General features: G+C 69.5%; 95 protein-coding genes and 5 tRNA genes (1 of these 100 only partly in view). 58 read left to right on the top strand and 42 right to left on the bottom strand.

Annotation, left to right across the window (positions count from 1 at the left end):
• Positions 1-832: 832 nt before the first annotated feature.
• A complete protein-coding gene (locus KF837_17735; protein MBX3229165.1) occupies positions 833-2,329 on the bottom strand; it encodes a FecR domain-containing protein in 1,497 nt (498 codons plus the stop codon).
• The gene (locus tag KF837_17730; GenBank protein MBX3229164.1) at positions 2,326-2,943 is read right to left on the bottom strand and encodes a sigma-70 family RNA polymerase sigma factor; all 618 of its coding nucleotides are present in this window, start codon (positions 2,941-2,943) and stop codon (positions 2,326-2,328) included. The genes KF837_17735 and KF837_17730 overlap by 4 nt, the downstream gene beginning before the upstream one ends.
• A gap of 114 nt (positions 2,944-3,057) precedes the next feature.
• Here KF837_17730 and rpiA point away from each other — a divergent pair, with 114 nt between their 5' ends.
• From rpiA to KF837_17700, 6 genes are all read left to right on the top strand, one after another.
• Complete coding sequence (rpiA, locus tag KF837_17725) at positions 3,058-3,708, top strand: ribose-5-phosphate isomerase RpiA (protein ID MBX3229163.1); 651 nt, start codon at positions 3,058-3,060, stop codon at positions 3,706-3,708.
• Between the two features lie 137 nt (positions 3,709-3,845).
• On the top strand, positions 3,846-5,171 hold the full coding sequence (locus KF837_17720) for a hypothetical protein (protein ID MBX3229162.1): 1,326 nt from the start codon (positions 3,846-3,848) through the stop codon (positions 5,169-5,171).
• Positions 5,172-5,185: 14 nt separating this feature from the next.
• Positions 5,186-7,810 (top strand): hypothetical protein, encoded by a 2,625-nt coding sequence (locus KF837_17715; GenBank protein MBX3229161.1) that lies wholly within the window; start codon positions 5,186-5,188, stop codon positions 7,808-7,810.
• Complete coding sequence (locus KF837_17710) at positions 7,807-9,699, top strand: HEAT repeat domain-containing protein (GenBank protein MBX3229160.1); 1,893 nt, start codon at positions 7,807-7,809, stop codon at positions 9,697-9,699. The genes KF837_17715 and KF837_17710 overlap by 4 nt, the downstream gene beginning before the upstream one ends.
• Before the next feature lie 296 nt (positions 9,700-9,995).
• On the top strand, positions 9,996-11,357 hold the full coding sequence (locus tag KF837_17705) for a sigma 54-interacting transcriptional regulator (GenBank protein ID MBX3229159.1): 1,362 nt from the start codon (positions 9,996-9,998) through the stop codon (positions 11,355-11,357).
• A 174-nt stretch (positions 11,358-11,531) separates the two neighbouring features.
• The gene (locus KF837_17700) at positions 11,532-12,341 is read left to right on the top strand and encodes a hypothetical protein (protein ID MBX3229158.1); all 810 of its coding nucleotides are present in this window, start codon (positions 11,532-11,534) and stop codon (positions 12,339-12,341) included.
• Here KF837_17700 and KF837_17695 read toward each other — a convergent pair.
• A complete protein-coding gene (locus KF837_17695; GenBank protein ID MBX3229157.1) occupies positions 12,316-13,890 on the bottom strand; it encodes a XylR N-terminal domain-containing protein in 1,575 nt (524 codons plus the stop codon). The two genes, KF837_17700 and KF837_17695, sit on opposite strands and share 26 nt — an antisense overlap.
• Before the next feature lie 32 nt (positions 13,891-13,922).
• Between KF837_17695 and KF837_17690 the strand changes: the two genes are divergently transcribed.
• Complete coding sequence (locus KF837_17690) at positions 13,923-14,261, top strand: hypothetical protein (protein MBX3229156.1); 339 nt, start codon at positions 13,923-13,925, stop codon at positions 14,259-14,261.
• Positions 14,262-14,300: 39 nt separating this feature from the next.
• Positions 14,301-15,689: a chloride channel protein gene (locus KF837_17685; protein ID MBX3229155.1), complete on the top strand. Its 1,389-nt coding sequence runs from the start codon at positions 14,301-14,303 to the stop codon at positions 15,687-15,689.
• Positions 15,690-15,694: 5 nt separating this feature from the next.
• On the opposite strand, the gene KF837_17680 is transcribed toward KF837_17685, so the two are convergent.
• Together KF837_17680 and KF837_17675 are read right to left on the bottom strand one after the other, a co-directional pair.
• Positions 15,695-17,659 (bottom strand): sigma 54-interacting transcriptional regulator, encoded by a 1,965-nt coding sequence (locus KF837_17680; GenBank protein MBX3229154.1) that lies wholly within the window; start codon positions 17,657-17,659, stop codon positions 15,695-15,697.
• Positions 17,656-19,359, bottom strand: coding sequence for a hypothetical protein (locus tag KF837_17675; protein ID MBX3229153.1), 1,704 nt, complete (start codon positions 19,357-19,359; stop codon positions 17,656-17,658). Before KF837_17675 ends, KF837_17680 begins: the two co-directional genes overlap by 4 nt.
• 346 nt (positions 19,360-19,705) lie before the next feature.
• Between KF837_17675 and KF837_17670 the strand changes: the two genes are divergently transcribed.
• The 3 genes from KF837_17670 (at position 19,706) to KF837_17660 (ending at position 23,394) form a co-directional block, all read left to right on the top strand.
• Entirely contained in the window at positions 19,706-20,347 is a 642-nt protein-coding gene (locus tag KF837_17670; protein ID MBX3229152.1) for a hypothetical protein, read from the top strand.
• Positions 20,344-22,161 (top strand): hypothetical protein, encoded by a 1,818-nt coding sequence (locus KF837_17665; GenBank protein ID MBX3229151.1) that lies wholly within the window; start codon positions 20,344-20,346, stop codon positions 22,159-22,161. The genes KF837_17670 and KF837_17665 overlap by 4 nt, the downstream gene beginning before the upstream one ends.
• A gap of 186 nt (positions 22,162-22,347) precedes the next feature.
• Entirely contained in the window at positions 22,348-23,394 is a 1,047-nt protein-coding gene (locus KF837_17660) for a hypothetical protein (protein MBX3229150.1), read from the top strand.
• Here KF837_17660 and KF837_17655 read toward each other — a convergent pair.
• The 3 genes from KF837_17655 to KF837_17645 are packed head-to-tail and all read right to left on the bottom strand — an operon-like array spanning position 23,391 to position 26,325.
• Positions 23,391-24,569 (bottom strand): FAD-binding oxidoreductase, encoded by a 1,179-nt coding sequence (locus KF837_17655; GenBank protein MBX3229149.1) that lies wholly within the window; start codon positions 24,567-24,569, stop codon positions 23,391-23,393. The two genes, KF837_17660 and KF837_17655, sit on opposite strands and share 4 nt — an antisense overlap.
• The gene (locus KF837_17650; protein ID MBX3229148.1) at positions 24,566-25,384 is read right to left on the bottom strand and encodes a 3'(2'),5'-bisphosphate nucleotidase CysQ; all 819 of its coding nucleotides are present in this window, start codon (positions 25,382-25,384) and stop codon (positions 24,566-24,568) included. The genes KF837_17655 and KF837_17650 overlap by 4 nt, the downstream gene beginning before the upstream one ends.
• The gene (locus KF837_17645; GenBank protein MBX3229147.1) at positions 25,381-26,325 is read right to left on the bottom strand and encodes an aldo/keto reductase; all 945 of its coding nucleotides are present in this window, start codon (positions 26,323-26,325) and stop codon (positions 25,381-25,383) included. The genes KF837_17650 and KF837_17645 overlap by 4 nt, the downstream gene beginning before the upstream one ends.
• 70 nt (positions 26,326-26,395) lie before the next feature.
• Here KF837_17645 and KF837_17640 point away from each other — a divergent pair, with 70 nt between their 5' ends.
• Positions 26,396-27,478, top strand: a complete 1,083-nt coding sequence (locus tag KF837_17640; GenBank protein MBX3229146.1) for an ester cyclase — start codon at positions 26,396-26,398, stop codon at positions 27,476-27,478.
• 11 nt (positions 27,479-27,489) lie between these two features.
• Here KF837_17640 and KF837_17635 read toward each other — a convergent pair whose 3' ends face one another.
• A complete protein-coding gene (locus tag KF837_17635) occupies positions 27,490-29,601 on the bottom strand; it encodes a hypothetical protein (protein MBX3229145.1) in 2,112 nt (703 codons plus the stop codon).
• Between the two features lie 34 nt (positions 29,602-29,635).
• Between KF837_17635 and KF837_17630 the strand changes: the two genes are divergently transcribed.
• A complete protein-coding gene (locus KF837_17630) occupies positions 29,636-30,268 on the top strand; it encodes a tRNA (guanine-N7)-methyltransferase (GenBank protein ID MBX3229144.1) in 633 nt (210 codons plus the stop codon).
• On the opposite strand, the gene KF837_17625 is transcribed toward KF837_17630, so the two are convergent.
• A complete protein-coding gene (locus KF837_17625; protein ID MBX3229143.1) occupies positions 30,228-30,464 on the bottom strand; it encodes a hypothetical protein in 237 nt (78 codons plus the stop codon). The two genes, KF837_17630 and KF837_17625, sit on opposite strands and share 41 nt — an antisense overlap.
• Positions 30,465-30,469: 5 nt before the next feature.
• Entirely contained in the window at positions 30,470-30,640 is a 171-nt protein-coding gene (locus KF837_17620) for a hypothetical protein (protein ID MBX3229142.1), read from the bottom strand.
• Between the two features lie 227 nt (positions 30,641-30,867).
• Here KF837_17620 and KF837_17615 point away from each other — a divergent pair, with 227 nt between their 5' ends.
• From KF837_17615 to KF837_17605, 3 genes are read left to right on the top strand one after another with little or no spacing between them, the layout of a single operon-like run.
• A complete protein-coding gene (locus KF837_17615; protein ID MBX3229141.1) occupies positions 30,868-31,032 on the top strand; it encodes a DUF1328 domain-containing protein in 165 nt (54 codons plus the stop codon).
• A gap of 5 nt (positions 31,033-31,037) precedes the next feature.
• Complete coding sequence (locus tag KF837_17610) at positions 31,038-31,631, top strand: hypothetical protein (protein ID MBX3229140.1); 594 nt, start codon at positions 31,038-31,040, stop codon at positions 31,629-31,631.
• Positions 31,632-31,641: 10 nt separating this feature from the next.
• On the top strand, positions 31,642-32,157 hold the full coding sequence (locus tag KF837_17605) for a hypothetical protein (GenBank protein MBX3229139.1): 516 nt from the start codon (positions 31,642-31,644) through the stop codon (positions 32,155-32,157).
• On the opposite strand, the gene KF837_17600 is transcribed toward KF837_17605, so the two are convergent.
• The 3 genes from KF837_17600 to KF837_17590 are packed head-to-tail and all read right to left on the bottom strand — an operon-like array spanning position 32,121 to position 33,561.
• Complete coding sequence (locus KF837_17600; GenBank protein ID MBX3229138.1) at positions 32,121-32,354, bottom strand: addiction module protein; 234 nt, start codon at positions 32,352-32,354, stop codon at positions 32,121-32,123. The two genes, KF837_17605 and KF837_17600, sit on opposite strands and share 37 nt — an antisense overlap.
• Before the next feature lie 34 nt (positions 32,355-32,388).
• Complete coding sequence (locus tag KF837_17595; GenBank protein ID MBX3229137.1) at positions 32,389-33,354, bottom strand: YihY/virulence factor BrkB family protein; 966 nt, start codon at positions 33,352-33,354, stop codon at positions 32,389-32,391.
• Between the two features lie 3 nt (positions 33,355-33,357).
• Positions 33,358-33,561: a hypothetical protein gene (locus KF837_17590; protein ID MBX3229136.1), complete on the bottom strand. Its 204-nt coding sequence runs from the start codon at positions 33,559-33,561 to the stop codon at positions 33,358-33,360.
• 44 nt (positions 33,562-33,605) lie between these two features.
• Here KF837_17590 and KF837_17585 point away from each other — a divergent pair, with 44 nt between their 5' ends.
• A complete protein-coding gene (locus KF837_17585; GenBank protein ID MBX3229135.1) occupies positions 33,606-34,340 on the top strand; it encodes an endonuclease/exonuclease/phosphatase family protein in 735 nt (244 codons plus the stop codon).
• 4 nt (positions 34,341-34,344) lie between these two features.
• Here the strand turns inward: KF837_17585 and KF837_17580 are convergent, their stop codons facing one another.
• Positions 34,345-34,737, bottom strand: coding sequence for a hypothetical protein (locus KF837_17580; protein ID MBX3229134.1), 393 nt, complete (start codon positions 34,735-34,737; stop codon positions 34,345-34,347).
• A gap of 17 nt (positions 34,738-34,754) precedes the next feature.
• A complete protein-coding gene (locus KF837_17575) occupies positions 34,755-35,600 on the bottom strand; it encodes a hypothetical protein (protein MBX3229133.1) in 846 nt (281 codons plus the stop codon).
• A gap of 80 nt (positions 35,601-35,680) precedes the next feature.
• Here KF837_17575 and KF837_17570 point away from each other — a divergent pair, with 80 nt between their 5' ends.
• The gene (locus KF837_17570; protein ID MBX3229132.1) at positions 35,681-37,684 is read left to right on the top strand and encodes a TonB-dependent receptor plug domain-containing protein; all 2,004 of its coding nucleotides are present in this window, start codon (positions 35,681-35,683) and stop codon (positions 37,682-37,684) included.
• Positions 37,684-38,592 carry a hypothetical protein gene (locus tag KF837_17565; GenBank protein MBX3229131.1) on the top strand — a complete coding sequence of 303 codons (909 nt, stop codon included), beginning with the start codon at positions 37,684-37,686 and terminating at the stop codon, positions 38,590-38,592. The genes KF837_17570 and KF837_17565 overlap by 1 nt, the downstream gene beginning before the upstream one ends.
• Positions 38,593-38,594: 2 nt before the next feature.
• Here the strand turns inward: KF837_17565 and KF837_17560 are convergent, their stop codons facing one another.
• Positions 38,595-40,172, bottom strand: coding sequence for an OmpA family protein (locus KF837_17560; GenBank protein MBX3229130.1), 1,578 nt, complete (start codon positions 40,170-40,172; stop codon positions 38,595-38,597).
• 52 nt (positions 40,173-40,224) lie between these two features.
• Complete coding sequence (locus tag KF837_17555) at positions 40,225-41,322, bottom strand: serine/threonine protein kinase (protein MBX3229129.1); 1,098 nt, start codon at positions 41,320-41,322, stop codon at positions 40,225-40,227.
• Positions 41,323-41,352: 30 nt separating this feature from the next.
• Here KF837_17555 and KF837_17550 point away from each other — a divergent pair, with 30 nt between their 5' ends.
• On the top strand, positions 41,353-42,675 hold the full coding sequence (locus tag KF837_17550; GenBank protein MBX3229128.1) for a metallophosphoesterase: 1,323 nt from the start codon (positions 41,353-41,355) through the stop codon (positions 42,673-42,675).
• Between the two features lie 4 nt (positions 42,676-42,679).
• Positions 42,680-43,201, top strand: a complete 522-nt coding sequence (locus tag KF837_17545) for a hypothetical protein (GenBank protein MBX3229127.1) — start codon at positions 42,680-42,682, stop codon at positions 43,199-43,201.
• A 44-nt stretch (positions 43,202-43,245) separates the two neighbouring features.
• On the opposite strand, the gene KF837_17540 is transcribed toward KF837_17545, so the two are convergent.
• Positions 43,246-43,449 carry a hypothetical protein gene (locus KF837_17540; GenBank protein MBX3229126.1) on the bottom strand — a complete coding sequence of 68 codons (204 nt, stop codon included), beginning with the start codon at positions 43,447-43,449 and terminating at the stop codon, positions 43,246-43,248.
• Positions 43,450-43,604: 155 nt separating this feature from the next.
• Here KF837_17540 and KF837_17535 point away from each other — a divergent pair, with 155 nt between their 5' ends.
• From KF837_17535 to KF837_17500, 8 genes are all read left to right on the top strand, one after another.
• Entirely contained in the window at positions 43,605-44,774 is a 1,170-nt protein-coding gene (locus tag KF837_17535) for a tetratricopeptide repeat protein (protein ID MBX3229125.1), read from the top strand.
• A gap of 129 nt (positions 44,775-44,903) precedes the next feature.
• Positions 44,904-44,976 (top strand) — tRNA-Thr (locus KF837_17530).
• Between the two features lie 44 nt (positions 44,977-45,020).
• A tRNA-Tyr gene (locus tag KF837_17525) sits at positions 45,021-45,102 on the top strand.
• Between the two features lie 11 nt (positions 45,103-45,113).
• A tRNA-Gly gene (locus KF837_17520) sits at positions 45,114-45,186 on the top strand.
• Between the two features lie 50 nt (positions 45,187-45,236).
• A tRNA-Thr gene (locus KF837_17515) sits at positions 45,237-45,308 on the top strand.
• Positions 45,309-45,351: 43 nt separating this feature from the next.
• Positions 45,352-46,542: an elongation factor Tu gene (tuf, locus tag KF837_17510; GenBank protein ID MBX3229124.1), complete on the top strand. Its 1,191-nt coding sequence runs from the start codon at positions 45,352-45,354 to the stop codon at positions 46,540-46,542.
• A 12-nt stretch (positions 46,543-46,554) separates the two neighbouring features.
• A complete protein-coding gene (rpmG, locus tag KF837_17505; protein MBX3229123.1) occupies positions 46,555-46,716 on the top strand; it encodes a 50S ribosomal protein L33 in 162 nt (53 codons plus the stop codon).
• 31 nt (positions 46,717-46,747) lie between these two features.
• Positions 46,748-46,823: transfer RNA gene (locus KF837_17500), tRNA-Trp, on the top strand.
• 95 nt (positions 46,824-46,918) lie between these two features.
• Here KF837_17500 and KF837_17495 read toward each other — a convergent pair.
• Positions 46,919-50,851, bottom strand: a complete 3,933-nt coding sequence (locus tag KF837_17495) for an Ig-like domain repeat protein (protein ID MBX3229122.1) — start codon at positions 50,849-50,851, stop codon at positions 46,919-46,921.
• Positions 50,852-51,026: 175 nt separating this feature from the next.
• Here KF837_17495 and secE point away from each other — a divergent pair, with 175 nt between their 5' ends.
• The 11 genes from secE to KF837_17440 all read left to right on the top strand — a co-directional run bounded on the left by secE (position 51,027) and on the right by KF837_17440 (position 57,625).
• Positions 51,027-51,572, top strand: coding sequence for a preprotein translocase subunit SecE (gene secE / locus KF837_17490; protein ID MBX3229121.1), 546 nt, complete (start codon positions 51,027-51,029; stop codon positions 51,570-51,572).
• A gap of 15 nt (positions 51,573-51,587) precedes the next feature.
• Positions 51,588-52,121, top strand: a complete 534-nt coding sequence (gene nusG / locus KF837_17485) for a transcription termination/antitermination protein NusG (GenBank protein ID MBX3229120.1) — start codon at positions 51,588-51,590, stop codon at positions 52,119-52,121.
• Positions 52,122-52,123: 2 nt separating this feature from the next.
• Complete coding sequence (locus tag KF837_17480; protein MBX3229119.1) at positions 52,124-52,339, top strand: hypothetical protein; 216 nt, start codon at positions 52,124-52,126, stop codon at positions 52,337-52,339.
• Positions 52,339-53,190, top strand: coding sequence for a metallophosphoesterase (locus KF837_17475; GenBank protein ID MBX3229118.1), 852 nt, complete (start codon positions 52,339-52,341; stop codon positions 53,188-53,190). Before KF837_17480 ends, KF837_17475 begins: the two co-directional genes overlap by 1 nt.
• A 97-nt stretch (positions 53,191-53,287) precedes the next feature.
• Positions 53,288-53,728 carry a 50S ribosomal protein L11 gene (rplK, locus tag KF837_17470; GenBank protein ID MBX3229117.1) on the top strand — a complete coding sequence of 147 codons (441 nt, stop codon included), beginning with the start codon at positions 53,288-53,290 and terminating at the stop codon, positions 53,726-53,728.
• 26 nt (positions 53,729-53,754) lie between these two features.
• Positions 53,755-54,567 (top strand): 50S ribosomal protein L1, encoded by an 813-nt coding sequence (gene rplA / locus KF837_17465; GenBank protein ID MBX3229116.1) that lies wholly within the window; start codon positions 53,755-53,757, stop codon positions 54,565-54,567.
• Positions 54,568-54,569: 2 nt separating this feature from the next.
• Positions 54,570-55,124: a 50S ribosomal protein L10 gene (rplJ, locus tag KF837_17460; GenBank protein ID MBX3229115.1), complete on the top strand. Its 555-nt coding sequence runs from the start codon at positions 54,570-54,572 to the stop codon at positions 55,122-55,124.
• A 62-nt stretch (positions 55,125-55,186) separates the two neighbouring features.
• The gene (rplL, locus tag KF837_17455; protein ID MBX3229114.1) at positions 55,187-55,576 is read left to right on the top strand and encodes a 50S ribosomal protein L7/L12; all 390 of its coding nucleotides are present in this window, start codon (positions 55,187-55,189) and stop codon (positions 55,574-55,576) included.
• 253 nt (positions 55,577-55,829) lie between these two features.
• On the top strand, positions 55,830-56,606 hold the full coding sequence (locus KF837_17450) for a DUF1963 domain-containing protein (protein MBX3229113.1): 777 nt from the start codon (positions 55,830-55,832) through the stop codon (positions 56,604-56,606).
• 88 nt (positions 56,607-56,694) lie between these two features.
• Positions 56,695-57,339 carry a hypothetical protein gene (locus KF837_17445; GenBank protein ID MBX3229112.1) on the top strand — a complete coding sequence of 215 codons (645 nt, stop codon included), beginning with the start codon at positions 56,695-56,697 and terminating at the stop codon, positions 57,337-57,339.
• A 13-nt stretch (positions 57,340-57,352) separates the two neighbouring features.
• Positions 57,353-57,625, top strand: coding sequence for a hypothetical protein (locus tag KF837_17440; GenBank protein MBX3229111.1), 273 nt, complete (start codon positions 57,353-57,355; stop codon positions 57,623-57,625).
• 234 nt (positions 57,626-57,859) lie between these two features.
• Here KF837_17440 and KF837_17435 read toward each other — a convergent pair whose 3' ends face one another.
• Positions 57,860-58,534 (bottom strand): hypothetical protein, encoded by a 675-nt coding sequence (locus tag KF837_17435; protein ID MBX3229110.1) that lies wholly within the window; start codon positions 58,532-58,534, stop codon positions 57,860-57,862.
• Positions 58,535-58,964: 430 nt separating this feature from the next.
• Between KF837_17435 and rpoB the strand changes: the two genes are divergently transcribed.
• On the top strand, positions 58,965-63,098 hold the full coding sequence (gene rpoB / locus KF837_17430) for a DNA-directed RNA polymerase subunit beta (GenBank protein ID MBX3229109.1): 4,134 nt from the start codon (positions 58,965-58,967) through the stop codon (positions 63,096-63,098).
• Positions 63,099-63,181: 83 nt separating this feature from the next.
• Entirely contained in the window at positions 63,182-67,447 is a 4,266-nt protein-coding gene (gene rpoC, locus KF837_17425; protein MBX3229108.1) for a DNA-directed RNA polymerase subunit beta', read from the top strand.
• 68 nt (positions 67,448-67,515) lie between these two features.
• On the opposite strand, the gene KF837_17420 is transcribed toward rpoC, so the two are convergent.
• The 5 genes from KF837_17420 to KF837_17400 all read right to left on the bottom strand — a co-directional run bounded on the left by KF837_17420 (position 67,516) and on the right by KF837_17400 (position 73,413).
• Positions 67,516-67,821 (bottom strand): DUF559 domain-containing protein, encoded by a 306-nt coding sequence (locus KF837_17420; protein ID MBX3229107.1) that lies wholly within the window; start codon positions 67,819-67,821, stop codon positions 67,516-67,518.
• A gap of 213 nt (positions 67,822-68,034) precedes the next feature.
• Positions 68,035-68,829: a hypothetical protein gene (locus tag KF837_17415; protein ID MBX3229106.1), complete on the bottom strand. Its 795-nt coding sequence runs from the start codon at positions 68,827-68,829 to the stop codon at positions 68,035-68,037.
• An 889-nt stretch (positions 68,830-69,718) separates the two neighbouring features.
• Entirely contained in the window at positions 69,719-70,570 is an 852-nt protein-coding gene (locus KF837_17410) for a hypothetical protein (protein MBX3229105.1), read from the bottom strand.
• Complete coding sequence (locus KF837_17405) at positions 70,567-72,060, bottom strand: serine/threonine protein kinase (GenBank protein ID MBX3229104.1); 1,494 nt, start codon at positions 72,058-72,060, stop codon at positions 70,567-70,569. Before KF837_17405 ends, KF837_17410 begins: the two co-directional genes overlap by 4 nt.
• Positions 72,061-72,282: 222 nt before the next feature.
• On the bottom strand, positions 72,283-73,413 hold the full coding sequence (locus KF837_17400) for a phosphotransferase (protein MBX3229103.1): 1,131 nt from the start codon (positions 73,411-73,413) through the stop codon (positions 72,283-72,285).
• Here KF837_17400 and KF837_17395 point away from each other — a divergent pair.
• Genes KF837_17395 through KF837_17385 form a run of 3 tightly spaced genes read left to right on the top strand, consistent with a single transcriptional unit; the run spans position 73,375 to position 77,895 of the window.
• Positions 73,375-74,721, top strand: a complete 1,347-nt coding sequence (locus KF837_17395; GenBank protein MBX3229102.1) for an amidohydrolase family protein — start codon at positions 73,375-73,377, stop codon at positions 74,719-74,721. The two genes, KF837_17400 and KF837_17395, sit on opposite strands and share 39 nt — an antisense overlap.
• Positions 74,648-76,828, top strand: coding sequence for a hypothetical protein (locus KF837_17390; GenBank protein MBX3229101.1), 2,181 nt, complete (start codon positions 74,648-74,650; stop codon positions 76,826-76,828). Before KF837_17395 ends, KF837_17390 begins: the two co-directional genes overlap by 74 nt.
• Positions 76,825-77,895: a hypothetical protein gene (locus tag KF837_17385; GenBank protein ID MBX3229100.1), complete on the top strand. Its 1,071-nt coding sequence runs from the start codon at positions 76,825-76,827 to the stop codon at positions 77,893-77,895. Before KF837_17390 ends, KF837_17385 begins: the two co-directional genes overlap by 4 nt.
• A gap of 33 nt (positions 77,896-77,928) precedes the next feature.
• Here KF837_17385 and KF837_17380 read toward each other — a convergent pair whose 3' ends face one another.
• Together KF837_17380 and KF837_17375 are read right to left on the bottom strand one after the other, a co-directional pair.
• Positions 77,929-78,237 carry a DUF559 domain-containing protein gene (locus KF837_17380; protein MBX3229099.1) on the bottom strand — a complete coding sequence of 103 codons (309 nt, stop codon included), beginning with the start codon at positions 78,235-78,237 and terminating at the stop codon, positions 77,929-77,931.
• Between the two features lie 364 nt (positions 78,238-78,601).
• Positions 78,602-79,549 (bottom strand): hypothetical protein, encoded by a 948-nt coding sequence (locus tag KF837_17375; GenBank protein ID MBX3229098.1) that lies wholly within the window; start codon positions 79,547-79,549, stop codon positions 78,602-78,604.
• A 77-nt stretch (positions 79,550-79,626) separates the two neighbouring features.
• On the opposite strand from KF837_17375, the gene KF837_17370 reads away from it, so the two are divergent.
• From KF837_17370 to KF837_17360, 3 genes are all read left to right on the top strand, one after another.
• Positions 79,627-80,052 (top strand): LamG domain-containing protein, encoded by a 426-nt coding sequence (locus KF837_17370; GenBank protein MBX3229097.1) that lies wholly within the window; start codon positions 79,627-79,629, stop codon positions 80,050-80,052.
• A 93-nt stretch (positions 80,053-80,145) separates the two neighbouring features.
• Entirely contained in the window at positions 80,146-80,637 is a 492-nt protein-coding gene (locus KF837_17365; GenBank protein MBX3229096.1) for a low molecular weight phosphotyrosine protein phosphatase, read from the top strand.
• Complete coding sequence (locus tag KF837_17360) at positions 80,634-81,470, top strand: fructosamine kinase family protein (GenBank protein MBX3229095.1); 837 nt, start codon at positions 80,634-80,636, stop codon at positions 81,468-81,470. Before KF837_17365 ends, KF837_17360 begins: the two co-directional genes overlap by 4 nt.
• A 14-nt stretch (positions 81,471-81,484) precedes the next feature.
• Here the strand turns inward: KF837_17360 and KF837_17355 are convergent, their stop codons facing one another.
• The 8 genes from KF837_17355 to KF837_17320 all read right to left on the bottom strand — a co-directional run bounded on the left by KF837_17355 (position 81,485) and on the right by KF837_17320 (position 90,111).
• On the bottom strand, positions 81,485-82,111 hold the full coding sequence (locus KF837_17355; GenBank protein MBX3229094.1) for a hypothetical protein: 627 nt from the start codon (positions 82,109-82,111) through the stop codon (positions 81,485-81,487).
• A gap of 20 nt (positions 82,112-82,131) precedes the next feature.
• Positions 82,132-82,440, bottom strand: a complete 309-nt coding sequence (locus KF837_17350) for a DUF559 domain-containing protein (protein ID MBX3229093.1) — start codon at positions 82,438-82,440, stop codon at positions 82,132-82,134.
• Positions 82,441-83,183: 743 nt separating this feature from the next.
• Positions 83,184-84,653, bottom strand: a complete 1,470-nt coding sequence (locus tag KF837_17345) for a PHP domain-containing protein (GenBank protein MBX3229092.1) — start codon at positions 84,651-84,653, stop codon at positions 83,184-83,186.
• A gap of 287 nt (positions 84,654-84,940) precedes the next feature.
• The gene (locus KF837_17340; GenBank protein MBX3229091.1) at positions 84,941-85,465 is read right to left on the bottom strand and encodes a GNAT family N-acetyltransferase; all 525 of its coding nucleotides are present in this window, start codon (positions 85,463-85,465) and stop codon (positions 84,941-84,943) included.
• Positions 85,455-85,670, bottom strand: coding sequence for a hypothetical protein (locus KF837_17335; protein MBX3229090.1), 216 nt, complete (start codon positions 85,668-85,670; stop codon positions 85,455-85,457). The genes KF837_17340 and KF837_17335 overlap by 11 nt, the downstream gene beginning before the upstream one ends.
• Before the next feature lie 407 nt (positions 85,671-86,077).
• Complete coding sequence (locus tag KF837_17330) at positions 86,078-87,217, bottom strand: acyl-CoA dehydrogenase family protein (protein MBX3229089.1); 1,140 nt, start codon at positions 87,215-87,217, stop codon at positions 86,078-86,080.
• 428 nt (positions 87,218-87,645) lie between these two features.
• Positions 87,646-88,707, bottom strand: coding sequence for a hypothetical protein (locus tag KF837_17325; GenBank protein ID MBX3229088.1), 1,062 nt, complete (start codon positions 88,705-88,707; stop codon positions 87,646-87,648).
• Between the two features lie 42 nt (positions 88,708-88,749).
• Positions 88,750-90,111 carry a protein kinase gene (locus KF837_17320; protein MBX3229087.1) on the bottom strand — a complete coding sequence of 454 codons (1,362 nt, stop codon included), beginning with the start codon at positions 90,109-90,111 and terminating at the stop codon, positions 88,750-88,752.
• Between KF837_17320 and KF837_17315 the strand changes: the two genes are divergently transcribed.
• The gene (locus KF837_17315; GenBank protein ID MBX3229086.1) at positions 90,106-90,981 is read left to right on the top strand and encodes a sigma 54-interacting transcriptional regulator; all 876 of its coding nucleotides are present in this window, start codon (positions 90,106-90,108) and stop codon (positions 90,979-90,981) included. The genes KF837_17320 and KF837_17315 overlap by 6 nt on opposite strands.
• 13 nt (positions 90,982-90,994) lie before the next feature.
• Here the strand turns inward: KF837_17315 and KF837_17310 are convergent, their stop codons facing one another.
• Both KF837_17310 and KF837_17305 read right to left on the bottom strand, forming a co-directional pair.
• Positions 90,995-91,864 carry a peptidylprolyl isomerase gene (locus KF837_17310; protein ID MBX3229085.1) on the bottom strand — a complete coding sequence of 290 codons (870 nt, stop codon included), beginning with the start codon at positions 91,862-91,864 and terminating at the stop codon, positions 90,995-90,997.
• A gap of 87 nt (positions 91,865-91,951) precedes the next feature.
• Positions 91,952-92,971: a hypothetical protein gene (locus KF837_17305; protein MBX3229084.1), complete on the bottom strand. Its 1,020-nt coding sequence runs from the start codon at positions 92,969-92,971 to the stop codon at positions 91,952-91,954.
• 147 nt (positions 92,972-93,118) lie between these two features.
• Here KF837_17305 and KF837_17300 point away from each other — a divergent pair, with 147 nt between their 5' ends.
• Positions 93,119-95,578 carry an amidohydrolase family protein gene (locus KF837_17300; protein MBX3229083.1) on the top strand — a complete coding sequence of 820 codons (2,460 nt, stop codon included), beginning with the start codon at positions 93,119-93,121 and terminating at the stop codon, positions 95,576-95,578.
• On the opposite strand, the gene KF837_17295 is transcribed toward KF837_17300, so the two are convergent.
• Positions 95,569-97,122, bottom strand: a complete 1,554-nt coding sequence (locus KF837_17295; protein MBX3229082.1) for a right-handed parallel beta-helix repeat-containing protein — start codon at positions 97,120-97,122, stop codon at positions 95,569-95,571. The genes KF837_17300 and KF837_17295 overlap by 10 nt on opposite strands.
• A 120-nt stretch (positions 97,123-97,242) precedes the next feature.
• On the opposite strand from KF837_17295, the gene KF837_17290 reads away from it, so the two are divergent.
• The 4 genes from KF837_17290 (at position 97,243) to KF837_17275 (ending at position 101,848) form a co-directional block, all read left to right on the top strand.
• A complete protein-coding gene (locus KF837_17290; GenBank protein ID MBX3229081.1) occupies positions 97,243-98,511 on the top strand; it encodes a hypothetical protein in 1,269 nt (422 codons plus the stop codon).
• A gap of 39 nt (positions 98,512-98,550) precedes the next feature.
• Entirely contained in the window at positions 98,551-100,350 is a 1,800-nt protein-coding gene (locus KF837_17285) for an aminopeptidase P family protein (GenBank protein MBX3229080.1), read from the top strand.
• Between the two features lie 101 nt (positions 100,351-100,451).
• A complete protein-coding gene (locus tag KF837_17280; GenBank protein ID MBX3229079.1) occupies positions 100,452-101,147 on the top strand; it encodes a hypothetical protein in 696 nt (231 codons plus the stop codon).
• Between the two features lie 17 nt (positions 101,148-101,164).
• A complete protein-coding gene (locus tag KF837_17275; GenBank protein ID MBX3229078.1) occupies positions 101,165-101,848 on the top strand; it encodes a DUF4336 domain-containing protein in 684 nt (227 codons plus the stop codon).
• A 38-nt stretch (positions 101,849-101,886) separates the two neighbouring features.
• Here the strand turns inward: KF837_17275 and KF837_17270 are convergent, their stop codons facing one another.
• Positions 101,887-104,094 (bottom strand): serine/threonine protein kinase, encoded by a 2,208-nt coding sequence (locus tag KF837_17270; protein MBX3229077.1) that lies wholly within the window; start codon positions 104,092-104,094, stop codon positions 101,887-101,889.
• A 184-nt stretch (positions 104,095-104,278) separates the two neighbouring features.
• Here KF837_17270 and KF837_17265 point away from each other — a divergent pair, with 184 nt between their 5' ends.
• Both KF837_17265 and KF837_17260 read left to right on the top strand, forming a co-directional pair.
• Positions 104,279-104,467, top strand: coding sequence for a hypothetical protein (locus KF837_17265; protein MBX3229076.1), 189 nt, complete (start codon positions 104,279-104,281; stop codon positions 104,465-104,467).
• Positions 104,468-104,543: 76 nt separating this feature from the next.
• Positions 104,544-104,897: a hypothetical protein gene (locus tag KF837_17260; GenBank protein MBX3229075.1), complete on the top strand. Its 354-nt coding sequence runs from the start codon at positions 104,544-104,546 to the stop codon at positions 104,895-104,897.
• On the opposite strand, the gene KF837_17255 is transcribed toward KF837_17260, so the two are convergent.
• Positions 104,894-105,229 carry a hypothetical protein gene (locus KF837_17255; GenBank protein ID MBX3229074.1) on the bottom strand — a complete coding sequence of 112 codons (336 nt, stop codon included), beginning with the start codon at positions 105,227-105,229 and terminating at the stop codon, positions 104,894-104,896. The genes KF837_17260 and KF837_17255 overlap by 4 nt on opposite strands.
• Positions 105,230-105,634: 405 nt before the next feature.
• Here KF837_17255 and KF837_17250 point away from each other — a divergent pair, with 405 nt between their 5' ends.
• Positions 105,635-109,864 (top strand): hypothetical protein, encoded by a 4,230-nt coding sequence (locus KF837_17250; protein ID MBX3229073.1) that lies wholly within the window; start codon positions 105,635-105,637, stop codon positions 109,862-109,864.
• Positions 109,865-109,971: 107 nt separating this feature from the next.
• Here KF837_17250 and KF837_17245 read toward each other — a convergent pair whose 3' ends face one another.
• Positions 109,972-111,429 (bottom strand): hypothetical protein, encoded by a 1,458-nt coding sequence (locus tag KF837_17245; GenBank protein ID MBX3229072.1) that lies wholly within the window; start codon positions 111,427-111,429, stop codon positions 109,972-109,974.
• Between the two features lie 258 nt (positions 111,430-111,687).
• Here KF837_17245 and KF837_17240 point away from each other — a divergent pair, with 258 nt between their 5' ends.
• Positions 111,688-112,797, top strand: the 5' portion of a protein-coding gene (locus tag KF837_17240) for a protein kinase (GenBank protein MBX3229071.1). 354 nt of this gene lie beyond the right edge of the window; only the first 1,110 of its 1,464 coding nucleotides appear in the window; the start codon lies at positions 111,688-111,690; its stop codon lies off the right edge, out of view.

Raw genomic sequence — 112,797 nt, 5'->3', positions numbered from 1 at the left:
CGAGCATGCTTGCTCGAGATGGAGCCGCCGTTTTTCGACTTCGATGAGGTACGAGATCGTCTCCGCGACGGCGCGACGCTCATCACCAAGGACGCGCCGAAGCGCCGACAGGAGCTGTTCGTTCGTGAGGTCATCGATGCGCATGACGTCGTGTACCACGCCATTTTTTAGCCTCTTCAGCGCCCCGAGACCGCCTGCGCGCGGGCCTGGATCCGAAACGAGTCGTCGCTCTTCCGAAACACGCACCACGCGTCTGCCACGCGCGGCGCGAGGCCATCGAATGGCCCCCTCGCCTCGTCGTGCGCTCGTCCCTTCAAATTCCGTCAAGCGCCACGAACGGCGCGCGTGCATTTCGCTCCTACTCGCGCTCCTCAACGGTTTTGCACATCGACGAAACGAGCCGTCGTGCAGACATTCAGCACCACCTCCGTGGGAAGTATCGGGCTGATTCGACGAGTCACGGTGCGATTCGTGGAGAGGAACGCCGCCTGCCCACCACTCGCACTTGAAGACGATCGAGCTCACGGAGCCGCCGATCGGTATCGGTGGAGAGCCGCGAGGTGGACCCGCGCATCGCGGCCCTCGAGGCAGCTTCAATGGAGCCGCCGATTGGTATCGGCGGAGAGCGATGTCGTGGATGCCAGCTTCGCGCGCGACGTTGTTGCTTCAATGAAGCCCGCCGATCGGAAATCGGCGGAGAGACCGCGCGGCGCTGGGGGCGCTCGTGAGAGGAGCGCTTCAGTGGAGATGTCGACTTCGGAGGGGGAGAGAGGGGGCCGTGAAGCGCATCTTGTCGTGAGGGGCCTGAGCGGGGTTCCGCGGCGTGGGGGGGTTACTTTGGGCGGGTGCCGCCGAAGGTGTGGTGGCCCATGCACATGCCGTCGGCGTAGACGATGCGGTGGGCCTCCTCGGGGCCGAAGGATTGCGCGAGGTCGTCCTCGAGCGCCTTGGACGAGCCCGTCAGCGCTAGGAAGAGCTTCGTTACCGGATGGAGCTCCGCGTCCGGCTTCGGCATCGGCGCGTCGCCGGCGCGGATGGCGCCGACGAGCTCGCGGGCCTTCTGCGTCGCCGCCGGATCCTTGTCCAGCTCGGTGTCGAGGATGAGATGCGTGCATGTGTCCGGGCCGATGCGTGTCGCGACTTCGGCGCTGCCGACCGCGGCGGCGCAGAGAGGCTTGATCGTCGCCCACAGCCGCTCGCTCGAATGCTTGTAAGCTGCATTGAGTGCCGGACCGTCGTGCGGGGCGAGGCCTAGCTTGTCGAGGCGCTCCGGCTTCGGGGTCCAGCCGTTGCCCTTCGCGTCGATGCAGGGGACCTGGTACTTGATCGTTCCGTCCTTCGCGAGCTCGCGCCACTCGTCGTGGTCGAGGTCGAAGCTGTGCTTCAGCGTGACGGGCGCGCCGTCCTTCGCCGCCGCGAGCGCGGCCTCGCTCTGTTGCAGCTTCGTCTCGAGCTCCGACTTCTCCGTCGCGAGCAGCTCGAGGCGCGAACGGTACTCGCCGACCTGGCGCACCAGGTTCTTGTTCGCAGAGACCTGCGGATCGTCGTCGGCTGCGTTCGCGTTCGCGAGCGCGCGGTCGATGTCGCTCGGGCTGTCGCCGCTCGTGAGGCGGACGCCGGTCGCGCCTGCCTGCGCGGTCTGGCCCGCCGTCAGCTCCATGCGCTCGCCCGCGTGGGAGATCGCGACCTTGCCTTCGTACACCGCCACGAACGCGAGCGCCGAGAGCGCTGCCGTCGTCGCCGCCACCTTCACATCTCGCTTTTGCATGTCACGCACCTTCACCGAAAAACAAGTGCCCCTCACCTCGACGTCGCCGGCCGGGGTATGCACGACGAACCTCGCGCCGGGCTCGACGCGATAGAAGACATCTCCTTGCGACTGCACGACGTCGTCGCCGTCCCAGCGCACGCTCGCGCCAGGCTCGAGCACCGCGAGCGCGCGGCGACCGAGCGGGACCTCGACGCGGTCCCGCGCGATCGCCTCCCCACGCGAAGGCCGCGCCCCGATCGCGAGGAGCACCGCCGCCGCGAGCGCGATCCCTCCAACCACGACATACGGCCAGCGCCGCCGCGTCGGCGCCCGCACCGCGGCGAGACTGCGCTCGGCGACGTCGCGCGTCGGCGCCCGCACCGCGGCGGGACCGCGCTCGGCGAGGTCGCGCGGCGGCTGTACCTCGGCGAGGCCGCGCTCGGCCACGCTGCGTGTCGCGCCGTCGAGGGGGTGCACCTCGGCGAGGACGCGGTCTGCGAAGTCGTGCGGCGGGGCTTGGGGCTCCCACGTGTCGAGGTCGAGGTCGGTGGCGAGCGGCTCTTCGTTGTCGTCCGTCACGACGTCCTCCAGTCCGTGCCGAGGCGCGACGTGAGCGCCGCGCGCATCTTTTCGCGTGCGCGGAAGAGCCTCGTCTTTACCGTGTTCTCCGGGACCTCGAGCGCGCCGGCGATCTCGGCGAGGGAGAGACCATGCAGCTCCGCGAGGACGAGGGCGGCGCGCTGATCGTCGGGCAGCTGCGCGGCCGCCGCGGCGAGCGCGTCGCCGATGCGGCGCTGCTCGAGGGCGCGCTCCGGCGTGTGGAGGCTCGGGACCTCCTCGTTCGGAAACGAATCGAGCGGCACCGCGTCGAGCCTCCGCTTCTTGCGAGAGTCGAGCGCGAGCCGAACCGCGATCGTGAGCAGCCACGTCGAGACCTTCGCCGGCCCGCTCGGATCGAACGAAGGGAACGCGCGGAACGCCCGCACGAAGGTCTCTTGCGCGAGGTCCTCCACCTCGGGGCCATGACCGAGCATGCGCGAGAGGAGCGCGAACACCATCCGCTCGTGACGAACGACGAAGGCGCGGAACGCGATCGGGTCCTGCCGCCGGCAGCGATCGAGCATCGCCGCGTCCGCCGGCGGCGGCGGCGGCGGCGACGCCACGCTCTTGCCGCGCGGAGGGGCGATGCTCATCGCGGCGGCCATCATCGCCCCCTCTCACGACGGCGCGCGCCGAAGGTTCCCCGGTCCGACGAGAAAAATCGCGCGCCCCGAAATCCTCTGCGATCTCGAGTACCCTCGAGGGGCATGGACGCCCGCGATCGCGAGAAGGCCGACGCCGCGGCGCGGGCGGTCGCCGAGGTCCGGAGCGGGATGCTCGTCGGCCTCGGCACCGGCACGACCGCCGCGCACGTCGTTCGCGCGCTCGGGGCGCGGGTCCGCGACGAAGGCCTGCGCGTCCGCACGGTCGCGACCTCGCTCCGCACGGAGCGCCTCGCGATCGAAGAGGGCCTCGACCTCCTCGACTTCTCCGCGCTCGCGAGCGTCGACATCGCGATCGACGGCGCCGACGAGATCGACCCGCAGCGTCGCGCGATCAAGGGCGGCGGCGGCGCGCTCTTTCGCGAGAAGGTCGTCGCCGCGTCGGCCGCGCGGATGATCGCGGTCGTCGATTCGTCGAAGCTCGTCGAGAAGCTCGGACGTTTCCCGCTCCCGATCGAGGTCGTGCCCTTCGCGACGACCTTCGTGCGCGAGCGCGTGCGGGCGCTCGGCGTCGAGCCGGTGCTGCGGCCGGCGTTCACGACCGATCAAGGCAACGTCGTCTTCGACCTCCCGTTCGGCGCGATCGACGATCCGCCGGCCCTCGCGGAGCGCCTCCGCGCCATCCCCGGCGTGCTCGAGCACGGCCTCTTCCTCGACGAGATCGACGAGGTGATCGCGGGACACGAATTTTCGTGAGCGCGGTCGCAAGAACTCGCGACTCGCGAAAACTCGAGAGTAGCTAACTACTGAATCTTGGCCGGGATAGTCGTGGCACCGGCTGTGCTCGGTCGGGCGGCCGCATGCTCGACCTGGCTCCACGTGTCCTCGCTCCCGTGTCCGTCCTCCTCCTCGTCGCCGCGGTGGCGTGCGGCGAGGACGATCCCGGCGCCGCCACGCCCGCGCCTGCGCCGGCGTGCGGCGACGGCCGGCTCGATCCCGGCGAAGAGTGCGAGGGCTTCGACCTCCGCGGCGCGACGTGCGACGCGCTCGGGCTCGCGGTCGGAACGCTCGCGTGCAACGCGGAGTGCAAGCTCGATACGACCGGCTGCGGCGGCAAGTGCGGTGACGGCGTCGTGCAGCCGGGCGAGGACTGCGACGGCGCGAACCTGAACGGGAAGACGTGCGCGCTCGTGAGCCCGACCGCGATCGGCGCGCTCGGCTGCTCCGCCGATTGCCACTTCCTCATCGAGGGCTGCAGCGAGCCCGTGCCCGCCGGCGAGCTCGCGCCATGCACGCCCGGCGCCGCGAACGACTGCGCCGCCCCCGCGACGTGCGTGACCACCGCGCGCGGATCGTTCTGCCTCGAGGCGTGCGACCTCGCGTCGACGGCGGGTCCGTGCGGCGCCGGTCGCTACTGCGAGGACGTCGGCGGCGCGGGCGCGTGCGCGAACGTGCCCGCCACGGGCGCGGGCTGCACCGCGCGGAGCGGCTGCGCGGGCGCGGGCGACACGTGCATCCCCACCTTCACGTCCGCGACCGGAGCGCCGATCTCGACGTGCGCGCCGTCGTGTCCCGCGACCGAGGTCGGCAAGGGCCAGGGCTCGTGCGCCGCGGGGCTGAGCTGCGTCGCGATCGCCGACGGACCAGCGGAGATCGAGAGCCCGACCGCGTGCACGGCCGCGACCGAGTCGACCGACTGCACCGTCGCGAACGGCTACCGCTGCAACCCGGTGCCGAGCCCCGCCGGCGAGGTGATGCGCTGCACGCGGCCCTACGGCCAGTGCGCGCCCGTCACGCCGCTCTACAAGTTCGACGGCAGCGCCGTGCCGGACACGCTGCTCTGCGATCGCGCGCGTCCGACGCGCGGCGCCGGCAAGTGCGGTCTCGCCTCGGCGGCGCCGCTCGCGAACCCGGCGCGCGTCGACTGCGTCGAGCACTTCGCCGGCACGCCCGAGATCGGCGTCTGCACCGCGTTCTGCGACAGCGCGGTGATGGACGCTCCCGCAGCGGGGGGACCCGCGCCCGAAGGCTCGTGCGGCGACGGCGCGATCTGCAAGGCGCCGGCGGCGCCGGAGCTCTGGCTCGCCGAGAACGAGCCGCGCGCGATCGCGTGCACGGAGGCGGACCTCGCGGGCTGCGGCGCCGACTTCAAGCGCTGCGTCGACCTCGGGCGCGGCCCCGAGTGCGTGCGCGCGGTCAAGGTCTGCGTCCCCAACTGACAGCGAGGAAGCCGATGAAGACCCAGCGCATCGTCGCCGTCACGACCCTCACGCTCCTCTCCGCCGCCGCGGCCGTCGCGAAGCCGCAGGGCCCCGCCAAGCTCGCCGTCTCGCCCGAGCAGGCCGCGAATTGTCCGATCCCGACCCTTGCACAGTGCAAGGACCCGCAGTACCTCGAATTCGATCGCTGCGGTCAGCTCCAGCGCAAGAACCAGTGGACGTGCACGTCGCGCCTCAAGGGCGAGATGGAGAAGGAGAGGACCGCGCGCGGCGAGACCTACGACACCGTACCGAAGAGCATGGCGCCCGAGGGCGTCGGCAAGGTCATCAAAGATCCGTCCGCGTCCGGCCCCGCGAAGTACGAGCCCGATCTCTACTCGTACACGAGCAAACAGGCGGCCCAGGACTACGGCGTCAACGGCGCCGTGTTCGGCGTCAACCAGTACGCGCAGTGGGAGGCGAACAAGAACGCCGTCGAGAGCTGCGACGAGTACGCGTTCGAGAAGTACTACGACGTCGCCGAGTTCAGCCGCCGCGTCGGCGACCGGCGCGATCACGTGAAGACGCTCCAGGTCGCGTTCGGCTCCGGCGGCGATCCCGCGTCGATCGGCACGCGTCACCTGAACGACGCGACGCTGAGGGGGAGGGACAAGCGACCCTTCGGCGCGATGATGCAGGGGCAGCGCGCGCGGAACGTGTTCTTCAACATCCCGTCGAACCCGGCGCCGAAAGGGAAGGAGCCGGTGCCGGCCGCGCCGAACCTGCTCCTGTCGCTCGGAAAGGCAGGCGCGAGCTCGCTCCTCGCGAAGACGTACACGAACAAGAACGTCCCGAACACGTGGTCGGCGCACAAGCAGCTCGCGCAGGCGCTCCTCTTCATCCCGCCCGCGAGCCCGCCGCTGGGGCTGTCGCTCGCGCCGGTGGAGCCCGATCCGAGCGAGCAGCTCAAGTCGACGTTCGGCGCGATCCCGGGACCGCCGCCGAAGGACCAGAAGCGGAAGCGCCTCGCGAAGGAGCTCGACGAGCTCTACGACCTCCAGCTCCGCTTCCTCGCGCAGGTCGATCGCTGGGCGAGCCTCGACCTGCGCTTCGCCGGCAGCGGCTGGTCGCCGTTCGAGCTCGACAAGAGCTACGGCGGCCACACCGCGCCGCCGCCGAACACGCCGCCGAGCATCGGCTCGCTCCAGGCCGCGGGCCTCGGCGGCGGCGACAAGCCGCTCGCGAAGGCGCCGCCGCCGAAGAAGCCGGGGCCGACGCCGGCGGCGGCGGGCAACCTCGCGATCGAGAAGCCGGAGACGGTGCTCCGCCGCGCGGTGCTCGCCGACATGATCGAGATCATGGAGCGCGCCGACGAGGAGGGCTGCTTCGACGCAGCCCCTAACAGCTACACCGCGTGCGATTGGTCGCCGAAGCTCTTCGCGCGCGCGGTGCGCAACACGTACGCGGACGAGCAGGACGCCGCCTACGAGCAGTGCATGGCCTTCACGAAGGGCTCGATCGCCAACGCGAAGAACGTCGACAAGGAGTTCGTCGAGGACGACGATCCGGCCTACGATGAGTTCAAGTGCCGCATCACGTCGGGCGACACCATCACCGCCGCGAAGCTCGACGACATGATGACCCAGTACCCGGTGTGCCGCGCGAAGGCCGCCGCGTACCACGAGCAGAAGGCGCACGACGAGGCGATCGCCGCCGCGAAGGCGCGCGTCGAGAAGATCAAGGACCTCGTCGACCCCGACACCGGCGCGTTCAAGAAGCCGGGGCTCACGCGCACGCGCAAGGAGCAGATGGGCGGCGAGTACTTCAACATGGGGTACAGCTACGACTTCGGCTTCACGTTCGATCACCAGCAGGACATCTGCCGGTTCGTCCTCGACACGCACGGCCTCTTCAGCACGTGGGTCACCGTCTTCGGCAAGCGCTGGGACATCATCGACGCGGAGGCGCGCCTCTCCACCACCGAGCGGAAGATGCACCTCCACGCGAACGTCGGCGGCTACAAGCTGTTCAACCCCGAGATCGACGAGGACTGGTCCGACTTCGATCAGAAGTGGGAGTGGAACCTCACGAAGACGGTCGGCTCCGGCAAGCGCGACGTGCCGCTCGTCAACACGTGGTTCACCGTCGTCGTCATCCCGGTGAAGCTCGAGGCGGGGATCTCGGGCGAGGCCGGCATCGACGTCGGGCTCAAGGCGGAGGCGCAGGGGTTCGACAACCTCGGGCAGTGCCCGTACGCGCGCATCTCCGGCGTCGCCGAGCCGTACGCGTCGATCGACGGCTACCTCGAGGCCGGGATCGACATCTTCGTCGCGAGGGTCGGCATCCGCGGCGAGCTCAACATCGTCCGCGCCGCGCTCCCGTTCAGCGCCGGCTTCGGCGTCGAGATCAAGAAGGCGGACCTCCCGCTCCACGACCCGAAGCGGCTCGGCCTCTTCGCCGACACGCGCCTCGACGTGAAGGTCTCCACCCTCTCCGGCTCGCTCAACGTCTTCGGCGAGGTCGGCTGGTGCCCGCTCTGCATCCGCGGCTCGAAGGAGATCGTCTCGTGGGAGGGCCCCGCCTGGGACACGAACATCTTCAAGGCGAAGTACGACGTGAACCTCTACGACCTCGGCGTCGCGCTGGGGACGATCAAGTGAAGAAGAAGCTCGCCGCGCTCGCCGGCTTCCTCCTCCTCGCCGCCGGCGTCTTCGCCTTCACCTACGACGACGCGGCGAAGAGCAAGGCCACCACCACCGCCGCGCCGGCGGAGGCGCCGGAGAGCGCCGATCTCCTCATGTTCCGCTACGCGCCCGACACGACGTACGCGTACGCGCTCCGCTACGAGAGCCGGAGCAAGACGGTCCCGATGGCCGCGTCGTCGGCGATGGGCGAGGCGGTGGAGGGCGATCTCTCGCTCGAGGGCACGCTCGAGATCCACGCCTACGGCGAGGCCGACGGCGCGATGCTCCTCGGCTATTCGCTCCATCGCTGCAAGGGTCACTTCGCGATCGGCGGTCAGTCCGTGTTCGGAGACGCGAGCTGCGCGTCCGCGTTCGAGGACCGCGAGCTCCTCGTGCGCGTCGATCGCTTCGGCCGCGTCGTGTCCGTCCACGCGCCGGCCGGCGGGGCGAGCCTCTTCGACTACGCGATGCGCGCGCTCGTCCAGGAGACGCAGGTCCACCTCGTCGAGGTGCCGGGCACCACCGCGTGGGTCGAGACGGAGACCTTGCCGCAAGGGACGGTCGAGAGCCTCTACCGCTTCGGCGCCCACGACGAGCTGAGCGCCACGATCGAGCGTACGCGCCCGCGCTACACCACGCTCGGCGCCGCGGCGATGATGCGCGGCGTCGCCTTCCAGCACGACGAGCGCGGCGCGGCGTCGATCGCGATCGCGGCCGGCGTGCTCGCGCGGATCCACGGCGAGGAGACCCTCACCGCGCGCGCGGGAGATCGTCCGTTCCTCGAGTCGACGACCGAAATCGAGCTCGAGGCGCAGGGCTCGCGCGCCGACGAGCGCGGTCATCCCGACCTCTCCGCCTTCACGACGCGGAAGCTCGACGACATGCCGGAGTCGACCACGCTCCACGCCCGCATCCTCGAGCAGCGCGCGGCGGGGCTCTCGTGGGCGGAGGCGCTCGACACGCTGAGCACGTACGGCGACGCCGGCCGCGTCCCCGATCACAACCGCTTCCTCTGGCGCACGACCGCGCTCCTCGAGCTCGATCCCAAGCGCGCCTTCGACCTGATCGAGGTCTTCGAGAACGGCCGTCCGGGCGGCAAGCTCCGCGGCCTCGTGATGGACCTCCTCGCGAGCGTGCCGACGAAGGAGGCGCAAGAGGTGCTCCGCCGGCTCCTCGCGAGCGAGCAGGCGAAGAGCGATCCCCGCTACACGCAGCTCCTCCAGCGCATCGGCTTCGTGACGAGCCCGGACAAGGAGACGATCTCCTTCATGAAGGCGAAGAACGCGGAGGCGACGGCGGCGAAGAACAAGAACGAGCGCCTCGCCTCCGCGTACACGCTCGGCACGCTCGCGGGGCAGAGCGAAGATGAAGTGGCGGCGCGCGCGATCGTCGACGACCTCACGGTGATGCTCCACGCCGCGCCGCCGAACGAGGCCGCGCACTACCTCACCGCGCTCGGCAACACGCGCTCGAGCGCGGCGGTGCCGACGATCGCGAAGTACGCCGCGAGCGACGATCCGCGCGTGCGCGCCGCGGCCGCCGGCGCGCTCGACCACCCGCCCGTCCCGGCCGCGCTCGAGGCGCTCCTCCGCCTCGTCGCCGATCCCGATCGCGACGTGCAGTACGCCGCGATCAGATCGCTCGACGCGCACAAGCTCGACGCATCTGTCGTCTTCCGGCTCGCCGCGATCGCGAACGACGGCAAGATCCTGCCGTCGAACGTGCGCTACGTCCTCGACGTCGTGAAGACGTATCGCTTCGTCGCGCCGCGCGAGATGGAGGCGCTCCTCCGCGCGCTCCTCGCCCATCCGATCGACGACGACCTCGTCCAGGCCGCCGCCCAGCAACTGCTCGACGCACGGTGAAATAGCTGGCATGGTCGGGATACGTGGGGCGCCTGGCCGACGATCACGAGTCACCGTTCGCGGACGGCGTCCGCGGGAGCGCGCGGCGCGACCGCGGGCCCGACTCCGGCAGCGCGCCGTGGAAGATCGTCATCGTCGACGACGAGCAGGAGGTCCACGACGTCACCGTCCTCGCCCTGCGCAGCGTCTCGTTCTCCGAGCGCGCGCTCGATTTCATCAGCGCCCACTCCGCGAGCGAGGCGAAGGCCCTCCTCCACGATCACCCCGACGCCGCGCTCGTCCTCCTCGACGTGGTCATGGAGAGCGACGACGCGGGGCTCTCGCTCGTCCGCTACATCCGCGAGCAGCTCGGGAACGCGCGCGTCCGCGTCGTCCTCCGCACCGGGCAGCCGGGGCAGGCGCCCGAGTCGGCGGTCATTCGTCATTACGACATCAGCGACTACCGGACGAAGACGGAGCTCACGTCGACGCGGCTCTTCACGACCGTGATCGCGGCGCTCCGCACGTACCAGCAGCTCGAGGAGCTCGAGCGGCTCTACGCCGAGCAGAAGGTGGCATACGAGGAGATCGCGCGCCTCAAGTCCGCGCTCGAACATGAGCGCGACTACCTCCGCGAAGAGGTGAAGGAGGCGGGCGGCAGCGAGCTGCTCGGCGAGAGCGCCGCGTTCCAGACGATGCAGCAGCAGCTCATCGCGGTCGCGCGCACCGACGCGACCGTGCTCGTCGAGGGCGAGTCCGGCGTCGGCAAGGAGCTCGTCGCGCGCGCGATCCACGAGCAGAGCGGGCGCGCGTCGGCCCCGCTCGTGAAGGTCAACTGCGCGAGCGTGCCGCGTGAGCTCTTCGAGAGCGAGTTCTTCGGCCACGTGAAGGGCTCGTTCACCGGCGCGCATCGCGATCGGGTCGGCCGCTTCCAGCTCGCCGACGGCGGGACGCTCTTCCTCGACGAGGTCGGAGAGATCCCGCTCGAGCTGCAGAGCAAGCTATTGCGCGCGCTGCAGGAGCGCGAGGTCGAGCGCGTCGGCGACACGCGCTCGCAGAAGGTCGACGTCCGCGTCATCGCGGCGACGAACCGCGACCTCAAGGCGGCGGTGCAGGCCGGCACCTTCCGCGCGGACCTCTATTACCGGCTCAGCGTGTTCCCGATCGCGGTGCCGCCGCTCCGCGATCGCCGCTCGGACGTCGTCCCGCTCTTCGAGCATTTCCTCTCGCGCGCGTGCCACAAGCTCGGACGCCGCTTCACGCGCCTGTCGCCGGAGAACGTGCGCCTCGTCGAGAGCTACCCGTGGCCCGGGAACGTGCGCGAGCTGCAGAACGTCGTCGAGCGCGCGGCGATCCTCGCCGTCGACGGCGTGCTCCGCCTCGACACCGTGCTGCCGGAGCTCGCCGCCGCGGACGCGCTCGCGCCGGAGGCGACCTCGTCGGTGCCGGCGGAGCCCTCGCCGAACGGCCTCTTCCCCGCGCGCGGTTTCTTCACCGCCGAGGAGCTGCGCGCGCTCGAGCGCAAGAACCTCGAGGCGGTGCTCGAGAAGGCCGACGGCCGCGTGGCGGGGGAGGGCGGCGCGGCCGATCTCCTGGGGGTGAAGCCGTCGACGCTCTCGTACCAGATCAAGAGCTTCGGCCTCGGCAAGAAGCCCGCGCCGGCCGCAGCTGGTTCGTGAAAGACCACCCAGGCGCGGTGCGCGCATCGGGCAATTCGAGACGTTTCGGCCTCACGCCGCTGCACCGACGGCGGACGACGACGCCCTCGGCGGACGCGCGATCCGCGCTCGGAAGATCGATGCGCCCTGCACGGATTCCGCGATCGCGGCACGGACGGTGCTCCAAGGTAGGGCGTGCGCCTCCTCGTCTCTCTCGCCGTGGGTCTCGCGATCTCCACCGTCAGCGTCGCCGCCTCGGCCTACGGCGACGGAGCGACCGGCTACAGCGGCAAGCAGGGCCAGACCTGCACCGGCTGCCACGGCGGGAACGCGGCGAAGCCGACGGTGACGATCACGGGACCGGACACGCTCGCGGCCGGCGCGACCGGCGACTACACGCTGACGGTCACGACCAACCTCACGCGCGCCGCCGCGAACATCGCCGCCACCGACGGCGCGACGCTCGTCCCGGGGACGGGCCTGCAGGAGGGCGGCGGCGAGCTCACGCACACGAACGGGCGGCCGACCGCGGGCGGCAGGTACGCGTTCACGTTCAAGGTCACCGCGCCGGCGACGGGCGGTCCGCTCAAGCTCTTCGCCGCCGGCATGGGCTCGAACGGCACCGGCACCGCGGGCGACGGCACCACGCTCTCGACGAAGGACGTCACCGTCACCGGCGGCGCTCCGGCCCCCGCTCCGCCGGCGGACCCCGCGCCTTCGCAGGCGGGCGAGGACGACGACGACGCGGCCGCGACGCCGGCGCCGACGAACACGCAGTCGACGACGAGCGACGGCACGGAGAAGCCGTCGAAGAAAAAGAAGAAGAAGAAGGTGGTCGAGGAGGAGGAAGAGGAGGACGAGGACGACTACGACCGCGCGGATCCGTACGCGGGTCGCGGTGGCTGCTCGTCGACGCGCGGCTCCTTCGACGCCTCGGGCGCGACGGCGGCGGCGATGGTGCTCTTCGCGTTCGGTCTCGTCAGGCGCCGTCGCTCGCCGCGCTGACCGGGAACGTCACGACGAAGCGGGTCCCGCGATCGGGCGCGCTCGTGAGCGTGATGCGTCCGCGGAGGACGTCGGCGACGAGCGACTGCACGATGTGGAGGCCGAGGCCGGTGCCGCCCGTGCGCCGCGTCGTGAAGAACGGCGCGAACGCCTGCGCCCGCACCGCCTCGGTCATGCCGCGCCCTTCGTCGGCGTAGGTCAGCTCGAGCTGGCCCTCGGAGAGCCGCGCGATGCGGAGGTGGACCGGGAGCGCGGCGCCGTCGTCGCGCGACGCGTGCACCGCCGAGTTCGTGATGAAGTTCGTCACGATCTGAGCGAGCACGCCGGGGAACGTCAGGCACGAGAGGTCGCCCTCCGTCGCGACGTCGAGCGCGAGGTTCCCCTTCCGCACGATCGGCTGGAGGCTCTTCAGCGTGTGGCGGACGTAGTCGCCGACGTCGATCGCGCGCCGCTCCTCCGTCGCGTGATCGACCGAGACGCGCTTGAACTTCGCGATCTCGGTCGCGGCGCGCTCGAGGTTCGCGCTCACCATCGCTCCGGCCTGACCGGAGCGCTCGAAGAACGCGCGGAGATCGCCCTTCGTCAGCTCGCCGGCGTCGAACCGAGCCCGGAGCGACGTAAGCTCCTCCGCGAGGACGCCGCTCGCGGTGACGGCGACGCCGAGCGGGGTGTTCACCTCGTGCGCGACGCCGGAGACGAGGAGGCCCACCGTCGCGAGGCGCTCGCGGCGGACGAGCTCCTCCTCCACGTGCTTGCGCTCGAAGTACGTCGGGATGCCGAAGCCCTTCGACGCGAGGCTCTCGTGCTCGGTGCCGAAGTGCTCGCGCACGCGCTCGGCGACCTTGTGCGGCGGCGCCATCACGAACGCGCAGCTCGCGTCGCCGCGCGCCTTGCAGGTCGCCTCCAGCGTGGTGAGGTCGACGCCGAAGCTCTCCTTGCACCAGCCCGAGGAGTAGCCCGCGTTCATGATGCAGACGGGGCCCTCGGACCTCCGCCCCGCGCGCACGAACGCGGCCGCCTCGAAGGAGTAGGTGTGCTCGAAGACGAGGCAGTAGTCCTCGTCCGGCGACGGGTTGCTCCGCGGGTCGATCTCGACCGACGCCCAGCCCGCGTAGGCGAAGCGCACCGGGCCGGCGGAGAGCTTCGCGATCGGGTCCTTCGCCCCGAGCTGGGCGTGGACGACGCGCGCATCATGCACGCCGATCGTGTGCGCGATGTCGAAGAGGAACCCGCGCGCGATGGCGAGGGCCTCGCGCTCGCCGCGGTCGGCGTAGAGCTGCACGAGCGTGTCGAGGAAGTCGATCGCGAACGCGGACGCGCGGACCATCAGGTACCGCTCGTCGCCGACCGCGATGTGCGCGCGGGCGGGATCGATCTCGATGCGTCCGAAGAGCTCGCGGATCGCGCGCTCGGCCTCGGCGAAGAGCGGCGTCAGCCCCGGCGGCGTCGCGACGGTGGGTCCGCTCGGCACGAAGACGCCGCGCCGGAGGCGGAGGTTCTCGGCTTCGAGCTCGGCGATTCGCGCGTGAAGGCGTGCGGTCTCGTCCACGTGCGCAGGGTATCGCGTATGATCGCGATCCGATGCTCTGGTACTTGCTGCTCCACGAAGAGATGCGCGCGTGGGAGCAGCGCATCGGGTACTGGGGCGCGCGCTGCCAGACGTGTCACGTCGACTGCTGGCAGCTCACGTTCCGGATCTGGCGGACGAAGGGGACCGGCATGGCGCCGGCGACGCCGTACTCGTTCCCGGTCTACGGCGAGTGCTGGCAGGTGCGCTGCGGACAATGCGGCGTCGGCGCGATGGTCGGGCACCCGCAGCAGTGGGTGCCGCCGCTCGGCGGCACGTTCGTCTACGAGAACCACCACCCGACCCTCGCCGCCCCGCAGTACCTGCAGCTCGCGTTCCCGTACTTTCGCTGAGCGACCTCGGCACACGCGTGCGCTACCGTGGGGCGAGCCATGGGTAGCAATCACTTCGAGAAGCTGGACGAGGAAGGTCGCGCGCTTCACGACTCCTGGGATCACATCGCGCGCGTCGTCGTGCTCGTGACGCTCCTCGCCGGCGTGGTGTGGGGAGCGTGCACCGCGCTCCGGCAGCTCGTTCACGCCGTCCTCGCGCCGCTGATGCACGCGTCCGAGGAGGGCACGCTCGCCGGCGCCGCGACGCTCGTGGTCGCGCTCGTCGCCGGCGCGCTCGTGCGCGGCCTGCTCATGCGACGCGAGGAATGGCGCGCCGTCGCCGGCGACGGGATGGAGACCGCGCTCGCGAACTATCACGTCACCTACGAGTACGAGGGCGACGACCCGCAACCTCGCTACGAGCGTCCAGCCTTCGTCCTCGCCGCGCGCAAGTTCCTCGCGACGTTCCTGACGCTCGGCTCGGGCGCGTCCGGCGGGCTGGAGGCGCCGCTCGTGATGGTGTCCGAGTCCATCTCCGCCGGCTTCGCGCGCGTCTTCCGGATCCGCTCCGAGTACGAGCTCCGGACGTACCAGCTCGCCGGGATCTCCGCCGCGGTCGCCACCCTCCTCGGCGCGCCGTTCACGGGGGCGCTCTTCGCGACCGAGGTCGCCTACGGCGATCGCATCATCTATCGCAAGCTCGCGTACGCGCTGTGGGCGGGCGTCGTGTGCTGGTGGCTCAACAACTGGCTGAAGGGACGCTACGAGCCGCTCTTCATCGGGCCGACGCACTCGCCGACGTACTCGGCGGGGGAGCTGGGAGCGTCTGCGCTCGTGGCGGTCGCGGTCTCCGTCCCGGTGGCGCTCGGCTTCGGCATGACGATGGCGCGACTGCAGGCGCTCGTCGGCCGGCTCCGCCCCGCGTGGCACGCCGTCGTGTGCGCGGTCGCCGCCGGCGCGATCGCGCTCGTGCTCTTCAAGGTGGCGGGGCTCGCCCCGAAGCACATCCTCGGCATCGGCGAGGAGACGCTCGCGGACATCCTCCTCGACAAGGAGGAGCTCGGCGCCTGGTGGCTCGTCGCGCTCATCCTCCTCGGCAAAGTCGTCACGACGGGGCTCACGATGGTCGGGCGCGGCTCCGCCGGGATGTTGATCCCGTCGATGTTCCTCGGCGGCGTCGCCGGCGCGCTCGTCGCGAAGCTCTTGAACCTCCTCGGCGGGCCACACCTCGATCCGGCGCTCTTCGCCGTCGTCGGCATCGGCTCGTCGCTCGTCGCCGTCGTCGGCGTGCCGCTCGCCGCGATCGCGCTGGTCTTCGAGGTGTTCGGCAAGGCGTTCGGTCCGCCCGCGATCGTCGCGTGCGGCGTGACGTACCTCGTTACGCTTCGGATCAAGATCTACAAGCACCAGCGCAGCTCGCCGGCGCCGCTCGCGGACGAGAGCGGCTGAAACGGTCAGAGCCCGAACGAGCGGAGCTTCTTGTGGAGGCCTTCGCGCGTGATGCCGAGGGACTTCGCGGCGGCGGTCTTGTTGTTGCCGTGCTCGCGGAGGGCCTCGATCAGGAGCCAGCGCTCGACCTGGTCCATCATCTCCTTGAGCGTGCCCTTGGTCGGGCGTACGCGCTCGATCATGCCCTCGACCTGGCGCACGCGCGGCGAGAGCATCTCCGGCGTGACGAAGCCGCCGGGGTCGACCTGGATGACGAGGCGCTGGATCTCGTTCTGCAGCTCGCGCACGTTGCCGGGCCAGTCGTAGCCCTGGAGGAGCTCCATCGCCTGCTGCGAGAACCCGCCCGAGGGCTTGCCGAACTCGTGCGAGAAGCGGGTGAGGAAGTGCGTCGCGATGAGCGGGATGTCCTCGCGGCGCTCGCGGAGCGGCGGCACGCGGAGGGGGAAGACCTTGAGCCGGTAGTAGAGGTCCTCGCGGAAGCGGCCCTCGGCGACCTCCTTCTCGAGGTTCCGGTTCGTCGCGGCGACGATGCGGACGTTGACCTTCTTCTCCTGCGTCGCGCCGATGGGGCGGATCTCTCCTTCTTGCAGGACGCGAAGGAGCTTCGACTGGAGCGAGAGCGGCATCTCCGTCACCTCGTCGAGGAAGAGCGTGCCGCCGTCGGCGACCTCGAAGAGGCCGCGCTTGTCCTCGTGCGCGCCGGTGAACGCGCCCTTCTTGTGGCCGAAGAGCTCGCTCTCGAGGAGCGTCTCCGGCATCGCGGCGCAGTTCTGCCCGACGAAGAGGCGATCGCGCCGGTTCGAGCGGTAGTGCACGCTCGCCGCGACGAGCTCCTTGCCCGCGCCGGTCTCGCCCTCGATGAGGACGGTGACGCGCGTGTTCACGACCTTCTCGAGCTGCCCGAGGAGGTGCTTCATCGGCGAGCTGTTGCCGATGATCTCGGGCGCGCCGTCCTTCTTCGCGCCGGTGCGCCGCTCTTGCTCCTTGCCCTTGAGGAAGGCGTTCTCCTTCTTGAGCCGGTCCTCGGCCGCGCGGAGGCGCTTCGCGACGCGCGCGTTCGCGACCGCGAGCGAGGCGTTCTGCGCGAGCACCGCCATGATGTCGAGGTCGCTCGCGGTGAGGACGCCGGCGTCGCGGTTGTCGACCTGGATGACGCCGAGGATCTCCTCGCCCTTCCAGAGCGGGATGCCGAGCGTGGAGCGGATCTGCGCGCCCATGAGCGACTCGCTCTGCCCGACGTCGCGCGGGGCGTCGGCCGCGACGACGGCGGCGCGCTCGCTCACGACCTTGCGGAAGACGGAGCGCGTGATCGGGATCGCCTGCGAGGGCGGGGCCTCCTGGCCGCGCACGCGCGTCATCACCGGGACGTAGCCGGAAGCGCTCGCGGCCGCCTTCGCCGAGACCGGGGTGTGCTCCTCGTCGTCGTCGCGCAGGATGATCGTGACGTGGGTGGCGAGCGGGACGAGGGTGAAGCTCGACTCGCAGATCGCGACGAGCACCTCGGAGAGGTCCTGCGCGCCGCCGATGCGCTTGAGCACGTCGTAGAGGACGCGGAGCCGGCTCTCGTCCTTCTCGAGGATCGTCGCGCGCGGGACGAGCTCCTCGATCTTCTTCAGCGCGAAGACCTTCGCCGTGTCGGCCTCCTCGCGGAGCGAGACGGTGATGTGGACGACGCGGTCCTGCGAGCCGAGCTCGATGACGTCCTCGTCCTCGAGCGGGGCCTCGCGGTTGTTCGTGTCGTCGAGGGCGATGCGCTCGCCGCGGCGGAGGATGGCGGTGCCGTTGGTGGAGCGCTGATCGACGAGGACGTACTGCGCCCCGGCGAACACGACCTTCGCGTGCTCGCTCGAGACGTGGCTGTCTCCGAGGACGAGGTCGTTCCCCTCGGCCCGACCGATGCGCACGACGTCCGTCGTCGGCTCGACGAGCGTGCCCTCGGTCTGCCCGCGAGTGACCTCGAGCCGGATCACGGCACCTTCGAACGCAGCTTGAGCGCGATGCGGTACATCTCGTCGGTGCCGGGGACCTTCGCCTTCGAGTCGGTCTCGACGATCTTGTCGAGCTTGTCGGCGGCGGCGGGGTCGCCCTGCGGCGAGAGGATGTCGATCGCCTCGATCATGTAGAGGCGGACGTCACCGTCCTTCACCTTCTCGAGGCGCTCGAGGAGCTTCGCCTTCGTGTCGGGGCCCTTGTTCATCGTCGCCATCCACACCGCCTTGATGTGGCCGTACTTCGACGAGAGCGGCGACGACGGGACCGGCGTGTCGAGGACGGAGAGGTAGCAGGCGTCGTCCTTCTTGCACTTGTCGAGGATCGCGCTCGCGCTCTTGAACATCTCCTTCTCCGACGCGGGCCCGGAGATCTTGTTGACCGCGTCGTTGACCATCTTGGTCTGCTCGGCCGTCATCAGCTTGATCGCCGCGGGCAGCGCGGAGCGGGGCATCTCGTCGGCCGCCATGCCCTTCGCGTTCGTGTACTCCTTCACGATCCAGTCGGTCAGCGAGGAGTCGAAGAACAGCGCCGCCGCGCCGACGAGGATCGCGTGGCCGTTCCCGCCGCCCATCGCCGCGATCGGCACGTCGGCGGGGACCTTCGTGTACGAGTCCTTGTAGGCGTTGATGACCTTCGCGTCGGCGGGCCAGTAGGTGAGGTACGACGTGAGGGCGACGCGGTTCTGCGGGGTGAGCTTCGTGTCGGCGAGCTGCTCGATGATCGCGGCGAGGCCGCTCGGGCGGCCGATGTACGCGATCGGCTCGGCGATGAGCGGGAGGTAGCTGCGCTCCGGGTAGGCCTCGGCGAGCTTCTGGTAGTCGCCCTCGCCCTTGAGCGCCTTGATCAGCTCGGGCTCCGCCTCCTTCGCCATTTTGTGGAGCGCGTTGCGGACCGGGAACTTGAGCTCCGCCTTCGTCGGCGTCATGAGCGCCTTCACGAGGGGGCCGACCGCGCCGGTGAACTTCAGCTCGCCGAGGAGCTGCGCGGCCGTCTGCTGCCAGAAGATGATGTAGTCCTTCGAGATGTCGGGCGTGACCGGCGTCGGGATCGGCGTCGAGAGGAGGGCGACGGCCTTCGGACCCCACGTCGGGTGCTTGACGGTCTTCACCGCCATCTGGAGGTCGAGGTAGAGGTTCGACGATTTCGCCTGCGACAGCTTGAACTTGGAGAAGCAGTCCCAGAGCGCGTCGATGAGCCCCTGGTCGGTCAGCTTGTTCTGGGTGGAGAGGCGCGCGGTGCCCTGCGCCGCGAATTTCACGTCTTCGTCGTTCTTGCCTGGCTCGTAGTCCTTGAAGGCCTTCGCGAACGCGGGCGTCCCGCGCGGATCGCCCATGTCGGCGATCAGCTTCATGACGTCCTTCCGCGTCTTCTCGTCGAGCTGCTGCGTCGTGTAGACCTTCGTGAGGGGCTCGGCGGCGTCGTCGATGATGCCCTTGACCTTCGGGTCTTCGCGGTTGCTGTTCGCGGAGCTCATCGCTCCGTTGAACATCTCGTCGAGGCGCTTGATCGCGGCGCCGCGCTGGGCGGCGTCGTCGAGGCGTTTCACCCATGTCTTCGGATCGTTCTCGTCGTCGCAGGCGACCATGCAGCTCGCTGCGACGGCGACCGGCAATCCCACGCGGCAGGCGTGCGAGAGGAGCGACAGCGACATCGACAGCGCGGCGTTACGCATCTTCATGGCGAGCTCTCCCGTGCCCCGCGACTCGTTTGGGGCCAGACTGGTCCTGTCCCCACGCGTACGTGGGGCCCCGTTTTTCCGAGAAAGCGACGGTAATCGCCCGCTTCGGAAGGTGTCAACATTCGTTCTCACCTCAGCCGGCCGGCTGGTAGCGTTGACCGCCGTGGGCCGCCGGATCGCCACCCTCCTTATTTGCGCCGCCGCGGCCTGTTCGTCCTTCGACGCGACGGACGGCACCCCACCCGACGGCGGCCCGGGCGGGGCTTCGACCAGCTCGACTTCGTCTTCGTCATCCTCGTCGAGCGGGACCTTGGACGGGGACGTCGACGCTGCGAGCTGCGGACCCGTGTGTCCTCCCGACGGCTACTGCGACGACTTCGAACGGAGGGATCTTCCCGGAGGCAAGTGGACCGCGACCGAATCGCTCAGCGCGAAGTTCATGATCGAGGCGAAGCGGCGCAGCGACGAGCCGGTGATGTGCGGTAGGCGCCTCACGATCGCGATCGGGACACCGAAGAACAAGGAATACGTCCGCTTCCTCACGCACACGTTCGCTTATCCGAACGGCACCACCACGATGTCGCTCTCGTTCGACGTCTTCTATGACATCGCCGCGACCGACGCCGCGACCGACTTCGGCCTCTTCGCCGCCGTCTCGTTGGAGCGCTTCGGCTTCGACACGCGCCACATCGCGCTCGGCTTCGACGGCACGTCGGGCTGGCTGCGGCTTCACCAGGGCAACGGGGACGCGGCGGCGGACGAGGTCCAGAAGCTGCCGCTCAATCCGAGGTTCGTGCATCGCGTGGAGCTGACGCTGGCGAAAGAGGGCGGCTACTCCGCCCAGGTCGACGGCAAGGGAGAGGTCACCGGCCACGTCTCCACGGGGTTCGACGCGCCGCTCCACGTGGCGGTCGGGCTCGCGAGCCCAAGACAGACCGAGGTGTCGACGTCCGTGTGGATGGACAACGTGGTGATCGCGTGGCGGTGACCTCGAGGCGCGCGCTCGTAGCCCTCGGGCTCGTCGCTGCTTGTGGGGTCGACGTCGCGGCGCTCCCGCCTCCGGGCGACGGCGACGCGAGCGCGCCCGAGCCGAAAGAGTCGTCTTCAGCTTCTTCATCGTCCTCCACGTCTTCCTCGTCCGGCGGTGGTGTCGACGCGGCGGCGGACGGGCGGGCGCCCGAGATCGTCGAGCCGGCGGAGGTCGCGGGGGTCGACGTCGTCACGCTCGTGAAGACGGGGGAGGGGCGACGGCCGATCTCGCCGCTCATCTACGGCATCAACGGCGGGGCGGCGGACGAGCATCCCGTGGCGGTGATGGCGGGGGTGTCCTTCGTGCGGCGCGGCGGCGATCGGTCGAACGCGTACAACTGGGAGACGAACGTCTCGAACGGCTCCCACTACAACGGGTTCGTCAGCGACATGTACCTGACCGAGGGCCTCGCGCAGCCGAACGCGCCGGGCGCGGTCGACCTCGAGCTCATCGCGAAGAACCGCGCGGCGGGGCGCGCGACGATGGTGCCGTTCGTCCTCAACGACTACGTCTCCGCTTCGCTCGGCGGCGTCCCCTACGACCAGCCCGCGTTCGATCGCGAGGACTACTTCGAGCGGCTCTCGCTCGTGAAGCCGACCGCCTTCGCCGACACGCCGGACCTGAACGACGGCAAGGTCTACACCGACGAGCACCTCGACTTCCTCCGCCGGAAGATCGGCGCGCCGATCTTCGACCCGGGACCCACGCAGGTCATGGTCGGCACCGACAACGAGCCCGATCTGTTCGGCTACAACTTCCCGATGCTGCAGCTCGGCAGCGGCGTCCCGCTCTACGCCGACAACGGCGCGCTGCTCGGGCGACAGCTCACCGGCGCGGAGTTCACCGCGCGCTACCTCGTGTTCGCGACGCGCGTGAAGGAGCTCGCGCCGAACGCGATGATCGTCGGCCCCGACCACTACCACTTCGACGGCTGGACGACCTGGTACGACTCGATGCCGGAGCACAGCGGGCTCGGCACCTGGTACATGGACGAGTACCTCGCCGCGGTGAAGGCCGCGAGCGACGCCGCGGGCAAGCGCCTCCTCGATACCTGGGACTTTCACTGGTACCCGCAGCGCATCATCCGCGGGAAGTTCGTGTGGGAGCTCGATCACGGCGACCGCGCGCTCGACGCGACCGAGCTCGAGGCGATCCTGCAGGGACCGCGGAGCTACTGGGATCCGACGTGGGACGAGCAGTCGTGGATCACGCGCGATCACCTCTTCGGCGGCGCGGACATCCTCACCCGTCTCTTCGCGCGCCTCGAGAAGGGGTACCCCGGCACGAAGCTCGGCGTGACGGAGTACTTCCCCGGTGGGTGCCGTCACGTCGCGAGCGGCCTCGCGGTCGCGGACACGCTCGGCGTCTTCGCGCGCATGGACGTGCACGTCGCGGCGATGTGGCCGGCGTGCGCCGACATGACCGCCCCGTTCGGCGGGCTCCAGCTCATGCGCAACGCCGACGGCAAGGGCGCGCGCTTCGGCGACACGAACGTCGCGGTCGAGCACCCGGAGCGGGCGGAGAGCTCCGTCTTCGCGGCGGAGGGCGACGGCAAGCGCGTCACGGTCGTCGTCGTGAACAAGACCAACGCGCCGCGTCGCTTCGGCATTCGTCTCTTCGGCGCCGAGCGACTCGCCCGCGTCACCACCTACCGCATCGACGCGACCCACGCGTCGCCGCACCCCGCCGGCACGAGCGACCTCACGCTCACGAACGCGTACACGTACGAAGCTCCGGCGTTGAGCGCCTCGCACCTCGTATTCACGCGCTGACCGCGGGTGACCTCGTCGCAAAGTACGGCGGCCGCGACGTGAACTGCGCTCCACGTCGGCGCGGAGCGCACGGGCGCGGCGCCTCGCGACGGGCGGTGTCGATCTTGCTGCAGTCTGCACGTGCATCGAAGAGGGGCGTTGTTGGCCGTGGTGCTCGCAGGGTGTGCGTGGTCGTCGCGGGCGCCGGTGGATCTGAACCGAGTCGAGACGCGGGCCGTGCACTTCGGGCTCGCGAGCCCGCGCAGCGCGATCTGTCCGGGGGAGCCGGTCGGCCTCCATGTGCTCCTCGACGTGGTCGATCCCGGCGACGACGGACCGCCGCGACGTCTCGTCCCGCATCGCGTCGACCTCGACGACGCGATCTTCGACCTGCGGCAGCTGCACGTCTCGAGCCCGAACGGGACCTTCGACGCCGACGGCGTCTTCCATCCGAGCGCCGACGTCCTCGCCACGGCGCAGAGCGGCTTCGTCATCTTCGCGCGCCCGCCGAGCGGGCCTGCGTTCTCCGTCCGCTATCCGCCGAGCTACGAGTGCCGCCGCGCGATCGGCGGGGCGGGGCGCGCCGGCATCGCGGGCAACGCGGGCGACCACGCGCTCTACGGCGACCTGCCCGAGCCCAACTCCAAGGAGCCGCTCCCCTCGCGCGCCGCGCCGGGGCGCACCGGCGGCGCCGGCGGCGCGGGCGGAGACGGGCCCCGCATGACCGTGTATGTTACATGGGTTCGGACGCCCGACTACACGAAGCTCCTCGCGGCGCGCGCGACGGGCGACGTCGATACGCTCACGCTCTCCGCGCCCGGAACGCCGCTCGACGTCGTCGCGCGCGGCGGGGACGGCGGCGCCGGCGGTCGCGGCGGCGACGGCGCGCCCGGCGTCGACGACTTCGAGCCCGGCGGACCGGGCGGCACGGGCGGTCGCGGCGGACAGGGGGGACGCGGCGGCGACGTCGAGGTCGTGCTCGACGAGCGCTTCGACGAGCTCGATCGTCATGTCGTGATCGACGTCCGCGGCGGCGAGGGCGGCGAAGGAGGCGCCGGCGGCAGCGGCGGCCGCTCGTACGTCGGCCAGAGCGCGAACCGCCGCGGCGTCGGCTTCGCCGAGCGCGACGGCGTCCTCGTCGCCCCCGGACCCTACGGCGCGAAGGGGACCGCGGGCGAGGACGGCAACGCGCGGATCACGCGCAGCGACGTCTCGGCGCGCTTCAAGGGGCTTGGCCCCGTCGTGCCGCTTTAGCCGATGATCATCGACTCCTCGAGGAGCTTGCCCTCCTTGAAGCGGCGGAGGTTCCAGCGCGCGAAGAGGGCCTGGTCCTCCTCGTCGTCCTGCTCGCCCGCGATGTGCTCCGCGATCTTCTTGCCCATGATCGGCGCCATCATGAAGCCGTGGCCCATGAAGCCGGAGGCCTGGAAGAAATTCTCCACCTCGTCGACCGCGCCGACGATCGGGTTCGCGTCCGGCGTCAGGTCGTAGCAGCCGGACCACTGGCGCAGCACCTTCACCTTGCCGAGGATCGGGCACGTCGCGACGAGCGCCTTCGCGTAGAGGCCGAGGAACGCGAACGAGCTGTCGTGGTTCACGCCCGGCGGCACGCGCTCCTGCCCGATGCCGCCGACGATCTCGCCGCGCGTCGATTGGCTGAAATAGAGGCCGTTCGCGAGGTCGGCGACGAGCGGCTTCAGCCACGGCTTGAGCGGCTCGGTCGAGCAGATCTCGTGGCGATGCGGCTTGTTCGGGAGCTCGACCCCGAGCATCCGCGCGATCTCCGGCGACCACGCTCCGCACGCGTTCACGACCTTGTTCGTCTTGATCCGGAACGGCTTGTCGTTCGTCCCGACCCTCTTGATGCGGACGCCCTCGATGCGCGCGCCGCGCGTGTCGAAGCCCACCACCTCCGTGAACGTCGCGAGGAGGGCGCCGCGCTTCATCGCCGCCTGCGCGAAGCCCCACACGAACGGCCACGGGAACACGACGCCGTCGTCGGGGTTGTAGCTCGCGGCGACGATGCCCTCCCCCGACAGCTCCGGCACGATCTTCCGCGCCTCCTTCGGCGAGAGCATCCGCGTGTCGAGCCCGAGCTTGCGCTGGAGCTCGCTCGAACGCTCGAGCGCCTTCGTCCGCTTCTGATCGCGCGCGAGGAAGAGGTAGCCGCCCTGTCGGAGCCAGACGTTGATCTTGAACTCGCTCGCGAAGTCCTGGCACATGCGGATGCTCTCCTGCATGAGCCGCACGTTCGCTTCGCTCGACCACTGCGCGCGGATGCCGCCGCCGTTCCGCCCGCTCGCGCCGCCGCAGAGGTAGCTCTTGTCGACGACGACGACGTCCTCGATCCCGAGCCGCGCGAGGTGGTACGCGATCGACAGGCCCATGATGCCTGCGCCGATCACGACGACCTCCGCGCGGTTCTTCATGTCCCGTTGAACCGCTCGACGGCTTCGGCGTGGAGGATCGGGTTCCCCGCCACCGTGCCCTCGTTCTGCGCGTAGGGGCCGCGGTAGTCGAAGACGCGGCCGCGCGCGTCGGTGTACACGCCGCCGGCCGCGCGCACGATCGCGTCCGGCGCGCACGCGTCCCAGAGCTTCACCGGGCCGCCCGACGGATGCGCGTAGAGCTCGATCGCGCCGGTCGCGACGCGCACCGCCTTGATGCCGGCGCCGCCGAGCGGGCAGAGCTCCGCGAGGCCGAGCCGCGCGAGCTTCTCCTCCACCGCCTCGGTGCGATGGGAGCGCGATACCGCGCAGCGCGCGCGCGCGAGGTCCGTCACGTCCGAGACGTGGACGCGCTCGCGCGCGCCGCCCGCGATGCGGAAGGCGCCGATCCCCTCCGCCGCCGCGAACACCTCGCCGAAGGCGCAGCAGTCGACGACGCCGACGGTGGGCACCCCCGCCTCCGCGAAGCCGAGCATGACCGCGAACTCGCCGTTCTTCGCGATGAACTCGCGCGTGCCGTCGACGGGGTCGACGAAGATCGCGCACGGCGCGGCGCCGAAGCCCGCGTACGTCTCGGGCGCGCTCTCCTCCGCGACGAGCGGCACGCCCGGGAAGTCGCGCGCGAGGTGCTCGAGGAGGAGCGCGTTCGCTTCTTTGTCCGCGCGCGTGACGGGATCGTTCGGGCCCTTGAGCTCCACGCCCGGATCGGACTCGGCGTAGATCTTCATGACGACCTCGGCCGCCGCGGCCGCCGCCTTCACGAGCTTCTCCATCACGTCCGCGCGATCGACGCTCATGTGTGGATCCCGATCTTGTCGAGCGCGCGCGGGAGCTGGCGCAGGTCGTCGTCGAGGAGGTAGCGCGGGCCCGCGCCGGTCTCGCGCACGAGCTGCTCGAGCTGCTCCTTCGTGCGCGGTCCGAGCACCGCCGCCGAGACGAAGTGGTTCGCGAGCACGAAGCGCACCGCCGCGCCGCGCATCGTGTGGACGTCGCCCTTCACGAGGAAGCGCACCGCGTCGAGGTCGTCGATCCGCTTCTCGAGCTCGAGCCGCGTCCAGCGCTCCGCGCGGTGGTCGCCCTCCTCGAAGCGCCGGTCCTTCGCCCACATGCCGTGGAGGAGCCCGTGCCCGAGGACCGAGCGCGCGAGGACCCCCGCGCCGGCGATCATGATGTCGCCCTGGAGGCGATGGAGATCGATCGGGTGGAGCAGGTTGTACGCGAGCTCGATCACCTCCGCGCCCTTGTCGATCGCGGCGCGCGCGACGTCCTCGTCACCGGCCGCGACGCCCCAGTGCTGGATCTTCCCCTCCTTCTTCAGCGTCTGCATCACCTCGACCGCCTCGCCGTTCCAGAGCGTCTCGGGGGTCGGGTTGTGGAGGAGGTAGACCTGGAGCGCGTCCTTGTCGATGCGCTTGAGCGAGCGCTCGACCGCGCCGCGGAGGTGCTCCGCGGAGAAGTTCTTGCGCGCGGGCTCGGTCGTGCGATCGAGCCCGCCCTTCGTGACGATGACGACCTCGGGGTTCGCCTTCGCGATGCGGCCCGCGAGGCGCTCCATGCGTCCGGCGCCGTACGCGTCGGCGGTGTCGATCACGTCGAACCCGATCTCGATCGCGCGGCGAAGGACGATCTCCGCGTCGGCCTCCTCGACCTTGCCGTACGCGTCGCCGGAGAGGCCCCACGTCCCGATCGCCATCTCCGACACGACGAGACCGGTCTTGCCGAGAGGCCGTTTTCGCATCGGGCCCCTCTCTTATCACAGCGGGGAGCGGGCTTGACGTACGGCACGGAAGAGGTCTACGACCCGGCCCATGCGTAAGCTCTCGTTCGCCCTCGTGGCCGTTGGTTTTGCAGCTCTCAACGCGTGCGGTGAAGAGCAGCCGCCGCCGAAGGCGCCGGAGCCCCCGCCGCCGGCGACGACCGCGCCGCCGGTCGCCTCGGCTCCGCCGGCGGAGGCCGAGCCGCCGAAGAAGTCGCCGATGGAGCTGCAGCAGGCGACGATGCAGGGCTTCGGCGAGGCCTACATGGCGCGCGACGCGAAGAAGCTCGCGAGCCTCTACACCGACGGCGGCGTCCTCAAGGTCGCGGGCGCGCCGGCCGACGCGAGCGGTCGCGAGGCGATCGCGCAGAGCTACCAGAAGCTCTTCGAGGCGTTCCCCGACTACAAGGGCAACGCGAGCCGCGTCTGGATCAAGGGCGACACCGTCGCGGTCGAGTGGGCGTTCAACGCGACGCACAAGGGCGATCTCTGGGGCATCAAGGCGACGGAGAAGCCGGTCGGCTCGATGGGCATCGACCTCCTCTGGTTCACGCCCGAGGGCCAGATCAAGGAAGACCACACCTACTACGACGGCAACACGATCCTCTCGCAGGCCGGCATCTCGAAGCAGAAGGGCCGCCCGATCCCGGCGATCCCGACCAAGACCGAGACGATCGTCTCGAACAACGGTCCGGAGGAGGCGAAGAACATCGACGCGGTGAAGGCGCTCTCCGCCGCGCTCGAGGGCAAGAAGGAGGCGGACTTCCTCGCGCTCCTCGCCGACAACATCGAGTACGACGACTACACGCAGCCGCAGGGGATGAAGGGCAAGGCCGACGGCAAGAAGTTCTTCAAGGAGATGACGACGGGCTTCCCCGACGCGAAGCACACCGTCGAGAAGACGCTCGCGGTGAACGACTACGTCATCTCCGAGGAGACGATGACGGGCACGCACAAGGGCTCGTTCTTCGGCGTCCCCGCGACGAAGAAGCCCGTCACCGTGAAGCACCTCACGATCTTCCAGTTCAAGGACGGCAAGATGGTCCGCGGCTGGGCCTACTCGAACGGCGCCGACTTCGCGCAGCAGCTCGGCCTCGCGCCGAAGCCGGGCGCGGCCCCCGCCGCCAAGAAGTAGGCGCGGGCGCGCTACGGCGCGGCTTCTTCGCCGAACCAGTAGTGGAAGGCGGAGTACCAGCGCTCGCTCGTGACCTCGACGTTCACGGTGCCGCGGAGGTCGTCCGGGATCGCGACCGCGACCTCGGTCCACGGTCCGTCTTCGACCTTCGCGGTGCCGATCGTGCGGTCTTCGATCTTGAAGGTGAGGTCGGCGCCCTCGGCGGCGGACACGCGCGCGACGACGACGAGCTTGCCGCCGGGGGCGAGCGTGACGCGGAAGCGATCGTGGATCCGGCTCTTGCGGCCGCCGTCGACGACGACGGCGCCGTCGGGCGCGTTGCCCTCCTCGACCGATTGATCGCCCTCGCGCGCGAAGCCGAGGACCCAGCCGTGCTCCTTCTCGCTCTCGAGGTCGGCGACGTCGACCGCGTCGTCGATGCGCGCGAGCTTCGTCCACGGCGCCGAGCCGCTGTCGAGGTAGGTCCAGCGCGCCTCGTACACGCGCATCGTCTGGCCGCCGAGGATCGACGAGTCGGTGACGACGGCCTCGTGCAGCGACGGGCCGAGGACGGTCGGGCATTGCATCCATTCCGGGTATACGATGAAATGTGTGGGAAGCGATGAGGGCGCCGTCTTCTGCAGCCGCTCGTAGTGCTCGAAGCGCGAGCCTTGCCCCGCGACCCAGTAGCGGCCCTCCGTCGGCGTCGTGAGACCGACCACGTCGAAGGTCTTTTTGTCGGAGAAGTACGCGATCGCGCCGGTGTCGTTCACGCCGATGCGCGCGCCGTCCGGCAGCCCCGTCTTCGCCCAGCGGCCGAGCGCGACCTGCTGCCGATCGATGCCGCTCGCGGACTGGGCGACGTCGTCGATGACCCACTCGAGCCGCATCGCGAACATGCCGGCGAAGACGCCGGCGAGCAGCGTCGCGGTCGCGGGCGCCCACCGTCGATCGACGCGGAGCACGACGCTCGACGCCGCGTGCGCGAGGCAGGCGAGGCCGACGAACCACCCCGGCGCGAACGGCCAGAGGTAGCGGAGGCGGTTCCACAGGAACGTGACGTAGAAGCACGGCACGAACATCATGAACGCGAAGAGCAGCACGAGCGCGGCGCGCGCGACGCGACCGGTCGCGTGGCCGCGCCAGCCGAGCGCGACGAGGCCGAGGCACGCGACGGCGGCGCCGCCCTTCGGCAAGAACTCGGTGCTCCACACGTCGCCGTTCAGGATCTGGACGACGAGCACGCGCATGTTCCCGAACGCGGTCGGCCACAGCTCGTAGTAGGGGTTGCCGAAGAGGAGCTTCACCTGCGCGGTGCTCGTCGTCGCGGCGCCGGTGAGCACGAGGAGCAAGAGCTGCGGGAAGATCGCGGCGAGGACGAACACGAGCGCGGGCGTGCGACCACGCAGCTTCCAGAGCAGCTTCCTGAGGAGGGAGCTCCCTCTCGAGGGGCCCGGGGCGGCGAGCGCGTCTTCGCGCGAGCGACCCCGGCGGGAGAGCTCGAGAGGGCAGAGCCCTCTCGAACCTGAGAGCCCGACGATCGCGCCGAGCGCGAGCGAGGTGAGGGCTCCCTCCGGACGCATGAGCGGCAGCGCGAACGCGAGCGCGACGAGGACGCGGAGCGCGCGCGTCGTGCGGGCGTCTTCTTCTTCCGCCCACTCCGCGGCGCGCCGCGTGGCGAACGCGATGAGCCACGCGAACGGGACGACCTCCATCCCGCTGCCCGCGCCCCACACGAGGCCGCCGAAGCCGAGCGTCATCGCGGCCGCGCCGGCGGCGGGCCCGCGGCTCGTGAGCGGCAGCGCGAGGCGGTAGACCTCGTACGCGAGCGCGCCGAGGGCGGCGAAGGAGAGGAGCCAGGCCGGCCAGAGGATCGCCTCGCCGCGGAAGCCGACGAGGTAGAACGGCGAGAGGAGCGCGGGCCAGAGGAAGCTCGTCGCGCCGGTCGAGATCGGCTCTCCGGCCTGGAAGCGGAGGGGATGGCCCTCCGCGATCGCGCGCGCGTACTGGAAATGGATGTACGCGTCGTCGAGCGCGGCGCCGGGGTGGCCGAGCTTCGCGTAGACCGCGGCGATCGAGCGGTAGGCGAGGAACGAGGTGCCGAGCGCGAGCGGCGCGAGGCGAGCGACGCGGCGGCGGTCCATCGAGGAGCTTCGTTATATAGTGCCCCGCTCCGTCTTGAAGAAGCCTGGACCTTACGACCATGCGCCGCGCTTGCCCGAGGGTGAGACCGTGGACCTCCCCGCGCTCGTGAGCGGCGCCTGGATCGAGCTCGAGATCGGTCCCGGGCCGAAGGCGGGTTTCCTCGTCGAGCGCGCGCTCTCCGCGCCGGAGGCGGCGCTCGTCGGCCTCGAGATCCGCCGCAAGTGGGCGACGGTCGGCGACGAGCGCCTCGCGAAGCAGGGGCACGCGGCGCGCGCGCGCGTCTTCTGCGAGGACGCGCGGCACGCGCTCACGCGCCTCCGCCCCGACGCGTCGGTGCGGCGCGTGTTCCTCCACTTCCCCGATCCGTGGTGGAAGAAGCGGCACCAGAAGCGCCTCGTGATGGGGGACGACCTCGTCGTCGAGATCGTGCGCCTGCTCGAGGACGGCGGCGAGCTCTACATCCAGACCGACGTCGAGGAGCGCGCGGAGCTCTACGCCGGCGTCGTCGCGAAGAGCCCCGAGCTCGCGCCCGCCGGCGACGCCGCGGACGATCCGCGCATGAGCGACAACCCGTACGGCGCGCGGAGCCCGCGCGAGCACCGCGCGATCCTCGACACGCTGCCGGTCACGCGGATGCGGTGGACCCGGACTGCCCGTCCTCGGTGAGGACGAGCTCGATCGTGCTCTCCTCGGTCGCGGACGGCGGCGCGACCGCGTCAGGACGGAACATGCGCTCGTGGAGGAGCGCGCGCAGCGACTCGACCGCCTCGGCCGCGGTCTTGCCCTCGCCCGCGGCCTCGGCCTCGAGGCACTCGGCGAGGTAGCCGCGGCGATCTCGGATGAGGCGATACGAGAAGCGCATGACGGCTACTGCTGCGGGACGTTCGGGTCCGTCTGCGGCGTGACGGGGCGCTTCGGATCGCTGCCCTCGCCCGTCTGCAGCGGCTCGTGGATGGGCTGGTTCGGGATGTTCGGGTGAATCGGATGGGTCTTCGGGTCCGGATTCACCGGCTCCGGCTTCTTCTCGGGATTGTTCATGACCACTCCGGCTTGCATGGGGAGTGCCGCGCCGCACGTCCTGCGTCGCGCGAGGAAGCGGTGGCGAAGACACGCGCCTTCCTGCGTGCCTTTCTGCCTCGGATGAGGCCGCGGGGCCCGCGCAACTGCGGCGCGCGCGGCCGATTCGAGCGCGTCGGGACGGGCACGCTCCTCGCTACGTCCTCTTCGAACACCAAACGCATCAGGAACGTCGAAAGGAAATCGTCATGTTGTACTGGGCAGCCGTCTTCTTCGTCATCGCACTCGCCGCCGCCGTGCTCGGTTTCAGCGGCATCGCTGCCAGCGCCGCCGGGATCGCGAAGATCCTCTTCTTCGTCTTCCTCGTCCTGGGCGCGCTCTCGCTCGTCTTCGGTCGCCGCGTTCCGGCCTGATCCCGATGCTCCTCACGGCCGCGGTCACGAAGGAGGAGATCGGCGCGCTCGTCGGCGCGCTCACGCCGCTGGCGGTCGCGATCGACGCGCAGCGCGGGCGATCGATCGCGCTCGGCCGGCCGCGGCTCGAGCTCGTCCCCGACGCCGGGCTCCGGCTGCGCGGCGACGCCCGCGTGACGTGGGACGTCGCCGGCGTCGCGATCCCGGTCACGCTCGAGGCGTGGCAGCTCTTGCTCGTGCCGCGCGTCGTCACGCGCGAGCCGCGTCGCGTGCTCGCGCTCGAGCCGGTCATCGAGCGGCTGGACCTCAAGGGCGTCCCCGCCTTCGTCGACGGCAAGATCGCGCGCGCGATCGGCGGCGCGGTCGCGCAGCACCGCGAGAAGCTCGTGTGGAATTTCGCCGAGACCCTCTCGCGGCGGCTCGCGTTGCCGGCCCGCATCGGCGGCGGCACCTTCGCGCTCTCGGCGGTGGACGGCGCGGTGGCGGTGAGCGCAGAAGATGTAAAGCTCACGCTTCGCTTCGAGGCCGCGATCGCGCGCGATACGGCGCCGCGCTCGCGCCGCGCTCCGATCAGTGAAAGGCGCGCCGAGATCGGATAGATCGAGGTGCATGAGCTACGGACCGCCGACGGGGAATCAGCAGCAGCAGCAGCAAGAACCGGTCATCACGTGCATGGGCCGCGCTCTCGTCGCGTTCGACCGCGACACCGGCGCGGTCCGCTGGCACTTCGTCGCCGAGTCGGCGATCCAGCGTTTGTTCCGCGTCGGCGCGCGGGTGCTCGCCTCGTCGGGCGACGCGATCGTCTGCGTCGAGGTCGCGAACGGCCGCCACGTCGGCACGGTGCAGATCGGCTTCACGCCGGACGCGGGCCTCGTCTGCGGCACCGACCTCGTGCTCGTCGACGCGACGTCGTCGGGCACGGAGACGCCATGTGTCGTGTGCGTCTCCTCCGACGGCCAGATCAAGTGGCGCGGCACCACCGCGACCGGCGCCCAGCGCACCGACAGCGTCCTCCGCACCTACGGCCCCGACGGCACAAAGCGCTCCGAGATCGTCTACGCCAAGGCGGGCTACCGCGCGGGCATCCTCTACGGCGACGTCGTCGCGCAGCCGGATCGGTCGTAGCGGACGCCGCGCGCGATCAGGTACGAGCTCGTCGAGGCCGCCGCCCCGGATCGCGAGCCGAGGATCCGCGCTCGCGCCTCGGACCATGGGACGAACTTGCCTGCGTCCGTGTCATCGAGACGGCGGTCGAGCTCTTCCTTGTGCCACTCCGGCACTGGGGCCGTGTGAATGGCTGCCGCGAGCTCGGGGCGGGTCATGACGAAAAGGTAGCATGCGCTCGGCGATGAGCTCTTAGCTCTCGCGACGATCGCGGCTCGGCGCGAGGCCGCGTTGCAGCGCGCAGGGCTCCACCGCGCCGATCTTCTCGGCGTAGATGCGGGTCAGCTGGGCGCCGAGGAAGATGATCATGCTCGTCAGGTAGATCCACGTCGCGAGGCCGAGGACGCCGCCGGCGACGCCGTACGCCGAGTAGTTGGTGATGTGCGCGAGGTACGTCGCGAAGACCTCCTTCAGCGCGCTCAGGAACACGGTCGTGAGGAGCGCGCCCGGGAGCACGAGGCGCATCGGCGGGCGCGTGCGGGGGATGAAGTGGAACGCGAGCGTGAACACGAACGTGAGGAGCACGATCGACGTCGCGGACTCCGTCGTCTTCATGATCGCGGGCCAGAGCGGGCCGCCGCCGCCGAGCACGTCGTTCGTCTGCGCCGTGATGAACGAGAGCACCGAGCTCGCGACGAGCGAGACCAGCACCGTGAGGCCGAGGCCCGCGACGATCGCGAAGCTCGCGAGTCGCTCCTGCACGAAGACGCGCACGGTCCCCTTCAGCCCCTCCGCCTTCCGGTCCGCCACGCACCAGATGCGGTTCAGCGCTGCGTCGACCTCCGTGAAGGCGCCGCTCGCGCCGAAGAAGAGCGTGACCACGCCGACGACGGCGGAGATGCCGCGCGCGCTCCCGCTCTCCTGCATCGCGGTGAGCGTCTTCGCCACGACGTCGCGCACCGGGTTGCCCGGCGCCGCGATCGCGTCGAGGAGCTCGTCGCGCGTCGCGGCCGAGTCGCCGACGAGGAAGCCGACGATGGTGATCGAGAGCAGGAGGAGCGGGAAGATCGAGAACGTCGCGTAGTACGAGAACGCCGCGCCGAGCCGGAACCCCTCGTTGTCCGAGAACCGCTCGAACGTGTCGCTGAAGAGCTCGACCAGGAACGCGACGCGGTTCCGGAGACCCTTCTTCTCGTACGAGGCGACGGCGGTCGTCATGGCCTACTTCCCGCCGCGCTTCCCGAGCTCCTCTGCTTCGCGGAGCTCCTTGCCCTCGCTCCCCTCGAGCGCCGTCTTCGCCTCCTTGCCGAGCTCCTCGGACTTGCCCTCCTTCACCGACTTCTCGAGGCCCTCGCGGTAGCGGCGGCTCGCGTCGTAGTTGCCCTCGCCGCCCTGATCGCCCTGGTTTTCCTGTTTCTGCGCCATGATGACTCTTTTCCTTTCGCGGGATTGGTTGCAATGCTCGTTCCGTGTCTCGACTCCGGGTCATGACGTACAACGTCCACCGCTGCGTCGGCCGCGGCGGGCGCGACTCGACCGCGGACATCACCGCCGTCATCGGCGAAGCGGCGCCCGACGTCGTCGCCCTGCAAGAGCTCGACGCGCCGGAGACGGACGACGACGACGGCGCGCACCACGCCCGCGACATCGCGCGCGGCCTCGGGATGACGCTCCTCTTCTGTCGCACGTTCCGGCGCGGCGTCGGCTTTTATGGCCACGCGCTCCTCTCCCGCTCGCCGCTCGCCCTCGTGCGCGTCACGACGTTCCCCGCAGAGAGCCCTGTCGCCGAGCCGCGCGGCGCGATCTGGGCGAAGACCACGATCGGCCCGCACACGCTCGACGTCGTGAGCACCCACCTCGGCGTGTCGCGGCGCGAGCGCGACCAGCAATCGCGCGAGCTCCTCGGCGAGAGCTGGCTCGGCAGCTCCGAGATGGGGCCGCTCCGCATCCTCTGCGGGGACCTCAACGCCGTGCAACATGCACGCACCTACCGCCGCTTCGCCGCGCGGATGACCGACGTCCAGCGCGCGCTGCGCGGGCACGACCCGGTGCCGACGTTCCCGGCCGCGTTCCCGGTGCTGCGGATCGATCACGTCTTCGTGACCCCCGGCATCCAGGTGCGCGCCGTGACGCGGGCGCACGACGCGAGGGCGCGCCGCGCGTCCGATCACCTGCCGCTCATCGTCGACCTCGAGCTCGCGTGACGGCTTACACGGAGGACGTGGCTGGTTCCTCGACGTCCTCGGCGTCCAGCTTGTCGCCGACGTTCTTGATCAGCTCCTGACCGATCGTCACGAGCTGCGTGCGCACCGTCTCGCTGAGGAGAGCGCCCGCGACGCCGAGCGCGATCATGCGCGTCAGCTTCGAGCCGATGAGGATGCCGACGCCGAGGCCGACCGCGCCGGCCGCGACCGGCACGATGTAGGGGCGCTCGTGGATCGCCATCTCGGCGCGGTCGCGGAGGTCCTCGACGAGGTCGCGCGCCTCGGCGACGCGCTCCGACAGCGCGGTGCCGACGTGCTGCACCTCCTCTTCGATCGCCTCCATGCCGCCCTTGGTCTTCGTCGTTCCGTTCTTCTGCGAGGTCGTCGTCGTATCCATCGAAAGGTCTCCTGTGTTCAGCGCCGGCGCCGGCGGATGCTCCGTGCAACGGTCAGGCCGACCAGCCCCAGCACCGCAAATGCGGGTGTTACCGGAGCCGTATTCGGCGATGCGGCGCACGAGGCGGTGCCTTCTGCCTCAGCGGTGCATTGATTGCCCGAGCACGACGAGCTCGCGCTCCCCGACACCTGGATGTTCAGCTGCGCGCGGAGCGCGTCGATGCACCGCTGGAGGTTGTCGCCCGTGTCGACGTACTGGCCGTCGCAGAAGAGCGCGCCCTCCGGCCGCTCGCAGCGCCCGCGGCAGCCGCCCTCGAGCCGCGCCTTGCAGTCCGCGTCGAGGCGGCTCTGGCAGTCGATCTGGCAGCGCGCGTTCGCCTTCGCGCGGCACGAGCCCTGGCACGACGCGCGGCACTTCGCGTCGCACGAGGCGTTTGGCTCCGTGCCGGTGCAGCTCGCGGTGCACTTCGCGTTGCAGCTCGCGGAGCACTTCGCCTTGCACGCGCCGCTCGCGGTGTTGCTGCTCGCCTGACCCTGACACTCTGCATCGCAGTCCGCGTTGCAGCTCCCTTCGCAGCTGCCCTGACAGTCGAGCGAGCCCGGATCGGCGGTGCACTGCCCGGTGCACGTCCCCTCGCACGCCGCCGTGCACGTCGCGTCGACGCTGGCGGAGCACTCGCCGTCGCACTGCGCGGTCAGCTGCGCGTTGCACGCGGCCTCGAAGCGCGCCGGCTCGCACTGCGCCGTGCAGCCGCCGGAGGTGACGACCTCGCAGCGCGCGCTCGCCCGGACGTCGATGTCGTTGCACGCCGCGATCCCGGCACGCGCGTCACGTGGGGCGAGAAGGAGGAGAGGGACGGCCACGAAGGCCGCGAGGAGAAAGCGAGGTTCTCTCATGCATGCACGTGTTGCAGCGCGCGTGCCGTCGGCCCAGGATGGGCGCGGTGCGTCTCCGGGTGGGCATTATCGTCGCGCTGTCGCTCGTCGCGCGTCGCGCTCACGCCGACGACGTGGAGGCGGTCGTCGTGCGCGGCGGCAAGACGCCGCCGGGATCGACGTCGTCCGACTCGCTCGCGCGGAACGAGGTGCGGCAGCTGCCCGGCGCGTTCGGCGATCCGTTCCGCGCGGTGGAGGCGGTGCCCGGGATGACGCCGGTGCTCTCCGGCCTCCCTTACTTCTACGTGCGCGGCGCGCCGCCGGGGAACGTCGGCTACTACTTCGATGGCGTCCGCGTCCCGTACCTCTTTCACTTCGGGCTCGGCCCCGCCGTCATCCACCCCGCGCTCATCGCGAAGACGGAGCTCCATCGCGGCGGCTACCCCGCGTCGGTCGGCCGCTACGCCGGCGGCGTCATCGAGTCGACCGCGATGCCGCCGTCGGAGCGCCTCCACGGCGAAGGACAGCTCCGGCTCATCGACGCGGGCGCGCTCGTCGAGGCCCCGTTCGCGAACGGCCGCGGCTCCGCGCTCGCGTCCGCGCGTTACTCGTACACCGCCGCGCTCTTCAACCTGCTCCAGTCGGACACGACGCTCGACTACCGCGACTACCAGGCCCGCGTCTCGTTCCAGCTCGGCGAGCACGACACGATCTCGTTCCTCGGCTTCGGCGCGTTCGACCTCGCGTCGCAGCGCGAGACGGTGGACCCGAGCGCCCGCCTCTTCGTCGATCCCTCCGCCCCGCGCGACACGTCGGCGCTCACGGTCGAGCGCATCCTCTTCGCGTCGGAGTTCCATCGCGGCGACCTCCGCTGGGACCACACCTTCCGCGGCGGCGGCCGCCTCCGCGCCGCCGCGACGATCGGGTTCGATCGCACCCGCGTCGAGGCGCGGCGCGCCGCGACCAACGTGATGACGGCGGGCCGCGTCGAGATCACGCAGCCCGTGACGAAGGGCGTCCTCGTGCGGACCGGCGCCGACGTCGTCGTCGATCGCTACCACGCCGACGCGCTCGCCGCGTTCGCGGACGACGACGACGTGGTCGCGCGGCAGGCCGGCATCTTCGCGTCGCGCACCGACTGGGCGGCGGGCGCGCGCGTCGACGCGGTCATCACCGCGCTGCCGTTCGTCGAGGTCGTGCCCGGCCTGCGCTTCGACGCGTTCGGCTCCGGCCCCGCCACCGCGGGCACGCTCGATCCGCGCCTCTCCGCGCGCTTCTTCGTGACGAAGAAGGTCCGCATCGTCCACGCCTACGGCATGGCCACGCAGCCGCCGTCGACGCCGATCACGCTCCCCGGCATCACCCTCGCGAACCTCCGCGGCGGCCTCCAGCGCACGGCGCAGACGAGCGCGGCGGTGGAGGTCGACGTGCCCTACGACTTCACCGCCACCGGCGGGATGTTCCACAACGCGTTCTACAACCTGAACGACGCGCTCGGCACCGCGCAGGTCGAGCTCATCGATCTCGAGCGCAGCGACGCGCTCCTCACGAAGAGCCGCGGCTCCGCGTACGGCGTCGAGATCGGCCTGAAGCGGAAGCTCACGAACCGGATCGGCGGCCTCCTCTCGTACACGCTCTCGCGCTCCGAGCGCACCGCGGGTGGCCAGCGCTTCATCTCGGCGTACGATCGCCCCCACGTGCTCTCCGCCGCCGCCTCCGCCGATCTCGGACGCAACTGGCGCGTGGGCCTCCGCTTCGTCACGTACAGCGGCATCCCCCAGAGCGCGCCGCGCCCCGCGTTCCCGCAGCAGAGGGTGGGCGTCCCGCCCGATCGCACGCCCGCCTTCGTGCGCGTCGACCTCCGCGTCGAGAAGCGCTGGAACATCGGAAAGACCGGCTGGATCTCGTTCATCGTCGAGGCCCTCAACGCCACGCTCTCGCGCGAGGTCACCGGCTACGCGTGCGGGACCGCGCTCGAGCTCCCCGGCGCGGCGCCGGCGTCGCCGGTGTGCCGCGAGCGCGTCGTCGGTCCGGTCAGCGTGCCGAGCCTCGGCGTGGAAGGAGGATTTTGATGCGTCGCTTCCTCGCGCTCGCGCTCGCGCTCTTCGGCGCCGCGTGTGTCCCCGCCGACGAGGCGCTCAGCCTCGGCTCCGTGCAGTTCCTCTTCACCGCGTCGGACTACACCGTCGACGGCGCGAGGAGCGAGGACCAATACGCGCTCCGCTTCGATCGCGTCGTCCTCGGCTTCAAGACGATGACGGTCGGAAAGATCGGCGCGCCCGACACGTGCTCCTACCGCGGCCGCGGCGCGATCACGAACGCGGTCTTCGATCCGCGCCACGGCCTCGTGCAGACGTTCAACGGCATCCAGCCGGTCGAGTGCCCCGACGTCGGCGTCATCTTCGGCACCCCCGACGACGCCACCGTCCCCGCCGAGGGCACGCCGCCGGAGGAGCTCGTCGCGCTCGCGAACGAGGACGCGCACGCGATCATCGAGGCGACCGCGACGCCCCCGATCCGCTCCGAAGGCGAGGAGCCGAAGCCGTACAAGATCTTGCTCCGCTTCGAGCCGATCAAGACGTCGACGCGCTTCGGCGGTTGTCGCGGACCAGGCGTCCGTGGCCGCGGCGACGGGAGAGGCGTGGGCATCCTCGCCGGCGAGCGCGACGTCGTCGGCGTGCACTTTGCGGCGGAGAACCTGTTTCGCAACACGCCCACCAGCGCGGGCGACCTTCGCGTCGCGCCGTTCGCGCAGGCCGACCGGTTCGGGAACGACGATCGCGTCGTCACGATGGACGAGCTCGATCGTCTCCCGCTCACCAGCGTCCCCGGCAGCTACCAGCTGCCGAGCGACGAATCGCTCACGACGACGCGGGCCGCGTCGTTCGGCGACTTCGTGCGCTTCCTCTTCCGCTTCACCGTCCTCTATCGGAACCAGAAGAGCGGGCTCTGCGTCGGGAACCCGCCCGGCGGGAGCTGACGCTACGGCGCCGCCGACTCGACGATGTGGAGCTCGACGCGGCGGTTCGCCTGCTTGCCTTCCTCGGTCTGGTTCGAGTCGATCGGGTTCCCCGCGCCGACCCCCTTCGCGACGAGCCGCTTCTTGTCGACGCCCCGCTTCACGAGCGCGGCGACGACCGCCTCCGCGCGCGCCTGGCTCAGCTTCACGTTCCCTTGCGGCGAGCCGGTGCTGTCGGTGTGCCCTTCGACCCGCACCTTCTTGATCTCGGGGTGCATCTTCATCGTCGATGCGATCGCGATGATGATCATGTCGCTGTCGCCCAGGATCTCCGCGCTCCCGCTCTTGAAGCGGACCTGCTCCGCGATCCGGATCTGGCCGTCCTCGATCCGCGCGAGCGGGCAGCCGCTCTTCTTCGGATCGGGATCGGCGGGTCCGGGCGCGTCGGGGCAGGCGTCGTCCTTGTCGTAGACGCCGTCGCCGTCGCGATCGGGCGGGCAGCCGTTCGCGTACGTCTCGGGGCTCGCGACGCCGGGGAGATCGGGGCACGCGTCCTCGGCGTCGACGATGCCGTCGCCGTCGCGATCGGGCGGCGGCGGCGGAGGCGGCTCCACCGGCGGGGGCGGCGGCGGCGGCTCGACCCGCGGCGGCGGCGGCGGGGGAGGGGGCGGCGCCGGCTTCTCGTAGGCGGGGGCCCACTCGGCCGAGAGCACGCCGCGGAAGGCGGGCGATCCCAGACCGTGCGCGAGACCCCGGCCGACGCCGGCGCCGAACCGGAAGTCGCCGGCGCTGTAGTGCGCGCCGAGGATCGCCTCGACGGAGGTGGCCTGGCTGGTGAGGAACGTGTCGCTGCGAAGGACGCTGCTCGCGAAGACCTCGGGGCCGACGACGAGCCTTCGCTTCGCGAGGCGGACGCCGGCGGCGCCGCCGAGCTCGAGCTGACTGCCGAGCCTGGTCCCGTCGTAGCGCTCCGTCAGCGCGCGGTAGTGGAGCGCGGCGCGTGCAGAATACACGAAAAGCGAAATGTCGCCGGCGACGGTCACGCGCGGGACGACGACGCGCGTGTTGCCGTCGCTCGTGTAGCTCTCGCGCGTCCCGGTCGGGAGGTAGAGCGCGGAGCCGGCTGCGAGCGTGAACCGATCGCCGTACTCTCCGGCGAGCCGCACGTCGGCGCCGAGCCGGATGTCGCCGAGGCGGCCGCCCGGCGGCGGGAACGTCGCGGTGTTCGTGACGACGGTGCGCCCTTTCGCGTAGACCCCGATCGGGACGAGCGCGCCGACGCGCACCCGGTCGAAGAGGACGAGCGACGCGCTCGGATCGATGAACACCTGATGCCGCACGAGCGAGCGGAGGTAGTTGCCGTCCTCGTCGTAGGCGACGAGCGGGCGATGGCTCCACACCGTCGTCACGCCGATCGCGGGCCGGACCTTGCCGCGGAGATCGAGCGAGTCGAGGGCGAACCACTCGCTCCCTCGCTCCGCGAGATCGAGGCGATCGACCGCGAAGCCCCGCTGGATCGGGGTCGTCTGGGCCCGCGCCGGAGAGGCGGCGGCCAGCGTCCCGAGGACGATCGCGATGCTCCCGAACCGGCGCGCGCGCATGGCCCGATCAGCGTAGCGAGACGCGCCCCGGCGGCCCAAAAAGCCGCGAGGGTCACCGGACGAGGAGCGCGACGAGCGCGGCGACGATCGCGACGGCGGCGGCGGCGAGGAGGACGGGGCCGGGCCGCCGCGGCAGCGGGCGGTTCCGCGCCGGGGCCTCCGCGAGCGCGGGCGGCGCGCTGAGGCGGAGCCCCGCCGACTCGTCGCGCGCGGGGAAGAGCGAGCGCATGAACTGCTCGAGCGCGAGCCGCGACACGCCGAGCCGCTCCTCGCGCACGAACGCCTCGAGATCGGCCTGGAGCTCGCGGCCGCTCGCGTAGCGCTCTCCGCGGTCCTTCGCGAGCGCCTTCATGACGATGCGCTCGAGCGCGGGCGGGTAGCCGGGCGCGACGTCGCTCGGCCGCGGGACGTCGCGATCGCAGACGAGCATCAGCGTCTCGATCTCGCTCTGTCCCTTGAAGAGGCGCTTGCCCGTCGTGAGCTCGAAGAGGATCGTGCCGAGCGCGAAGAGGTCGCTCCGCGCGTCGAGCGGCTCGCCGCGCGCTTGCTCCGGCGACATGTACGCGACCTTGCCTTTGAGCTTCCCCTTCGTGTCGGCGGGACAGTGCTCGGTCGCGCTCTCGGCGATGCCGAAGTCGACGAGCTTCACGTCGCCGGCGAACGTGACGACGATGTTCTGGGGCGACACGTCTCGATGGACGATCGCGAGCGCGTCGCCGCCTTCGCCGCGCCGCTCGTGCGCGTGCACGAGGCCGGCGCACGCGCCGAGCACGATCGCGAGCGCGTGCTCGAGCGGGAACGCGAGCACGCCGGCGCGCTTCATCTGGCGGACGATCGCGCGGAGGTCCTCACCGTGGATGTACTCCATCGCGATGAACCAGCGCCCGTCGATCTTCCCCGCGTCGAAGACGTGCGCGACGTTGGGGTGATCGAGCGTCGTCGCGATCTTCGCCTCGTGGAGGAGCATCTCCACGTACGTCGCGTCGTCGTTCAGCTCGGGCAGGATGCGCTTGATGACGAGCCGCTTCTCGAACGTCCCCGCCGCGCCGAGGTCGCCGCGCTGGACCGCGAGGAAGATCTCCGCCATGCCGCCGGCCGCGATGCGCCGGAGCAGCATGTACCTCCCGAACGCAACGGGTCGTTCGGACATCCGCGAATAGTGTACTTCTTCGCGGCGGAGATGACTCGTCTTCGGTTCTCCCTCGTCGCGGTGGTCGCGCTCCACGCCGCGCCGGCGCAGGCGCGTATCACGAAGGGCCCGTGGGTGCAGCGCGTCGGGACGACGAGCGCGGTCGTCCGCGTCGAGGTCGATCCGCCGAGCGCCGCCTCGCTCGAGGTGAACGCCGGCGCGGACGGAGGCGCCGCGCGGACGATGCAGGACGCGGACGTGAAGGCGCTCCACGCGTTCGCGCTCGACGCGCTGGCGCCGGCGACGCGCTACACGTACTCGGTCCACGCTGGCGACGCGTCGAAGCTCGCGTCGTTCACCACCGCGCCGCCCGACGACACGACGACGCCGTTCCGCTTCCTCGTCTACGGCGACAACCGCACCGACGACGCCGCCCACGCGGGGGTCGTGCGCGCGATGGTCGCGTCGCCGGCCGATCTCCTCATCCACACCGGCGACTTCGTCGAGAACGGCGGCTCGCTCCCGCAGTGGCAGCGGTTCTTCGAGATCGAGGCGCCGCTCCTCGAAGCGCGTGTCCTCGTCTCCGCGGTCGGCAACCACGAGCTCGTCGACGGCTCCGGCGTGAGCTACGTGAAGTTCTTCGGCCCGCCGAACGGCGAGCGCGTCGCGAAGCCGGAGCACCTCAATCACACCTTCCGCTGGGGGAGCACGCGCTTCTTCCTCCTGAACGGCCTCGATCACTTCAAGCCGGCGAGCGCCGAGCGCAGCTGGCTCGAGAAGGTCCTGTCCGACGCGGACGGCGAGAAGGGCCTCACGTGGCGCGTCGTCGTCGTGCATCACGGTCCGTGGTCGAGCGGCCCGCACGGCGGCAACCCCCGCCTCCACGAGCGCGGCGTCCCCGCGCTCTTCAAGCGGCACGGGGTCGACCTCGTGCTCTCGGGGCACGATCACGTCTACGAGCGCGGCCTCGGCGCGGGGCTCCCGTTCGTCGTCAGCGGAGGCGGAGGCGCGCCGCTCTACAAGCTGCGCGCGCGCATCCCGGAGTCGCGCAAGAGCGAGACGGTCCATCACTTCGTCGAGGCCGACGTCGGCCCGCGCGTGATGCAGCTCACCGCCCTCCGCGCCGACGGCTCGCGCATCGAGCGGTGCGCGCTCTCGAAGGACGCGGAGGGCTGGTTCTGCGGCGACCTCGCGGCGACGCCGCCCGACGGCGGCGCGCCGGCGCTGGGCGAGCCGGAGAAGGCGCCCGCGCCCGGGGCCGCGCCGTCTCCACGCTGCTCCTGCCGCGCGGCGGGCGACGCGCGCGGCGCCGGCGCCGCGTTCCCGTGGGCGCTGGCGCTCGTTGCGTACGCGGTGCGGCGTCGGCGATACTGAGCGCATGCGCGCGTCCGTCTTTGCGGTTCTCCTCGGCGGCGTCGTCGCCTGCACGACGTACCGCGACCAGCTCGCGCGCGGCGAGCGGGCGTTCGAGCAGAAGGATCACGATCGCTCGATCGCGATCCTTCGCGACATCGAGCCCGACTTCCAGCGGCTCTCCGCGACCGAGCAGGCGACGTACGCCTTCGTCCGCGGCATGGCCGACTACAGCGTCGGCTACAAGGCGGACGCGCGCCACTGGCTCGCGGTCGCGCGCGGCGTCGAGGAGGCGACGCCGGGCGCGCTCGGCCCCGAGCGCAAGGCGAAGGTCGCCGCCACGCTCGACGAGCTGAACAAGATCGTCTTCGACGAAGCCTCGACCGCGAACCTCGTCAACGAGCGCACCGAGCCCGCCGCCGCCCCGGAGCCGGAGAAGCCCGAGAAGCCCGCGCGCTCGAAGCCGAAGAAGCCCGAGCCCAAGCCCGACCCCGAGCCAACGCCCGAGGAAGACGACACCGCCCCGGACCCTCCCGCGAAGAAGTAGCCGCGTCGAACGCGAGCGCGCGGCATCAAAACGTTCTGACGTTCTTATGCATCGCGCGAGCGGGGTGCAGGGGCGAAGTCCCTGCGTTGAAGCTGGTCTTTGAGGCTCAGGCGCATGCGTTTGAGCTCGGCTGTCAGCGTGCGTTCGGAGGGGGTTGGGCGCGGGCGGTGGGCGAGCTTCTTGAGCTGCGCCTCGATGCGCTGCGCCTGGGCCTCGAGATCACGCGTGCTGAGATGCGAGAGCTTCATGCGTCCTGGACCTCCGAATGCCGGTCACTCACGGGCTGGCCGTTCGCCATCCGTCCCCCGACGACGATCTCGGTAACACTTGCTCGCGCGGCGGCCAGGGGCGGCCGCGTCTCTTGCACGTCGCTCCTCGGCGCCGCGAGGCTTATGCTCGAAAGATGTTTCTTCGTCGCGGGTTGGCGATCGTGGCCGTCGCGATCGCAGGGTGCGCGCCGGCCGCAGCGGCGCCGGCGGAGCCGAAGACGCCGACCAAGATCGAGGCGTCGAACCAGATCATCTCGACGAAGGTGCAAGGCACCGCGAAGGAGCTCCGCGCGCGCGGCGAGCACGCGCTCCTCGCGCAGAGCTGGCAGGAGGCGGTCGACGCGTTCGAGGCGCTCCTCGCGGGAGACCCCGCCTCCGCGAACGATCCCGCCGTGCTCTACGACCTCGCGCTCGCGTACGAGGGCATCGGCGAGCGCGAGAAGGCGCGCGCGCGCTTCCGCGAGGTGTCGACGCGCTTCCCCGACGATCCGAACGCCCGCAGCGCGCTCGCGCGCGAGGTGTCGCTCGACGCGTACCTCGAAGACTGGAAGGCGCTCGGCGAGACCGGCGACCGCATCCTCGCGCGGCCGAGCCTCGAGCCCGCCGACAAGATGCTCGGGCTCGGGGCGCGCGGGCTCGCGCGCATCACCACCGGCGACGAGGCGGGCGCGGCGAAGGACGTGAACGAGGGGCTCGACATCGTCGAGGAGACGCGGTTCGGCGCGACCGGACAGCTGCCCGTCGCGGCGGCGATGCTCAAGTACGCGCAGGGCGAGATCCGGAAGACGAAGTCCGAGAAGATCGTGCTGAACCCGCCGCCGCCCGACTTCGTGCGTCAGCTCGAGATGCGGTGCCAGTACCTGCTCGACGCGCAGTCCTCGTACGCCGACGCGATCCGCTCGGTCGACCTCCACTGGGCGGCGATGAGCGGCGTCCGCGTCGGCCAGATGTACCGCACGCTCCACCAGCACCTGATGATGATCCCGCCGACGGAGAAGGCGAAGACCGACAGCGACAAGCAGCTCTTCTACGGCATCATGCACGTGCGCTACCGCGCGCTCCTCGACAAGGGGATCGAGATGATGAAGCGCACGCTCGCGCTCGGCTCGAAGCCGGAGATGCAGGGCGTCGCGACGGCGTGGATGAAGCGCGCGGAGGAGGCGAAGAAGGAGATGGAGGAGGCGCTCGAGCAGGAGAAGGCGATCCTCAAGACGTTCCCGTACACGGAGGAGACGCTCGAGAAGACGCTCGAGATCATGAAGAAGAAGGCCGCGGACGAGGCGGCCAAGGCGAGCGCGAAGTAGCCGCCACCGGCCGTGAGCGCGGCCTGTATTGACAGCGGGATCCGGGAGTGCGAACCCTAGTTCCCGTCTTGGCTTGAATGGTGCGTGGCGTTCGGCTAACTTCCGCGGCCCCCACTAAACAGGGACTATGCTGGCGTAGCTCAGTCGGTAGAGCACCTGTTTTGTAAACAGGCGGTTAGGGGTTCAAGTCCCCTCGCTAGCTCGAAGGTAGAGGAAGCTTAGGACGACTTAAAAGACAAAGATTGCGGAGGGTTGCCCGAGCGGCCAAAGGGAGCAGACTGTAAATCTGCCGGCTATGCCTACGTTGGTTCGAATCCAACACCCTCCACTCGTGACCATGCGGGAGTAGCTCAGTTGGTAGAGCGTCAGCCTTCCAAGCTGAACGTCGCCGGTTCGAACCCGGTCTCCCGCTCGAAGCTTAGGACTCAGGACGACTTTCTTAGAGACACGACGACACGACAAGCCCACCTAGCTCAGTGGTAGAGCACTTCCTTGGTAAGGAAGAGGTCACGGGTTCAAGCCCCGTGGTGGGCTCAGCATCACCACCGCGACGCGACGACGAGCAGGAGACTCGATAATGGCCAAGGAAAAATTCAACCGCACGAAGCCCCACGTCAACGTCGGCACGATCGGTCACATCGACCACGGCAAGACGACGCTCACGGCTGCCCTCGTGAAGGTCCAGTCGAAGAAGGGCCTCGCGAAGGTCATCAGCTACGCGGACATCGCGAAGGGCGGTACGGTCCGCGACGCGACGAAGACGGTGACGATCGCGGTGTCGCACGTCGAGTACGAGTCGCCGACGCGGCACTACGCGCACGTCGATTGCCCGGGCCACGCGGACTACATCAAGAACATGATCACGGGCGCGGCGCAGATGGACGGGGCGATCCTCGTCGTGAGCGCGCTCGACTCGGTCATGCCGCAGACGCGCGAGCACGTTCTCCTCGCGCGGCAGGTCGGTCTCCAGCACATCGTGGTCGCGCTGAACAAGTGCGACGCGGTGGAGGACAAGGAGATGCTGGAGCTGGTCGAGATGGAGGTGCGCGAGCTCCTCTCGAAGAACAAGTTCGACGGCGACAACGCGAAGGTCGTGCAGGTGGCGGCGTTCCCGGCGCTCAACGGCGAAGAGAAGTGGGAGAACTCGATCGGCGACCTCATCGCGGCGCTCGACACGCAGATCCCGGATCCGGTGCGCGACATCGACAAGCCGTTCCTGATGGCGATCGAGGACGTGTTCTCGATCAAGGGCCGCGGCACGGTCGTGACGGGCCGCGTCGAGCGCGGGGTGGTGAAGACGGGCGAAGAGGTGGAGATCCTCGGCTTCCGCGAGACGCGGAAGACCACCGTTACGGGCGTCGAGATGTTCCGCAAGCTGCTCGACGAGGGCCGCGCGGGTGACAACATCGGCGTGCTCCTCCGCGGCATCGAGAAGGACGACGTGGAGCGCGGTCAGATCCTGTGCAAGCCGGGCACGGTGACGCCGCACAAGAAGTTCATGGGCGAGGTCTACGTCCTGAAGAAGGAGGAGGGCGGCCGCCACACGCCGTTCTTCACGAACTACCGCCCGCAGTTCTACATGCGGACGACGGACGTGACCGGCACGTGCCAGCTCCCCGAGGGGACGAAGATGGTCATGCCGGGCGACAACGTCACGATGACGATCGAGCTCATCACCCCGGTCGGCATCGAGGAGCAGATGCGCTTCGCGATCCGTGAGGGCGGCCGCACCGTCGGCGCCGGCATCGTCACGAAGATCCTCGAGTAAGCGCGTTCCGCCATGTCGACGCACTCCGGGCGCATCGAGATCGCTCTCGTCTGCTCGGAGTGCGAGTCACGGAACTACCGGACCACGCGGAAGAAGGAGCAACAGGGGCAGCTCTCCCTCAAGAAGCACTGCCCCAAGTGCAACCGCCACACGGTCCACAAGGAGACGAAGTAGCCGCGCCGTCATCACCAAGCGCGCGGCTCGAAGGGGTTTAGCTCAGTTGGTAGAGCAGCGGATTCCAAATCCGCAGGTCGTGGGTTCGAGCCCCTCAGCCCCTGCCACGAAGAACGAAGCGCCGCCGGCCCCGTGCCTGCGGCGCTTCGTCGTTGGGCGTTCATGCCGCTGAAGCCGGCGGCGTGCTGCCCGGCCCGCGGGCTCAGCGCTTGCGGCGGCGCAGCGCGAGGGACGCGAAGGCGAGGAGCGCGGCGGCGCCGCCGAGGGCTCCGGGCGCGCCGCGCGGGGTCGTCGAGCAGCCGCCGCCGTCCGAGGTCGTCGGGCCTTGCGGGCCGACCGAGATCGGCGGCGTGGTCGCGGCGTCGGGGGACGACGCGCCCGGGCCGGGGGTCGACGGGCCGCCCGGCGCGCCGCCGTCGGGCGTCGCCGCCGCCACGATCTCCTGCGAGAGGACGTCGGACGTGCTGCCGTCGAGCTGCGTGCTGCCGAGGTAGCGCGCCGTGATCGGGTGGGTGCCGAGGGTCAGCGTCGACGTCGTGAAGGTCGCGGAGCCGCCGCTGATCGCGACCGTGCCGAGCGTGGTCGCGCCGTCGAGGAACTCGATCTCGCCGGTGATGCTCGCGCCGCCGGCGAGGACGGTCGCGTTGAAGGCGACCGTCGCGCCCGCGGTCGCCGGGTTCGCGGAGGACACGACCGCGATCGTGGTCGAGCCCTTCTCGACGACGTGGGTCGTGCTCGCCGAGCCCGGATCGTTGTTCGTGTCGCCGCCGTACTCCGCGACGACGAGGGTGTCCCCGAACGGGAGCGCGTTCGTCGTCGTCGTCGCGAGGCCGCTCGCGTCGACCGCCACCGTGGCGAGCGTGCTCGCGCCGGCCTTGAAGGTGACGCTCCCGGTCGGCGTCGTCGTCGCGCCGCCGAGCGTCGCGGTGATCGTGACGACGGCGCCGAACTTCGAGGGCGACGGCGACGACGCGACGCTGATCGCGGTCGCGTTCTGGCTGACCGTGTGCGGGAGCGTCGCGCTCGAAGCGCCGAAGTCGCTCGTCTGCGCGAAGGACGCCCCGATCGTGTGCGCGCCCTCGCCGAGCGACGACAGCGTGAGCGACGCCGCGCCGCTCGCGCCGACGTCGCTGCGGCCGATCTCCGTCCCGTCGTCGGTGAAGACGACCTCGCCGGTCGGGATCGCCGTCGCGGGCGCGACCGCGCTCACCGTCGCGGTGAACGTCACGTTCGAGCCGAGGCGCGACGGGTTCGCCGACGCGGCGAGGGAGAGCGCCGACTCTGCGCGGCTCACCACCTGATCGAGGGCGTCGGAGCTCGCGCCGAAGTTCGAGTCACCGGCGTACTCCGCCGCGACCGGGTGCGTGCCGCCGGAGGGAGCGGTGAACGGCGTGGTCGCGCTGCCGCTCGCGTCGAGGGTCGCGGTCGCGATCGCGACGCCGCCGCTCTTGAAGACGACGGAGCCGGTCGGGATCGCGGTGGTGGCGGACGTCACCTTCGCGGTGAGGGTCGTGGACTGGCCGAAGACGGACGGGTTGAGGCTCGACGTGAGCGTCGTCGCCGTCCCCGCCGTGTTGACCGAGTGCGCGAGGGTCGAGGTCGCGGTCTCGTAGGCCGCCTGGATCGCGTGGACCCCCGCGCTCAGGTTCGACACCGGGAGCGAGGCGCTGCCGTTCGCGATCGGGACGGTGCCGATCGTGGTCGCGCCGTCCTTGAACGTGACGTTGCCCGTCGCCTCGCCGGTCGGCTTCGTCACCGCGGCGGTGAAGGTGACGCTCTCGCCGAAGACCGACGGCGACTTCGACGCGGTCAGCACGATCGACGGAGCGCCCGCCTCGACCGCCTGCGTGATCGGAGGCGACGTCGACGGGGAGAAGCTCGCGTTCCCGCCGTACTCCGCCGTGATCGTGTGCGTCCCCGCCGTGAGGTCGCTCGTCGTGTAGGTCCAGGTCGAGCTCGCGCCCGCGGTCCCGGTGCCGAGCGTCGTCGCGCCGTCCTTGAACGTCACCGTCGCGCCGCCGGCGATCGTGTTGCCGCCGGCGGGCTCCGCTCCCGGCGCGGTGGCGGTGACGGTCGCGGTGAACGTGACCGGCGCGCCGGTGCCGGACGGGCTGTTCGACGTGATCGTTACGGTGGCGGTGGAGGCCCTCCGCACCTGCTGCACGAGCGGCGCGAGGCTGTTGTTGCTGCTCGCCCAGTTCAGCGCGGGCTGCCCCGTCGCGGGCGTGAAGACGGCGACGATGTCGTGGTTGTTGACGCTCAGCGTGGCGATGGACAGCACGGCGGTGGTGCCCACGAGCGCGACGGGGCCGCCGCCGAGGACGGGGCCGGTCGTGCTGCCGGAGTAGAACGAGACCGTGCCGGTCGGCGCGCCGGCGCCGCCCGGGGTCGCGCGGACGACGGTCGCGGTGAGGTTCACCAGCTCGCCGTAGACGGTGCCCGCGGGCTTGTTCGTCGTTACCGTCGTTGTCGTCGCTTTCGGGTTGATCGTGATCGACGTGGAAGCCGTCGCCGACGCGTAGTTGGCGTCGCCGCCGTACTCGGCCGTGATCGTGTAGGGCGCGACCTGGCCGGCGAGGGTCGAGATCGACGCGCTCGCCTTGGCGCCGCCGGGGGTCGGCTCGAGCGTCGCGGTCCCGAACGGCGTGGTGGTCCCGCCGCTGACCCACGAGAACTTGACGCTCCCGGTCGGCGTCGCGCCCGGCGTCGAGAGCGTCGCGGTGAAGGTGACGTTGTCGCCGTACGACGCCGTGCTCGGCCCCGTGACCACGAGCGACGCGCCGGCTTTGTTCACGACCTGCGACAGGCTCCCGTTGCTGCCCTTGCACTTCACGTCGCCGGTCCAGCTCGCGGACACGGCGTAGCCCGCGCTCTCCGTCGCGAAGACGTGAGGCGCCACCGCGCTGCCGCCCGTGATGGGTGCCTCGACGATCGAGCCGTCGCCGAAGTTGAAGCTGATCGAGCCGGTCGGCGCGCCCGCCGCGCACGTCACCGCGGCGGTGAAGTCGACGCTCTGCCCGACGATGGACGGGTTCGTGCCCGAGGAGAGGGTGAGCTGCGAGTTGGCCTTGTCCACCGTATGCGCCATCGAGCCTTGGCTGCCCTTCACGTTCTCCGGCTGGTTCGGCGTGTAGCGCGCGACGATGCTGCGCTCGCCGGCCGGGAGCTTGTTCGTCGATCCGGTCGCGGTCGTGTGGTTCGGGCTGACGGTGGCGGAGTCGAACGGCGACGGCGCGGCGACGCCGTCGTAGAAGTCGATCTTGCCGCCGATCGGGACGGCGGTGAACGACGCGGTGAACGTGACGAGCTGCCCGACCGTCGACGTGGCCGGGCCTGTCACGGTCGTCGACGTCTCGAGCTTCTCGACGTCGTGCGGCTTCGGCAGGCTCGCGTCGAACGTGCTGCCGTCGAGCGTGATCACGAGGCGCGCCTTCACGTCGTGCTGGCCGACCGGGAGGAGCGCGAACGTGGTCGACGCGACGTAGATGCCGCTGCCGAAGGCCTTCTCGCGCGGCGTCTCGGTCCGCTCGAGGTTGCCGTTGCGGTAGAACTCGATGTACGACGACGTGAAGCTCGTCGCGCCGGGCTTCGCCTCGAAGACGGCGTCGATCGTCACCGGCGTGCCGAAGAACGACGGCGACGACGGGCTGTCCATGATGGCGAAGCTCTTCACGTCTTCGCAGCACGGCTGGCCGCCACCGCCGCGCGGCAACACCTTGTGCGGGAGCGGGGTCGAGGGACCGAAGTCGTCGGAGAACGCGACGATGACGTACTCGCCCTCCTTGAGCGCCTCGTTGACGTTCCACGTCGAGCGCCACCGGGACTTGGCCACCTGCGTCCAACCCTGCGGCCTCATGCCCTCGAACTGACCTTTGCACTTCGTGTAGTCGGTCACGCCGGTGTCGCACGCGTAGGCGAACGCGATCCCCTTGAGCGGCTCCTGCATGGTCTCGGCGATGAGCTGGAAGGGCTCGCCCTCTTCGGTCGGGTTCTTCGAGTCGGTGAGCGAATACGGAGGCGCTTTCGTGCCCGCGCTGCGCGCGATGCCGGTGGGCGGTGTCTCGCGTTGCTCGCTGCAGCCGAGGCCGAAGACGGTGACGAAGAGGACGAGCCAGAGGGGGATGAAGCGCAGCACGAGGGAATCGTACGGGAAGAGAGCGCGAGGACAGAAGGTTGGGGCGAGCACAAACGGGCGACGCGAGCCGTCCACACACTTCATCCGAGCTCCCTGCACGTACCGATTGCGGCGTCACGGCGGGCGATGCTAGAGAGACCCTCCCCCGGAGGGTCGGGGTAGGCCCGGTACAACGATGGCGACGGAAGAAGATCTCGAAAAAGCCTCGGATTCCGAGGGAGAAGAGAGCGAAGAGGCCGCCGAGGAACAGGCGGACGAGAAGGCTCTCGCGCGGGCCACCGAGTCCAAGGAGGAGAAGGAGGAGGAGCGTCCGGTGACGGACGACGATGCTCCGATCCAGCTCGGCTACCAGCGCTACGTCTACGGCGCCTACATGGCCGCGGCCCTCCTCGCGTCGTTCTTGTTCGCGAAGATCGGCCACGCGGCCTGGTACCGCCTCGGCCAGTGGAAGACCGAGCTCGGGGAGCCGCAAGACGAGTACTTGTTCCCAGCCGCCGGCCTGCTGGGCGTCCTCGTCGCCGTCTACTACTGGCGCAAGCCGGACGCGCGGAAGTACGCGGACGAGGTGGCGGAAGAGCTCTCGAAGGTCACCTGGCCTAGCCGCAAAGAAGTGACGAACTCGACGACCGTCGTCGTCCTGACCACCCTGTTCGCGACCGTGTTCTTCGCGCTCATGGATCGGTTCTGGAGCTTCGTCACCGACAAGATCTACACGTTTTAGATCCGAGAAATAGCCATGGCCAAGAAGTGGTACGTCATCCAGACCTACTCGGGGTACGAGAACAAGGTCAAAGAGGCCCTGCTCCAGCGCATCAAGGAGCACAACAAGGAGGCCTTCTTCGGCGAGGTGCTCATCCCGACCGAGACGGTCCAGGAGACGCGCGCGAACGGTAAGCAGCGCATCCGTCAGAAGACGAGCCTCCCCGGCTACATCTTCGTCGAGATGGACATGAGCGAGGAGGCCTGGCACCTCGTGAAGGACACGCCGAAGGTCACCGGCTTCATCGGCAACCAGCGCCCGCAAGAGGTGCGTCCGCAGGAGATCGAGGACCAGCGCCGCCGCACGGTCGAGGGCGCGGTGAAGCCGAAGCCGCGCGTGAACTTCGACGTGGGCGACGAGATCCGCGTCATCGACGGCGCGTTCGCGAACTTCTCCGGCACGGTCGAGGAAGTGAAGCCCGACAAGCAGAAGCTCAAGGTGAAGGTCTCGATCTTCGGCCGCGCCACGCCGGTCGAGCTCGACTTCTCCCAGGTCGAGAAGCGCGCGTAAGTCTGGAACCAGCGCGAGAACAGATAGACGCCGCGCTGAAGCAAGCGAGCGACGAGCTCGGCTTGCAGGAGTGGTATCGCGACTGTGTGCGGCCGCTCCTGCGCACCGGTCGCGAGGGCTATCCGCGCTGTTGCGGCGGCGGGTGCGAGCCGTGCAACCAGCTCTTGTGTCAGGTCGCGGACCGCACGCTCGAGCTCCTCGGCCGCGAGAAGCTCTGATGTCCCCGCGCGCCAAGACGTGGACGAAGCGCGTCGTCGCCGGCGTCTTCGTGCTCGGGTCCTTCGCCGCGATCTGGGCCTTCCTCGTCGAGCCGCGGCGGCTCGTCGTGCACGCGCACGATCTCGCGCTCCCCGGCTGGCCGCGCGAGCAAGCGCCGCTCCGCGTCGCGCTCGTCTCCGATCTTCACGTCGGCTCGCCGCACTGGGGCGCCGATCGGCTCCCCGTGCTCGTCGAGGCGGTGAACGCGACGCAGCCGGACGTCGTCCTGCTCGCCGGCGACTACATGATCGACGGCGTGAAGCTCGGGACGAAGACGCCGCCGGAGGCGATCGCGCAGGGCCTCGCCGGCCTCCGCTCGCGCCACGGGACGATCGCGGTCCTCGGCAACCACGACTGGTGGAACGACGGGGCGCGCGTCCGCCGCGCGTTCGAGGCGGAGGGTATCGTCGTCCTCGAGAACGAGGTCCGCACGTTCGTCCACGAAGGCCGGCCGGTCACCGTCGCCGGCCTCGCCGACACGATGACGCGGAGCCCCGAGCCGGACGCGACCTTCGCGCGCGCGCCCGCGGGCCCCGTCATCGCGCTCGTCCACGAGCCCGACATCTTCCGCTTCGACGTCGGCGCGCGGCCCTCGATCACGCTCGCCGGCCACACCCACGGCGGTCAGGTCTGGGTCCCGTTCCTCGGCCACCCGGTCATCCCGTCCGACTACGGGCAGCGCTACGCCGGCGGCCACGTGGTCGAGGAGGGCCGCCATCTCTTCGTGACCACGGGGGTCGGGACCAGCATCTACCCGGTAAGGTTCGGGGTTCCGCCCGAGATCGCGCTGCTGACCTTGCGTGGCGAGTAGTTCTGTCCTAATAAGCCGCCCCCCAGCTTCAAAGCGACATCACTACGGCCCGCCGGCTCTCCGAGCCCTGGTCGATCCCCGTAGGAGCAAGAGAGTCATGGCAAAGAAGATCACCGGTTACATCAAGCTGCAGCTCCCCGCGGGCAAGGCGAACCCTGCCCCCCCGGTCGGCCCCGCGCTCGGTCAGCACGGCGTCAACATCATGGGCTTCTGCAAGGAGTTCAACGCCAAGACCCAGGGCGGCGACATGATCATCCCCGTGGTGATCACGGTCTACTCGGACCGCAGCTTCTCCTTCATCCTCAAGACGCCGCCCGTCAGCGTGCTCCTCAAGAAGGCCGCCGGCCTCCCGACCGGCAAGAAGCCGGGCGCGGGCTCGAAGGAGCCGAACAAGACGAAGGTCGGTCAGGTCACCGAGAAGCAGGTCCGCGAGCTCGCGGCGCAGAAGATCCAGGACATGAACTGCACGGACATCGAAGCCGCCGTGCGCATCGTCCGTGGCACCGCGCGCTCGATGGGGATCGACGTCGTCGCCTGAAGGCCTGAAAGCTCCAGCCGCGAGGAATGGTCCTCGCGTCTTCGTTGAGAACCTCTCGAACCACCGCCCGCGCCGACGCGTGGACCCGGTGGGAGGCCCGAGTCAAAGGGTCGAAAAAGGAGGCACGTTTGCCGAAGTTGTCCAAGAACCGCGCGAAGGTCGACAAGGAAGTCGATCGCACGCGCAAATACACGGTCGAAGAGGCGTGCGCTCTCGTAAAGAAAGCGAAATTCGCCAAATTCGACGAGACGGTGGACCTCGCCGTCCGCTTGGGCGTCAACCCCAAGCACGCGGACCAGATGGTCCGCGGCGCGCTGGTCCTCCCGCACGGCACCGGTCAGACGGTGCGTGTGCTCGTCTTCGCCAAGGGCGAGAAGGAGCGCGAGGCCCGTGAGGCCGGCGCCGACTTCGCCGGCAGCGACGACATGGTCGCGAAGGTGAGCGAAGGATTCATGGATTTCGATCGCGTGATCGCGACGCCCGACATGATGGGCGCCGTCGGTAAGCTCGGTCGCGTCCTCGGTCCTCGCGGCCTGATGCCGAACCCGAAGGTCGGCACGGTCACCTTCGACATCGGCAACGCCGTGCGCGAAGCGAAGGGCGGCAAGATCGAGTACCGCGTCGAGAAGGCTGGCATCGTCCACGCCCGCATCGGCAAGGTCTCCTTCGCCGACAACGCGCTCGCGGACAACGCGAAGGCGCTCATCCAGGCGCTCGTCCGTGCGAAGCCCTCCACCGCGAAGGGCACGTACGTCCGTAGCATCACGATCAGCTCGACGATGGGCCCCGGCGTCAAGATCGACCCGGCGCAGTTCGTCGGCGGCACCGAGGAGGCCTGATCATGGCCGCTGCATCTTCGACCCGCGACGGGAAGAACGCCCTCATCGGCGACGTCAAAGGCAAGTTCGACAAGGCGACCTCGGTCGTCCTCGTCGACTACAAGGGCATGAACGTCGAGCAGGTGACCAAGCTGCGCGCCGCCTTCCGCAAGTCGGGCGTCGAGTACAAGGTCGTCAAGAACACGCTCCTCAAGCAGGCGCTGAAGGACTCGTCCTACAGCGGCAAGCTCGACGACGTGCTCGTCGGCATGACCGGCATCGCGTGGAGCTACGAGGATCCGTCGGCGGCCGCCAAGGTCGTCAAGGCCTTCAAGAAGGACGAGGGCGAGGCGGGCGAGAAGCTCAAGGTGAAGGCGGGCCTCATCGAGGGCTCGGTGCTCGACGGCAAGGCGGTCGAGAGCCAGCTCGCGAACATGCCCGGCAAGGACGAGCTCCGCGCTCAGCTCCTCGCCACCTTCCAGGCGCCGCTCCAGCAGCTCGTCATGCTCCTCAACGCACCCGCGCAGAACTTCGTCTACCTCCTCGCCGCCAAAGAGCGCGAGGCGACGGGCGGCTGAACCCAACCAAGTTTTTTCCTGCTCACGAGCAGGCCAACAAGTTTCGATAACGGAGAATTCAAATGGCAGATCTCACCAAGGACCAGGTCGTCGACTACCTCTCTAACCTCCCGGTCATCCAGATCGCGGAGCTGATCAAGACCCTCGAGGACAAGTGGGGCGTCAAGGCGGCTCCGGTCGCGGTCGCGGGTCCGGCGGTCGCCGGCGGCGGCGGTGCGGCGGCGGCTCCGGCGGAGGAGAAGACGGAGTTCACCGTCTCGCTCAAGGAAGCCGGCGCAAACAAGATCAACGTCATCAAGGTCGTCCGCGAGATCACGGGCCTCGGCCTCAAGGAGGCGAAGGACCTCGTCGAGGGCGCGCCCAAGGACCTCAAGGAAGGCGTCTCGAAGGCGGAGGCCGACGACTTCAAGAAGAAGCTCGAAGAGGCCGGCGCGAAGGTCGAGCTCAAGTAAATCACCTTCGCTCTCACGAGCACCTGACGGGTCTCGCACGCTTCGGCGGGCGGGGCCCGTCGGCTTTTACGCTGCTTGCGCGCCGAGCTGTGGATGGCGTCTGCGGCCGCATGGGCGGCGACGAAGAACGCGTGCGCCGAGCCAGGCGCGCCACCGACGCGCGGTTGCCTCTTGCTATGCATGCATTCGGCCGCTGTTTGCCGAAACAACGCGTGCGCTCTCGTCCGTCCCTGAGTCCTCGTATCCTGTCGCGGTGCCGAACCGCATCGACGACTTCGTACGGCGGGTGAAAAACCCATTCTGGGTCAACACGAGCCGGGCGAACGAGATCTTCGAGGGGTTCTCTTTCGAAGACGTCTGTCCGCCCGAGCGCTGGGAGAACATACCGCACCTGCGCTTCCGCGTCGGACCCGTCGAGACGCTCGAGAGCGGCCCCGGCTCGCGGCTCGCGGGTCCCGCCCTCGCGGGAGCACCGGACGGCTACGAGCTCGCGGCGCACCTCGATCTCGCGGAGCTGGCGGACGTCCATCGCGGCGAGGTCCCTCTTCCCTCGGAAGGCACGTTGACCCTCTTCACGGACGTGGTCGAGACGCGGGTGCAGCTCCGGCGCGACCTCACGGCGACGGGGGCACCGGCGCGCGGGCGTCGGTTGATCCCGGAGCTCGTCGAGCGCGTCGACCGACGAGCCGAGCGCGAGGCCGAGGTCCACGGCCGCTGCGTGAATCGAATGTTCTGGGGGCAGTCACCGCAGACGGGGACGTGGCTCTACTGGGCCGCGATGTTCGAGCTGAAGAGGCACGGGCTCGGGGGCTCGCTGAAGGAGCTGCGCGAGGCCGAGGCGAAGGGCGTCGACGTGGTCGAGATCATTCGCGGGCTCACGAGCTGGCGGATGCTCTGGCAGATCGACGGCGACGACGAGATCGGCCTCACCGCGGGAGGCGAAGACCGGCTCTATGTCTTCATCCGGCTCGACGACCTCGAGGCCGGTCGCTTCGATCGGGTCGTGCCCGTCGTCGAGCCTCACTCCTGAGCGCACGCGTCGATCGCGCGATGTGAAATCGAGGTCGCGGGGCACCTTGCCGCTTTGCGTCCTTCCTTCGATGCGGTACCGCGAGCGCATGAAGCTCACCCCGCTCTTCGTCCTCGCCCTCGCTTCGCTCGCCGGCTGCTCCGCCGACGCCGCCACCGAGGCCGACGTCGCGGGGGACGAGCTCGCGATCGGCAGCGCGCCGATCGCGCTCGACGGGACGTACTACTTCGAGGGCGAGGTGAAGCCGCTCGGCCGCCTCACCGTCGACGTCGTCGACATGCGCATGTCCGACGCGGCCGATCGCCTCGCGGATCTTCGTTCGTCCGGCGCGAATTGCGCGCTCGTCATCAGCCAGACGTACCGCTGCACGAAGATGCACGGCGCGAGCGCGGTGGCCGACGCGTCGCTCGAGGCAATCGCGGCGCGGAGCGCGGGCCTCTCCGTCACCTTCGGCGCGCGCACCGGCTCGCCGAGCCTCGTCACCGACGCGGACTCGCTCACGGAGTGGCAGATCCCGCAGAACGGCACCGGCCTCGCGGGCAGCTTCGATCGGTACACGTACCGCCAGCTCCGCAACGGCCCGACGAAGATCGTGCTCCCCGGCGCGGGCGATCTCGGCGACGAGCTCCTCGTCGAGGACGCGAGCCGCATCACGAAGTGGGAGCGCAAGGTCGTCACCGAAGGCCGCTGGCGCTGGCACGAGGACATGGCGGTCGCCGTCCTCGCGCGCTGAGCCTTTCCGAGCGATGAAGCCTGAAGACGTGCTTCGGGGTCTGTGTCGCGCGGTCCTGATGGGCGACGCGGACAAGCTCGCGGCGCTCTGCACCGAGCAACAGACCACGATCCTCGACCACTTCGAGGAGTGGTCGAACGGCGCGGCGGCGATGAAGGAGAGCCCGGAGTCGATGCAGGCGATCAGCATCTGCCTCCAGCTCGTCGCCGAGATGTTCGCCGACGCCGGCATCCCGCAGCCGCTCGAGACCCTCGGCCGCCGCACCAAGGCCGACGCCCTTCACTGACCGTCGATCCGCGCCGTCGCGGATCGCCGGGGCATGCGAGCGCTCGCGAGCGCGCGGGCCGTGTGGGCGCGGTGGAGCGCGGGGTTGTGGGCTCGGGGATGGGGCGTGGGCTGGGGTGCGGGCGCGAGGCGGAGCGAAAGGCGGATCCTCGCGACGCCGCATACCGAAGGCGTAGCGGTGGGCTGGCGAGTCGTGCAAAGAAATGTGCATGTATATTACATGTTTGCGGGCGTGTCAGTGGCCTTCGAAGAGGGGGAGCTTCAGGTCCTTGATGAGGAGCTCTTCCCAGCGGGGGAGGAATTCGGCGTTGGCTTTCTCCATCGCCTTGTACTGCTTCAAGGTCGGCGTGCCGCCGGGCCACTGGGGCCACAGGAGGACGTCGTGGCAGGTGAAGCAGACGTCGATGCTGGCGACGGGATCGTCGCCGTCGAAGAGGACGACCGAGTGACGCGGGGCGGGGCACTTCGAGACGAGCATCTCGCCGCGCTCGGCGATGACGAGGTCGACGGCCTTCTTCGCCTTCTCGCCGTCGAGCGGAGACCGGTACTTCACCGACGGGCTCCAGCCTTCCTCGTCGTACGCGTGCATCCGCGTCTCCGGGCCGTACGACGCCCAGTTCGAGACCACCACCTCGGCGCGCGTCCACTTGTGGAACGGCCACGCGCCGCCCGATCGCTTCACCTTCACCGGCTTGCCCGGCTCCGGCATCGGGAGCGACGGCGGGAGCGCCGCGAACGGATCGGCCGGCTTCGCGGCCTCCTCCGGTGCGACCGGCGGCGGTTCGGCGGCCTTTGGTTGAGGACTCGAGACCTCGGCGGTCGTCGTGGGGGGCGGCGGCGGAGGGACGGACGGGGCGGAGCCGCCGCAGGCGAGGACGAAGACGAAGGGAGTGAGGAGGAGCGATTTCATCGTGGTGCGCAGGGTCGGCCGGGCGCCGGGGAAGTTGCGTGGAACAGCTCAGCCGTAATCTTTTTCTTTGCTGTGCTTGCCTGTCGCGGGGCACTGGTCTAGACAGCGTTCCCCCTAGCTCTCATCGCAAGGATCGGGCCTAGGACTCAGCCGGGGTGGGGCTGAACCTTCCGCGTCCTCGCCAGAACGCCTCAAAAACCTCGTTTGGAACGCACTTTTTGACTTTTAGTTGACGCCGCGGGCCGGTGGAGGGACAGGTGCCCCCATTCGGCCCATAGGGCATTTCTCGTACCAAAGTTCTCAGCCGTTCTCGTAGTCCCACTCTTCTTAGCTTCGCGCCGCACGAATCCCGGCCTCCTCTCGGCCGGATGAGGCTCTCGCTTCGAGAGGTTCGCGCCCTCCCGACCGACCGCCGCCACAAGGAGCAACGATGGCGACCGCTATCCAGTCCAACTTTCGCATCCGCAAGAACCTCGGACGGATCTCTCGTGTGATCGAGGTCCCGAACCTCATCGACATCCAGAAGTCGTCGTACGACAAGTTCCTGCAGTCCAACGTCCCGCAGAACGAACGCGTCGAGACGGGGCTCCAGGCTGTCTTCCGCAGCGTCTTCCCGATCAAGGACTTCAACGGCACGAGCGAGCTCGTCTTCGTCTCGTACAACCTCGAGAAGCCGAAGTACGACGTCGACGAGTGCCGCCAGCGCGGCATGACGTTCGCTGCGCCGATCAAGGTCACGACGCAGCTCATGATCTACGACACCCGCGACGGCGGGGAGCGCATCGTCCGCGACATCAAGGAGCAGGAGGTCTACTTCGGCGAGATCCCGCTGATGACGGACACCGGCACGTTCATCATCAACGGCACCGAGCGCGTCGTCGTCTCGCAGCTCCACCGCTCGCCGGGCGTCTTCTTCGATCACGACAAGGGCAAGACGCACTCGAGCGGCAAGCTGCTCTACAGCGCGCGCGTCATCCCCTACCGCGGCTCGTGGCTCGACTTCGAGTTCGACCCGAAGGACATCATCTACGTCCGCATCGACCGCCGCCGGAAGATGCACGCGACGAACCTCCTCCGCGCCCTCGGCTACAGCACGCAGGACCTCCTCAACTACTTCTACAACACCGAGACGGTGTACCTGGAGAAGGGCGGCAAGTACGCGAAGTCGGTCGAGTACGACCTCCTCGCGGGCCAGCGCTCGACGCGCGACATCAAGGTCGGCAGCGAAGTCATCGTCAAGAAGAACACCAAGTTCACCAAGGCGGCGATGAAGAAGCTCCGCGAGGCGAAGGTCGATCGCCTCCCGGCCGACGTCGAGGACCTCGTCGGCAAGGTCGCGGCGCACGACGTCGTCGACAAGGAGACCGGCGAGGTCATCCTCGAGGTCAACGAGGAAGTCACGGCGGACAAGCTCGAGAAGCTCCGCGAGGCGGGCCTCGACTCGTTCAAGATCCTCTTCATCGACGGCCTCAACGTCGGCAGCTACCTCCGCGACACGCTCCTCGCGGAGAAGGTGAAGACGACCGAAGACGCGATCATGGAGATCTACCGCCGCCTCCGGCCGGGCGATCCCCCGACGCTCGACACGGCGAAGACGCTCTTCCACAACCTGTTCTTCAACCCCGAGCGCTACGACCTCTCGAAGGTCGGCCGCCTCAAGCTGAACTACAAGTTCTACAAGGACCTGCCGGAGGAGCAGCGCCCCGCGCTCGACACGCAGATCCTCACCGCGCAGGACATCCTCGAGACGGTCCGCCACCTCATCGAGCTGAAGAACGGCCGCGGCTCCGTCGACGACATCGACCACCTCGGCAACCGTCGCGTGCGCGCGGTCGGCGAGCTCATGGAGAACCAGTACCGCATCGGTCTGGTCCGCATGGAGCGCGCGATCAAGGAGCGCATGAGCATGTCGCAAGAGATCGACACGCTCATGCCGCACGACCTCATCAACGCGAAGCCGGTCTCCGCGGTGGTGAAGGAGTACTTCGGCTCCTCGCAGCTCTCGCAGTTCATGGACCAGACGAACCCGCTGAGCGAGGTCACGCACAAGCGTCGTCTCTCCGCGCTCGGGCCCGGCGGTCTCACGCGCGAGCGCGCGGGCTTCGAGGTCCGCGACGTCCACCCGACGCACTACGGCCGTATCTGCCCGATCGAGACGCCGGAAGGTCCGAACATCGGCCTCATCGCCTCGCTCAGCACCTACGCGCGCGTGAACGAGTACGGCTTCGTCGAGACGCCGTACCGCCGCGCCGGCGACGGCCGCGCGACCGACGAGGTGAACTGGTACTCCGCCCTCGAGGAGGAGGCGAAGTTCATCGCGCAGGCGTCCGCCGACACCGACGAGAAGGGCAAGTACAAGGAGTCGCTCGTCAGCGTGCGCCTCAACGGCGACTTCCAGATGGTCGCGCCCGACATGGTCCAGCTCATGGACGTCGCGCCGAACCAGATGGTGTCCGTCGCCGCGAACCTGATCCCGTTCCTCGAGCACGACGACGCGAACCGCGCGCTCATGGGCGCGAACATGCAGCGTCAGGCCGTTCCGCTCATCCGCTCCTGGGCGCCGCTCGTCGGTACCGGGATGGAGGGCAAGCTCGCGCGCGACTCCGGCGTCTGCATGCTCGCCAAGCGCGACGGCGTCGTCGAGAGCGTCGACGCCTCGCGCATCGTCGTCCGCCCCGAGAGCGACAAGGCCGAGATCCCCGACATCTACCAGCTCTACAAGTTCCAGCGCTCGAACCAGTCGACCTGCTTCAACCAGAAGCCGATCGTCCGCGCGGGCGAGCGCGTGAAGGCCGGCGACGTCCTCGCGGACGGCCCGTCGACCGACATGGGCGAGCTCGCGCTCGGCCAGAACGTGCTCGTCGCGTTCATGCCGTGGCAGGGCTACAACTTCGAGGACTCGATCCTCGTCAGCGAGCGCATCGCGAAGGACGACGTCTTCACCTCGATCCACATCGAGGAGTTCGAGTGCGTCGCGCGCGACACGAAGCTCGGCAAGGAAGAGGTCACCCGCGACATCCCGAACGTCGGCGAAGAGGCCCTCAAGGACCTCGACGAGAGCGGCATCGTCCGCATCGGCGCCGAGGTGAAGCCGGGCGACATCCTCGTCGGCAAGATCACGCCGAAGGGCGAGACGCAGCTCTCTCCCGAGGAGAAGCTCCTCCGCGCGATCTTCGGCGAGAAGGCCGGCGACGTGCGCGACAGCTCGCTCCGCGTCCCCCCGGGCGTCAGCGGCATCGTCATCAACGCTCGCATCTTCGCGCGCAAGGGCACGGAGAAGGACGAGCGCTCGGTCTCGATCGAGACCGCCGAGAAGGAGCGCCTCGAGCGCCAGCGCGACGAGGAGGTGAAGATCCTCCGCGACTCGTTCTTCCGCGGCCTCAAGAAGAAGCTCGTCGGTCAGACCACGACCGGCAAGCTCGTCGACGACAAGGGCAAGGTCCTCCTCCAGAAGGGCCAGGCGATGGACGAGGCGGCGCTCGACGAGATCCCGCGCAAGTACTGGGCGGAGCTCCCGGTCGAGGACGCCGAGGACATCGCGGCGAAGCTCGCGGAGCTCGAGGAGATCATCCGCGTCCGTGAGGAGCACTTCCGCGACAAGATCGATCGCCTCTCGAAGGGCGACGAGCTCCCGCCGGGCGTGATCAAGATGGTGAAGGTCTACATCGCCATCAAGCGCAAGCTCCAGGTCGGCGACAAGATGGCCGGCCGTCACGGCAACAAGGGCGTCGTCTCCCGCATCATGGCGGAAGAGGACATGCCCTACACGCAGGACGGTCGCCCGGTCGACATCGTCCTCAACCCGCTCGGCGTTCCGTCTCGTATGAACGTCGGTCAGATCCTCGAGACGCACCTCGGATGGGGCGGCCTCGCGCTCGGCTGGCAGCTCCAGTACATGCTGGACCACAAGTTCAGCGACGCGCAGATCAAGGAGCACATCCTCAAGATCTTCGACGGCGACAAGGACATCTCCAAGATGCTCTCGAAGCTGACGCAGGACGAGGCGCGTCAGGTCGCGCAGAAGCTGAAGAAGGGCGTCCACTTCGCGTCGCCGGTCTTCGACGGCGCGCCGGAGGAGGCGATCAAGTCGAGCCTCGCGCTCGCGGGGCTCCCGACGAGCGGCCAGGCGGTCCTCTTCGACGGCCGCACGGGCGAGGCGTTCGACCAGGAGGTGACGGTGGGCGTCATGTACGTCCTCAAGCTGCACCACCTCGTCGACGACAAGATCCACGCGCGCTCGATCGGCCCGTACTCGCTCGTCACCCAGCAGCCGCTCGGTGGCAAGGCGCAGTTCGGCGGCCAGCGTCTCGGCGAAATGGAGGTCTGGGCGATGGAGGCCTACGGCACCGCGTACGCGCTGCAGGAGTTCCTCACCGTCAAGAGCGACGACGTCATGGGCCGCACGCGCATGTACGAAGCCATCGTGAAGGGCGAGTACACGCTCGAGCCGGGCCTGCCGGAGTCGTTCAACGTCCTCATCAAGGAGCTCCAGGCGCTCTGCCTGAACGTCGAGCTCCTCGAGCCGGGTCAGATCCGGGCCGCCGACCAGGCCGCGGAAGAGTGAGTCGCAGGGAGCTCCGGCTCCCTCCTCCGTCCGCCGCCCTGAAACCAAGTTCGATTCGTATCTAGAGAGAGAGGCAATTCCCGATGCGCGACATCTTCAGCTTCTTCGAGAAGCCCAAGGATCCGCTTTCGTTCAGCGCGATCCGCATTTCGCTCGCGAGCCCCGAGAAGATCCGCGAGTGGTCGCACGGTGAGGTCAAGAAGCCCGAGACGATCAACTACCGCACGTTCAAGCCGGAGCGGGATGGCCTCTTCTGCGCCAAGATCTTCGGGCCGGTGAAGGACTACGAGTGCAACTGCGGCAAGTACAAGCGCATGAAGCACCGTGGCATCGTCTGCGAGAAGTGCGGTGTCGAGGTCATCCAGAGCAAGGTGCGCCGCGAGCGCCTCGGCCACATCAACCTGGCCACGCCCGTCGCGCACATCTGGTTCCTCAAGAGCCTGCCGAGCCGCATCGGCAACATGCTCGACATCTCGCTGAAGGACCTCGAGAAGGTCCTCTACTGCGAGGCGTACATCGTCATCGACCCGAAGGAGACCGCCCTCTCGCGCGGCGAGCTCCTCTCCGAGGAGCGCTACATGCAGCTCCAGGACGAGTACGGCGACGACAAGTTCCAGGCGGGCATGGGCGGCGAGGCCGTCCTCGAGATGCTCAAGAGCGTGGACATCCACCAGCTCTGCGAGACGCTCCGCCAGGAGATGCGCACCGCGACGAGCGAGGCGAAGCGCAAGAAGATCGTGAAGCGCCTCAAGGTCACGGAGGCGTTCCGCGAGTCCGGCAACCGTCCGGAGTGGATGATGCTCACCGTCATCCCGGTCCTCCCGCCGGATCTCCGCCCGCTCGTCCCGCTCGACGGCGGCCGCTTCGCGACGAGCGATCTCAACGACCTCTACCGCCGCGTCATCAACCGCAACAACCGCCTGAAGCGCCTGCTCGAGCTCAACGCGCCGGAGATCATCATCCGGAACGAGCGCCGCATGCTCCAGGAGGCGGTCGACGCCCTCTTCGACAACGGCCGCCGCGGCAAGACCATCACCGGTCCGAACAAGCGCCCCCTCAAGTCCCTCAGCGACATGCTGAAGGGCAAGCAGGGCCGCTTCCGCCAGAACCTCCTCGGCAAGCGCGTCGACTACTCCGGCCGCTCCGTCATCGTCGTCGGCCCCGCGCTCAAGCTGCACCAGTGCGGTCTCCCGACCAAGATGGCGCTCGAGCTCTTCAAGCCGTTCATCTACAACAAGCTCGAAGAGCGGGGTTACGTCAATACCATCAAATCCGCCAAAAAGATGGTGGAGAAGGAGCGCCCCGAGGTCTTCGACATCCTCGAAGAGGTGGTCTCCGAGCACCCGGTCCTCCTGAACCGCGCGCCGACGCTCCACCGCCTCGGCATCCAGGCGTTCGAGCCGGTCCTCATCGAGGGCAAGGCGATCCAGCTCCATCCGCTCGTCTGCGCGGCGTTCAACGCCGACTTCGACGGCGACCAGATGGCGGTCCACGTGCCGCTCTCGATCGAGGCGCAGATGGAAGCGCGCGTGCTCATGATGAGCACGAACAACATCCTCTCGCCGGCGAACGGCAAGCCGATCATCAACCCGACGCAGGACATCGTCCTCGGGCTCTACTACGCGACCCGCGAGAAGAAGTTCGCGAGGGGTTGCTACCGTCCGGGCTCGCTCCAGGTGAGCAAGAACGGCAAGGTCGAGGGCGGTTACCTCCGCGGCGTGTACTCGTCGCGCGAGGAGGTCCGCATGGCCTACGACAACGGTGAGGTCACGATCCACACCGGCATCCGCGTCCGCGTGATCGACCCCGAGACGCAGAAGCGCATCACGGTCGACACCACCGTCGGTCGCTGCCTCATCTCGGAGATCGTCCCCGAGGGTCTGCCCTTCAAGCTGGTGAACAAGGCCCTCGACAAGAAGGCGCTCTCCACGCTCATCGACGCTTGCTACCGCAAGCACCGCAACAAGGAGACGGTCCTCCTCGCGGACCGCCTGCGCTCGCTCGGCTACGAGCACGCGACGAAGGCGGGCGTCTCGATCTGCATGGACCACATGGTCATCCCCGACGCGAAGGCGGTCCTTCTCGGCGAGGCGCAGGGCGAGGTCCAGCAGGTCATCGACCAGTACCAGGAAGGCCTCATCACCGACGGTGAGCGCTACAACAAGATCGTCGACATCTGGGCCGGCGTCGCCGACAAGGTGACGGGCGAGATGATGACGGTCATCGGCAAGGAGACGGTCACCGACTCCGAGACCGGCAAGGAGTCCGTCGAGCCCTCCTTCAACAGCATCTTCATCATGGCGGACTCGGGCGCCCGCGGCTCGACGCAGCAGATCCGCCAGCTCGCCGCGATGCGCGGCCTCATGGCCAAGCCCTCCGGCGAGATCATCGAGAACCCGATCAAGGCGAACTTCCGCGAGGGCCTCTCCGTCCTCGAGTACTTCATCTCGACCCACGGCGCTCGTAAGGGCCTCGCGGACACGGCGCTCAAGACGGCCAACTCCGGCTACCTGACGCGTCGCCTCGTCGACGTCGCGCAGGACGCGGTCATCTCCGAGTTCGACTGCGGCACCCTCGACGGCATCCGCGTCGCGAAGCTCGAGGACGCGGGCGAGGTCATCCAGCCCCTCGGCGACCGCATCCTCGGCCGCGTCGCCCTGGAAGACGTCGTCGACCCGCTCACGGGCGAGGTCATCGTCCCGTACAACACGGAGCTCGACGAGGACCTCGTCTTCAAGATCGAGGAGGCGGGCATCGAGGAGATCGTGATCCGCTCGGTGCTCACCTGCCAGACCCGCCGCGGCGTCTGCGCGAAGTGCTATGGCCGCGACCTCGCGCGCGGCTACAAGGTCAACATCGGCGAGGCGATCGGCATCATCGCTTCTCAGTCCATCGGCGAGCCGGGCACCCAGCTCACGATGCGCACCTTCCACATCGGCGGCGCGGCGGCGCGCGGCAAGATCGAGCAGTCCTCGATCGAGGCGCGCACCGAGGGCTTCGTCCGCATCCGCGGCGCGAACCTGGCCCGCCGTCGCGACGGAACGGTCACGGTCATGAACCGCCACGGCGAGCTCGTGATCGTGGACGACACGGGCCGCGAGCGCGAGCACCACCGGATGGTGTACGGCGCGGTCCTCAAGTGCACCGAGGGTGACAAGGTGAAGCCGGGCCAGCTCCTCGCGGAGTGGGACGCCTTCGCGAACGTCATCCTCACGGAGGTCGGCGGCGTCGCGAAGTTCGGCGACATCGTCGAGGGCGTGACGATGATCGAGAAGCTCGACGAGGTCACGGGCCTCTCGCGCAAGGTGGTCATCGAGTCCCGCGCGGCGGACCTCCGCCCGCGCGTCAGCCTCAAGCACCCGGAGACGGGCGACACGCTCAAGCTCCCCAACTCCACCCTCGAAGCCCGCTATCTCCTCCCGGTCGGCGCGAACATCGTCGTCCAGGACGGCGACATCCTCGAGCCGGGCGACGTCATCTCGAAGATCCCGCGCGAGTCGACGAAGACGCAGGACATCACGGGCGGCCTCCCGCGCGTGGCGGAGCTCTTCGAGGCCAGGAAGCCCAAGGACCACGCGATCATCGCGGAAATCGACGGCGAGGTCTCCTTCGGCAAGGACACGAAGGGCAAGCGCAAGGTCCTCATCACGCCCTTCAGCCACGACGGCCAGCCCCTCAACGATCAGTCCCGCGAGTACCTGATCCCGAAGGGCAAGCACATCCACGTCCAACCGGGCGACCGGGTGCGCGCAGGCGAGCCGCTGCAGGACGGCCCGGCAAACCCGCACGACATCCTGCGCGTGAAGGGCGAGAAGGAGCTTGCGGCGTATCTCGTGAACGAGATCCAGCAGGTCTACCGCCTGCAGGGCGTCGCCATCAACGACAAGCACATCGAGGTGATCGTCCGCCAGATGCTGCGCCGCGTGCGCATCAAGGACGTGGGCGACACGAACTTCCTGGTGGACGAGAACGTCGAGAAGCACATCTTCGAGCGTGAGAACTCACGGGTCATCGAGCGCGGCGGCAAGCCGGGCATCGCAGAGCCGCTGCTTCTCGGCATCACGAAGGCGAGCCTCTCGACGGAGAGCTTCATCTCGGCGTCGTCGTTCCAGGAGACCACCAAGGTGCTCACGGAAGCGGCGATCAACGGGAAGACGGACACGCTGCGCGGTCTCAAGGAGAACGTGATCATGGGCCGTCTGATCCCGGCCGGCACGGGCCTCGCGGCGTACAAGGTCCTCAACGTCGTTGTCGACGGCGAGGCGGTGGAGCAGGACCAGTCGCGCTACCAGCCGCAGCCGATCCCGCAGCCGACGCCGAGCCAGCTCGCGGCGGTGAACGAGGAGTGATCCTCTAGCTCCCGCAAGGTGAGCTTCGCGAACGCCGCGATCCCGAGAGGGACTCGCGGCGTTCGTCGTTAACGCAAGGCGCGAGCGAGGATGCGGCGGACGGCTTCCTCGAGGTTGGCGAAGAGGAGCTCCTCCGGGATGTGGACGACTTCCCAGCCGAGGGCGGCGAGCTCGCGGTCCCGCTGGGCGTTGTGGGGCTCGCGCCCGTGGTGAGCGCCGCCGTCGACCTCGACGGCGAGGCGGACCTTGGTGCAAGCGAAGTCGACGATGTGGTTCCTGTTAACGATCTCCAGGATCCGGAGGATTCGCAGCCAGCTCGGCGAGGTCGCGAAGACCAGCTCGGATTCGAGTCTTGCTGATCCCGGTCGCTTCAACGACTGTCGCAATGCCGCCGTAGCCCAGCACCTCTGCCTCCGCCGCGGCCCGGAGACGCGTCACGCGTTCATCCATGACGCCGCGCAAACGCTCATACTTCGCCCGGACCTGCTCCACGTTGAACATCGTGCCTGCGCAACGCTCTCGACGGCCGAACTATTTCCATGGTGGAGCTGCTAAATTCGACCGGACTAAGGCCGAACCGGGTCACATCAGGCCGAGGGCGCCACCTCGCCGCAGCGAGCACACCTCGCGGATACGGTCGGCAGAGCAGCAGTAAGCGTCGGGACGGGGCCGAGCGGTGAGAGCGTAAGAATGTCAGTAACGTAAGCGTCTCCCGGTTCGGTGAGGATACGGGCGAGGAAACAGAAGAGGTGGTAGCGAAGATGCGCAAAGAGCGTTTCCACGATTCGCGTGTCTGAGTTTGGTCTCATGAACCCCGCTTGCCCGTGGTCGACCACGAAGATGCGGTAGTTGCCTCCGAGCGTCGGCTCTCGCGCGGCGCTTTGCATCGCGGGTGGTAGCGAGAGACCAAGATTGTCGAAATACGCACTAGGTGTGACGTCGATGTAGCGATAGTTGAAATGGTTGAGGCCGTTGCGGAGTGTTCGGGCCAGATTCCGTGTGCATTCCGCCGTGAGACCCTTGCATTCAATCACGTCGGTGTCGGAGCCATTGTTGACCCAAAATCGTGCATGAGCTGCATATCCGTCGGCGTTCGGGTTGATAATCTTGCGCAGTTCTATAAAGGCATCAGGTTTCGCGGCGAGGTAGCTGCGAAATATCGGCGGGAACTTGATCGCTTCCCATACGCAGGAGAATATCGACGCGAAGACCATCGAGTCAGACTCAATCGTGTCGCTTGGGTAGAGGAATACGCCCGTCTCCTGCGGTATCTGCCGCACCCAGTGTCGAGTGAGCGTGAGGTAATTTGTAAACAATACGCGTGCGTCACGCAGGTCCCTTTCAGCTTTTCGCTGTGCATCCGTCGGATTGTTCGCATTCATGACTCTCGCTATCCTTTGCTCTAGAGCTAGTACCAAGTCGGGTCCGCGGATGTTGGGCACACGCAGCCCTGACCGCTCTGACCGCGGTTCATGCGGCGTGCGTTCGGGCCAGAATACGCCCAGCATTGACAGAGTGTGGCCCCGATCGAGCCGCATACCGCTCGGCCGTTGCATGCTTCGTAGTCGGTGCAGTCCCGATCTCCAGCGGACTTACAAGCCGCCATTGCTAGATCCAGCTCGCTCGCCGTGGTCGCAAGCGAGCAGTCCCAGAACGGGAAGATCCCATTGTGGTGGACTTGTGGACACTTTCCTGCGCAACACTTATCTGCCGCGCACTCGCAACCGTCGACGTTGGACCCGTTTTCGAGAACGTTGCAGTCTTGGTATCCCTTGCACTCATAGCGACATTTTCCGGATTCGCACCGCCGCTGTGTCGCCCCCAAACCTGTCCCAGAAAGTGGCGCGCAACGAGTCCCGCATGTCCCGCAGTCGTCTGGGCTATTCGCGACGTCGACCTCGCATCCGTCTTGTGCATTGCGGTTGCAATCCTCATGCCCCGGATTGCATTTCAGGCCGCACGACTTTTCGCCCTCGCATGTCGGAGTCGCCTGAAAGAAAGCTGGGCAGGGGGTACACGAAGTTCCACAGCTCTCCGGGGAATCGTTGGGAGCGCAGAGGTCCCCGCAACGGTGAAACCCTGCGGTGCAAGACCCATCGGGTTCGGGTGGGCGTGGCAGAGGGCGTTGCACGCTGCCGGCGTCGGTTTCAGAACTGTCGCCGGAACCGCCTTGAAACGCGCGATCATCAACGTGGTAGTTCGTGCATGACAACGCGATCGTCACCACGCTGCTAGCAAGCACTACGCAGATTCGCGAGTAGGCCCTGAACGTCACATCGCTCCCTTGAGTGCGACCTGTCCTGCGCCGAAGAGAAGTTCAATTCGGGCAGTCTGCCGCTGAGGGATGGGGTCAGGGTCCGCCGTGAGTAACAAGACCGAGCCGACTACAGCACCCACCAGTGCAACGCCGCCACCGGCGAACGCCATGATCCGACCGGCATGATACGCAGTAACGATGTCCTTCGACGATGAAGGGCATTTGTCGTCGTGACACTCGGCAGCGAGCTGCTCTTCCTTGCTCACGGCCAGCAGCAGACCGGTCAACAAACTTCCCAAGCCGACGGCGCCGATGCCGTAGGAGATCCAAGTGCCCGTTGGAACGCGCCGTCGTTCCGAGCGCTTGAGCCCGGCACCAGACGCTTGTGCTGTCGAATTGGATCCCAAGACGATCTGCATCGCGTGATTCTTGTCGCCCGCGCGCAAGAGAACACTTCTCGACTCCTCACGCCCGACTCCAGTGACGACGATCGTGTGCTCACCAGGGTCGAGTTCCAGCGGCAGCCCCGGAACTTGCATTCTGCCGTCGATCAGGACCGCCGCATCGGTGCCGACACCACGCTGATCGACAACGCGCACTGTGAGGCTCGGAACGTTTGCCTCGACTTCCCGCAACCAGGCTGAACACGCATCAACGATCGACGGCGCGCAGAGGTCGCTGGAGCATGTGCGAAGTGCGACCCGGCGTTCGAGGAGTCTGTTGGGCATGTCGCGTTTGAGAACCTGTGCGCGCACGTGCGCGGCCGAGCAGGCGTTCTCGTCACTTGCCTGCGCTGTACCGGGCGCGATCGGCGCGATCCCCAGGAGCGCGCCAATGAGCAATGTCGGCCAGCCAGGTCGCATCACGGGCACCCCGGCTTGTGCACTTGGATTCCGTCTTGGCTCGTGAAGGGTGGGTTGCAGTTGAGTCGCGGCGCGGGCGTTGTCGTTCCAGCTCGTGGCCTTGCCGCTGGCGCCACGGGCGGTTTGGCTGCTCGCACTGACGCAGAAACGGTCGGCCGCGGTTCATTGGGGACCGGCGCAATAGCTGGCGCGGCCGCGACAGGCGGGCTTCGAAGCGGCAGTTCAGGCGGCATTGCGATGGGCGAAGCGGTCGCTTCCGGAATCTGAGCGCTCCGTGTTGCCTGGGGGGCTGTCTCAGCGGCGCGTTTTTGGGTGGTCACGATAACGCCAGTCGCGACCACCCCGGCAATCGCGATCGCTGCGACGGCACCCATGAGGCCCATGAGGCGCCACTTCGGAGAGCCGCGCCTCCGCGTCGGAGCGTCCTCTGTAATCGGTTCGCTTGAAACCGGCTGCCCCGTCGTACCGCCCAGAAACGCGGCTCCGTTTCCCGGAGACGCCAGCGTCCCCGAGCGCACGGCGACGGCTTCACGCTTCGCGACGGCGAGCAACGTCTCGCTGAGGGTGCCCCGAACGACCGTGTCATCGTCCGTGGCCTCCGGTTCGGGCAAGCGCGTCTGAGCCTCGCAAAGCGCAGTCCGCATCGCGGCGGCGGACTCCCAGCGGTCCGTCTTGTTGAACGCAAGCGCGCGATCCACGATCGCGACGACATCCTCCGGTGCCTCGGGCAGCACCGACGCGAGAGACGCCGCGGGTTGAGTGGCCGCCAGGATCGCGATGTGCTGACCCGATTGCCCGTCGTGCACCGGACGTCCGCTGAGGAGCGTGTACATCGTTGCGCCCACCGCCCAAAGGTCGGTGAGCGGCCCCAACTCGTTTACAAGTCCGCCAGCCTGCTCTGGTGCCATGAAGGCGGGCGTTCCGAACACCGAGCCCGTCGACGTCGCGCTCGTCGCGCTCGTGGTCGCTGCATCGCGCACGCGCGCGATTCCGAAGTCGAGGACCTTCAGCTCGCCCGCCTCCGTGACGAACAGGTTGGCTGGCTTTAGATCGCGGTGAATGACACCTGCGTCATGCGCAACGGCGAGGACCGCGCAAAGGTCAGCCGCCAGGGTCAGCACCGCCTTCGTGGGTAGCCGCTTCCCATGCGCCTCCCAAAGCTCCTCCACGCTTTGGCCATCCAGCAGCTCCATGACGAGGAACGCAGCCCCGTCCTCGGCGACGTCATCGTCGAGCACCGCGACCACTCCGGGATGTTTCACCGCGTTTGCGGCTTGTGCCTCGCGGAGGAACCGCTTCCGCAGGTCTGCGCGGAGCGACAGCTCGGGATGCAGGAGCTTGAGCGCTACGCGACGGCCGTTCCGGTGTGAGGCGGCATAGACAGACGCCATACCCCCCACGCCGATGATTTCCTCGACCGTGTACTTCTCGCGAAGCACCGTGCCTACCCGCGCTTCCGCGCGGGCGCGAAGCTCGTCGTCCGAGTCAGCCATGATCCTCCCGTAGCGCGCAGATAAGAGCCTAATTCTATCACAGCGCCGCTCGCGGTCCGGTGACGAACAGCGAGATCACAGTCCAGGCGCTCGGCGATATGCACGTGCGTGTCGGTCACGGTTCACCGTGCATGTCCGACGTCGCGTTCGCGGCGATTGCACCCTCCCGATGGACGGCGAGAATTGGGAGACCGACCGTCGGCTTTCTCGCGCGGCGCCTCGTCACCGTCTCCCGCTGCATGATCGACGCGAGCGAGGTTGCGCGCCGAGCGAAGGCTCAAGCGCAGCTTGCGTGCCGCGCCGGGGCGGTGAGGGATGAGCGCGGCGCAGGCGCTCGCGCGTCCCGTAGCTCGGCGCGCATCCGCGCCGCGAAGCATGGGCGAAGGGAGCTCGCCTCTCGCAGTTCACGATGAGCCCGTCGACAACACTGCATGTCCCAACGAGATGTACATCGCTCCGGTCACACGAACGCACCGAACAACGAGCAAGCTCCTCCCCGTCCGCGCGCAGGGCCGAAGGCCCGAGCACGGGCAAGGGGGAGGCAGCGCAGCGAAGGCACGCGAGGTCGAACTCGATCGGTTCCAGGAACGCGTCCTCCCAGTCCGTCCACAGCACGCCGCGCGCGGTCGCGAGGACGTTCCGGATGTGCGCGTCGCCGTGCACCGCTTGGAACGACGCGCTCCGCCCCCGCGCGCCGGCCACGACGCGCTCCGCCGCTTCCCACGCGCGCTCCACGCGCGCTCCACCGCCGTCATCATGCCGCTCGTGCGCACGCGCTCGAGCACGTGTCGCGCCTCCTCGAAGCCGCCCCACTCCGGCAGCGCGCCGTCGTAGCGCGCGAGCGCGGCGTGCGCGCGCAAGAGCTCCTTGCCGGCGGCGGCCGGGGCGGGCCCTTCGCTCGCGACCGCTTCGCGATGCCAGAAGCTGACCACGAAGCCGTCGCGCTCGAACGGGCCGTCGATCGGCCGCGTGACGCCGATGCCCTCCGCGTCGAGGGAGCGCGAGACCTACCTCGCGCCGCAGCCACGCCATGCCGACGCGTCGGAGACGTAGATTGTAGAAGCCGTCTCGAAGGAGTCTGTGTCTGCACATCGTCTCGATGCGGACGGCAGCTTTACATGGCCCTCGCCGTCTGGCTTCTGTGCACCGGTTATGCACCACGCTCGTTTCGAAACCGTGCGCAGGCCGACCTACATTCACCGCGGATGGATGGTGATGTGTGCGCTCGCTGTGGCGGCGTTCGCGGCTGCGTGCGTCGCGCCGGCGACCGACGACGTAGACGAGGTCGAGGAAACGGATGCGAGCGAGACCGATGTGCAGGAGCTCTCCACCGGTTGCTCCGCGATCGCGCACGCCCCGTATGCCCTCGGGGGGACGCTCCTGACGCCGAGCGGTCCGACGCCGGGATATGTCGTCGTGCAGAACGAGAGGATCGCGGCGGTCGTCGCAGACCGCGCATCGATCCCCGCGGGGGTAACGAACGTCGTCGAGACCGGCGGCATCGTCTCGCCGGGCCTCGTCGATCTGCACAACCACGTCGCGTACAACTTCTTGCCGCTCTGGAACGCGGGCCGGCGCTTCAACAATCGTTATCAATGGGCCCGTCTCGCCGCCTACAGGGACGCGGTGAAGGAGCCCTACAACGCGGTCAAGGGCGCTCGGCGTCAGTGCGACGCCATCAAGTACGGCGAGCTTCGTGCGCTCGCAGGCGGCACAACGACGATTCAAGGATCCGTCGACCTCGCGTGCACACGCTCGTGGGCGCGCAACGTCGAGTTCGGAAACTTCTGCGCCGATCACGTCCGGCAGAACGTCCTCGCGATCAGCAGCATCTCGGCGTCCGAAGCGCGCACCCTGAACGCGCAGTTCGCGAGCGGCAAGACGAAGGCGTTCCTCGTGCACCTGGCGGAGGGCATCGACGCGAGCTCGTCGAACGAGCTCGAGCAGCTCAAAAACCTCGATCTCCTGAAGCCCCAGGTCGTCGGCATCCACTCGACGGGTCTCACCGAGGCGCAGCTCCACGAGATGGGCCAAGCGGGCATGAAGATCGTGTGGTCGCCGCTGTCGAACATGATCCTCTACGGGCAGACGACGAAGATCCCGATCGCCATCCGCGAGGGCATCAAGGTTGCGCTCGCGCCCGACTGGACGCCGTCCGGCTCCGCCAACCTGCTCGCCGAGCTCAAGATGGCAGACCGGGTCAACAAGACGCAGTTCAACTCGATCCTCACGGACCGCGATCTCTACGAGATGGCGACGAAGAACCCCGCCGAGATCGTCGGCCTCGACGACAAGCTCGGCTCGATCGCGGTCGGGAAGGCGGCCGATCTCATGGTCGTCCGCGGCGACGCCGCGAACCCCTACCGCGCCGTCATCGACGCGAAGCCCGCCGACGTTCTCCTCACCACCGTCGGCGGCCAAGTGTTCTACGGCGACGAGGCGCTCGTTTCGCAGACGGGGAGCACGCGCTTCTTCGAAGACGTCGACGCGTGCGGCGAGCACCGCGTCATCTCGTCGAAGGATCCGTCGAACATCCCCGAAGCGAACCGGACGCTCTCCGACATGACGACGACGATGCTGGCCTCCGGTGCCACGTCGATCGTGCCGCTCTTCGACTGCGATACCACGAAGTTCGACTTCGCCTTCGCCACGTCCCCGTAGCGGACGTCGCAATCCTCGCGCGAGCCGCAATGGTCTGGGCGCAGATCCGTCTGCGAAACTCGCAGTCGATGCGGTACCCTACCCCGCGATGAGTCTTGCCCTTCTCGGCGAGCTCGACGCCATCGCCGCATCGGTCTCGAGCGAGCTCTATCGTGGCAAGAGCGTGATCGTCGTTGGACCGACGGGCTCCGGGCGTCTGACGCTCGCGAGCAAGCTCCAGCGAGCTCTTGGGCCGCACGGCGTCCACGTGTCGCTCCCTCCGTTCCAGGGGCATGACGGTCCAGCACATGGACTCCTTCAGATCGCAGCGGCGTTGAACGAGGAAGCCATGGAGATCGCGCGCGACACCGCGCGGCCGATCGGCGAACGCGCCGCTGCGCTCGCGACGATCGCCGCCCGGGAGGCACGCGTCATCGTGGTCCGTCTGCCCGAGTCGTGGCGGCTCCTCGGTCTCGTGAGCGCCTCGCGTGCGCGTCGTGAGGCGAACGCTCGTGCGTTCTTCGCGGGGCTCACCGGCGGCGGCGCCTCTGTCGTCGTGATCGCGCACGAGGAGTCTGCCGAGCTCGCCGGTGACCTCGCGGAGCGGCTCGAGCTTCCGCCTCCGGCGATCGAGCCTGGAGCGTTGGCCGATGCCGCGCGTTGGGGGGCGTATGGCCCCGCATTCGAACGCGTTCGTGCGTGTGTGGGGGCCGAGAGGCTCTCGCCCATCCAGTTTCGCGGTCTCGTCGGTGCGGCTGCGCTCGGGCAGGACCCCGACGAGCTCGTAGCGACGCTCGCTGCGGGCATTCGCGATCTACGACCCGTGATCGACGCGATCGTCGAACGGCTCCTCGATCCGGGCAACCGGCCCATCGCCGATGCCTTCGTTCGCCTCGCGAGCGCGCGATTCCCCGTGGACCGTACGCTCGCGCTCGCCGTCGCCGCGCCTCCCGCAGGGCACACTCCGTTCTTCACGGAGTGCATCGCCTACGAGCACGATGGAGCGCTGCGCCTTCCGGATCAGGTGCGGGCGGAGATCAGCTTCGCGCTCCGGAAGCGCCGGCCGGGATGGAGGACGCACGACGCCCTCGCCGCGCATCACCGGTCTCGCGACGGTGCGGTGCAGCCTCCGCGTGATGCGAGCAAGATCATGCACTGGCTCGAGCGCGCGCATCACCTCGGGCACATGGCTCTGCACGGCGAAGCAGAGTGGGAGTCGCTGTCCCTTGCAGGCCCAGAGCAGATCCTCGACCGCGCGTGGTCCTTGAGCGCGGAGTACCGCCAGTTCGCGCGGGCGGCGGCCCTCTACGAGCGCGTCCTGAAGGCCGACCCAAAGGACGCTTACGCGTGGCACTACCTCGGGTTCAACCTCGAGCGTACCGGCGCGCCGCGCGTCGATGTCGAGCGGGCCTACCGCAACGCCATCGAGCGTGATTCCGCCAACCCATGGTGGAACGCGCGGCTCGTGACGTTCCTCATCAAAGACCTCCGCTATGACGCGGCCGATCGGGAGTGGGCGAAGAGCCTCGAGCGCGTGGACCCCAACGGTACGCGCGTCCGCCGCGATCCTCTCCTCGCCCGGCACTTCCACTGCTGGGTCGTCAACGAGTGGCTCGACGCGGGAGAGGTCGAACGGGCGGCGAGGGCCTACCGGATGATCCCACGGCAATGGCTGGGCGAGCACGTCGTCCTCGAGCGTCTGCGACAGCGCTTCGAAGACGCGCTCGAGGCGGTGGCGCTCGGCGAGTCCGTCTACCCGGCGGACTTCCCGATCGCCAAGCGCTGGCTGAGGCCCGTGCTGTTGGAGCGGACGTGGGGCGGGCAAGAGCTCGCCGACTGGATGCCGGGGCGCGTTCTCTCCGTCGACGCCGAGGGCGTGACGTTCGTCGGTGCGCTCGTCCAGAGCGAGCGCCGCGTGTTCAAGCGTACGGTCGCGGCGACCGAGTGGACCGAATGGTCCGGCTCGGCGGCGGAGCCGGATCAGTTCTTCGAGATGGGGTTCTACGGCGAAGAGCGCGCCATGGTGCGCGTGCGGCTCGTCAATGCTGCGCCCGACGTCGACGAGGACGACGAGGGCTATGAGGTCTTGTCGGGAGGCGCGCTACCGACCGACCCGACCCCGGCATGAGCCCGCTGCCGGACAGCGTGGAGGTCGGCTCGCTCGCGACGCTCGATCCGCGGTTCATGCATGTCTTCGTCGTCGGTCCCGGCGAAGGCGAGGCCATCGCGGTCGCTCTCGCGAACCGAGCCGGCTGGATCCTCGCGGACGGTTGCAAGAGCGGCGCGGCCGAGTCGGGGCTCGTCGAGGTGCTGCGCCGCTATCGCCATCCTGACGAGCCGATCCTCGCGTACGCGCTCACCCACCCGCATCTCGATCACGCGCGCGGGATCGTCGAGCTGTGCGAGACGTACGGCGACGCGATCAAGGTCGTTGCGCTTCCTCGATCGCGTAGCGCGGCTGTCCCGTCACACGTCACCAGTCGTAGAATCTCCGGGCAGAAGGTCGCTCGAGGGATCGCCGCGCTCGAGCGGCTCCCGGCAACACGGCTGGATCTCGAGGTCGGCGCGAGTCTGCCGCTTGGCCCCGGCGTCGTCGCACAGATCCTCTCGCCGCCGGTGAACCACACGATGGACGACCCCAACGACGCGAGCGCGGCCATCCTCATCCAGTACGGAAGTGCCGGCGTGCTTTTAGGAAGCGATCTACCGACTGACACTCCGAGCAACTCCGGCTGGCGAGGCATCCTTGCCAGCAGCCCAGCGGCGAGCGACGTCCTCGTGCTCAAGATCCCGCACCACGGCTCGCAGACGTCGCATCATGACGACCTGTTTCGACCGCACGACGGAGAGCGCGCGTGGGTCACGACGCCGTTCAACAACCACCATCTACCGGACTTGATCGAGATGACCGGCCTGACGTGGATCCTCGCGCGAGGCCGTCCGGTGCACCTTACGTCGCCGCCGGTGTCGAAGCATGTTCAGGTGCCGGTGGCGCATCCGGGTCGAATGTCGCTGGCCGCGCTCCGCACGCGCGTCGAGGCGAAGCCCATCGGCATTCCTTTGCTCGATCTCGCGGTGGAGACCACACCGCGTGCGATTCAGGTGAAGGACAGTCTGTGGTGCTTCGCCGTGGACGACGCAGGGACGCTCGTGAGCCGATGGCGCGGCGCGGCCGCGCTCGAAGTCACACCATAGCGCCACCGCCAGAGGACTCGCGGCGCAATGCGTTTAACGCGCCCGCATGGCGCCGGCGAGGATGCGGCGGATCGCTTCCTCGAGGTTCTGGAAGAGGAGCTCCTCCGGGATGCGGACGACGCTCCAGCCGAGTGCCTCGAGCTCACGGTCCCGCTGGGCATCGTGGGCCACGCGCCCTTGGTGAGCGCCACCGTCCACCTCGACGGCGAGGCGGACCTTGGTGCAAGCGAAGTCGACGATGTGATTCGCGATGACGAGCTGGCGACGGAAGGCGAAGCCGGTTTTGGAGCCGGAGAGTATGCGCCAGAGGCACTCCTCCCCGCGCGTGGGCGCGAAGCGCATGGTGCGAGCGCGCTCTTCGAGGATGAGCGCCTGAGCCGGGGTGACGAGCGAGCGACCGAACATGAAGCCTCCTGAGCGGCGCGGATGCGCGCCGAGCGAAGGCTCAAGCGCAGCTTGCGTGCCGCGCCATGGCGGTGAGGGCGGAGCGCGGCGTCCATGCGCGGCACGGAAGGTGCGCGTCCCGTAGCTCGGCGCGCATCCGCGCCGCGAAGCATGGCCGATGGGAGCTCGCCTCCCGCAGCATCCGGTCACACGAACGCACCGACCAACGAGCAAGCTCCTCCCCCGTCCGCGCGCAGGGCCGAAGGCCCGAGCACGGACAAGGGGGAGGCAGCGCGGCGAAGCCGCGCTGGGTGGGGGCATTCTATTTCGGCGGCTCGAGCGGCGCGCACGTGGAGACGCCCGCGCCGACGATCAGGAACTTGCCGTCCGTGTTTGCCTTGGCGATGTCGTCCGCGTTCGTCGTCACCTTCGAGATCTTGCCGTCGCCGCTCGTCGCGAGGCGAGTGACGGTGGAGGCCTTCGCGCCGAGCGCCGCGGTGTAGAACCAGAAGTCGCCGCCCCAGTACGAGAAGGCCCAGGCCTCGCCGGTCGAGACGCCGGTGAGCGATTTCACGTTCGAGGTCGCGCCGGTCGCCTTGTCGATCTCGGCGAGCGTCGCGTGGGGCTTCGTCGTGAAGAAGCCGAAGAGCTTGCCGTCGCCGCGGCCGGTGAGCTCGGCGGGCTGCTCCTTCAAGCTGTCGCTGAAGTCGCCGATCTCCTCGAGCTTCAGGGTTTGCTGGTCGACCTTGAAGAGGCCGTGGCCCTTCGAGGAGACGAACGAGTCACCGATGCCGTTGATGAACAGCGTCTCGGCGTCGGACCCGGCCGCGTCCGACGCGAACGCCATTCCGAAGCGCGTGAAGCCGCCTTGCTTCTTGTAGGTCGTCTTCTCGCACGATGCGTCCTTGGTGCTGACCTTGAAGAGGTTGCCGCTCGCGTAGTTGACCCACGCGGTGCCGGAGCGATCGACTGCCATCGAGTTCGGGGTCATCGTGTCGGCGCAATCGAGGTGGCCGATCAGCGCGAAGGTGCCCGTGCTCGGTGTGAGGCTGAGGAGGTCGTAGCTCGACGAGAGCACGTAGACGAGCTTCGAGGCTTCGGAGCAGTCATCGTCCGTCGGCGCCGACGCGTCCGAGTCCGTTGGCGTGAAGGCTCCTCCCGAAGAGGAGGACGTCGTCGTGTCGGGCGGCGCGGTATCAGAGAACCCAGCGCGCTGGCTCGACGACGAACAGGCGGCGAGGAGGACGAAGAGAACGGTGGAGTGCCTCACGAGGGGACTTTACGAGCCAGAAGCGAAAACGCCAGCGCCGAGTAGCGGCGCACCGCATCGCCGCGCCCGACCACTCCGTGGTCGGCACGTCGAACGTCGCGACAGGGCAATGGGTCCACGTCGCCGTCACGCGCGTCAAGAGCACGGGGACCGTCACCCTCTTTGTGAACGGCGTGGTGGACGGGACGCCGTCCGGCATGAGCACGACTTCCCTCACGGCGAATCCCAACATGGATATCGGCGCGAATTTCGGTAATGCTCACTTCTTCGAGGGGAGCATCGACGAGGTCCGCGCCTGGAACGTCGTCCGAACGGCAGCGGAGATCCAGGCGACGATGGGGAAGCCGCTCACCGGCAACGAGCCCGGTCTCGTCGGCTACTGGCGCTTCGATGAGGAGTCTGGTCCGAACGTCCTGGACATCTCCGCGCGTCATGCAGACGGCACGCTCGGCGACGGTGACGCGGGCACGCAGCCCGTACGGATCCCGTCGACGGCCTTCTGACCGCGAGAGCTGGCTCGTGCCGGCAGGTCGGAACACGGTGCCGTAAACACTCTGCGCGAGCTTGTTTCCGTCGTTTCAGGATAAACAAGAGGTGTGAGCGACGGGAAGATCCGAGTCTGCTTCGTCTGTTCCGGGAACATCTGCCGGTCGCCTACGGCGGAGGGAGTCTTCAAGAAGCTCGTCGCGGAGGCTGGGCTCGCGCATACCTTTCACGTCGAGAGCTTCGGAATCGGGAGCTGGCACGTCGGCGAGCGCCCCGATCCGCGCACCATCCGCGCCGCGGAGGCGCGCGGTTATCGCCTCGAGAGCCGCGCCCAGCACTGGAAGGCGCACCACTTCGATCGCTTCGACTACGTCGTCGCGATGGACACGACGCACGTAGAGTCCCTCCTTCGGCTCGCGTCGACCGACGCGATGAAGGCGAAGATCTCGCTCGCACGAGACCACGTGCTCGACGGTCCACGCGACGCGGACGTGCCCGATCCCTATTACGGAGAGCGCGAGGGCTTCGAGGAGGTCGTCGACATCTGCGTCGAGGCTTGCACGGCGCTCCTCGCCGGCCTCCGCCGGAAGCACGCGCTGTGACGGCCGCGCCGACGTTCGCGACGACGCTCGAGCGCGCGCTCGGCTCGCGCCCGCGCGACGCATCGTCGCCGCCGAGCGCGGGCGTGGTGGAGCTCTGCGACGGGAGGCGCGTCTTCGTGAAGGCGCCGCATGATCGGCGCGCTCGGGCGATGGTCGACGCCGAGGAGCACGGGCTCGCCTTCCTGCGCGGCCCTCGCGCGCTCCGCGTGCCCGACGTGCTCGCGCGCGGCGACGACTTCCTCGTGCTGGAGGCGCTCGAGCTCCGCGCCCTGGACGGCGCCTCCGCCGAGCGCTTCGGACACGCGTTGGCCGAGCTGCATCGAAGCGGCGCGCCGTCGTTCGGTCTCGATCGCGACAACTTCATCGGGCTCACCGAGCAGCGCAACACCCCGCACGCTCGCTGGGCGGACTTCTATCGCGACGAAAGGATCCTCGCGCTCGCGGAGCGCTGTGACCTCGAGGCGAGCACGCGCGCGCTCGTCGACCGCGTCGCGGAGCGGATGGAGGAGCTCGTCGGCGACGCCGAGCCGCCCGCGCGCCTGCACGGCGATCTCTGGTCCGGAAACGCGTGCGCGGCGGGAGATGGCACGCCCTGCGTCTTCGATCCCGCCGTCTCCGGCGGCGCGCGCGAGCTCGACCTCGCGATGATGCGCCTCTTCGGCGGCTTCCCGCGCCGCACCTTCGACGCGTACGAGGAGAGCTTCCCTCTCCTCCCCGGCCACACCGATCGCGTCGCGCTCTACCAGCTCTACTTCCTGCTCGTGCACGTCGCGATCTTCGGCTCCGGCTACGTCGCCCAGACCGATCGATGCTTGCGCACGATCGTTCGATGACTGCGCAAGCGTGGTCAGTAGGTCGTGGTGAACGAATCCATCTTGCTGCTCGACGGCCACGAGAACGTGCGCACATACCGGTCGATGCAGCCCGCGACGTCCGGATCGGGCGGGCTCGTGTGGACGCTGACGCCGGCGGGGCGGCCTCCGCGGATCGCGACCTTGACCGTCACCTTCATGTTGTCGGGCGCGCCGCACTCGCCCACGAACGCGCCGTTGTGCATCGGACCCGAGAGCTGAGCGTCGGTGAGATCGGGCTCGGCCCTGGCGCCCATGTTGATCTCCCGCTTGTACGACGCGATCGCCGCGTCGTACGTCGGCCCGGCCGGGCCGCGACCGCGGAAGGGCGGATTGAAGGGCTCGGCGATGTCGTCGTCGCCTTCGTCGCCCTGGTCGTCGCCGCCGCCCTTCGGCTTGGGACCCGCGTGCGACTTGCCCCCGCGCGTGCGGCCCTTCTTGGCCACCTTCGACTTCCCGCGACCGGCTCGCGCGTCGACGGAGGCATCGCCCGGACCACCATCGCGATGCGCCGCGTCCGTGCCCGTCCCGATCGCCTCTTTGTAGAGGTAGACGCCGCCACCGCCGCCGGCCGCGATCGCGACGAGCACGACGACTCCGGTTGCCCAGCCACGCCTCGCCATCACGCGATGCTATCGTGGCCTCAACGCGCCCGCATGGCGCGAGCGAGGATGCGGCGGACAGCTTCCTCGAGGTTGGAGAAGAGGAGCTGCTCCGGGATGCGGACGACGCTCCAGCCGAGTGCCTCGAGCTCGCGGTCCCGCTGGGCATCGTGTGGCTCGCGCCCTTGGTGAGCGCCACCGTCCACCTCGACGGCGAGGCGGACCTTGGTGCAAGCGAAGTCGACGATGTGATTCGCGATGACGAGCTGGCGACGGAAGGCGAAGCCGGTTTTGGAGCCGGAGAGGACGCGCCAGAGGCACTCCTCGCCGCGGGTAGGCGCGAAGCGCATGGTGCGAGCGCGCTGTTCGAGGATGAGCGCGTGAGCCGGGGTGACGAGTGAGCGACCGAACATGAAGCCTCCTGAGCGGCGCGGATGCGCGCCGAGCGAAGGCTCAAGCGCAGCTTGCGTGCCGCGCCATGGCGGTGGGGGAGGAGCGCGGCGCTCGTGCGCGGCGCGGAAGGTGCGCGTCCCGTAGCTCGGCGCGCATCCGCGCCGCGAAGCATGGGCGATGGGAGCTCACCTCCCGCAGCTCGATTAAGACACCGCATGTCCCGCCGAGATATGCAATCTTCCGGTTGCACGAACGCACCGACCAACGAGCAAGCTCCTCCCCCGTCCGCGCGCAGGGCCGAAGGCCCGAGCACGGACAAGGGGCAGGCAGCGCGGCGAAGCCGCGCTGGGTGGGGGCCCATCCCGAGCGCGTGAGCCGGGGTGACGAGCGAGCGACCAAACATGAAGCCTCCTGAGCGGCGCGGATGCGCGCCGAGCGAAGGCTCAAGCGCAGCTTGCGTGCCGCGCCATGGCGGTGGGGAAGGAGCGCGGCGCTCGTGCGCGGCGCGGAAGGTGCGCGTCCCGTAGCTCGGCGCGCATCCGCGCCGCGAAGCATGGGCGATGGGAGCTCACCTCCCGCAGCGTCCGGTCACACGAACGCACCGACCAACGAGCAAGCTCCTCCCCCGTCCGCGCGCAGGGCCGAAGGCCCGAGCACGGGCAAGGGGGAGGCAGCGCGGCGAAGCCGCGCTGGGTGGGGGCTAATGGAGGAGGAATACGTTGCTAGTAATGGTCCGAAGCAAGCCGTTGACGAGGACCTCGGCACGGTACCGATCCTCCCCCGTCGTGGGAGCGGTGACGATGACCTCGTGCGTGAAACCATCCGCCGGCACGAGGACAGGCGGCTCCGCGAGGCCATTCTTGACGAGGCGCACGTGTACGGTCGCGCCGGGGACGCCGGCGAGCCCGGTCACCTTCGCGCGGAGGTGGCGCGTTCCATCCGCTTCCGTCGCCGTGCCGGGCTCTGCGGTGAGGTCCACCATCGGATCGGCCGCGCCGCGTAGCTTCACGACGGTGCGGTTGTTGCGGATCCCCTGGAGGATCCCGGCCGCGCTCAGCTCCTCGGCGAAGACCATCGTGACCGGTTCACCGAGCCTGCTCGCGAACATGCCCGTCGCCGTGCCGGCGCGATGGTCGTCGCTGCCTCCGAGCGCGGCTGCGTGGTGGCCGCGGGCGCAGAGGGCGTCCCAGAAGCCGATCGCGCCTGGCAGCATGATCGCGCCGCCGCTCGCCAGGCCGAGGTTCGCTATCTCGACGGCATCGATCTTCGATCCGTCGAGGTCGTGCCGCCACTCGCAGCCGATGCACTGGTGGAGGTCGAGCTTGGGGTGATTGATGGCGAAGAGGGCCCCTTGCTCCTTGAACGCGGCCACCGCGCCGTCGATCGTGACGCCGGGCTGACCGATCTTGTGATCGACCCAACGCGTCGCGCCGATCCCGTTCGCGTGACCGGCGTAGGTGGTGAACTCCACGCCTGGAAGCAGCAGGAGATCGGGGTGGGCCGCCGCCGCTTCGGCGAAATAGTCCTGGCCGCCAAACACGTTGTGGTCGGAGATTTCGACGAAGTCGAGCCCGTGCGCGCGCGCGTAGACCGCGATGTCGTCGACCGAGGGAGTCGCGTCCGTGCTGTCGCGGGAGTGGACGTGGAAATCGCCCGCGTACCACCGAGCCTCGCGCGAGGCGACGCGCGGTAGGTAGGGTTTGCGGTCAGTCTGTGGCTGGAGCGTCGCCGTCGTACGGAGCTCGATCTCGACGTGATAGGTCGCGGGCGCTTTTGCGATCTTCGCCTTGCCGACGACGACCCTCCAGCGGCCGGGTTTGATCGCGCCACGCACGTACCCGGGGGAGGCCGCCTTCTCGTTGACGACGGCCGGCTCGCTCGTGCCGCCGCCCCAGCCGCGAGTGCCGGCGCTGTCATCGAGCCCCCAGTCGAGGATGTTCGCGCGCGCGAGGGTGTCGTGGCGCACCTGGATCTCGGCGATCCCCGGGGGCACGTCGAACGGGATGAAGAAGTGATCCGGACCGCCACTTGGCGCATCACCGTCGAACGTGAGCCTGGTCACGCCGCTCTCGTCGGTCTGGTACGCCGGCGCCGACGCAGTCTCCGCGTCATCCCGCGCGCACGCGACGAACGTCGCAGCGCTCAGGAGGGCGACCCGTAGGCAAGTCATGTGGGCCTCAGACGCACATCGTGTGCCCACTCAATGTGCGCGGAAACGCGCTCGCGGGAGCCGCCGCGCCCAACAACTGGATCGCCGAACGTGGATATCCCGGCGTTCATCCGGACCCACGCTGCGCAGGTTGCGCGAGCATCGGCGCAGTTGGCCACAGCTCGCGGGCCTCGGATCATGACGATCTGTTCGACCTCACGACGAAGAGCGCGCGTGGGTCACGACGCCGTTCAACAGTCATCATTTGCAGGACTCGATCGAGATGACCGCCCCGACGTGGATCCTCGTCAATGAGCGGGGTCGCCGGCGATTTTGATCGCCTGGATCGGAAGCCACATCGGCGTGGGCAGCGGACGCGCCTCTGACTGGCCCTCGAGCAGATCGAACGGCGCGAAGCCGTACTTCGCGTAGAAGTCGACGGCGCCGGGCTTCGCGTCCACTACGATCCCGGCGCAGCCGACCTCGTCGGCCATCCTGACGGCGAGCTCGAGCACGAAGCGCAGGAGACGTCCGCCGAGTCCCATCGACTGCGCAGACTTGTCGACGGCCAGACGCGCGAGCCCGAGTACCGGCAACGGGTAGCGGGGCAGCTTCTTCCGCGCACGCTCCGGCAGGTCCTCGATGTCGATGTGACGCGGTGCTACGGTGGCGAAGCCAAGGACACGATCGGCGTCGATGGCGACGTAGGTCACACCGAGGTAGTGCCGAAACTGATTCTGGCCCGCGTACCGGCGGAAGAAGCGGTCGAGCGCTTCGTCGCCAGACTGGAAGAGCGAGCGATCGTCGTTCGGGCGGAGCGCCCTAATCTCCATCGCGCATCAGCTCGCGGAGCGCGGGGGTCGGCTCGGCAGATTCCGCCTTGCGGAGCATCTCCTCGCCGGTCTTCCGCGGGACGACGATGCGCGGGTGGACGACGTACTCGGCCGGTATCTCGTCGAGCGCTTGCAGATGGTGCAGGAGCGCTTGCTCGATCAGATGCCCCTTCTTGACCCCGGTCTTGCGGACGTGCCTCTCCATCAACTCGCGCGTAGTCGCGGAGATCTGGGCTGAAATCTGCGTATCTTTCGACATGCTCAACTCGAAACTCTACATTTTTGTAGCTAACCGGTCAACCGACCGTGTGTGTCGCAGCCGAGCTGCGCGAGTCGCGAGAAGGGAATCTCGAAGCGCTCCGAACGGTTTCGGGGCCGTGGATTGGCGTACGCGGATACGGCGGATACGGGGGCGACGGCGTTCACCGGGAGCCCGAACGCGACCAATCTCGTCGAATTGCTCGTCGACATCGATCCGCCACTGTTGCGATTCGTGAGCGAGCTCTCGGCGGCGATCGTCGCCACCTCACCGAGAGTTTTGGGGATCCAGCCCTCGTCGCTTGGCGGCGACCTGCGACGCTCGAATGAACGGAGCGACCGCGGCGGGCGAGATCAGAGGGAGCGGGCGATGAGCTCCTTCATGATCTCGTTGGCGCCGCCGTAGATGCGCTGGACGCGGGCGTCGGCGAACATCTGGGCGATGGGGTACTCGACGGTGTAGCCGTAGCCGCCGAAGAGCTGGAGGCAGTCGTCGATGACCTGGCACTGGAGGTCGGAGGTCCAGTACTTCGCCATCGAGGCGGTGACCGTGTCGAGGCGGCCGGCGATGAGCTCCTCGATGCACTTGTCGAGGAACGTCCGCGAGACGACGGCGTGCGTCTTGGCCTCCGCGAGCTTGAAGCGCGTGTTCTGGAACTCGAGGAGCGTCTTGCCGAAGGCCTTGCGCTCCTTCGTGTACGCGACGGTCAGGTCGACGGCGCGCTCGATCGCGGCGACGGCGTAGACCGCGATGATGAGTCGCTCGTACGGCAGCTCCGTCATGAGCTGCCCGAAGCCGCGGCCCTCGACCTCGCCGAGGAGGTTCTCCTTCGGGACCTTGACGTCCTCGAAGAAGAGCTCGCACGTGTCGTTGCCCTTCTGTCCGAGCTTGTGGAGCTTCTTCCCGACCTTGAAGCCGGGCGCGTCCTTCGTCTCGACGAGGAGGAGGGAGATCCCCTTCGAGCCGGGCGCGTCGCTCGTGCGGCAGACGACGACCATGAGGTCGGCGAGGTAGCCGTTCGAGATGAACGTCTTGCTGCCGTTGACGACGTAGTGGTCGCCTTCGAGGCGCGCGGTGGTGCGGATGCCCTGGAGGTCGGAGCCCGCGCCGGGCTCGCTCATCGCGATGGCGCCGATGAGCTCGCCGGAGGACATGCGCGGGAGGAACCGCTGCTTCTGCGCTTCGGTCCCCTGGTTGAGGATGTAGTGCGCGAGGATGACGTGGACGGACACGTTCATCGCCGTGTCGCCCGCGTAGGCCTGCTCCTCGAAGAGCACCGCCTGGTGCGCGAAGGTGCCGCCCGCGCCGCCGTACTCCGCGGGGATGTCCGCGCAGAGGACGCCGAGCTCGCCCGCGCGCGTCCAGATCTCGCGGTCGACGTGCTGCTGCGCGGCGAAGCGCTCCTGGTGCGGCGTGAGCTCCGTCGCCACGAAGCGGCGCACCTGCTCGCGAAAGGCCTGCAACTCGGAGTTCATCCAGCTCGACGTCCACATGCGCCGCACCGTAGCACTCATGGGTCCGTCTCGCGTTCTCCGGAGCTCGGAGGCGCTTCAGGGGCACGATCTCGATCTTCCGTGGCGACTTCGGGGCGTGACAGAGCGTCGACTCGCCGACGCGCGCGGGCAAGATCTCGCCCATGCCGCCGCCCTGCGCCTCCGTGTGCCGCACCGCCTTGCCGGTGACCGACGCGTACGTCGGCGCGGGCGCGCGGCCCTGGCTCGTGACGTAGATGGCGTCCACGCTGTCGGGGTACTTGCCGTGGAGCGAGACGAGGTGGTTCTCGCCGACCTTCTGTCCCTCGAAGACGACGAGCGCGCCCTCGATCGCGAAGACGGCGTCGACGTCGACGGCGCCTTCGTCCCGCAGCCTACGCAGCCTACGCAGGCGAGGAGGCGCGCGGCGCCCATCGTACGCATCGTCGTCATGGGAGCACACCGTCGTGGAGAGGGACCTCGGATTCGATCTTCGCCGCGGCCGGATCGTCCCCCGCGAAGACCGTCGCGACGCGTTGGTAGGTCACCCACCACGCGACGCGCTCGCCGGCGCCGGGCGCGATGGGGAGATCGACGACCTGCGGCGTGTCGAAGACGCGATCGTCGCCGAGGAGCGCGCGCGCGCTGTGACCAGGCACGAGCTGGAAGCGTCGCGCGAGGTGCCGGACCTCGCGACCGAGCACGCGATCGCCGTCGTCGCGCCGCTCGGCGCCGACCTCGAGGCGGCGGAAGAGGTCGCCGGTCGGGAACGCGTGGCCCGGCGTGCGCTGCGTGAGCGTGAGGCGGAGGCTCCGTCCCTCGACGAGCTCGACGTGGACGGCGAGGCGATCCTTCAACCAGGCCGCGTCGCGCGTCTCGGCGAACGCGTGCGATCGCCGCCCCTCGACGAGCGGCATGTGGCAGCTCGCGCACGCCTCCGCGGCGGCGGGGGAGCGCGCGTGCTCGCGGAGCGTCGTCTGCATGAAGTGCGCGTCGTCGTCGTCGTGCGGCGCGGCGGGGAACGCGAACTCGTGGCATGACGCGCAGCCGGCCGTCTGCGCGAAGGCCGCCGAGCGAAGCACGGCGTGCGGCGCCGCTCGCTGCCCGCGGCGCGGTGACGGCGCGGCGAGGACGGCGCCGTCCTCGTCCGTGACGTGGCACGTCACGCAGCTGACGCCGAGCGCGGCGACGGCGGGCTCGGGGGCGCGGGCCGCATCGGACTCGGGCGCGTGGCAGCCGCGGCAGAAGGGCGACGGCTCGAACGCGAGCGCGGCCTGGAACGCGGGGTTGTCGAACGCGTGCCGGTGCATCGAGCCTCGCCACTCCGCCGCCTCCTGCTCGTGACAGCCGACGCACGTGGTGTTGCGCGCGAGCGCGACGGCGAGGCGCTGCCGATACGGCCGCGGCATCGCGACCGCCGGCGCCGGCAGGAGCGGCGCCGGCGGCGCTCGCGGCGCGGTGCACGCGCCCGCCGCCGCGACGAAGAGGAGCGAGACGACGGAGCGGCGCATCGGCGTCGCCGGATCATAGCGGCTCCCTCGACGAGTCGGCCTTCACGAGCGCGGGCCGGCGTCCTCCGCGGGCACGAGTTGGCGGAGCCGCCACGCCTGGAGCCGTAGCGCGCGCTCGTTCCGCTGCCACGCGCCGCGGATGGCGCCCACGATCAACGCGGGCGCGACCAACGTCGTGAGGCCGGCCACGTAGAGGTACGCCGTGACCCACGACGGCGAGCCTCGGAGCGCGAGCGATCGGATGAGGACCGCGTCGTTCACGAGCTCGAACGTCGTGGGGAAGACCCCGAGCGCGTGACCGTAGACGCTGAGCGTCCAGCCGGCGCACGCGGCGGCGACCATCCCGAGGCGCAGCCGCGCCGGGCCGACGAAGGCAAAGAGCGTCGCGTGGATCGTGAGGAAGAGCGGCACGACGAGGAAGGGGCTGTAGATCTTCGTGATGTACGTGCTCGCCGCGACGCCGCCGCCGCACGCGAGCGACAGGGCCGCATACGACGGCCACCGCGCCGCCACGAGCGCCGCGGCGAACGAGGCCACCCATAGCGCGGAGATGACGCCGAACACCGACGGCTCGCGGAGCCCCAGCGCCATTGCCGCCCAGCCGTAGCACGCGACCGCGCCGTACCCGGCGGAGAGGGCGAGCGCCCCGACGCGCAGGCGGCGCGCCAGCGCGACGCGTTCCTCCGCGATCACCTCGGCCGGAGGCTCGCGGGGTACGGACGTGAGCAGCTCGACGAGCATCGCGAGCGCGTCGCGATTGGTGGGATCGAAGGCGAGCGCGCGACCGACCTCGCGGAACGCGCTCCCGTCGTCGCCGGCGTTTGCGAGCGCCGCGCGCGCGGCCGTGGTGTGGCGCTGCGAGCTCTCCGCCCGAAGCGCGAGGTCCCGATCGCCGTCGAGGAAGGACTCGAGCCTCTCGTGGAAGGCGAGCGCGGTCGGAATGCGGTCGTTCGGGTGGGTGCGCGTCGCCTCCACGCAGAGGGCCTCGAGCTCGGGCGCGACTTCCTCTCCGCGCGGTCGCGTCGTCGGTCTCGCGTCGACGCCACCGCGGATGCGGAGCGCGAGCGCCTCGCGCGCCTCCGCGTCCGAGCTGCTCGCCTCGTGCAGCGGCTCGAGCGCGAGGATGTGGAAGAGCACCGCCCCGAGCGCGTAGATGTCCGTCGCCGGCGTCGCCTTGCCACCGGCGGCCTGCTCCGGCGCCATCGTCTCGAGGCTGCCGAGGACGGCGCCGGGCGCGGTGTGCACCGGCGGCACGTCCGTGAACGCCTCGGCCTCGTCGTCGGAGACGCCGGCGATGCTCGCGACGCCCCAGTCGAGGAGGTACACCTCGCCGTACGACCCGAGCATGATGTTGCCGGGCTTGATGTCGCGGTGGACCACGCCGCGCTCGTGGGCGTAGTGCACCGCGAGACAGAGCTGCTCGAAGGGGAGAGCGGCGTCGGCAAGGACCTCCTCGCGCGGGGGATCCACGACAGGAGCCCGCGGCGCGACGGCCCGTTCATCGTCGTCGACTGCGGCGCGATCGCCCCGAACCTGGTGGAGGGCGAGCTGTTCGGTCACGAGCGCGGCGCGTTCACGGGCGCCGATCGCGCGCGCCGGGGCGTCATCGAGGAGGCCAACGGAGGGACGCTCTTCCTCGACGAGATCGGCGAGCTCCCGCTCGACCTGCAGCCGAAGCTGCTCCGCGCGATGGAGCAGCGCGAGGTCCGCCCGGTCGGGGCGCAGAAGGCGAGGCCGGTCGACGTGCGCGTCGTCGCGGCGACCAACCGTCGTCTGGCCGAGGCGGCGCGCGTCGGCGAGTTCCGGAGCGACCTCTTCTATCGCCTCGCGGTCATTCACTTGATCGTCCCGCCTCTCCGCGAGCGGCCGGAGGACATCCTCCTCATCGCGCGCGCCATCCTGGCGGCGACCCCGCGCGCGAGCGCGCGCGGGTTGGCCTTTCCTTCGGACTTTGCGGCGATGCTCGGCGCCTACGCCTGGCCCGGCAACGTGCGTGAGCTCCGCAACGTCGTCGAGCGGTACGCGGTGTTCGGCGCGGCGGCCACCGATCTCGGAGACCAGGCGCCCGCCGAGGACTGGGCCCTGTCGCGCTTGATGGAGCTTCCGTACCACGAGGCGCGCCGACGTCTCCTCGAGCGATTCGACGAGCGCTACCTCGAAGGCGTCCTCGCGCAGGCGGACGGGGTGGTCGCGCTGGCCGCCGAGCAGGCGGGGGTCGCGCGAACGAGCTTCTACCGGATGCTCGAGCGCGTCCGTCGCGTCGAGCCGGAGTGAGCGCCGAGCCCGCTCATTCCTTCGTCGACTTGTCGTCCGTCTTCGCCTTCTTCTTCTTTTTCGGTGTCGCCGGCGGCTCCTTGGCCGGCTCGGGGGGGCTCTTTCGACCCATCAGGAAGTAGAGGGCCGCGGCGAGCACGATGGCGCCGAGGACGAAGGGCATGATGCCCGGGCTCTCCTGGCTGCTTCCGCCGGTGTCGCTCTTCGGCGTGCTCGGAGCTGCGCCGTCGCCGGTGATGACCGCCGTCTTGATGTAGTCGAGGTTCGGCCACGCCTCGTGCAGGTACGCGTTGCCCTTCGACTGGATCTCGCCCTGCTTGCCGGTGACTTGTTCGCCGTACTCGCCGTTGAAGGCGTCGGCGGTCTCCATGCCCTCGACCACCTTGCAGATGGGGGCGAAGCCTTGGCCGTCGAGGCCGACGTTGTCCTTGTAGTTGATGAAGAGCTGCGTGGAGCGCGTGTCGGGGCGGCCCGCCATCGCGTAGGTGAGCATGCCGCGCTTGTTCGACTCCACGACCGGGTCGGGCGGCAGGTTCGCGTCGCTCCAGACCTTGCTGACCTGCGGATCGCCGTGGATGCCCCACTGCACCACGAAGCCCTTCGCGACGCGGAAGAGGGCGACGTCGTCGAAGAAGCCAATTTTGACGAGATTGTAAAATCGGTCGACGCCGTTCGGCGCCCACGAACGGGTACATTCGAAGACGATGTCACCCTTCGTCGTCGTGAACTTCGCGCGGAACGAGTCCGGCGCCTTCTCCGTCGCCTTCGACGGATCCTTCATCGCGGGGTGAGTCGATTGCGGGAACGCGGATGCGCTGGTCGGGGCGAGGGCGGCGGCGAGGCCGAACAGCGCGACGACGAGGGAGCGGGCGACGATTCTCATGCCCCCGGATCGCACGAATCGGCTCCGCGCGCTACGGAGTAGCGTCCCGCAGCAGCCGACGCCGCGCAGCGGGCGGCGAACGTAGCGTCAGCGCGTCGTGAGCGTGTGGAGGAGGGAGTCGCCTCGTGCGCGCTCCTCGGTGGACGGTGAACAGGTGAGCGCCTCCTCGAGGCGTGCGATCATCTTCGGCGCGCGGTCGTGCACGGCGCGGTACGTGTCGGGCGACCACTTCACGTCGCGGCGCTCGTCGACGGCGTAGAGCGCGCCGGCGATCTTGTCGCTCTGCTGGAAGAGCCGGTGGTCGTCGAGAGACATCCAGGTCTCGAGGTACGTGGCCACGAACCACGCCTGATGTGCGGGCGGCACGACGGGCTCGCGGCGGAGGAAGGAGCCGCCGTCGACGCGGTCTTGCTCGCTCCACTTCTTGAAGCTCGATCCCTGGCAGAAGTGCTCGAGCTCGCTCCAGCGCGTGGCCGCGTCCGCGAGGCCGTCGACCCAGCGCCGGCACGGCTCGAACAGCTCCGGCTTCGCCGACGGATCGCTCGCGAAGTACTCGCAGGCCTTGCTTCGATCGCCGGCGGCGACCGACTCCCGCAGGCGCTCGATCCGCACGCGCTCCCGTTCGCGCGCCGCGACCTGCTCGGACTCCCAGCGCTTCCGCTGCGCGGCGTCGCGCGCGTGATGGAAGAAGAGCGCGACGCCGGCGACGAGGAGGGCCGCGCCGACGACGACCACGGCGCTCCGCGGAGGGGCACCGGCGCGCAGGACCCACGGCAGGAGGAGGCGGTTCACCACGAAGAGCGGGCCGCCGAGGCCCACGCACCAAGCGAGGAGCGGAACGAGCATCTCGAGGAGCTCGCGCCATCCGCGCTCTGCGCCCGTCGTGGCGAGCCACACGAGCACGAACGCGGCGGGGACTCCGGCCGACACGAGCGTGGGGAGCGGATGCCGCGCCAGGACGAGGAGCGCGCCGAAGACGAGCGCCACCGTGAGCGCCGTCCCGGCGAGATGCAGCGCGGGAGTGAACGTGCGCCCGATCATCTCGACCATCCAAAGGACGGCGTTCACGTAGAGCAGGTTCGCCGCGAGCGTCAGGGCCAGCCGCACGAGCTTCATCCTACGACGCGCGATCCACCGCCGGAATGAACCCTCCGTGAAACGTTGCGCAGATCGCGCAGGGAGAAAACGTCTCATTTCCGTATGACGTTCGATGGTTGCGTGCGCCGGCCGGCTCCCGGGGTAGGAGCGTGGCCGATGTCGCTTCGTCGCAGCATGGTCGCGGTGTGTCCGCTCGCCGCGGTCCTCGGCTTCGTCGCGTGCGGCGAGCACGAGGACAGCGCGCTCTCCGGCGCCGCCGTCGTCGCGCCGTCGGCGACGCCAACCCAGAACCCGGACGGGACGGCGACCAAACACCTCTGCAAGGTCACGAAGAGGGGCGACGCGTCCAAGGTCATCGCCGGCACGCTGCTCCTGCCCGAGGGACCGGCCGACGGCGAGCTCTTCATCGACGCGAACGGCGTCATCGCGTGCGCCGGCGCGTCGTGCTCGAGCGCCGCCGGCTACGACGCGGCGACGAAGATCGCGTGCACCGACGTCGTCGTCTCGCCGGGGCTCATCAACGCGCACGATCACATCTCCTTCGCGAACAACCCGCCGCCGCGGCCGGCGAGCGAGCGCTACGAGCACCGGCACGACTGGCGGAAAGGGCTCCGCGGCCACACCGTGATCCGGACCAACGCGCCGACGGTGAGGAACGCCGTCGCGGCCGCGGAGCTCCGCTTCATCATGAGCGGCCTCACGTCGACGGCGAGCGGCGGCTCCGCGGGCAGCGGCGCGCCGGGCCTCGCGCGCAACATCGACAGCAACACGCGGCAGCTCGAAGGGCTCCCGGTCAAGCTCGCGGTGTCGGACACGTTCCCGCTCAACGACTCGAGCGGGACGCTCGCCAAGACGTGCAATCGATTCCCGTCCAATCGAAAGAAGACGACGGACATCGCGAACACGAAGGCGTACCTCCCGCACGTCGCGGAGGGCGTCGACGACGAAGCTCACGCCGAGTTCCTGTGCCAGAGCAACACCTTCCCCGGCGTCTCGGATCCGACGCACGACCTCATCCAGCGCCAGACCGCGGTCATCCACGGCGTGGCGGTGAATCCGGGCGACATTCGGCAATATCGCGACGACCTCGCGATATTGGTTTGGTCCCCGCGCTCGAACATATCGCTTTATGGCAATACCGCGCCGATTGCCGAATATGCCCACCTCGGAGTCCCGATCGCGCTCGGCACCGACTGGCTCCCCTCGGGCTCGATGAACGTCGCGCGCGAGCTGAAATGCGCCGACGACCTGAATCGGAAATACTTCGATCGCGCGCTCACCGATCGGCAGCTCTGGCAGTCCGTCACCGTCCACGCCGCCTACGCGACCGGCACCGCCGACACGATCGGCCAGCTGAAGGCCGGCCTCGTCGCCGACGTCGCCCTCTTCGACGCGACCCAGGCGCGCGGGTATCGCGCCGTCATCGAGGCGGGCGTCGAGGACACGATCCTCGTCCTCCGCGGCGGCAAGACGATGTACGGAGACAGCGAGCTCGTCTCCGAGATCGGCGACGGCGACTGCGAAGACCTCGCCGTCTGCAAGTTCACGAAGAAGGCGTGCGTGAGGAAGGACGCGGCGGCGGGGGTGACGCTCGCCGATCTCCAGACCGCCGCCAACGCCGTGTATCCGCTCTTCTACTGCAAAGGCGAGACGCCGAAGAACGAGCCGAGCTGCGAGCCCGCGCGCGGCGCGACGGCGAGCGACGATCAGGCCTCCGTCTACGACGGGATCACCGCCGGCGACAAAGACGGCGACGGCGTCGCGGACGCGGACGACAACTGCCCGAGCGTCTTCAACCCGATCCGCCCGATGGATCACGGCGCGCAAGGCGACGTCGACGGAGACGGCATCGGCGACGCGTGCGACCGCTGCCCGTTCGACGCCGGCGAGAGCTGCACGCCGCCCGACGCGGACGACATGGACGGCGACGGCGTCCCCAACGCGTCCGATCCTTGCCCGGAGGATCCCGACCCGGCTTGCGGCGCGAGCCCGGGCGGCGTCGCGCCGGTGACGCTCTCGATCGCCGACATTCGCGATCCGAGCTCGCCGCGACACCCGACCCCGGGCTCGTCGCGGCCCTCGATCAAGGGCGTCGTCGTCACCGCGGTGAAGACGGGCACCACCGGCCTCGGCTTCTTCGTCCAGGACGCGACGGCGACCGAGCTCGGCGGCCTGTTCGTCTTCACGGGCAGCGCCCAACCGGGAGTGAAGGTCGGCAACGAGGTCGACGTCGAAGGCGACTACATCGAGTTCGACGGCACGAGCGAGCTCACGAACCCGAAGGTGACCGTCGTCGACGCGGGGACGACGCTCGCGATCGCGCCGATCGCGGTGCCGGCGGACTACGACGGGAGCGGCGGCGAGAAGCTCGAAGGCATGCTCTGCGCGATCGACGGCCCCGTCGCGGTGACCGACGCGAACCCCGACGCGCCGCTCGACTTCGACGAGCTCGTGGTGACGGGCGGCGTCCGCGTCGACGACTTCGTCTGGCGCGAGCTCGACAACACGTTCCCGGTCGGCACGACGTTCGCGAAGGTGGTCGGCATCTGCCACTGGTCGCACGGTAACCGGAAGATCTACCCGCGCTTCGACGCGGACCTCCCGCGTCAGCCCTGACGACGCCGGCGCGCGTACGCGAGCGCGACGACGGCGAGACCGAACGCGAGGGCGGCGCGCTCGCCGCGGGCGCCGACGAAGCGGCAGCCGCAGGTGCCGATGTCGCGCGTCTTGCCGCGACCGCTCGTGCGATCGTCGTCGTCGTCGCCGTCCTCCGCGCTCGGATCTTCGCCCGGCGCCGGCTGGTCCTCCTCTGCGCCCGCGCTGCCCGGCGGCGCGTCGCTCCCGACCTCGTACGCGCCGATGTCGGGCGCGCCGCTCCGCGGTCGCTCGAGCGGGCTCCCGGCGCGGGGGACCGCGCGCTGGCCGGGGACGAACGCCGGCGGGATCGCGAACGGGTTCGGGAACGCGGCGCCCTCCGGCGAGGGCGAGGTCGCCGTGCCCTTGTCGGCGAGCGCGCCGTTCGCCTTCGGTCGCAGGTCGAGCGGGCTCGTCGAGGTGAAGCCGGGATCGCCGCCGAGGATCGTGCCCTCGAGCTCCTCCGGGACGTCCTCCGATCCGGTCGGGAACCAGTTGTTCGCGCCGCTGATGCGCGGCGTGCCCTTCAGCCACTCCGTCTCCGACCGCCGGAAGACCGAGTTGATGCTCCGCCCGAACCGCCAGCCGACGTTGTTCGTGAACTCGAGGCTGTCGATGACCTGCTCCGCGCGGAGGAGGCCCTCGGTGGTGGCGGAGAGGATGAATGTATTGTTCACGAATCGGTAGCGGCCGTTCGAGTTGGCGCTGCCGTCGCTGCCGATGCGCACCATGTGCGATCGTGCGTTCGTCTTGAAGAAGACGTTGCCGATGACCTCCGAGTGGCGCGCGACGTCCGCCTGCGCGAGGTCCGGGCCGATGAGCTCGAGCTCGTAGTACCCGGCGCCCTCGATCCAGTTGAACCGGATCTCGTTCCGCTCCGCGCGGCTCTTCACGTTGTTGCCGTCGCGCGCGTCGTGGACGTAGCAGTGCTCCATCCGGAAGACGGAGCCGGGGAAGCCCGTCGTCGGGTTCGCGTCGGACGAGACGTAGATCGGGTGTTTGAGCGCCTGGCCCTCCTCCTCCAGCCCCGCCTTGTAGACCTCGACGTACTCGAGCGTGAGCGAGCCCATGCCCTCGTCGAGCGCGAGGATGCCGTGCCGCGGGCAGTCATGGACGACGCTGTCGCGGATCGTGACGTCGTTCGCGCGGAGCGTGACGCACGTCTCGGTGCCGTTCGTGATCTCGAACCCCTCGACGACGTAGTGGTTGCCCTGGAGGAAGAGCGCGCCTTGTTTGCCGCCCGAGAGCTTCACGCGCTTGCCTTGCGCGTTCTTCATCCCACGGATCGTGATCTTCCCCGTCGGCGAGCCGTGCCGCTTGGCGACGGCGCCGCCTTCGCCGGTCGTCGGATACGTCTCGTCGTCGTAGACCTCGACGACGTCCCCCGGCGCGACGACCTCCAGCGCCTCGGCGAGCGAGGCGTGCTGCTTCCCGGCTCCGACCGTGCGCGTCTCGGCCGCTGCCGAGGAAGAGAGGAGAGCGACGCAACAAAAGGCGAAGATCGTGCGCAGCGAGCGACGAGACATCCTGCCTAGCGTTGCACGGGCGGGCTGGAACTGCGACCCAAAGCGCGTTCGAGCGATGGGCTTGAATGATCCGCCCGCGGCGACGTCCATCCACGCCGCTTCGGGGGCCGTGGGAGGAAAATGCAACGACGGGTCGCATTGGGAACATGTGTCGTCGTCTGGCTCGGAGCGGCGCTCTTCATCGCGTGCTCCGACGACGACGATCGCGGCGCAGCTGCCTCGACCTCCGACGCGGGGGCGGACGGCGAGGGGAGCCAAGACGCGGGGCCGCCGGGGACCGAGATGTCCGCCTGCCTCGAGTACATGAACGCGACGTGCGAGCGCCGCGCGGAGTGCGAGAAGCAGTCTGCCGCTGCCCTCGAAGAGTGCCTCGAGAGCACCAGGAATCGGTGTCCGGAGTACTTCTTCGCGCCCGGGACGACGCGCACGATCGACGGCATGCTGGCGTGCGCGGCCGAGCTGCGCGCGCAGTCGTGCGACGACGTCCGCGGCGGCGTCCTCTTGGCGTGCCAGACGTTCGGCACGCTCGAGGCCGGGGCGGCCTGCATCGAGGGGTCTCAGTGCGCGAGCGGGACGTGCAACCGGTCCCCGGACTCGGACGCGGGCACGGCGAGCGCCTGCGGGACGTGCGCCGGCGTCTACGCGGAGGGACAGGTGTGCACTCTTCCGGCACCTCCAGGATCCCCGGACGACGGGCTCGTCTGCCCCCGGGGTCAGCGCTGCGACGTCGCCACGAAGCGATGCGTCCCTATGAAGCCGCGGCCCGAGCTGGAGTGCTCCTCGTCGCGCCCGTGCGCCGCTGGAAGCGTCTGCAAGCACATGCCGGACGAGCGCGACCCGAGTCGATACACGTGCGTGCCGAGAGCGCCGATCGGCGAGCGGTGTGGGCCGGGCGGCGTCTGCGACGAGCGAGCGTTCTGCAACGAGCGGAACGACGGGGGCACCTGCGAAGCGGCGGCCGCGATCGGCGAGGATTGTTATGTGGGCTTCCTCCCCTGCGTCGAGGCTGCGCACTGCACCGGCACGTGCGTGGCGCGCCTCGCTCGAGGGGAGCCGTGCGCGTACACCGAGCAGTGCGCGGAGGGCCTCTGGTGCATCGGCGGGGCGTGCTCGTGCGTAGGCGGCGGGTGCAGTCCTCCTGCCCAAGTGCCCGGACTCGGAGAGAGTTGCTCGGAGGGGTGGTGCGCGGGCGACGCGCGGTGCCGGTCGGTCGACGCCACCAGCGATCGAAAGACCTGCGTTCACGTCGCGAACCGCGGAGAGGCGTGCACCGCCCCGAACACGCGGTGCGCCGACTCGACAGGGCTCGAGTGCTCCGACGCCGGCACGTGCGTGAACACGCGCTACGAGGCCTGCCTCGCGCAGGTTGCGGACGCCGGCGCGCGCTGAGGGCTGGTCTGTGGGCCGCGAGTTGTCTACGCAGGGTGGATGACCTCGTCTTCTGCTCGTATCGACGCTCTGCGTGAGCTCCTCGCTCGTCATCAGGTCGCCGCGCTCGTGGTGCCGTCGGCGGATCCGCACCTCTCGGAGTATCTGCCCGAGCACTGGCAGGGCCGCGCGTGGGCGTCGGGGTTCACCGGATCCGTCGGGACGCTCATCGTGACGCCGAGCTTCGCGGGGCTCTGGGTCGACAGCCGCTACTTCACGCAGGCCGACGCGCAGCTCGCCGGCTCCAGCATCACGCGGATGTCGCTGCCCGCGTCGGGGAGCGCGGCGCACATCGACTGGCTCGGCGAGAACGTCCCGAAGGGCGGCGCGGTGGCGGTGTTCGGTGACGTCCTCGGGTACGCGGCGTCGAAGGCGCTGAAGTCCGCGCTCGAGAAGCGCGGGGCGACGCTCCGGACCGATCTCGATCTCGTCGGCGAGGCGTGGACCGATCGGCCGCCGTTGCCCGCGGCGGCGATCTACGAGCACGTCGCGCCGCACGCGACGGTGACGCGCGCGGCGAAGATCGCGCGCCTCCGCGCGGCGATGACGGAGAAAGGAGCGGCGTGGCACTTCGTCTCCACGCTCGACGACGTCGCGTGGCTCCTCAACCTCCGCGGCGCGGACGTCGACTACAACCCGGTCTTCCTCGCGCACCTGCTCGTGGGGCCGAGCGAGGTCGTGCTCTTCGTCGGAGAGGGCAAGGTCCCGCCGGAGATCGCGGCGCGGCTCGCCGCCGACGGCGTGCGCCTCGCGCCGTACGCGGACGCGAAGTCGGCGCTGGCGGCGCTGCCCGCGGATGCCGCGCTCCTCCTCGATCCCGCGCGCGTCACCCTCGGGCTCACGCTCGCGGTGCCGGGGCACGTGAAGGTCGTCGAGGCGATGAACCCCACCGTGCCGTTCAAGGCGCAGAAGACGGACGAGGAGATCGCGCACGTCCGCGCGACGATGGAGAAGGACGGCGCCGCGCTGGCCGAGCTCTTCTCGTGGCTCGAGGGCGCGCTCGCGCGCGGTGAGCGCGTCACCGAGCTCACGATCGACGAGCAAGCTTGCGCCGCGCGGAAGCGACGCGGCTACGTCGGGCCGAGCTTCGCGACGATCGCGGGATGGAACGCGAACGGCGCGATGCCCCACTACCGCGCGACGCCGGAGAGCCACGCGACGATCGAGGGAGACGGGCTCCTCCTCGTCGACTCGGGCGGCCAGTACCTCGGCGGCACGACCGACATCACGCGCGTCGTCGCGATCGGCGCCGTGTCGGCGGAGCAGAAGCGGGACGTCACCGCGGTGCTGAAGGGCATGATCCAGCTCTCGCTCGCGCGCTTCCCGCGCGGCGTCCGCGGCGGCTTGCTCGACGCGATCGCGCGGGCGCCGATCTGGGCGACGCTCTCCGACTACGGTCACGGGACCGGTCACGGCGTCGGGTACTTCCTCGCCGTGCACGAAGGGCCGCAGGGGATCTCGCCCGGCGCCGCGGCGCTCGCGCACGCGACGATGGAGCCGGGGATGATCACCTCCAACGAGCCCGGTCTCTACCGGCCGGGGCGGTGGGGCGTGCGGATCGAGAACCTCGTCCTCACCGTGCCCGCCGGAAAATCGGAGCTCGGCGAGTTCCTCGCGTTCGAGACGCTGACGCTCTGCCCGATCGACGTGCGCTGCATCGATCCGACCCAGCTCGACGCGCGCGAGCGCGCCTGGCTCGACGCGTACCACGCCGAGGTCCGGAAGCGGCTCGCGCCTCTCGTCGAGGGCGAGGCGCACGCCTGGCTCCTTCGCGCGACCGAGCCGCTGCCGAGCTGGTGAGATTCGCGACGCGCGAGTGAGAACGAGGGGACACACCGGACCAGAAGGCGCGACGAGTGGGCCGGGATCTCGCGGCTCGGCATTTGCTCTCCCACGTGTCGATGCCCTCCGTCCGACCGCTCGCCATCGCGCTGCTCTCTGCGGCTTCGCTCGCCGGCACCGGCTGCGGCACGGTCCATCTGAAACCGCCGCCGCCGCCGCCGCAGAGCATGCCGGCCGCGGAGGAGGCGCTCGTCCCGCCGGCGAACGGAGGCGCGCGCGTGCTGGTCACGACGGACGTGCCGGCGCGCGTCCTCCTCGCGTCGGGCGGCGAGGTGACGACGGCGCAGGGGGAGACCCACTACGTGGAGCCGGGCACGGTGCTCTGCACCTCCACGCCATGCTCGCTCGGGATGCCGTACGGCGACTACGAGCTCGTGCTCGAGGGGATCGGCTCGCGCCATCAGACGCGCCGGAGCTTCGTCCCCGTTCACGTCACGCACGCGACCGAGGTCGTGAACCACACGCTCGGCCAGCAATCGGTGAGCATCGGCAAGCCGCTCGGCGTCACGTTCATGCTGCTCGGCGCGGCGGCGCTCGGCATCGCGCTCGGGGTGACGGAGGGGAACATGCGCCGCGCGGACACCGGGATGCAGACGTTCGCGATCGCCGGCGCCACGTCGATCGCCTTCGGCAGCACGCTCTATTTCGTCTCGCCGTTCGTTCACCAGGAGGGCTCGACCACGCAGTGGACTCCGAGCCCGACCCCCAGCCCGCGCGGTCCCACCGTCGGCGGCGGGCTCGGCGTGCGCTTCTAGCGGTAGACTCGCTGGCAGTGAACAGCCTCACGCCGATCGACGACGGGCTCTGGATCGCGGAGCGGCGGCTGCGCTTCGTCGGGCTCGAGGTCGGGACGCGCATGACCGTCGTCCGCCTCGCCGGCGGAGGCCTCTTCGTCCACTCGCCCGTCGCGCTCGACGACGCCACGCGCGAGGCCGTCGATCGGCTCGGTCCGGTCGCGGCCATCGTCGCGCCGTGCCTCTATCATCACCTCTTCGTCGGCGACTGGGCGCGCGCGTACCCCGCGGCGTCGGTGTCCGGCTGCCCCGGCCTCGCCGCCAAGCGCTCCGACGTTCGCTGGAGCCGTGAGCTCGGCGACGGCGTGCCCGGCGACGCGGAGTGGCGCGGCGATCTCGAGCAGGTCGCCTTCACCGCCCTTCCGCTCCAGAACGAGGTCGTGTTCTTCCATCCTGCGACGAGGACGATGATCACGAGCGACGTCGTCTTCGATCTCGCGCGTCATCCGTCGGCCGTGACGCGCGCCGTCGCCTTCATGACGGGCCTCCGCGCGCCGGGGCCGACGTTGCTCGAGCGCCTCTTCATCCGCGATCGCGCCGCGGCGAAGGAGCAGATCGGGCGCATGGTCGCGTGGGGAGCGGAGCGCATCGTCCTCGCGCACGGCGCGCTCGTCACCACCGACGCCGCCGCGGTGCTCGAACGAGCGTACCGCTGGCTGTGACCCGGCCTCGCGGCTCGCTCCCCGCGGCGCCTCGCGGCTCAGCGGGGCAGCCGGGCGAGGACGGACATCGCGTCGGCGCGGGCGCTCGTGGTCGCGGAGCGGAGCGCGGTCGCGAAGGCGAGCTGGAGCTGCTGCGTGCGTACGCGACCGGCGGCGACTTGCGCGGCGATGCGCGCGACGGCCTCGAGGTCGATCGCGTCCATCTCGTGGAGGCCGACGACCGCCGCCAGGCAGACGCCGTCGTCCTCGTGCTGGACGAGATCGAGCAGGACCGGACGCGCGCGTAGGCCCCACACGCGCGGGAGCGCTCGCGCGGCGGCGCGGGCGATGCTGGCCACGTTCGAGCGCGCGAACTTCACCACGAGCTCGCCGGTGAGGTCGTCGTTGCCCTTCGGTACGGCGAGGAGCACGTCCTCCGCGAGCTCCGTCGCGCCGCGATGCTGGCCGGTCGCTCCTTGCTCGTAGAGCCGCTCGAGCGCCGCGCGCAACACCGGGCGCGCGGAGGCGCCGAGCGACTTCATCGTGGTCACGAACGTGACTCGGACGCGCGGATCCGCGGCGAGCTTGGCGCGCGCGCCGTAGAGCGCGACCGCGCCGGAGATGCGCGCCTGCGCGACGAGATCGGCGGCGGCGCTCCGCTGCGGATCGCCGGGGTCTCGCGTCAGGAGAGCGGTGGCGATGGGGGCGAGGAGATCGGGGTTGGCGAAGAGGCGCGCGACCGCGGCGAGCGCGTTCCGCCCCGCCTCTTCGCGATCGTGATCGACGAGGCCCGCGACGACGGCGGAGACGCGCGAGAGCGTCTTCGCGTCGGCGCGCTCGAGCAGCATCCGCACCGCGCCGTCGAGCTCGTCGACGCGGCGGGTGAACGCGCGCGGGTTGCGTTCGCGCGACAGCTCTCCCAGCCACGAGCTCGCGTCGCGCGCGAGGCCGTCCGCGAGCGTGCTCGCAGGCGTCCTGATGTCGTAGCCGGTTCCTCGTTCGAGCCAGTCGTCGTCGTCGGTGGCGGCGGCGCGTGGCGGCGAGGGCGTCGCGGGATGGGGCGCGGACGGCGGGCCCTCCGTCCGAACCTCCCGAACCTCGGGCGTCGGCTCGGGGAGGAGGAGACCCTTCAGCTCCGCGCGGAGCTCCATCATGTTCGCCTGGCGGTGCTCGCGGTCCTTGGAGAGCGCCCGCTGCACGATCCGCTCGTAGCGGGGATCGATGTCGGGGCGCTTGGGAGCGATGAGCGGGGCAGGGGCGTCGATGTGCATCTGCCGGAGCGTCACCGCGTCGTGCGCGAGGAACGGCACCGTCCCCGTCGCGAGCTCGTACATCATGATGCCGCACGCGTAGAGGTCGCTTCGTGCGTCGAGCTCCTCGCCGCGGCATTGCTCGGGCGACATGTACACCGGCGTGCCCGCCAGTCGCTGGGCGACCTCGCCCGATACGCTCGGCGGCACCGCGAATCCGAAATCGAGAACTTTGACGGTTTCGGCGGTGTGCCCGTCGTCGTCCTCCTTCGTGACGATCATGATGTTGTCCGGCTTCACGTCGCGGTGGATGAGGCCGCGGCCGTGGGCGTGCCCGAGCCCGGCGCAGACCTGGAGCATCAACGCGGCGACGCGCGGCACGTCGAACCGCCGCTCGCGCTGGATGAGCTCGCGCAAGGTGAAGCCCTCGACGCATGACATCGCGATGTAGAGGAGGCCGTCGGGCTCCTGGCCGAAGTCGTGGATGTTGATCAGGTTCGCGTGGTCGAGGCGGCTCATCGCGAGCGCTTCGGCGTAGAAGCGGCGACAGAACTCGGTGTCCCGCTGGAAGGCCCCGTGCAGCACCTTCACCGCGACGGTGGTGTTGAGGCCGGTGTGGCGCGCTCGGTAGACGGCGCCGACGGCGCCTTCGCCGATGAGGGAGAGGAGCTCGAAGCGTCCTCCCGCGAGCGTCTTTCGTGCGACGTCCGGCGTCTTCCGCGCCTTCTCGGTCTTGACGGCCTTCTCGGTCTTCTCGGTCTTTTCGGTCCTTTCGGTCGGCCAGGCGCGGAGCCGGAGCGCGCTGCCGTGCTCGCCGCGCATGCCGAGCGGTTCGGCGAGCAGGCGGACGGGGACGTCCAGCTCCGCCGTGTACACCTCGAGGACGTGCGGGCCGCCCTGCGCGGGCTCCCGCTCGAGGGGTACCCAAACGTCACGCCCGACACGCGCTGCCTCCTCGAGCTCGCGCGCGCTCTGCGCGCTCAGCGCCGTGATGAGGACGGGCAGCTGGCGACCCACCCGATCAAGGTCCCAGTCCTGCAGCGACGGATCAAGTCAGCGAAGATCGTACCAACACGGCGTCGACGCAAAGCCTGCACGCCGGCGCGAGGAGCGCGTGTCCGCCTGAGCTCCTCGCGCTCGAGCCGCGAGAGCCTCGTTTGGCCGAACGCTTGCACCGACGTCTCGTTCGCCGAGGTGGAACATGGAACGCTACAGCTACCGCACGCTCACGATCGAGATCTCGGAGCTCGGCAGCGAAGGATTCACGCAGCGTCTCGACGGCATGGGAGCGGAGGGCTGGAAGCTCGTCGCCACGGTCGTGCGGACGCGACACGGCCACTCGCACGACGTGCACTTGCTCTTCATGCAGACGCTCGGCGCGGCGCGCTGACGGCTACCTCTTCGGTCGCCGGCACGCGCGCTGCATCTCTTCGCGCAGGAGGAATCCCATGCGAACGTTCGTGCTCGTGTCATTTGTCACTCTGCTCCTCGCTGGCTGCAACGAACGTCCGAAGATGACGGTCGAGCCGAACCCGGTCGTCGCCGACACGACGGTGTGGGCCCGCTTCGACCGGCCGATCAACGGACGCGCGGTCGACCAGTACTGGATTGTCATCGCTCCCGTCGGAGCGCCCACGGAGTACCGGAGCGACTACCGGAGCGTGCCGCGGAGCGCCGAGGGGATGCAGCTCCAGGCTCCGTCGCAGCCCGGCGACTACGAGGTCCGGCTCCACGGCGACTGGCCGAAGCGCGACCACAACCTCGTGCGCACGGTACCGCTCCGCGTCATCCCCACGACCGAGATCGTCGGCGCGCGCTAGTCTCGCCGGCCCAACATCCATGTTCCATGACCGCCGACGGAGAAGAGCACCTCGTAGGTGTTCGTGTTGAGCGCGATGACGCCCTCGTCGTCGTGCATCAGTATCTCCGAGGCGAGGTCGCCGAGCGCAGGTCCCTTCACGATCGCGGCGGCGCTTCGCGACCAGAAGACGACCCACGCGTCATAGAGGAGCAGGTTCGCCGGGAAGGACGAGATGCGACGAGCCGAGGCGAACGCGCGTGCGGGCCAGGAGCCCGGGTCGAGCAGCATGAAGTGGCGCTTGTCGTCATCGATCAGCGCGGTCCAGAGCTTCTGCGAAGCGTCTCTCGGCAACGGGGTCATCGCCGCTCTCGACCGGCGCGCGACGGCGCGTAACGCGCGCTCGACCACTCCGCCATCCTCGGGCTCGACATTTCGACGAGGCCCGCGGCCTGCATATCGCGCGACGAAGACGCGGGCCTCCGCCATGTCTTTGGGATACGAAGCGGTCTTCTTTCCGTCGTAGATGGTTTGAAACCGGAGACCGTTCTCGACGAGATATCGAACTTTGTCCCACTGCTTCGCGTCGGCGCGAGGAGGAGCTTTGAACGTTCGACCAAGGGCGATCGACGGGCCGGCGCAATGAGGGCATGGCCGGTCGGGGAGGCCATGCTCGTACGCGCGCCGGAATGCCTTGCACCACGTGGCCCCCGAGCGATCTTCGGCCGGCGTGGCTCGTGGGGCGGTAGAGTCGCGGCCATGACTCTTCGTGCGATGCTCTTTGGCGCTCCCAACCCACGCGTCAACGGGCCCGACAACCTCGTCGTCTCGGGGACGGACATCCTCGGGCTCGCGGGGGACTTCGGCGAGACGCAGCTCGTGCGCGCGAAGGCGATCGAGCGCCTGCACGTGCGGACGGTCTCGGCGAACAGCTTCCTCCAAGGGCTCGTCGCCGACGGTGACGCGCTCGTCGCGGGCGGTGAGGAGGGGCATCTGTATCGTTCGCCCGATCGCGGCGAGACGTGGACGTCCGAGAAGCTCCCGGCGAAAGGCCGCATCATCTCCGTCGCGCGTCACGACGGCGAGCTCTGGATCGCGACCGACGAGGGCACCGTGCTTCGCGGCGACAGCGGAGCGTGGAACGACGTGTCGCCGCCGAACGCGGAGGGCGCCGCGTGGGTCGTCGTCGTGGACGGCACGCTCTTCGTCCTCGAGCGAAAGCTCTGGCGCCTCACGAAGGACGGGCTCGTGCTCGAGCTCGACGCCGACGGCTCGCTCAACGCGCTCGTGCGCACGAGCAAGGGGACGCTCATCACGGCCGGCAACGAAGGCATCGCCTACCGGCGCGCAGAGGGCGGCGCGTGGGAAAAGCTCGCCGGTCCGACGTTCGACGACCTCGACACGCGCAACTACATCGCGCTGCTCCCGTTCGAGCCGGGCGGCGAGCGGGCCTCGCTCGGGGCGGGCGCGAGCGGATCGAGGCACGCGCCTGGGCGGACGTATGGCAGCAAGCGCGGGGCCAAGGAGCACATCCTCCTCGTCGGGAACAACGGCGACGGTGCGCTGCGCGTCTCGAGTGACGACGGGCGTACCTTCCGCAGCGTGCCCCTCGCGAACGCCGACGGGTCCGACCTCGACTACGGCAAGCTCGTCGGTCGTCGCAACTTCACGTGCGCCGTCGCGGACGGCGCCGGCGGCGTGATCGTCACCGGTAACAACGGCTTCCTCGTGCGCGTCGCCACCGACGGTCGCGGCCCGTGGGAGGGCGCGGAGGACGTCCTCGCCGCGAAGGAAGGCGAGCTCGACGCGCTCTTCCTCGCCGCCGACCCCTCGACCTTCCTCACCGAAGGCGCCGACGAGGTGCTCGCACGCCTCGTCGAGGTCAAGGAGGAGGAAGAGGAAGAAGAGGAGGAAGAGGAAGAAGAGGAGGAGGAAGACGACGAGGACGAGAACGAAGACGAGGGCGACGAAGACGACGAGGACGAGGACGAGGAGGAAGACGAGCTCGTTCTCTCGGGGAGCCCCGCCGATCTCGCGCGCTACGCGGAGATCTACGGCGTCGAGCCGTCGGAGCAGCTGAAGGCGTTCTTCGCGCTCTGGGAGAAGCACCCGAAGATGGACTCCGCGCTCTTCGAGTGGACCGTCTACTTCCGTCAGCGCGATCCGGCCGGCTTCTGGCCCGGCGGCGGCGACTCGAACCTCTTCGAGGCCGCGATCGACGACGGAGACAACCAGACGGTGCAGCGCGCGCTCGCGGGCCTGCTCGACATCGGCTCGCAGGGCAACGGCGATCACTACATGCTCGACCTCGAGCGCGGCGAGGTCGTCGGCTTCGACCACGAGACCAACGCGTACGACATGATCGTCGCGAAGGACCTCTCGTCGCTCTTCTTCATGTGCGCGCTGTTCGAGGCGTTCGAGCGCGAGAAGCTCTCCGAGCGCGCGTTCCTCGCGGCGCTCGAGCGCGTCCGCCCGAACGTGCGCCCGACCTGGCACTTCACGAGCGACAAGTTCCCGCTCCCGCCGACCTGGTCGCGGAGCGGTCACTACCAGCCCGAGCTGCCCCGCGGCATGATCGCCGCCGCGCGCAGCGCATGGATCCGCATCGCGCTCGCGCAGGAGAGCTACGAAGACGTCTCCGACGTCCCGGAGGCAGCGAAGGGCAACCCGCTGCTCGAGGGCGAGCTCCTCGAGCAGATGGTGGACCGCGCGCCGCGCGAGATGTCGCTCGCGCTCTACCTCCTCTGGCGCTTCTACCTCTTCGGCAACGAGGACCTCTACGCGCGGTTCGCCCCGATCGGCCGCGCGCACCGCGCTCGCATCGTGCGCGACGCGGTGGCGCTCATCGACGAGCTGCGCGCCGGACGCACCAAGCTCGGTGAATTCGAGGACTGGCCCGCGCGCCTCGCCGCCATTCGCGCCCTCGACCTCGATCCGCAACGCGCGGAAGAACGCGCCGCCGAGAGAGCGGCCGCCCGCGCCGCCGCGGCCGCGCGCGCCGTCGAGATCGCGGAGCTCGTCGCGCGCGAGAAGGAGGCCCGCGGGCGCGCCGGCCTCGTCGACCTCGCGTGGAAGAACCTCGCCGACGCGCCCTACCACGACGCGATCGCGCGCGAGCTCCGCGCCGATCCCTCCCTCGGCGTCGGGTTCGATTGCATCGACTACGTCCTCGGCGGTGGCTACTCCCACGACGGCTCCCGCTTCGACTTCAAGCGCGACGAGGCCTGCGAGTGCTTCGGCGAGCACGGACACCTCGACCTCGTCCCGCTCCTCGTCGGCGCGCTCGTCCGCGATCCCGAGGCGGAGGAGCCCGAGGAAGAGGAAGAGGACGAAGACGAGGAGGAGGAGGAAGACGAGGAGGACGACGAAGAGGACGAAGACGACGAGACGGCGCTCGTCCCGGCGATGCCGGAGCCGTCCGCGCCGTCGACGTGGGGCTTCGACGTGTCGTATCCGCTCGCGTCGCTCGCGCTTCGGCAGACCGTCGATCGCGAGCGCATCGTCGCGGCGCTCGAGCCGCTCCTCGGCGAAGAGGAGCGCTACACGTGGAAACGCACCGCGATCGCGCGCGTGCTCGGCGCCGCGCGCGCCGCGTCGTGCGTGCCGAAGCTCCTCGCCTTCCTCGCTCCGCCCGAGGACGAAGCGAAGCTCGAGCCTGAGGTCGCCGCCGCGCGCGCGGAGTACGCCGCGAACGGCTTCGACCTCGAGGAGCTCGCCGACGACGACGAGCTCGCCTTTGCGGTGAACGAGGCGCTCGCGCGCATCGCGACGCCGGAGGCGCTCCGCGGCCTCGCGCATCGTCTCGCGAAGGTGCCGGTCGGCGTCACCGGCGGCGAGCATGCCCTGATGAGGACGGTGACGGACGCGCTCGCGGCGCACGCCGCCGAGGACCTCGTCGAGCCGATCGCCGCGGCGTTCGGCGTGTCGCAGGGCGCCTTCGTCCTGCATTGCCTCAGCGAGCTCGCCGTCCGCTTCCCCTCGAGCTTGCCGCGCATCCAGGAGATCGCGCGCGACGTCCTCGCGCGCGAGCGCCAGGAGCGGGACGTGACCTCCAACGTGCCGGCGTACCTCCACGCCGCCGCGGCGTGGAAGCGCCTCGGGATCGAGGCGGGGCTCGACGTCCTCGTGCGCGAGCTCGTCCCGCTGCTGACGCCGGCGACGCTCGCGGACTGGGGCGCCGGCGACCACGAGGCGGTGCGCCAGCGCTTGAAGATCGGCGTCCTCCGCGCGCTCCGCGCCGGAGCGACCGCCGACGGCGCCGGCCTCCGTTGGCTCGCGTACGTCGACGAGCCGATCGAACGCGACGAGGCCGCGCGCACGTTCCCGGACCTTCCTCCGCCGCGCCCTGCGTATCGCTTCCTCCTCGATCGCATGTACGCCGAGGGCGGCTTCGACGCGGTCCTCGCCCTCGCCGCGGATCCGACGACGATCTACCGCTACAACGTGGTCCTCTGGCTCGGCGATCACGGCGACGAACGCGCGCTGCCCGTCCTCGCCGACATCGCGCGCGAGAACGAGTCGCATGCGCCTTACATGCATTACGAGGCCCTGCGCCTGGAGCGCTACGTCGCGAGCGCCATCACGAAGCTCGGCGGAACGCCCCCCGCCGACGCCGAGCGCGAGAAAGAACGGGCGGCGGAGGAGCGCTTCTTCGAGCGCCTCCACAAATGGGCGTACGGCCACGAGGTGTACGCGTCGCCGCTCATCGACTACGTGCGCTACCTCCGCGCCCACGTCGAGGGGCACGAAGGTCCGTTCACGCACCCCGCCGGCGTCGTAGTGGCGCGCGTCCTCGGCTTGAAGGACCGCGGCGATCCCGACACCGTCGGAGCGAACGTCGTCGTCGCGCGCACGGCCGACGGCGATCCGCTCGTGCAGGAGGCCGCGCCGGGCGAGCGCTACGGCTCGGTGCTGCTCGGCGACCGCGTCGTCGCGCCCTCCTTCCGCGCCTTCGCAGAGACGCTCGGCGTTCCGATGCCGTCGCCGTGACGCTTCCGGGACGAGGAACGTGCGCCTGAGCGTTGGCTCTCCAAGCAATGGACCTTCGACGCGGTCGCGAGGGTCACCGGCTGCGACGACGAGGTGCGCGTCGCGCGCTAGCGTTCGAGCCGCGCGATGGCGGCGTCGCGCGAGGCGTCGTCGAGATCGCGGAACACGGCCGGAGGCATGTGGCTCGGATCGTCGGCCGGCAGGCGCATCCGCGCGATCGCGGCGTCCTTCATCGCGCGGCTCGCGCGGTCGGGGTGCCTCGCGTCGAAGCCGCTGCGGCGGAGGCCCGAGCGGACGCCCTCGTTGTGGCACTGCGAGCAGGCGCGAGCGAGGACCTCGTCGCCCGACAGGTCCGGTTCCATCTCGACGAGGAGCGCGCGGCGCGCCTCGGGGAGGAGCAGCTCGCGCGCGGAGGGCAGCGTCGCCGCGCTCGCCTCTCCGGCGACGATCGCGCGGTACTTCTCGGCGTAGTCCGCGAGCCGCGCGGGATCGCTCGCCTTCGCGTCGTGGTACGGGAACGGCAGCACCGCGCGCTCGCGCAGAGACGCGGCGCGGTTGGCGTCCCAGGTCGGGCTCACGCCGATCGGCACGTTGAGGAAGGGTTGTCCCGGCGCCGACGCGTTCACCTCCTCGACGACGGTCGCCGTGCGAAAGAAGTCGCCCGCGTCGCGGCTCAATCCGTCTTGCTCGAGCAAGTTGTGGAGCCCGTAGTACCGGTGTGTGATCAACTCGCGGACGGGGACCGACGCGTACGTCTCGTCGAGAGGGTGCACGCTCGCGAACGCCTCCGCGACCGCGACGCCGGGGTCGCGCATGGCACGAGGATCGTAGTCGCGCGAAGGGCAGTCTTCCGGGGTACAGGACCCCGCGCTCGACGCGTAGGTCTTGTCGCCGATCCAGTGCAGCCAGGGCTGCTCGTCTTCGCGGAAGATCACGCGCTTCTTGGTGCCGGGTCCGTCGGGGCGGTGGCAACCGAGGCAGTCGGACGCCGTGTCTTCGAGGTCCTCGTCGCGCGCGAAGGTGACGTTGGTCCAGTCGCTCTCCATCGCCGGGAGGAACAGCGAGTCGGGACCCGAGCGCGGCTCGAAGCGGACGAGGTAGAAGGTGAGCTCTCCGGTCCGGCGATCGGCGGCGGCGAGCTCGACGACGGCGGCGCCGCGCGCGAAGGCGAGGTAGACGGAGCGTGAGCGCGCATCCGAGCCATAGAAGATCACGCGCGGGTTCGCCTCGGACACGGTGCGCACGGCGAGCGACGTCGTGCTCGCGATCGCTCCAAGGAGGTGCGAGCGATCCTCGCCGACGAGGCCGAGCCGCTCGCGAAGCTCGAGGAGGCTCGTCGGCTTCGCGTCGCCGCACAGCACGTCGAGCACCGCGTCATCACCCTCGCCACAGACACCGGCGCGCCCGTTGTCGGGCGTCTCGCTCGCGGGCGTCTCGCGCGCAGGCGTCTCGCGCGCGGGCGCCTCCGCGCGAACCTCCCCCGGCGCGGGCGCCGGCGCGGGCGCGTGCCTCGCCTCGTCACTGCTGCACGCGAAGAGCGCGCCGGCGGCGACGCTCGCCCCCAACGCGGCTCCGAGCCGTGCACGCACCACGAACCGCACAGCGGTGGTCCTCGCTTGCATCCCGTCTCCCTCCGCACGCGACGTCACGCTCGGCGACCTCTCGTCGCGAGCGCCATCACGGCCCCTTCAGCAAAGCATGAGCAGAAAACTCCGCCAGCAGCGCACCCGCACTTTGCTCGTCATTTCAGATCGATGGGGCCTTCCGCGATCCAGAGATGATCGGAAGATGCGTCCGGTCGACTCCGGCTAGAATCGGCGGTCATGACGGTCGTCGGATCGGTCCTCGCCGGGAAGTACCGGGTCGACAAGATCCTGGGCGAGGGCGGGATGGGGGTGGTGGTCGCGGCCACGCACCTGCAGATCGACGAGCCGGTCGCGGTGAAGTTTCTCCATGCGCACCTCGCGAAGGAGAGCGAGCTCGTCGCGCGCTTCCAGCGCGAAGCCAAGGCCGCGCGCAAGATCCGGAGCGAGCACGTCGTTCGCATCCTCGACGTGGGCGAGCTCGAGAACGGCGCGCCGTTCATGGTCATGGAGTACCTGGCGGGGACCGACCTCGACGCCTTCCTCCGAAACCAGGGCCCGCAGTCCGTCTCGGACGCGGTCGACTTCGTCCTCCAGGCCTGCGAGGCGCTCGCCGAGGCGCACGTCCAGGGGATGGTCCATCGCGACCTCAAGCCGGCGAACCTCTTCATCGCTCGCCGCGCCGATCAGACGCCGCTCGTGAAGGTGCTCGACTTCGGCATCTCGAAGGTCACCGGCGAAGGCGGCGCGGACCTCGGCGTCACGAAGACCAACTCCGCCGTCCTCGGATCGCCGCTCTACATGGCCCCGGAGCAGATGCGCTCGCTCCGCGACGTCGACGCGCGCACCGACATCTGGGCGCTCGGCGTGATCATCCACGAGCTCCTGACCGGCGCGCCGCCGTTCAGCGGGACGACGCTGCCCGAGCTCTGCGCGACGATCCTCCAGGACCCGCCGGTCCCCGTCCGCACGCTCCGCCCCGACGTCCCGCCCGGCCTCGAAGCCGCGATCGAGCGATGCCTCCAGAAGGAGCCGGCGCACCGCTACCCCGACGTCGCCGCGCTCGCGATGGAGCTCCACTCCTTCGCGTCGCTCGCGGGCCGCGCCTCGGCCGAGCGCATCTTCGGCGTCTACCGCGCCGCCGGCGTCCCGCGCGCGTCGAAGCCGCCGACCGCCGCGGAGAGCGCGCGGACGATGCCGATGGATCCCACCGGCCCGTCGCTGCCCATCGCCGTCATCACGCCGCGGACCGGTCCGATCGGCATGATGACGACCGGCAAGGCGTGGGCCGCGGGCGACAGCATGCCCGCGCCGGTGGTGACGCTCCCGCCTCCGGCCACGAGCCACGCG

The organism is Labilithrix sp. (genome assembly GCA_019637155.1).
Lineage (GTDB): Bacteria > Myxococcota_A > Polyangia > Polyangiales > Polyangiaceae > Labilithrix.
The sequence above is the reverse complement of the archived record's forward strand: the minus strand, read 5'-3'. Positions and strand labels throughout refer to the sequence as shown.

Coding starts and splice junctions, on each gene's coding strand:
- KF837_17730 (MBX3229164.1), bottom strand. CDS start 2,943: ATGAGCATCGCCCCTCCGCGCGGCAAGAGCGTGGCGTCGCCGCCGCCG.
- rpiA (MBX3229163.1), top strand. CDS start 3,058: ATGGACGCCCGCGATCGCGAGAAGGCCGACGCCGCGGCGCGGGCGGTC.
- KF837_17715 (MBX3229161.1), top strand. CDS start 5,186: ATGAAGACCCAGCGCATCGTCGCCGTCACGACCCTCACGCTCCTCTCC.
- KF837_17705 (MBX3229159.1), top strand. CDS start 9,996: ATGGAGAGCGACGACGCGGGGCTCTCGCTCGTCCGCTACATCCGCGAG.
- KF837_17690 (MBX3229156.1), top strand. CDS start 13,923: ATGCTCTGGTACTTGCTGCTCCACGAAGAGATGCGCGCGTGGGAGCAG.
- KF837_17685 (MBX3229155.1), top strand. CDS start 14,301: ATGGGTAGCAATCACTTCGAGAAGCTGGACGAGGAAGGTCGCGCGCTT.
- KF837_17675 (MBX3229153.1), bottom strand. CDS start 19,359: ATGAAGATGCGTAACGCCGCGCTGTCGATGTCGCTGTCGCTCCTCTCG.
- KF837_17655 (MBX3229149.1), bottom strand. CDS start 24,569: ATGAAGAACCGCGCGGAGGTCGTCGTGATCGGCGCAGGCATCATGGGC.
- KF837_17650 (MBX3229148.1), bottom strand. CDS start 25,384: ATGAGCGTCGATCGCGCGGACGTGATGGAGAAGCTCGTGAAGGCGGCG.
- KF837_17645 (MBX3229147.1), bottom strand. CDS start 26,325: ATGCGAAAACGGCCTCTCGGCAAGACCGGTCTCGTCGTGTCGGAGATG.
- KF837_17640 (MBX3229146.1), top strand. CDS start 26,396: ATGCGTAAGCTCTCGTTCGCCCTCGTGGCCGTTGGTTTTGCAGCTCTC.
- KF837_17635 (MBX3229145.1), bottom strand. CDS start 29,601: ATGGACCGCCGCCGCGTCGCTCGCCTCGCGCCGCTCGCGCTCGGCACC.
- KF837_17625 (MBX3229143.1), bottom strand. CDS start 30,464: ATGCGCTTCTCGTATCGCCTCATCCGAGATCGCCGCGGCTACCTCGCC.
- KF837_17620 (MBX3229142.1), bottom strand. CDS start 30,640: ATGAACAATCCCGAGAAGAAGCCGGAGCCGGTGAATCCGGACCCGAAG.
- KF837_17615 (MBX3229141.1), top strand. CDS start 30,868: ATGTTGTACTGGGCAGCCGTCTTCTTCGTCATCGCACTCGCCGCCGCC.
- KF837_17610 (MBX3229140.1), top strand. CDS start 31,038: ATGCTCCTCACGGCCGCGGTCACGAAGGAGGAGATCGGCGCGCTCGTC.
- KF837_17605 (MBX3229139.1), top strand. CDS start 31,642: ATGAGCTACGGACCGCCGACGGGGAATCAGCAGCAGCAGCAGCAAGAA.
- KF837_17600 (MBX3229138.1), bottom strand. CDS start 32,354: ATGACCCGCCCCGAGCTCGCGGCAGCCATTCACACGGCCCCAGTGCCG.
- KF837_17595 (MBX3229137.1), bottom strand. CDS start 33,354: ATGACGACCGCCGTCGCCTCGTACGAGAAGAAGGGTCTCCGGAACCGC.
- KF837_17590 (MBX3229136.1), bottom strand. CDS start 33,561: ATGGCGCAGAAACAGGAAAACCAGGGCGATCAGGGCGGCGAGGGCAAC.
- KF837_17580 (MBX3229134.1), bottom strand. CDS start 34,737: ATGGATACGACGACGACCTCGCAGAAGAACGGAACGACGAAGACCAAG.
- KF837_17565 (MBX3229131.1), top strand. CDS start 37,684: ATGCGTCGCTTCCTCGCGCTCGCGCTCGCGCTCTTCGGCGCCGCGTGT.
- KF837_17560 (MBX3229130.1), bottom strand. CDS start 40,172: ATGCGCGCGCGCCGGTTCGGGAGCATCGCGATCGTCCTCGGGACGCTG.
- KF837_17555 (MBX3229129.1), bottom strand. CDS start 41,322: ATGTCCGAACGACCCGTTGCGTTCGGGAGGTACATGCTGCTCCGGCGC.
- KF837_17550 (MBX3229128.1), top strand. CDS start 41,353: ATGACTCGTCTTCGGTTCTCCCTCGTCGCGGTGGTCGCGCTCCACGCC.
- KF837_17545 (MBX3229127.1), top strand. CDS start 42,680: ATGCGCGCGTCCGTCTTTGCGGTTCTCCTCGGCGGCGTCGTCGCCTGC.
- KF837_17540 (MBX3229126.1), bottom strand. CDS start 43,449: ATGAAGCTCTCGCATCTCAGCACGCGTGATCTCGAGGCCCAGGCGCAG.
- KF837_17535 (MBX3229125.1), top strand. CDS start 43,605: ATGTTTCTTCGTCGCGGGTTGGCGATCGTGGCCGTCGCGATCGCAGGG.
- tuf (MBX3229124.1), top strand. CDS start 45,352: ATGGCCAAGGAAAAATTCAACCGCACGAAGCCCCACGTCAACGTCGGC.
- rpmG (MBX3229123.1), top strand. CDS start 46,555: ATGTCGACGCACTCCGGGCGCATCGAGATCGCTCTCGTCTGCTCGGAG.
- secE (MBX3229121.1), top strand. CDS start 51,027: ATGGCGACGGAAGAAGATCTCGAAAAAGCCTCGGATTCCGAGGGAGAA.
- nusG (MBX3229120.1), top strand. CDS start 51,588: ATGGCCAAGAAGTGGTACGTCATCCAGACCTACTCGGGGTACGAGAAC.
- KF837_17475 (MBX3229118.1), top strand. CDS start 52,339: ATGTCCCCGCGCGCCAAGACGTGGACGAAGCGCGTCGTCGCCGGCGTC.
- rplK (MBX3229117.1), top strand. CDS start 53,288: ATGGCAAAGAAGATCACCGGTTACATCAAGCTGCAGCTCCCCGCGGGC.
- rplA (MBX3229116.1), top strand. CDS start 53,755: ATGGTCCTCGCGTCTTCGTTGAGAACCTCTCGAACCACCGCCCGCGCC.
- rplJ (MBX3229115.1), top strand. CDS start 54,570: ATGGCCGCTGCATCTTCGACCCGCGACGGGAAGAACGCCCTCATCGGC.
- rplL (MBX3229114.1), top strand. CDS start 55,187: ATGGCAGATCTCACCAAGGACCAGGTCGTCGACTACCTCTCTAACCTC.
- KF837_17445 (MBX3229112.1), top strand. CDS start 56,695: ATGAAGCTCACCCCGCTCTTCGTCCTCGCCCTCGCTTCGCTCGCCGGC.
- KF837_17440 (MBX3229111.1), top strand. CDS start 57,353: ATGAAGCCTGAAGACGTGCTTCGGGGTCTGTGTCGCGCGGTCCTGATG.
- KF837_17435 (MBX3229110.1), bottom strand. CDS start 58,534: ATGAAATCGCTCCTCCTCACTCCCTTCGTCTTCGTCCTCGCCTGCGGC.
- rpoB (MBX3229109.1), top strand. CDS start 58,965: ATGGCGACCGCTATCCAGTCCAACTTTCGCATCCGCAAGAACCTCGGA.
- rpoC (MBX3229108.1), top strand. CDS start 63,182: ATGCGCGACATCTTCAGCTTCTTCGAGAAGCCCAAGGATCCGCTTTCG.
- KF837_17415 (MBX3229106.1), bottom strand. CDS start 68,829: ATGAATGCGAACAATCCGACGGATGCACAGCGAAAAGCTGAAAGGGAC.
- KF837_17405 (MBX3229104.1), bottom strand. CDS start 72,060: ATGGCTGACTCGGACGACGAGCTTCGCGCCCGCGCGGAAGCGCGGGTA.
- KF837_17385 (MBX3229100.1), top strand. CDS start 76,825: ATGAGCCCGCTGCCGGACAGCGTGGAGGTCGGCTCGCTCGCGACGCTC.
- KF837_17380 (MBX3229099.1), bottom strand. CDS start 78,237: ATGCGCTTCGCGCCCACGCGCGGGGAGGAGTGCCTCTGGCGCATACTC.
- KF837_17355 (MBX3229094.1), bottom strand. CDS start 82,111: ATGGCGAGGCGTGGCTGGGCAACCGGAGTCGTCGTGCTCGTCGCGATC.
- KF837_17350 (MBX3229093.1), bottom strand. CDS start 82,440: ATGCGCTTCGCGCCTACCCGCGGCGAGGAGTGCCTCTGGCGCGTCCTC.
- KF837_17345 (MBX3229092.1), bottom strand. CDS start 84,653: ATGACTTGCCTACGGGTCGCCCTCCTGAGCGCTGCGACGTTCGTCGCG.
- KF837_17340 (MBX3229091.1), bottom strand. CDS start 85,465: ATGGAGATTAGGGCGCTCCGCCCGAACGACGATCGCTCGCTCTTCCAG.
- KF837_17335 (MBX3229090.1), bottom strand. CDS start 85,670: ATGGAGAGGCACGTCCGCAAGACCGGGGTCAAGAAGGGGCATCTGATC.
- KF837_17330 (MBX3229089.1), bottom strand. CDS start 87,217: ATGTGGACGTCGAGCTGGATGAACTCCGAGTTGCAGGCCTTTCGCGAG.
- KF837_17325 (MBX3229088.1), bottom strand. CDS start 88,707: ATGCGCCGCTCCGTCGTCTCGCTCCTCTTCGTCGCGGCGGCGGGCGCG.
- KF837_17310 (MBX3229085.1), bottom strand. CDS start 91,864: ATGAGAATCGTCGCCCGCTCCCTCGTCGTCGCGCTGTTCGGCCTCGCC.
- KF837_17300 (MBX3229083.1), top strand. CDS start 93,119: ATGTCGCTTCGTCGCAGCATGGTCGCGGTGTGTCCGCTCGCCGCGGTC.
- KF837_17295 (MBX3229082.1), bottom strand. CDS start 97,122: ATGTCTCGTCGCTCGCTGCGCACGATCTTCGCCTTTTGTTGCGTCGCT.
- KF837_17290 (MBX3229081.1), top strand. CDS start 97,243: ATGCAACGACGGGTCGCATTGGGAACATGTGTCGTCGTCTGGCTCGGA.
- KF837_17285 (MBX3229080.1), top strand. CDS start 98,551: ATGACCTCGTCTTCTGCTCGTATCGACGCTCTGCGTGAGCTCCTCGCT.
- KF837_17280 (MBX3229079.1), top strand. CDS start 100,452: ATGCCCTCCGTCCGACCGCTCGCCATCGCGCTGCTCTCTGCGGCTTCG.
- KF837_17265 (MBX3229076.1), top strand. CDS start 104,279: ATGGAACGCTACAGCTACCGCACGCTCACGATCGAGATCTCGGAGCTC.
- KF837_17250 (MBX3229073.1), top strand. CDS start 105,635: ATGACTCTTCGTGCGATGCTCTTTGGCGCTCCCAACCCACGCGTCAAC.